Here is a 107,419-nt window from a genome sequence, read left to right as displayed (position 1 = left end):
GATGCGTCCAGCCAACTCTCCAGCCCGTCACCAAACCCATAAAGACCCGGTGAAGGGGTATTTACGGATTGGGGTCAGGACCTGCAACCCCCATTTTGAAAAAACTTCACATTCCACGGCAAAAACTCGCTGAACTTAATGAAAACAACAACTTATGTTTAGAAAGCGCCCGATTTCCCTTCTTAGTATTCTTTCACTTTAGAGAAATTCCGACTGACTTGTGGCCAATATGCTGGAATCGCTTGCTCAATCTCGCCTTTTCTTTGTGTCCGGTGACAAAAAAGCGCCGCCAAGGCTTCCCAAGGCGGCGCGTCTCAAAGCGATTCATCTGAAGTTACTTCAGATCGAACCTGTCCGCATTCATGACTTTGTTCCAGGCCGCAACGAAGTCATTGACGAATGTTTCACCTGCATCGGACTGACCGTACACTTCGGCCAAAGCCCTCAGTTGCGAATTTGATCCAAAAACCAAGTCCACCCGTGTACCTGTCCACTTGGTTTCACCACTTGTGCGGTCCTTGCCTTCATAGATTCCATTGCCGGAAGGCTTCCAATCGGTGCCCATGTCAAGCAGATTGGTAAAGAAGTCATTGCTCAGCGTGCCGACCCGATCTGTGAACACACCATGAAGTGACCCACCAAAGTTGGCACCCAGAACTCGCAGGCCACCTACAAGAACAGTCATTTCAGGTGCCGAGAGCGTCAACAACTGGGCTCTGTCAACCAGCAGTTCTTCAGGTGAAATGCTGTATTCAGCCTTCTGGTAATTGCGAAAACCATCCGCAGCTGGTTCCAGCAACGCAAATGAATCAACATCCGTTTGGTCTTGCGTTGCATCTGTGCGTCCAGGAGTAAATGGAACTTCGACTTCGTGACCTGCTGCTTTAGCGGCTTTTTCAACACCGACCGATCCAGCCAGTACAATCATGTCTGCCAATGAGACTTTCTTGTTGCCAGACTGAGAGTCGTTAAATGATGATTGAATATCTTCAAGCTTGCTCAACACTTTTGCAAGTTTCAGCGGCTCATTCGCCTCCCAGTCTTTTTGCGGTGCAAGGCGAATACGGGCACCATTGGCACCACCCCGCTTGTCCGATCCTCGGAAGGTCGAGGCCGAGGCCCAGGCGGTCGAGACCATCTCGGAAACCGACAATCCAGACGCCACAATCTTGGCCTTGAGATCAGCCACATCAGAGTCATCTATCAAATCGTGATCAACGGAAGGAACATTGTCTTGCCACAGCAGTTCTTCCGTTGGAGCTTCGACGCCGATGTAGTTCGAACGCGGGCCCATATCGCGGTGGGTCAGTTTAAACCACGCGCGGGCAAAGGCGTCGGCAAATTCCTCAGGGTTTTCGTGGAACCGTTTCGAAATCGGTCCATAGATCGGATCCATGCGCATCGCCATATCGGCAGTTGTCATCATGGTCTTGACCTTTTTTGAGGGATCATGCGCAGCTGGCGCCATGTCTTCCTCTTTCACGCCAACAGGTTCCCAAATCCACGCACCCGAGGGGCTTTTGGTCAGGTTCCAATCATAGCCGAACAAAAGGTCAAAATAGCCGTTGTCCCACTTGATGGGATTCGCCGTCCATGCTCCTTCGATTCCGCTGGTGGTCGTGTCATCCCCTTTCCCGCTGCCAAACTTGTTGATCCAACCAAGGCCCATCTCTTCGATTGGCGCCGCCTCGGGCTCGGGGCCGACCAGATCGGGATCGCCAGCTCCATGCGCCTTGCCGAATGTGTGACCACCTGCAACCAGAGCGACAGTTTCTTCGTCGTTCATTGCCATCCGGCCAAAGGTATCGCGAATGTCGCGACCTGAAGCCAAAGCATCCGGCTGCCCGTCGGGTCCTTCGGGATTGACGTAGATGAGACCCATCTGAACCGCAGCCAGCGGGTTCTCCAACTCTCGATCGCCCGAATAACGGCTGTGCGGGTTGTCGGTTGGAGCGAGCCATTCGGTTTCGGTGCCCCAATAGATGTCTTCTTCTGGCGCCCAGATATCTTCTCGACCACCGGCAAATCCAAACGTCTTGCCGCCCATGGATTCGATGGCGCAATTACCCGCAAGGATAATCAAGTCAGCCCAGGAAATTTGGTTTCCATATTTCTGTTTGATCGGCCACAGCAATCGGCGCGCCTTGTCGAGGTTTCCGTTATCTGGCCAGCTGTTCAACGGGGCAAATCGCTGATTGCCAGTCGATGCCCCGCCGCGGCCATCCGCTGTCCGATAGGTGCCGGCACTGTGCCAAGCCATTCTGATGAACAGGCCACCGTAATGGCCATAATCCGCAGGCCACCAGTCCTGAGAGTCAGTCATTAGGGCAACCAGGTCATTCTTTAGCGCCTGGTAGTCCAGCTTTTTGAACTCTTCGGCATAATCAAAGCCTTCGCCCATCGGATTGGATGCGGGTGAATGCTGATGTAGAATGGAAAGGTTTAGCTGATTAGGCCACCAGTCCCGATTTGATCGGGTCCCGGCACCATGCATAACAGGGCATCCGCCTGTGTTGGGGTTATCACTTCCGTCCATGTCTTTCTCCATTCCTGGCTGAAGCTTGTGTGCGTCGTGCGGTCAAATACGATTGGAAAAACAAGACTGAATGACTCCGCTGCTAAAATAGTCCCACACAGGTCGAATATGGGAACATTGGGCGTTTTGGCAGCCATGCCGAAAATTGTATCAGCGATTCGTTCTTCCTGTATGCCGTAAAGTAGCAACTTACTTCTATGCAAATAAGTTTTGTTTTCGGATGATATCAATAGGAAATAATTATCACTCTGCTCGTCTGATTAATCACCTGCTTGCTCAACGGTAAACTGTTTCGGAATTCCGCTTAGTGACCACTTACTTTTTTATACAGAGCCGACTTGTACCCAAAGAAAATACCGATGACACCAACCAACCATCCCAAGGTCCGAGCAATTTGGATAAACCTTCGGTCAGGCTGAATTGGCATCAGAATCATGGCAACTACTAATCCTAGAAATCGTATCGGAATGCTGAGAAACCCCAGAACCGCGCTGACCGGTTTGTTTTTGAGCTTGCGCCGCATGTATGTGTTTGACTGATCCCGTCCACGTGCGGCCTGATACCAGAATGAAAGCCGCTCAGGAGGAATGGTCTCGTATACAAAAGCGTCAGGGACCCAGCCCACTGTCAGGCCTTGGCCTACCGCATCGGCATAAAACTTTGCGTCAGTGCCGCCTGTCATACGCATGGTTTCGTCAAACCAAAGTCCAACCTCGCTAAACAGCCGCGTTTCGCCCAGCCAATTGTTGGTAACTACCGTAACACCACCTGTATCGTTCAGAGCGCCACGCCTGGCGGCGGCTTGCTCCTTCGCCAAATAACGGTTGCTGATATTCCTAAGCATCAGTCGCTGCACACCTGTTTCGCGACCTGACGGACCAGCTGCTCTCAACGGTGCGCCAAGCAACACCGCAGAGCTGGACCTGTAACCTGCAACCAGCCGTTCCAGCCAATCTTGCGCCACAACCTCATCGTCGTCGACAAAGCACAACAAGTCAGATCCATTGGCAATAGCCTCTCGCGCCGCCCGGTTGCGCCCAAATGGTATGCCCAACTCTGGTTCCAACACATATTCGATCGCGCATCCATTGGCCAAAGAACTGCCGGCTTCCTGAACAATCTGTTTGCTGTTCGCAACTTTATCGTTCTCGACCACAAGGAAGCGAACGATGCAATTTGACGGAATGACAAGGTCGCCCCAACTCCTCACCAGCGCAGCCAACATTTCCGGACGCTTCCGGGTTAAGGTGGATACAGTAATCTTTAAGTTGGCGGAACGGTCGGTCATATGGGTGCGTCAGTATCTTTGATTATCGACTCTTAGCATCTTAGGAATGCTTTCCCCCATTCCAGTCTTTTGTGGTCTCACTGGCGCCTTTAACATTCAACAACGCCTCTAGCCCAACACGGTAATTTGGGTAAAGCAGCGTAACACCCAATTCAGATTTGATGCGTTCGTTTCGAACGCGTTTATTTTCGCTGTAAAAACTGCGTGCCATTGGTGTCAGGTCTGCCTGGTCAAATGATACAGCCGGAGGCAAAGGCAACCCCTGCAGCTCGGCAGCGTATGCGATCACGTCCTGTGGGGGCACTGGTTCGTCATCGCAGACATTGTATATTGCGCCCGGATTTGGCCGCGCCATCGACGCGGCAAGAACCTGTGCGATGTCGTCAACATGTATGCGCGAGAAGACCTGACCGGGCTTAATGATCCGCCTCAACCCACCGCGCCTCAACTTAGAAAACGGTCCTCTTCCAGGCCCATAGATTCCGGCCAAGCGAAATATGTGCAGAGGCAGGTTTTCGATTTCAGTCCACTGTCTTTCGGCTCGGGCACGCCATCGGCCTCGCTCGGCGGTTGGGGTTATCGGCGTCGCCTCGTCAACCCATTCACCATTATGGTCTCCATATACCGCGGTCGTCGACAAGTAGCCAACCCATCGAAATTGCGCTGCGCGCGCGACGATCTCCTCGCGAAGTTCGGCCAAAACAGGATCCCCATCCGCAGTCGGAGCCGTCGATACCAGCAGATGCGTCACCCCGTCAAAATCGGGCACTTGTCCTGGCCAGATCAAAGGCTCGGCACCGGATGCGCGAATGGCATCCAGATGTTCCGCATCGCGCGATGTTCCAATGATCCGCCATCCTTGTGGTGCAAGGCGAAGCGACAGGGCGCGGGCCGAGTATCCATGCCCAAATGAAAAGAGTGTGCCAGTCATGACCCCTTGATGAAACGCGATAAGGTGGGATGCAAGTGCGTATGGACACCCTTGATTCGAATCCGCCTATCGGCATTCAATGATGCATGACCCAAAATACACCGAACTTGCATTCAGCCTATGCGCTGAACTCACCAGAAGACAGTAAACGGCTATACGCAGAATGGGCTGGCGATTATGACGATGGTTTTGCTTCGCGTGAGGATTATCAACTGCACATTCACACGGCGCGCGCTTTTGTAAGTGCAGGAGGTCAAGGTCCCGTTCTGGACGTGGGCGCAGGTACGGGTTTATGTGGCTCGGTTTTGGCAAGCCTAGGGGTCGGTCCAATAGACGCCACCGATATCAGCGCAGAGATGCTAGGCCAGGCGATGCGAAAGGACATTTATCGCGACGCGATAGAGGCTGACCTGAATCTGGGAATTCCGGTTCCACCCGAAAGCTATTCAGGCGTTGTGTCTTCCGGCACATTTACCCACGGGCATCTCGGCCCCGAAGTTTTACCCGTTTTGTTGCGTGTCGCACGCCCGGGGGCACAATTTGCATTGTCCATCAATGCCAAACACTACACTGAACGCGGCTTTGCCGAAACATTCCATGCGTTGGAACAAGGCAACATACTTCACTTAACACTTTCTGAGGTGCCGATTTTTGGCGATCTGGCCTCTGGCCCCAACAAAGACGACACCGCGCTAATTGCTTTGTTTGAGCGAAACTGAACCGTCTTTTCGCAGACTTAAGTATACATTTGCTTTTTGTATGCCCGCGTTCGCGTTGTGGCATCGGCGGACCCATCGTGATAAGTGCCAAACCACTTATCGAACGGAATTTCGGATGTACCGTAGTTGCATTCGAAATAACGATGATGCAGCTGATGAAAAAAGTCTCCGGCACGCGCTGCATCGGTGTCACCGGCCTTTAGCTTTTCAAATCCAGAATGGGAAAGAACCGGGCTGACCTGTTGAAAATAGGAATGAAACAGCAGGTGCAATGGGTGAGACGGCACAATCAGATGGATGAAGTAGGTGGAGAAGTAAAAAAAGTTCTCGTACCAGTGATTGGAAATTCCTGACCAGGGCCCAATATTGACGTTTCGGTGATGCACTGCGTGCACGTATTTATACAGCTTTGGGTGATGCTCCAGCCGATGCACCCAATAGAAATGCAGGCCTGACCACATAGGGATGAATAACATCCAAACCACGAACCAAACAGGCGCGCTTGCCCAAGTGACCGTGGGTGCCCATCCGTTGGCCATCGCCCAGTAAATCAACCATTGATAGGCCGTTGCGACCGTCATCGCACTGCCTAAAGTCCACCAGATATTGTCCAATACCTGATTGCGAAAAGTGAATGTTCCGTTGTCACGAGTAAGGTCACGACGGTCGAATTTTTTGTACATGCCCTGACCTTTGCGCATGTAAAGCCACCAGTGCAGGCCACCCGCCACAAGAATTTGCGGAATCATGTTCAATAGCCAAATGCGAAACATCCAGCCGGGTGAAAACGTTTTCATCGTCTCAAGGGCGGGAAAGAAGAAAACATAGGCCGTAACTGCCAACACCATACACAGCGTCAGAGACGTAATCTGCAACCACGCGCCACTATACCACTTAAAAACTGCCGCAGGGCGGGGAGGCCAATTGAACAGCGGGTTCAACGCCACAGGTCCGTCGGGGTGGTAATTCCAGCGGGCGGCTTCGGGATCTGGAGAATTCTCTCTCATCGCTTAATCTCTGCGGTTGATGTCAGGTGGCGTAATCCGAACCTTCGGCATCCAGCAGCGCCTTGATATCACGCATGAAGGAAACAGCTTGGTCGGGATAAACTTCGACTTCTTGCGCGGTTTTTTCAGCAACCTCATTTGACAGAACCCGCAGCTTCTGGCCGGTTTGCAATGCGCGAATGTAAGTTTCAGCCGCGCGTTCGAAGTAGTATAGTCGGTTAAATGTATCTGCCGGATCGCTGCCGATAACCAGAACGCCGTGGTTTCCCATGATCATGACCTTGTTCTTCGGATCCGACAGAAGGGACGCACAACGCTCGCCTTCGCTTTCAAAAGCAAGACCTCCAAACTCCTGATCGATCACATAACGGTTGTAGAAAATTGCTGTGCTCTGGTCGATCGGTGGTAATGTGCTGTCGGCCAAAGTTGCCAGCACAGTCGCAAAAATGGAATGCACATGCATTACGCACCTTGCGTGCGGGCAGTGGCGGTGAATCGATCCGTGCAATCCCCATGCCGTTGGGTCTGGCGCTCCGGGTTGAGTCATGACTTCTGGGTCATTGGCATCTAATAGCAACAGGTCTGATGCTCGAATTCGGGCAAAGTGCATTTGGTTGGGGTTCATAAGAAACTGAGTCCCGTCCTCATTCACCGCCAAGCTAAAGTGATTGGCCACCGCCTCGTGCATGTTTAGACGCTCTGTCCAGCGAAAAGCTGCTGCCAAGTCAACGCGTTCAGACCAATGGTCAATATTCGGGCGCAGGTTTGCGACGCTCATTTTGTCCTCCCTTGGAACCTGAATTCGGCTTGGTAACAAACGTGCATCTGGTCGCAACGTTTGACCAACGAAAAATGTGCCATTAAACCATTAGCTGAACTTATGGCAAGGTTATGTGAATGCAAAATTCACTTCCGCCACTTGGATGGCTACGTACTTTTGAGGCCGCTGCTCGGCACCTGTCCTTTACTGGCGCAGCACGCGATCTGAACATGACGCAAAGTGCCGTTAGTCAGCAGATCAAGTCTTTAGAAGGGTATCTTGGCCAGCCGCTGTTCCTGCGGCGTCCAAGGGTTTTGGAACTGACAGAAGCAGGTATTACTTATCTGCCTGTAGTACGTGAAGCATTCCGCACATTGCTTCGAGGTACACGCGCAGTGACCGGTGCGCAGCAAAACGCAGTGCAAGTACAATGCAATCTCACCTTTGCGGTCAACTGGCTGGCACCGCGGTTGCATAAATTCCGGACCTTGCATCCTGATGTTCAACTGAACATCTTCACCGAATTGTGGGAGCCGAGAGAAATAGCCGAGGGCGCGGCTGTAGAAATCCGGTACTCTTTGCGCCCCGCAGAATCAGTTCGCACTGAACTTTTGCATACTGATCACTACTACCCGGTCTGCGCTCCGGGCTTTGAAGTCACATTGGATACTTTGCAGCAGAAACCATTGTTCGACTGTTCAAATTTGTTGTCAAGCTGGGCGAATTGGGCGGAGGACCAAGCTCTAACATGGACAAATCCACCAATAACATATGCTACGACCTATCTGGTTTGCCTTTCGGTTGCTGCTGCGGGTGGTGGCCTTTGCCTGGCTCATGACGCTATTGCCACAAACCTGATCGAAGAGGGACGACTGATCGCTCCGTTCGGCCATCGGGCACGCATGGCTGAAGCCTACTACCTATTGCTGTCACCTGCTGCCGAGGAAACACCCGGAGCCGTTGTATTTGCCAATTGGATCCGGAGCCAATTGCCTCCACAGCAGCACAAACCAACAGTTCCTAGCCAGACTCATTGATCATTTTCGGAACTTTTCGGGGCTTGCGCCAGCCGGACACTGGCCTTTGACAGCGTGCCAAAGCACCACCAGAGTCAGCACTTCATGATGGTTTAATGATACCCATTTTGCGGGGTTGCACCTTTTCACACATTGGTGAAAGTTGGGCCATGGAAATTGTACCTCTCCCCAGTTGGCCCGACTCCGCCTATCGCTTGATCGCTGTCGCCGCAGGCCGGGATGCCGCCGACATGGTTATTCGCGGCGGCGTCTGGGTAAATGTACACAGCCGCGAGTTGTTGCCCGACCATGACATAGCAATTGCAGAAGGGCGCATTGCGTTTGTTGGTCCAGATGCAAGGCACTGCATTGGCCCAAATACCGAGACTATTGAGGCACGCGGGCGCTATATGATACCGGGTTTGTGTGATGGGCACATGCATATTGAATCGGGCATGTTAACCCCTGCCGAATTTGCGCGTGCAGTAATCCCTCATGGCACGACCTCCATGTTCACAGACCCCCATGAAATCGCGAATGTCCTTGGGCTGGATGGCGTACGCATGATGCATGACGAAGCCATGATGCAACCGGTGAACATATTCACTCAGATGCCGTCATGTGCGCCATCCGCGCCCGGTCTGGAAACGACCGGCTATGAAATAACACCCGAGGATGTCGCAGAGGCCATGCATTGGCCCGGCATAATCGGGCTGGGCGAGATGATGAATTTCCCGGGTGTCATTAATGGCGATGCCAAGATGCTGGCAGAAATCGCAGCTACTCAGAATGCGGGAAAGGTCGTTGGCGGTCACTACGCTTCACCTGAATTAGGGTCTGATTTCTCGGCCTATGTTGCGGGTGGCCCCGCGGACGATCACGAAGGTACATGTGAGGAAGATGCCATTGCGCGGGTCCGCCAAGGGATGCGAATGATGATGCGACTGGGCTCGGCCTGGTATGACGTAGAAAGCCAGGTCACTGCGGTGACCGAAAAAGGATTGGACCCCCGCAGCTTTATTCTTTGTACCGATGATTGCCATTCAGGTACGCTGGTCAACGAAGGGCATATGAATCGGGTAGTTCGGCATGCCATCGCATGTGGCTGCGATCCGCTGGTCGCTATACAAATGGCGACAATTAATCCCGCCACCCATTTTGGTTTGGAACGGGAGATCGGATCCATAACCCCTGGGCGAAGGGCTGACGTGATTCTCAGCTCGGATTTGACCAAATTACCAATTGAGACAGTTATTGCGCGCGGTCAGATAGTGGCCCAAGACGGCGCGATCGCCGTCGATTGCCCTCATCTGGACTGGCCGGGGTCCGCACGAAATACCGTGCATCTGGGTCATAGGCTGACTTCTTCAGATTTTGAAATTGCGGCTCCAATCGGAGCTAACCGGGTGAAGGCCAATGTCATCGGGGTCGTAGAAAATCAGGCACCGACCAAAGCATTGAAAGCGGAACTGCCGATCATCGAGGGTTTGGTCGAGGGCGAGAATGAGGTTTGCCAAATTGCCTTGGTCGAGCGGCACCGTGCGACCGGAGGTGTAACCAACGCCTTTGTCTCAGGTTTTGGGTATCAAGGCAAAATGGCAATGGCCTCGACAGTGGCACATGACAGCCACCACATGATCGTCGTAGGCACCGACCGCAAACAAATGGCGATGGCCGCTAACCGATTGGCCGAAGTGGGCGGCGGCATCACTATTTTCCGCGACGGGCAAGAACTTGCTTTGGTCGAGCTTCCGGTCGCTGGTCTAATGTCCGACAGCCCCGCCGCCGAAGTCGCAGCCAAAGCCGAAAACATGGTCGCGGCCATGCAAGCCTGCGGTTGCCGCCTCAACAACGCGTACATGCAACATTCTCTGCTGGCGCTTGTCGTAATCCCCGAGCTGCGGATTTCAGACATTGGGCTGGTGGATGTCCGCACATTTGAAAAGATTGATCTTTTGGAACCGCTAGCATGACAAAAATTGTAACGCCCGACATTCCCAAATCTGCACAGTTCACCGATCCGGGTGCAGCGGTTGCCCGTCTCGAAGAATTGTATCAATCAGCGACCCGTTTTTTGTGCGAAAACTTTGCTAAGTCAATGGACGAGGACGCTCCAAACCTTCGGTTTAGAGCCTATTACCCGGAGATTCGAATTAAAACATCATCATACGCTCAGGTAGATAGCCGCTTGAGTTTCGGTCACGTCTCGGAACCAGGCGTTCATGCAACAACGGTAACAAGACCGGATCTGTTCAGATCTTACCTGACCCAACAGATTGCTTTGTTGATCAAAAATCATGATCAACCGGTTTCAATCGGTGCGTCAGATACACCAATCCCGGTTCATTTCGCGGTTGCCAATAATCCGGGTCTTCACGTTCCGCATCAGGGCGCAGCTGGTTTCACGTTGCGCGATGTCTTTGATGTTCCTGATCTGACTACCACCAATGATGACATCGTAAACGGAGTTTACGACGGCGAAGACAGTGTGGGTCCGTTATCTCTGTTTACCGCTCAGCGCGTCGACTATTCGCTGGCAAGGCTTGCTCATTATACGGCGACCGACCCCAGCCACTTCCAAAACCATGTCCTGTTTACAAACTATCAGTTTTACGTGTCCGAGTTCGAAAATTATGCTCGTGAGCAACTCGCCGACCCCGACAGTGGCTACACCAGCTTTGTTTCAACCGGAAATGTGGAAATATCTGAACCTAACCAAAAGCTCGAACAGCCGTTAAAGCTGCCTCAAATGCCGACCTACCACCTAAAGCGTGCTGACGGATCCGGTATCACATTGGTCAACATTGGCGTTGGACCTTCGAATGCCAAAACCGCAACAGACCACATTGCAGTTTTGCGCCCACACGCTTGGTTGATGGTCGGACATTGCGCAGGTCTGCGGAATACGCAGGCATTGGGCGACTTTGTCCTGGCCCACGCTTATCTGCGCGAGGACAAGGTTCTGGACGACGATTTACCGGTTTGGGTTCCTATCCCGCCTCTGGCTGAGGTTCAAGTCGCACTGGAACGCGCAGTGGCAGAAGTAACCGAACTGGAGGGTTACGAACTTAAGCGTATAATGCGTACCGGTACTGTTGCTTCGGTTGACAACCGCAACTGGGAACTTCGCGACCAGTCCGGACCAGTGCAACGGCTCAGCCAATCGCGCGCGATTGCGTTGGATATGGAGAGCGCGACGATCGCCGCAAATGGCTATCGTTTTCGCGTTCCCTATGGGACATTGCTTTGTGTTTCAGACAAACCACTGCACGGAGAACTGAAATTGCCAGGCATGGCTTCATCCTTTTACACAACTCAGGTAAGCCGCCATTTAGCGATTGGAATTCGCGCGATGGAGCACCTTCGCGGCATGCCCCTAGAGCGTCTGCACAGTCGGAAATTGCGTTCTTTTGACGAAACTGCCTTTCTCTGACGTAAAAAAGCAACGATTTCCCCATATTTTTATGGTTTTTGGCGCTACTATTCGTTGTGTTTGACCACAATATCCCGTTAAAGTTACGCGGTGAGGCCCTATCTATCGGGCACGTTAAGGAGACCAAGAAATGGCAAAGCCTATGACAAAGACTCAGCTGGTTGCTGCTCTCGCTGAGGAAATGGGAACCGACAAGAAGTCCGCAAACGCCGCGCTGGAGGCCATGACCGGCCTGATCACTCGCGAAGTGTCGGCGGGCGGTGCAGTGACCCTGCCTGGCGTCGGTAAAATCTACTGCCGCGAGCGCCCAGAGCGTATGGTGCGCAACCCAGCCACAGGCGAACAGTTCAAAAAAGAAGCCGATAAGGTGGTCAAGATGACTATCGCAAAGGCGTTGAAAGACAGCGTAAACGGCTAATTCGTTTTCTACGAAAGCGTTCAGGGGCTGCCGTCGGGTGGCCCCTTTTCCATGCATGACAGAAGCTGAGAATTAACTGACGAAACAGCCGACACCGAAACATCCAAATTCCATGAGTTTTGTAACGCACCTGCCTACCAACGTTTGGTTGGTTGGTGTTTTGCAGGACCACGCGCCAAGAAATCCGCTCAAATATTACTCCACCATACTGACACACCTCATTAACAATCGAAAACGTCAACAGCCCGGTCACTATGCCTCAGATTGACGCTTGCGACCCTACTGAAAATGGGAAACAGTCCCCTGGAATTTCTCGGGAGTCTCAGATGGATCTGCGTGCCATCGGTATGGGGTTGGTTTTTGCCCTTATCTGGTCCTCAGCCTTTACGTCGGCCCGGATCATAGTGGCGGACGCTTCTCCTCTGTTCTCGCTGGCGCTCAGATTTCTCATATCTGGTCTAATCGGCATCGCAATAGCGCGCGCTATGGGTCAGAATTGGAATCTGACTCGCGACCAGTGGCGGGCAACAATCCTATTTGGAATTTGCCAGAACGCCCTTTACTTGGGTCTGAATTTCTATGCCATGCAAACAGTCGAAGCTTCGGTCGCGGCGATAGTAGCATCCACAATGCCGTTGCTTGTCGCTCTGGCAAGCTGGCTATTTCTCAAAGAAAAACTGCGCCCGTTAGGCGTTGCTGGTTTGATTGCTGGATTCGCCGGGGTCGCATTGATCATGGGTAATCGGATCAGTTCAGGTGTCGACCTGTTCGGAGTCGCTTTGTGCGGCATAGGAGCATTGGCATTGGCATTTGCCACACTGGCCGTGCGCAGCGCTACCTCCGGTGGCAATTTCATGATGGTTGTTGGGCTTCAAATGATCATAGGGTCAGCTGTGCTTTTCTTAGCGGCGCCGGTTTTTGAAACGATTTACATCCGGCCAAACTTGCAGTGGATGACAGCATTTACCTACACAATCTTGTTCCCGGGCCTGCTTGCCACACTCATTTGGTTTCAGCTTCTCAATCGGATCGGTGCCATTCGCGCGGCAACTTTCCACTTTTTGAACCCGGTCTTTGGCGTCACGATTGCCGCTCTGCTTCTCGGCGAAACACTCGGGTACCTTGACGCCGTGGGTGTCGCCATAACGACGGTGGGTATTTTAGCGGTTCAACTGTCCAGGCAACCAGTTCAGCGCAGCAAAGCCTCGATCTGACGCACAACTTTTCGTGAATTAGGTTTGGTATTCGCTCCCCAGGTCGCAATAACCGATCCCTCTGAATCGATCAGAATTTTGTTAAAGTTCCATGCTGGTGCAAAGCCAGTCTGATCAGCAACCGCTTTGTAAAAAGGGTGAGCATTTTCACCTTTGACGGGCGTTATTTCGGTCATTGGAAGTGTCAGCCCAAAATTGACTTCACAGAAGCGTTTCACTTCTTCAGCCGACGCCAATTCTTGTTTGAACGAGTCCGAAGGAACCGCAAGGACGACAAGGCCTTGTTCCGAGTACGTTTCGTGCAGGTTTTGCAACGCCGAATACTGACCTGTGAAACCACACTGGGAAGCTGTGTTTACGACCAGGATTGGTTGCCCCCTCCAATCTTCGATAGACAGCGTTCCGCCGTCTATTGACTCGAAAGTACCAGTTAGCGGAGCTGCCTGAACGATACGGGCAAGCAACAACAACGCGGTCAGTAGAAGCAGTCTGAGCATTTCGTTACCTCCTTTATATGTTAATACGCGCCAAATTGGCTGGCAGATCACCGCAAATCCGTGGAAAATGCTTGCAATATGACTTTGATTTTCGCCGGAATATACCAAATTAGTAGGACAATTGGATCATCACCGGAGGAGCCATGACCCGTTACACCAAGGACCCCGAGGCCATTGCAGCCCTCTCTCCCGAAGAATTTCACGTCACACAACGCAGCGGTACCGAACGACCCGGAACGGGTAAGTTGTTGAATAACAAGGAACCGGGGATTTATGTGGACATCGTTTCCGGAGAACCGCTTTTTGCCTCGACTCACAAATACGAATCCGGATGCGGTTGGCCCAGCTTTACCAAGCCGATTGTTCACGAGCATGTCGAGGAACTTCAAGACCATTCGCTTGGTATGATCCGGACAGAAGTTCGCTCTAAATTTGCGGATAGCCACCTTGGGCATGTTTTTCCTGACGGCCCACACGAACATGGCGGGCTACGTTACTGCATCAATTCCGCGGCTTTGCGGTTCGTTCATCGCGACGAGATGGAGGCCGAAGGCTACGGTGAATATTTGATCCATGTGGAGGAAATCCAATGACCGAACAACGCGCTGTTCTGGCTGGTGGCTGCTTCTGGGGAATGCAAGACCTGATCCGTAAGCTACCCGGGGTGAAACGCACCCGCGTCGGATATACTGGTGGCGATGTGCCAAATGCCACTTATCGCAACCACGGCACCCATGCGGAAGGGATCGAGATTTGGTTCGACCCCTCTGAAATCACTTATCGTGAACTTCTGGAATTTTTCTTCCAGATCCACGATCCAACTACGGTGAATCGCCAAGGCAATGACATCGGCATGAGCTACCGCTCAGCGATCTACTATTCGGACGACGCACAGAAACAAGTCGCTGATGACACAATAGCAGATGTTGACGCTAGTGGCTTATGGCCGGGTAAAGTAGTTACCGAAGTCGAGCCAGTTGGCGATTTCTGGGAGGCCGAACCTGAGCATCAGGACTATTTGGTCAGAATTCCCAACGGCTATACCTGTCATTTCCCCCGAGCCGACTGGGTTGTGCCCAAACGATCAAGCGCAGCTGAATAATACAAGCGCCCCTTGCAAGATAGGGGCGCTAGCCCAAGGCAACCCGAGGCCGGCCGCTAGCTTCGACGGTAATCAGCGCCTCTACGAAAACTTCCCGCGCTTCGACACTTGCAGTTCGAATATCTTGGGCCACTGTCATGCGAATATCTTCGGCTCCGGCCTCTTTCACAGCGTTCTCAGCATCGCGCCGCAGAACGCTCGTTAGAAGCTCTAATGCTTCCTGTACGTCGGAAAAATCCTGCGGACCGTCTTCCAGATGAACCCGGAAACTCCCTTCGGAAGGCGATGTAACTGTTCCCGATCTTCGTAGCGTCACCCTACCAACGACAGCTCCAATTGCGTTGGCTACCCCTGCATGATCCGGTAGGATCATCTGGCAATGCAGCCTCTTTCCGACAGCAGGATAATAACTGAGAGCAGACGCCCCTAACCCCACTACATCGACATTCAACGCAGCATCCAGCGCAAGCAGGCCCCGGTGTTTTGCCAGCCCTCGTCTTGTCAGGACGTGGTGCGCCAATTCTTTAGGAGACAGCGAAAATTTTTCAAACTCTTCCGAGAAAGCAGTCTCTAATAAGGCAATAGACGTTTGTTCCGTAAGCTGATCCACAATCATCTGAGCCAGCTTTTCTGGTGATGCTGCCAATGGATCTCCTGATCCCACTCTTTTGCGTGCAACAAGTTCGAGTGCTTTGTGGGCTGCTTTCTCGTCCCATTCGGAAAGGCGGCCCAAAACGTGGCTGGCATCAGATGGAGTGATGCCAGACACCTGCACTATCCCCCTGTCCACCAACCGGTTCAAAGCAGCGTACTCCATTCGGGTCCGCAATAGTTGATCGAGCGGCAAAACCTGATCACCGATTCGTGCAAGCAACCTTTCTTCCCGTTCTCCAGCGCCGTCTGTTGGGATACCGGGTACCCTGCGCGCAAACCGGGTGTCGTGCTCACCCGCAGTTGTCGCCTGAAGTTGTTGATCCAAAGCAGAATGCACGATCTCAGGTGCTTCAATGGCGATTAACGAAACTGGCAGTACGCGACGTGGGCCAAGAAGTACCCCACCTTGCAGTCCTTCTGTAACGACATGAACCTGACTGTCGCCGCCCAAACCGTAGGTCCGCATGGCAACTGCTTCGACCATGGTGCGAAATCCACCCACTTGCGCTCCCGCAGGATCAATGGCCGGTTTCCCATCGCGTATCAGCGCGACATCGGTAGTTGTGCCACCTATATCCGACACCAATGCGTTTTGCGCGCCAGTCAACCATCGTGCCCCAACTATCGACGCAGCCGGTCCGCTAAGAATGGTTTCGATTGGTCGCTCACGCGCCTGTTCGGCGCTCATCAGCGCACCGTCGCCGCGCACCACCATCATCGGAGCGGTTATACCCAAGTCAGTCAATCTATCCTGCGCCCGCCCGATAAGGCGGTCGATCATGCCAATCAATCGGGCATTCAGCACCGCAGTAACCGCCCGCTTTGGCCCATTCAGCTTAGCGGAAAGATGGTGCGAACACGTAACCGGCACCCCCGTCCGATCCGAAATTATTTTCGCGGCCTGAAGTTCATGCACAGGGTTTCGAGTCGCAAACTGCCCGACAATAGCATAGCCTGAAACCCCTGAATCAGAGTCTAAAAAATTCAAAAGGCCGGTTTCGTCCAAAGGTGCGGCTTCGCTGCCTGCATGATTGTGACCGCCGCCCAATACTAATACCGGGTCCCCTTTCAGAGCGTCCTTCAAACCATGTCTGTCAAGATCACTTTCTTTGAAACCGATGTATATCAGCGCAACACGTCCACCCTGTCCTTCAACCAGCGCGTTGGTTGCAAGTGTGGTCGACAAGGACGCCAACGCAATCTGTTCAGGCTGGACCTTCGCTGCATCCAAAACGGCAGAAATCGCTTTGCCCACACCGATTGCCAAATCCTCTCTGGTCGTTAGTGACTTGGCAGAGGCCACAACTTCGTTCTCGTCCCGTACCAGAACGGCATCTGTATAAGTACCGCCCGTATCAACACCCAAAGCCAAAGCCATCGGGCCCTCCATTTCTTCTTTAACGTCGGGTGTAGCGGTTAAATACGCCGCGTCCAGCCTGTTTGCGGCGTTTATGACAGCTGACTTACAGCCCAGCGCGCGGCATCTGCCACAACAGGATCCTGATCGTCACACAATGCTTGCGCTGTCACTCGCAATTCAGTCAAACCTGAATTGCCAATCGCGTACAATACATTGCGAACAAACCTATTCCGACCGATGCGTTTGATTGGAGAACCCGAGAATTTATTGCGAAATTCAGCGTCATCCAGCTTGGCGAGTTTCGCCAAACTTGGTGCCGCAAGATCATCTCGCGCTGCATAACGCATGTCGCTGGCCAAGACCGCAAACTTATTCCATGGACATGCCGCCAAACAATCGTCGCATCCGTAAATCCGGTTGCCCATCAAGGGACGGAGTTCAGCATCCACCGGCCCTTTATGTTCGATCGTCAGATATGAGATGCAACGTCGGGCATCTAACTGATAAGGGGCTGGAAATGCATTCGTTGGACAGGCGTTTAAACAAGCGCGGCACGATCCGCAGTGGTCAATCTCGGCAACGTCCACTGGTATGTCCAATGTAGTAAAAACAGAGCCTAAAAAGGCCCAATTTCCCCATTCTCGACTGACCAAGTTCGTGTGCTTCCCTTGCCATCCCAACCCCGAAGCATGGCCCAACGCCTTTTCTGGCACCGGAGCGGTGTCTACAAACACCTTCACTTCGCCCCCTGCTTCTGAAATCAGCCACCGCGCCAATCGCTTCAGTCGTTTTTTGACCACATCATGGTAGTCTTTGTTCTGGGCGTATACTGATATCGCGCCGAGATCCGGATGGTTTAGCACCTCGGTCGGATCATGCTCGGGTGCATAACTTTCAGCCAACATAACTACGGACCTGGCCTCGGGCCATAACTTGGCAGGATCGCCACGCCAGTGAACACGCTCCGCCATCCATGTCATCTGCCCATGATACCCTTTTTCCAGATACGTCTGCAGCTGTGTTGGAACATGAGGGACATCCCATGGCCGACATAAGCGGCACGAGACAAACCCCTCCGACAGGGCTTGGGCCACCAGCCGTTCTTTCAACTCCAATCCGCTCTTCATTGGTCGCAAAAACCCATTGGGGGTGAACTAAATCCGCGGGCTAACGATGGCGGACCGACCCTTTTAACCAATCCTATCAGAAATCCAGATCAGCGTAATGGGCCGGAGGACGGAACCCTGGCACTTGATCGGCCAGAATTGATCGGAACGCCGGTCGGGATTTGATTTTCGCGTACCAATCCTTAACTGCACGGCTTCGGTTCCAATCAACGTCTGAAATATAGTCCAAAGCGGACAAATGCGAGGCTGCAGCAAAATCCGCCAAAGTCATCTGATCTCCGGCCAGCCACCGGCGATGATCCAATAGCCATGACATGTAGTCCAAATGGTATTTGATTGCGCGGGCTCCTTCTTTGACATTCTTGCTGTCCGGGTAACCTTGGCCAGTCACCTTTTTGTTTACCCGCTCATACAACAGCTTCGAAGTGACTTCGTTGTGAAACTTGTCATCGAACCAACCAATCAGTCGCCGTACTTCGTATCTGGCTTCCGGCGTTTTGGGCATCAGTGGGGGATCTGGACGCGTTTCTTCAATATACTCACAGATCGCACTACTCTCTGCCATGACATTCCCATCAAGTCGCAACACAGGCACTTTACCCGCCGGGTTCCGGCGCAAGAAATCAGAATCCTGCTCCCAGTACCTTTCTTCTACCAATTCGACTTCGATCTTCTTTTCTGCCAATGAAAGCCGGACTTTTCGGCAAAATGGGGACAAGGGGACATGAAACAAACGCGCCATGGACTTCCAATCAAACCAGATAACCTGCTTCAGCTTTAGCCTTTGATGGACAGAAGTTTCAATCCTCGAAGCAATCCGCGCGACCATCTGCGCGGATGGTGGCCGCACCATCCAAAATTGATGCTGCGCGTCGGCGTGTCCGCGTCGAGGGGTCTGTAACCGACCTGTTACGTGGTGAGGGCAGGATTGCTGCCAACCTCGCCGCCTGAACTGGTGTCAACTTGGCGGCGCTTACGCCATAGTATCTCTGAGCGGCTGCTTCGACCCCGAAAACGCCTTGTCCGGTTTCGGCAACATTCAAATACACCTCAAGAATACGTTGCTTGGTCCAGATTATTTCAACCACCGGAGTCATCGTAGTCTCCAAAGCCTTTCGAACCCAACTACGTCCCTGCCAAAGAAAGACATTCTTCACCACTTGTTGAGAGATGGTAGAAGCCCCCCTTGACCCTCCATCTTCCAAAGCATCGCGTATCGCCTCGACGTCAAACCCCCAGTGTAGGCAGAAATTTGCATCCTCAGCCGCAACAGCTGAACGCGCCATTACAGGCGCGATTTCATCGAAAGAAACCCAATCCCGTTCGACTTGACCCAACCGACGCCATTCCGACCAAATCGTATGCGTAATGGGTGGATTAACAACAGAGTAGAGTAGCACAAGCACTAGAAATAGTACTGCAAATCCCAGCGCGATGCGCACAACCCAGCGCCTGATCAACCCCAGAAACGAGGCTCGTTTTTTTGACTGAGATACCTGTTTCTTTCGACCGCGAGATTTGCGGACTGCTTTCTTTGCCATGCCCCTGCTATACGCCGCCGCGGGGACGTGAGGAAAGGCCTAATTCACCGTATTGCAAGCCTCGCGCAGCGAAATGTCTATAGCATTTGCCCACCAACGTCTGTAGTTCCCGGAAAAGTTCTAAATTTCAGTCTGCGTCTTGCCGCCTATAAGTCGGTGGGCCGCGATGAGGACCCAATTTCGCCCATAACTTAAGTCAGGCCTAGTACATTAAGCACTGCAAGATGGTTGTACATGTCTGGGAAATCGAACCTCCGCGTCGCGTGAACAACATGTGGAGGCTCGAATATTTCGTAGGCAATGCCGATTATTCTGCGGGCACCGCTGTGGCTTCAGCCGATAATGGATAGCTCAGCTTATTCAACATTTCCTTAGGGCAAACCTGCAGAAAATTACCTTTTTCAACTTCCCAATGCTGCAGAATATCGCTTGCCTTTCGGCTCTTGGTTTCGTCAGCATGTCGTTCGATGAGGGACTTCAGTTGTGTTTCCCAATGATCAACCGTTACAGGACAAACCACAAGCGTTTCCGTGTTCATCAATAACTGCGCCTTGACTTCAGGGTCATACAGATAGGCCATACCACCTGTCATACCCGCGCCAAAATTTGCTCCGATGTCACCTAGAATCACGGCAACTCCGCCGGTCATGTACTCACATCCGTTCGAACCGCAGCCTTCGATCACCACATTTGCACCGGAATTTCGGACAGCAAATCGTTCACCAGCACGTCCTGCCGCAAATAGGTAACCATCTGTGGCACCATACAAAACAGTGTTGCCGATAATGGTATTTTCATCTGCCTTGAGCGGACTGACCTGCGGAGGACGCACAACAATAGTACCACCTGAAAGGCCCTTACCGACATAATCGTTAGCGTCGCCCGACACGTCCAGCTTCAGTCCCGGTGCTGCGAATGCCCCAAGTGACTGGCCCGCGGAACCTTGCAGTTTCACGTGCAGGTGGTCCGATTGGAACGTGTTCCGCATCCCGAAATTTTGCACTATGTGGCTGGATACACGTGTACCTACGGTCCGGTGTGTATTTTGGACAGCATAGGAAAGCTGCATTTTTTCGCCATCCTTAAGAAACCTTGCGGCGTCTCGTACGATTTCGGCGTCCAGCGTATCCGGCACAGCATTCCTGTCTTTGTCACGATTATAGACGATGTCGTGCGCTCCATCGACCGTGATGAGCAATGGATTGAGGTCCAGATCATCAAGATGCGCCGATCCCCGGCTGACCTGCGCCAGTAAATCTGCTCGGCCAATAATTTCATCAACAGAACGCGCACCAAGGCTGGCAAGCAATTCGCGAACTTCCTGAGCATAAAAAGTGATCAGGTTCACAACCTTGTCCGCATTACCGGTAAACTTGGCGCGCAAGCTTTCGTCCTGCGTACAGACACCAACCGGGCAGGTATTCGACTGGCACTGCCGCACCATGATGCATCCCATAGCGATAAGAGCGGCGGTTCCAATGCCGTACTCCTCAGCTCCCATCATCGCAGCCATGACAATATCGCGACCCGTTCGCAACCCACCGTCAGTGCGCAATGTTACGCGGTCCCGCAGGTTGTTCATCGCCAGAACCTGATGAGCCTCGGTCAGGCCCATCTCCCACGGTAGACCTGCATACTTGATCGAGGTCGCAGGAGATGCGCCAGTGCCGCCATTGTGACCCGATATCAGAATTACGTCCGCCTTCGCCTTGGCCACGCCGGCGGCAATCGTGCCTACACCAGAAGACGCCACCAGTTTCACGGTTACTTTGCAGCGAGGGTTAATTTGTTTCAGGTCATAGATCAGCTGGGCCAGATCTTCGATCGAATAAATATCATGATGCGGCGGGGGCGAGATCAAAGTCACGCCCTTGGTCGAATGCCGCAGACGCGCGATCAAATCCGTGACCTTCATACCAGGCAGCTGACCACCCTCACCGGGCTTCGCACCCTGAGCAACCTTGATCTCTAGCTCTTCGCACTGGTTAAGGTATTCGGCCGTCACGCCGAACCGGCCTGACGCGACTTGTTTAATTTTGGCCGAAGGGTTGTCGCCATTCGGCTCCGGAATGAAATGCGCCGGGTCTTCTCCTCCCTCACCCGAGTCGGACTTTGCGCCGATCCGGTTCATTGCCACGTTCAGCGTCTTGTGTGCCTCTGGGCTTAGCGCGCCCAGCGACATGCCAGGGGTCACAAACCGTTTGCGGATCGAGGTAATCGATTCGACCTCTTCAATCGGCACTGGTTTACCCAAAGGTTTGAAGTCCATCAGATCACGTAGGTGGATCGGTGGGTTGGACTGCATTTTCGCTGAGTATTGCTTCCAAAGCTCATACGACGCTTTGTTGCAGGCCATTTGCATCATATGCATCGAAGTCGCTTCCCAAGCGTGCGTCTCACCCGACTGACGGGCCTTGTAGAACCCACCAATGGGCAATACGTCCAGGCCGTCTTCCCATCCTTTGGCGTGAATTTCCTCTGCCTTTGCCTGAATTCCGGTAACACCTATGCCCGAGATGCGACTGGTCATGCCCGGGAAATATTCTGCGACCATTGCCCGACTTAGCCCGACAGCCTCGAAGTTCAGACCGCCACGATAAGATGAGATCACTGATATCCCCATCTTTGCCATGATCTTCAGCAGACCTTGGTCAATCGCCTCGCGATACCGAGCAACGTTTTCGGTCAAGGTGCCATCCAGCAGACCACGCTCAATTCGGTCGGCGAGCGAGTCTTCAGCCAGATAGGCGTTTACTACGGTCGCGCCGCAGCCAATCAAAACCGCGAAGTAATGTGGATCGACACATTCCGCAGAACGGACGTTCAACGAACAAAACGTCCGCAAACCTTGTCGAGTAAGATGCGAGTGCACCGCGCTTGTCGCCAGGATCATAGGCATCGCAACCCGACCTTCGCCCGACTGCATGTCAGACAACACCAGATGCCCGGCACCCGAGCGTACGGCCTCTTCCGCTTCGGCTCTAACTCGGGCCAAAGCGGCGCTTAGTGCACCTGAGCCCGGTTCAAAGCTGCAATCAATCTCGGCCTGAGGAGCGTTAAAATTCTCGACTAACTTGTCCCATTGCGCATTCCCGACAAAAGGGCTTTCCAATACGATGATCTCGGTTTGGCTGCTGTCTTCGTCCAGCACATTCTTAAGGTTGCCGAACCGGGTTTTCAGCGACATGACCCGGTATTCACGCAAACTGTCAATCGGTGGGTTAGTCACTTGGCTAAAGTTTTGGCGGAAGAAATGGCTAAGCGGGCGATACTGTTTCGAAAGGACGGCAGACGGAGTGTCATCGCCCATCGACGCTAACGCTTCTTTACCGTCCTCGGCCATGGGCGCGAGTATCTGTTCCAGTTCTTCGACGGAATATCCGGCTGCAATCTGTCGCTTCCGCAGTTCTGCGCCAGAAAACTTAGGTGTTTCTGTTACACCCGCCAAAGTGTCGTCCAGATCATTGATCTTTCCGACCCACTCACCAAACGGCAGAGCTGCAGCCAGCTTGTCCTTGATCTGTTTATCTCGGAACAGCTTTCCCTTTTTCATGTCGACAGCCAACATTTGGCCGGGACCCAGTGCGCCTTTTTCAGCCACGCTGGCTTCATCAATGGGAACCATGCCAGCTTCGGAACCGGCTATCACAAGGCCGTCCCCTGTCACGACATAACGCATCGGACGCAGGCCATTTCGGTCAAGCCCTGCACAAACCCAGCGGCCGTCGGTCATGGCCAATGCGGCGGGACCATCCCAAGGCTCCATCACTGAGTTGCAGTAGGAGTACATATCGCGCCACGCTTGAGGAAGTTCGACCGCTTGCTTGGACCAGCTTTCCGGTACCAGCATTGTCTTTGCCATTGGGGCAGATCGTCCGGCCCGCACCAATACTTCGAATACAGAGTCTAATGCGGCTGAATCTGACGACCCGCCAGCGATGATTGGCTTAATGTCTTCTGCGTAGTCGCCAAATGTGCCACTTGCCATGCGGATCTCGTGGCTTTTCATCCAGTTGATGTTGCCTTTCAGCGTATTGATTTCGCCGTTATGAGCCAACATACGGAACGGCTGCGCCAACCACCATTGCGGGAATGTGTTGGTCGAGTAGCGCTGGTGATAGATTGCAAATGCGCTTTCGAACCGCTCATCCATCAGGTCGGGGTAAAAAACAGCAACCTGTTCGGCAAGCATCATGCCCTTGTAAATTATTGACCTGCAGCTGAGCGAGGCCAGATACAGATCGGAGATCCCTGACGCCATTGCCGCCTTTTCAATTCGGCGACGGATCACGTACAGCTCGCGTTCAAAAGTGTCTTCGTCTACGCCCTTGGAATTCGAGATCAGAATCTGTTCAATTTCGGGTCTTGTTGCGTTAGCCTTTTCTCCCAAACAGGTCACATCGACTGGGACGTGACGCCAGCCGTAAATGTAATACCCCATTCTTAGGACTTCGGTTTCTACAATAGTCCGGCATTGTTCCTGAGCGCCAAAGTCAGTCCGCGGAAGAAATACCTGACCTACAGCAATTAACTCGTCCAACTTGGGTTCGTGCCCTGTTCGACGAATTTGGTCGTAAAAGAATGGAGCCGGAATCTGAACATGGATGCCTGCACCGTCACCAGTTTTACCATCCGCATCAACGGCCCCGCGGTGCCAAATAGCCTTTAGCGCGTCGATGCCCGCGTCAACAACCTTTCGGCTTTTCTTTCCGTCGATCGAGACAACAAGTCCGACTCCGCACGAGGAATGCTCTTCCTCTGTAGAATAGAGACTGTTTTCGGCCATCCAAGCTCGTTTATTTGTTTCGGCTTGCACCCAATTCGCGTCGTATTTGGTCATTGGCTGTCTCCTTCTTCCGGCTGGGCGTACATTGCCTCCACCTCAGCAGTAGTCATTTGTCGGCGTTCGCCTTCGAACGCGTAACCCTCAGGTTTTTTGTCGATATAAAGTTCAAGTTTCAGTGGGCTGCCGATAGCATTTTCGAACAAACCGGCGGCCATTTGCGTGTGTCCATGCATCTCACCGGAAAGAGTAATCCGGTACCACAGTGCCGATCCGCATTCCGAACAAAATGCGCGTTCGGCCCAATCTGATGATTTGTGTACCTTGACCGGACCCAACGCGGCGTATCCCTGCTCAGCCGGAAAAGTTATTAGCATAGAGCTTGTCCAACGGCGGCACTGGTCGCAATGGCACGCGCCCAGCGCATCCTTTGCCGGGGTCGCGGTAAGTGTAACTGCACCGCACATACATTGGCCTTGCAATTCTGGCATTACGAAAGCTCCTGTCGCTGGCTTAAAGTTACTCGGCTGCTATCGAAGCCTTTACGTTTAAACGGTCGATGATCGCTTCTGCGCAATCGCGCCCGTCACGTATAGCCCAAACGACCAGAGACGCACCACGGACGATGTCACCGATGGCATAGACGCCCTCCATCTCGGTCTCGCCGGTTTGGAACGCGGCCTTGATCGTTCCCCAACGCGTGACTGGGAGGTCTGGCTGACCAAACAGTGCAGGAAGATCTTCGGGCTCGAAACCCAATGCTTTTATCACCAGATCAGCGTCTTCAACGTAGTCCGCTCCTTCAATTACCTCAGGAGCTTGCCGGCCGGACGCATCCGGCTGACCCAAACGCATTTTCTGCACCATCACTCCCGAAACTTTTTCGTCTCCGGTAAAGCCTTTGGGCGCGCTGAGCCATTCAAAGACAACGCCCTCCTCCTCAGCGTTCTGCGTTTCACGCTGCGAGCCTGGCATATTGGCACGGTCCCGGCGATAAAGGCATTTCACAGATGTCGCACCCTGACGGATTGAAGTGCGCACACAGTCCATTGCAGTGTCGCCCCCTCCGATCACAACGACCTTTTTGCCTTCGGCGTTCAGGCGACCATTGTCGAATTCCTCAACAGTGTCGCCAAAGCTCTTTCTGTTTGAAGCAGTCAGGAAATCTATTGCCCTTTCAATTCCGGGCAATCCGCTTCCAGGCATATTCAAGTCCCGTGACTTATAGACACCCGTCGCTATTACAATCGCGTCATGCTTGGCTCGAATATCCGCGAATTTCGCAGCATCAACATCGCAGTTGAGTTCGAATTCAACTCCCCCGTCTGCCAACAGATCGTTACGACGTTGTACGATGTCTTTTTCAAGCTTGAAGCCTGGGATGCCATACATCAACAGACCTCCGGCCCGGTCGTAGCGATCATAGACTGTGACCTGAATACCCGCCCGGCGCAACATGTCAGCAGCGGCCAAACCTCCGGGTCCACCCCCAATTATTCCGACGCTTTCGCTGCGTTCCGCGTTGGGCGCGACCGGCTGAACCCACCCTTTGTCCCAAGCGGTGTCAGTGATATATTTTTCTATCGTGCCGATTGTAACTGTTCCGTGGCCCGACTGTTCAATCACGCAGTTACCCTCGCACAAGCGATCTTGTGGACAAATTCGGCCGCAAATCTCGGGGAAAGTATTAGTCGCCTGGCTGGTTTGATACGCCTCTTCCAAGCGGCCCATCGCGGTCAATCGTAGCCAATCGGGAATATTATTATGCAGAGGGCAATGTGACTGGCAGTATGGCACTCCGCACTGGCTACAACGGCTCGCCTGCTCGGCGGCTTTCTCAGCCGCGAATTCAGAATAGATTTCGTCAAAGTCTTCTTTGCGGTCATCGGCGGCTCGCTTTTCAGGCATCGCACGATCGATCTGCACAAATTTCAGCATCGGTTGCTTGGCCACGGGTCAGACTCCATGAAATGGTTTGGTCCAGCCTCTTTAAGGGAAGGCGAGGCTGTTGAAAAGTCAGTATTAGTTACCTATTTGAAAAAAAACAGTCGCTCCATTGTGGATTCAGTAAAAAATGTCACAAATTTAGTTCCGAATCGGACCTATTTGCATTCTTTCCTTTCGGGCAACACGCTTATACCCATTGAAAACAAAGAGCACGTGAAGGCGGTACGACAGGTAATGAGTCTTTTTCAATTGATTCTTGTTGCGATCATTCAGGGAATAACTGAGTTTTTGCCCATTTCTTCTTCTGGTCACTTGATCTTGCTACCAGGCTTGACCGGGCTCAACGATCAGGGGCTTGCGATTGATGTCGCGGTCCATGTTGGCACACTGGGTGCCGTAGTATTGTATTTTTGGACCGACGTGAAACAGGCCCTTATTGGCCTGCCTGCCGCCCTTGCAGGTCGAATCGAAACCCCGCAGGCCAAACTTGCAATGTGCTTGATCCTTGCAACGATACCGACCGTCCTTGTGGGGGCAATCCTATTCTTTAACGGCCTAGGTCAGTCTCTTCGTTCGGTTGCCGTGATCGGCTGGGCGATGCTGGGATTCGGATTGCTGCTGTACTGGATGGATCAGAAAGGACCGCAAACAAAACAGGCATCGGGCTGGAGCTTCAGGGACGCGGTTATCATGGGGTTGTGGCAAGTTATTGCTTTGATTCCAGGCACTTCCCGATCCGGAATAACAATCACTGGCGCACGGCAATTGGGCTATCGCCGCGAAGATGCCGCCCGCTTGGCCATGCTAATGTCAATCCCTACGATTTTGGCATCAGGCGCGCTGCTGTCGGTAGACGTTGTGCGTAATGCAGATGCTCAGCTAGCACGCGATGGGGCGATCGCCGCAGCGTTTGCGTTCATTGCCGCGCTGCTTGCGCTAAGCCTGATGATGCGACTTCTGCGCAGTGTCAGCTTTACGCCCTACGTGATCTATCGGGTAGTTCTTGGGATCATCCTTTTGGGCATCGCATATTGGTGACTAAGTCCGCATATTTTTTGCCGAATTCTGGATGTCGTCATACTGACCCGAGGGGCGATACTTCCAAAGATACTCAGGCAGAATAGAGTCTAACGCTGCCGGCTCGATACCCAGATCGTCAAAACCCTTTGCGTTATTCGAAATGATGTTGTCACGACGCAGGTTCCTAACCTGATCGCGCGTAAGAATGTTGTTGGGAAATAATTGAAAGCTTACGAACTTAACAATGTCCAGCACTCCGGCCATTATCCGTGCTGCCCAGAACGGCATTCCAACGACGACTCTCCGACGGTGAATAACATCCAACATCTGCTGCATCAGCGCGCGAAAAGTTTTAACTTCAGGTCCGCCTAATTCATAAACACCTGCGTCGGCCTCGCCCAAAACACCTTTTACAGCAGCCCAGGCCACGTCATCGACATAAACCGGTTGAAAACGTGTTTCGGCGCCGACAAGTGGAAGAAAAGGCCCCATTCTGGCCATCGCTGCAAATCGATTAAAAAACTGATCTTCGTTTCCAAAAATAACCGACGGACGCAGTATCACTGCGTCTGGAAAGTGTTCAAGAACACCGGCTTCGCCTTGCGCCTTTGTACGAGAATATTCACTGTTCGCGTCGGCATCAGCGCCGATAGCGGATATATGCACCATGCGAGGCACCGCGTTCTCTGTAGCCAGCCGGGCAATTCGCTCGGCGCCTTGGGCCTGCACAGAATCGAATTCATTTTTGCCTAGCTCGTTCAAAACTCCAACACAATTCACCACGGCTTCAGCGCCCTGCATCGCGGCGGCAACCGAAGCATCATCGCGAATATTGCATAGAATTGGCTCAACCTGACCGACTACCCCGTAGGTTTTGACGAACATCGCCTCATTCGGTCGCCTGACGGCGACCCTTACGCGCCAGCCTTCAACGGCCATGCGACGGGCTATGTATCGGCCGACAAAGCCTGATCCACCGTAAATAGTGACCATTTTAGACATGTTGGCGCTCCTGCTGTCTTAGTATTGATTGATCTACAATCCGCACGCTCAGCAAACAAGTCGCAATAACGCTACCCTAGTTCAATTTGATCGCCGAAATACGTTGGAAAACTGTGTGTGCCCGTTGCGGTCAAAAAACTTTCAAGATTCTTCGCGAATCCAGTTGACGGTTTAGGCCTGTCGGCTTAAACGCGCCTGCACGACACCTGCCCAGGTGGCGGAATTGGTAGACGCGCTAGCTTCAGGTGCTAGTGTCTGTATGGACGTGGAGGTTCGAGTCCTCTCCTGGGCACCAATCTAACAGGCCTAACTTATTGAAATAAATTGGCTTTTCCGGATTGATGGCCTTGTGAGGTCCACAATCAGGTCCACAAAGCCAATGACAAGAACACTCGTGGTAAAACACCTCAGAATCGAAAAGAACGGTACGTACAAGTATCGCCGAAGGGTCCCAGACAGGCTTCAAGCAGCCCTCGGAAAGACCGAAGTTGTTAAGGTTTTGGGTCAATCTGAAGCCGAGGCAATGCGGAACTATCCTTCGGTTCATGATCATGTCGGACTTCTATTTAAATCAACGAGTTCAACCTCTTCGGCTGCCGAAACTTGGGCGGTCAAATCAGCTATCGAGGCCCAATTTCTTGAAGCTGGTATCGACCCGTATTCTAAGGGGCGTTCGGACAACGAAGAGCTTTCTCGCTCAGAACGAGCGGAGGCCATTCTCTCCGAGTACCCAACAAACCCAGAGACTGGAAATCCAGAGCCAGAAGACCTGTCTGTTCAAGACTCTGCGATGGTTACCGCCCTACTGTATGGGGTTCAAAACATCGATGCAGAGCTTACCATAAAGCAAGCATTCGCCTTCTATCTGGACGAGAAGCAAGAACCGGACGCGTTCAAGCGGAAGAAACAAGTTCAGAGAATCGTTCGTGCCGAACGCAATCTTCTCAGCGTAACTAAGCAAGACATTGCTCTGAAACACGTCACTCGTGCACATGCCAGAGCGCTCAGAGACAACCTTCTTAAGAAAATGTCTTCATCTTCTGCGAAACGGAACATCAACGACGTTAAGGCGGTTTTCTCGTTGGCTATTGAGGAGCATGATCTCAATATCAACAACCCCTTCAACAAGCTAAAGTATCCCAAACCGGATGATGCATCAGTAGATTTGAGGCATCCCTTACCAGCTACCGTGATCCAAGACATGTATCGAGAGTTGGAAAACAACCGGACACTGCAGGATATCTGGACCCTGATTCATCATTCAGGGGCACAAAACGCCGAGATATTGGGTCTAACTATGGATGATTTGTTCTTAGATGAGCCAATACCGTACTTCGAAATCAAGCCACATGGTTTGAGGTCCGTAAAAGAGCGATCTCGTATCAGGAAAGTCCCTCTGGTCGGTAGGGCGCTTCATGTAGCGCGTCGTTTGAAAGCAAACACACCTACCTCACGCGCTCTTTTTCCTAGCTATGCAGATAGCAGCAGCCACGATAATTTCAGCCAAGCCACTCGAAGGCGACTGAGGAAGTTCACAGACAATCCGAAGCACGTTGTCTACAGCCTACGCCACAACATGAAGGATGCACTGAGAGCAGCCAAGGTTGGTGAGAGGGTCGAACTAGCTCTCCTCGGGCACTCCAGTGAGAAGTCTTCTTCTTCCCAGTATGGCAGTGGTGTTGGCCTTGACGAACTGAGAGATGCGCTTCTCAGGATTAACTTCGATGTTCCCGATGTGACCTGACACTGTTCGCCTCATCCACACGAACTTCAACTACAATATGGAGCCACCGAGCGAATGGCTAACTACGACCGCGACATACTAAACAACGCTAAAATGGCTACATTCGATCGCTCCCCTCGTTCGGACGCTGCGAAGGCATGGATAGACGCTATTCAGACTCTAACATTGGCTCATGAGGCAACTAGTCATCCTAGAAAGCGTGCTCGAAGGCGAACTGACCATCTCTCTTTCAGTCAGGCCGTTGGCGCTTTGGCCGCTGACCTCCTTCGACACAGCGCAAATGAGGAGTCCCATGGCTTCATGTATCGATCAGCTGATCGAGAGGAACTGGCTTCAACACTTGTCAGCAGTGATAACTTCGAGAAGTTGACCACGTTTTGGACCGAACTCAGTTTGATGGAAAGGACTGGCTACATCGATGCTCGTGATGATTTCGAAGGAGCAAGAGTTCCATTCTATCGCAGGGCGCGTCGCTTCAGAGCGACTTCCTCCTTTCTAGATTTGGCATCCAATCATGGCGTCGAGCCAAAAGCGGTTAAAGACCACTTCGAAGTCAGTCATCGCCATGCAAATGTCGTACAGGTTCGGGCCTCCAAAGGGGCCGATCAATTCAATGCGGAACGCGGCAAGCTGATTAAGCAGAAGGGCGAAGGATACAGAGTACAATGTGATCGGGTAAGACGCCTCAACCAACTCATGTCCGGACACGAGTACAATCTATCTGATACCCCTATGGTCCGACGCGTATTCAATTGTGGTGACCGCCGAGGCTTCGACTTCAATCTTGGCGGCAGGTTCTACGGTGCCTCAGATGACAACTGGATGGAGATGCCCAAAGAGGAGCGAGCACGTATCAGAATTGATGGAGAAGAAACGACAGAGATTGATGTACGCGCCAGCCATCTTTCCATCCTGTACTCGATATCGGGAGAATCTCCTGACCGGACGACTGATCCCTATTCCATTGAGGGCATCCATAGAGACATCATCAAAAAGGTAATCGTGACAGCTATCGGCAGCGGCAAACTACCATCCCAATGGCCCAAGGGATTCAAGGAAAACTTCAAGTCCGAGTATGGCTGGGCACCAGAAAAACGGCATAAGCTGAAGGACATCACCGAGGCGATCTCAAAGAAGCACCCTGTCTTGTTGAAGTTGAGGAAGGGCGAGCTGGACTGGGCCAACCTTCAGTTCGAAGAGGCTGAATGCTTCTTTGCTACGATGATGAGGCTACACAATGAGAGTGAAGTACCCTCGCTTCCTGTCCACGACAGCTTGATCGTCCGAGTGCGCGACGCTGCGTACGCCGCCAATTGTCTCAGAGATGCCTACGAGGAGCGCCTTGGGTTTAGACCTCACGTTGATATCCCGGGCGTGGAGTTTGCATATTTGGTAGCTTAAGAATGCCTGGGTCTTACTTTAGGTGTACCCAGTAGCAGTAGTGATTATTCTACTTCTAAAAAGTTGGCCCAATAGTCTCCAAAACACATTAAGAGATCGATACGCATTACCATGAGGCGTAAGGGATGATCACTTAAGTTCACCGTTGATTTGGGTAGATCAATCTACAACTCCACCCACTGATGGTCGCATTCAAGTGGGGAGAAACGCTGTTCTTACTGGCGCGTTTCAAATTGGTCCACAGCGATGCAGCTCACTGTTGGATTTGAGCCATATCTAATTGCGATGTACGCAATTCTTGCTACGAGGGGTGGTCAAAGAAGTTTCTCTGTAAGACTTTAAGGCCAACAAAAACTAAAACTAGTACGGGTTCCTAAGTTGCAGAAGTCTGGCTTGAATAAACTCTTCTGTCTGTTTTTATTGTTGTTTTTCTGGCTGGAAGCACCGAACAAAGCGTACTCTCAAGACTTTGAAGTTCTTTTCCGGGACTTTGATGCCAGCGACCTGACATACCAAGACAAGCGCTTTCTTCAGACCGCATTAGCCTTTGAAGGAAAGTATCAAGGCTTGTTAGACGGGGCATGGGGGCGGATTAGCGACCGGGCATTGCGCAGGTACTCTCAAAGCGAGTTTGGTACTGCACCTGAAGACTGGCACATGGCAATGCTTGCTTGGTCGTTATTTGAGCGTCTGTCTGACAATGGGTGGGAGTTCAATTACTTTTCCGGCTTGGGTTTGTCGCTCTTGTGGCCCGAAAAGACGATCGTTCGTGAGGCCGACTCCGAATACTTTGTGAATTATCGCCATACAAGAAGTAGCCTTGCAATTTCGATGGGCATTCACAGTCAGGACATCACACAGAACCTACACGACTTCACAATGAGAACTCACGACAGTGCGTCGCAACCCTATTCTGTGCGTAAGTCGAACTTGGCTGTCTCGTCGGCCACAGAACGAGATGGTTCAATACTCTACACGCGTTCTGACTTCGTTAACGGGTCCTGGTCAACTGTGATGCTGTCATCAAATGAACGAGATGCGGCCGTATTGGGCACGGTTGCGTCTAGTATCTCGCCCAATCGAGTACAGCCGTTGTCCTTCACGACCGGTGGCAAACTTGATTACGTGGTAAAACGAACAATTGATGCAATCGAACAGGCAGAAGACGACCGAACAAGTTCAGCCAACACTCCACCTTCCAACGAAGAAAGTGTCTCAGGAAGTTCAGGAAGCGGATTCGTCGTTTCGGAAGCCGGGCACGTTCTGACAAATGCGCACGTCATCGAGGGATGCAAAGCAATTTCCGTGGACGGGCAAAGCGCTCAAGTCGTTGCCGTTTCTGAGGAATTTGATCTGGCGCTGCTAAGGTCAGACGCAGTTCATAACAAAGGGGTTGCCGTGTTTTCAGCAAGTTCAGCAAAACTCAATTCAGATGTTACTGCGGCTGGATACCCGTATGCTGGAATGCTCGGCGGCCTCAATATTACAAGAGGGTCGGTCTCGTCACTTAAGGGCTTAGGAGGAGATTCAGCTACGATGCAGATTACAAGTCCAATCCAAAGTGGTAACTCAGGCGGTCCTCTGCTTGCTTCTGACGGTGAGGTCGTTGGCGTGGTGGTGGCAAAGTTGAATGAACTCAAAGTGGCTGACGCATTGGGGGACGTTCCGCAGAACGTCAACTTTGCCATTCGGGGGGAGATCGCAAGACTATTCCTCGCCCAAAATGGAATTGAACCTAGATTGAGTTTGGATGATCAGCGGTTGGAGCCCGAAGAAATCGCTGAGACGGCAACAAGTTTCACAACATTTATTGAGTGCGAATGACGAAACGCTCGGGCGGCTACTCACACAAAGGCTTAGCTGGCAGTACGGACAGTCGTAGCACGATATTACTCGCTGTATAGATCCTATTGCATCTCACGAAGCGCCTTAGAAACGGCTGTATCCTACCGAGTTTCTCTTTGCCCTCGCCTAACTGCCCTAAATACGCATTCTCTCAGTGTTTTTTGATCGAAGTCAAAGCAATGCCCACCAGCTCGATTATGCGTTAAGCTACGTCGATCGGCGAAACATGTATCAAATGCTGAAAGCGCTTGTTGTCGTGCTTGCAGGAGTTGCTGCAGACGAACTGGTTGCCTAACCAAGCAGAAGAAATCTCGGGAGAAAGATAATGAAAATTGCCAGTTGCATCGGCGTGTTGTCGTTGCTCACACTTCTTGGCGCTTGCGCCTCATCCACGACCACACAACTTGCTCAAAACGTAGTCCGTATTGATGTAAGTGCTGCCCCAGCTTGTGGTTCGTCAGGCGCAAAGAAACTAGTAGCTCGCATGGCGGCGGTCGAAACCATCAGATTGGGTTACGACAAGTATTACATCGCCGCAATGGATGCACAAAATAACGTTCGAGTTGTTGGAGCCAATTACAACACGACTGGCACAATAAACACATATGGTAACACTGGAAGCTATTCTGGGTACACAACAGCGACACCTATCTATGGGGGATCACGAGACGCCGCACTTGTTGCAGTAATGTTCAAAGCAAATGACCCTGAGGCAGCAAACGCGATTGATGCTCGGGCCACTCTCGGTCCGAATTGGCAAGAAGTCGTTGCTCAGGGTGCCCCAAACACCTGCCTAGAATGACAAGAAATGGACTGGAACGTGGGATGATAAAATTGACTGCTATTGCGGTAACAATTCTAGCGCTTGCAGGTTGTGCATCTGAGATTATGAAAAGTTATGTTGGGCGAGACATTACGGATGTCGTGCTAGATTACGGGCCGCCCAGCAATGTCGTAAAGCTGCCTGACGGGCGCACTGCTTTTCAATGGAGTTTTACTACATCATATACCGCCCCCACGACGACAAATATTCAGGGGTATGGAAACTACGCTACGGCAACGACTTACGGTGGAGGTACGACTTACTCGGAGTGTCTGTATACACTGTTTGCAAAACCCAACGCGCAGAACAGCTTCACGGTGGTCGGTTTCAAAGAACCCAGTTTTTGGTGTGAATGATGTTGATCTCGCCGTTTTGAAAAATGTGCTCCTACTGCCGAACCCGTATCAGGCAAGAAGCCTAGCCAACCATCAATGCAAACATTATTGCGCCCATCTGACTACCCGTCAGGTGGGTGCCTGAATTGCTTTAGGAAAAGCCTTTTCAGTTAAGTTGGAAATGTCAGGAAGTGTGGGTAGTTGCCCCTTGTGCTGCTAACTCCCGGATTTGTGGTGCTTTCAACTTTGCTGTTGGCTTTCGACCTTTGTACTTACCCATCGACTTGGCTTTGACGATGCCTTCACGCTGTCGTTCCAGCATAATCTCCCGCTCGAATTGGGCCACCGACCCAAGCACGTTGAGCATCAGCTTTCCTGTAGCGTTCGAGGTATCAAGTCCAAGATCAAGGACGCGAAGGCCAACACGCTTAGCTTCCAGCCCCTCAACGATCTCACCTAGATGCCGCACTGATCGGGCCAAGCGATCTAATTTTGTTACGACCAAAGTGTCCCCTTCACGGGCATAGTCCATAGCGGCCTTGAGCGACTCCCTGACAGCCACTGAGCTGGTCTGCTCCTCGTAAAGCCGCTCACAACCCATGACCCTCAGTGACTCTCTTTGAGCCTCTAAGCCGGCATTCTGTTCCAAAGTCGATGTTCTGGCGTATCCAATCAACATGGCGGTAATCTCCTTGTCTGCCATTAGGTTCTTAGGAGTCGAGGCAGAGTGTCTGCCAAAAGTGAAATCCGACTCCATAGACAGACAAATCCGCCGCCCTGAGAAGCTGTCACTGAGGCAAGGTCTATTGGCAGAACTTTTAGCTGGAAACTAAGGGGTGGGGGGTTTTGGAAACCGACTTCAAAAAAGAGGGGGATTATTATTCTTATTATTGCTTCTGAGAATCGGTCCCTCCGTGAATTGGACTGAAGCTGAGTATTTCAAGTTCATAGGCAACTGAGTCCCGATGATATTGCAGCTCAGGGTCGCAGTTCCCTTGGATTGATCCAAGGCAAGGTGCCTCCAACTGTACCTTCAAGAGATAGAAACTCTGACGGACGTCCATTGACAGCCCCTGTCGGATGTAAGGTCATTACCTCTTAGAATGAAGAAAGCAGTCATTCTCAGGCCGGATATGAAAGACCACTCTGCGGACAATGCCGCCGCTTGAAGTGCGTTTTCCGGTTCCCGCTTCAGAGGTTACTATTTCATCTCCGTTGCAAATTCCGTAGACGTCGAAATCCGCCCGTATCCCTGAAGAATATCCAGCATGGCCTCGCGGGTTACGTCGGAGTACCCGCCAACGCAATCAGCTAATAGCACGGCTTTGTACCCCGAGTTCGCCGCCCGCTTCATCGACGTCCCGACCATATGTTCAATGACCTGGCCAATGAGGTAGATTTTGGTTACGCCTTGTGCCCTTAGAATCTGATCAAGGGCAGTGCCCTGGAAGGCATCGGAGTTAAAATTATCGAGTTGAACTTCGCCCTCCAGCGGCGCAAGTTCTTCTATCGGCTGGGTCCCCCACGATCCTGCCAAGCATTGGTCGGAGCTTCGCGCGTGAGCGACAATTCCAAACAGGTCTTGCGGCACCTCAGGCGCATTTGGGCGAAACGCGACGTTCACGTAGACTACAAGCAGACCTGCTCTACGAGCCGTTTCAAGCGCGTGCTTTGCGTTCGTGTATGTTTCATCTTTGGAGATTTGTGAAAACAGCTCACTACCCCAAATACCGTTCGGATGCGCCACGCTATTCTGATAGTGAAGCACGAGAAATGCTGATGACATTAATTCACTCCCAAGATTCCAACTTCTTGGCCAAGTAATAGATTTCCTATCCAAAAGATGGTGACTCCGCCTGACCGATGATGCCTGCATCCACGGTAGCCCAATTCGGCGCCTGCTCTAATCAATGGGCAGGTAAACATTGATCACAGAAAGGTCGGCGTCCTTGAACTCAGGCACACTAACCGTACGCGGCAATCGCAATGCCGGCGCTCGCAAATCAGTAATTCTTCATCTCAATCCGAATGCCATGCACGGTCTTCTCGCCGGTGTTCAGCACGCGGCCCAGCGGTTGTGGCGACATGTTGACCACGAGACTACCGGTACCGTCCCAGGCTTGAACTGCTTGCATGATGTCCCTGTGTGGCGGTTGGCGGTTTCCGTCGGGATCATAGTCGTGGATATCGGGATGTACTGCGTCCAGAACGAAGACTGACGGCCACCTATGGTGATGTAATGGCTCTTCGTCCTGCGGCTCCAGTGTGACCTCCAACACCCGCAGCTTGTCGTTCTCGAAAATCACTTTGTGATGTTTCGGTGCGGCAGCTACCGCATCATAGGCAGGGTCCCAGGTGGCCGGATCGGAATGCGTATCGAGGTTATCCATGTGAAGTTCCTCCTTCTCGCAACGGTGGCTGATCATAACTGAATTCCCCAAATGCCAAAATAGCCTTCCTACACTGGCTGCTTCGGGCTCATGGCAGTCATCCGCTGCACTGCGAACCAAGTTCCGCTTTCCTAGAAAGTGAAGAGACGCGTTTATAGGTCCTTTACCTGGGGGCAAATTATCAGTCGATGATACAGTGCTCGGAGCATTCTTCCAAAATTTCGAAACTATGGGTCGCAGTGGAAACACTATCGGCCTCTTTGACGTCTTATTGGATGCAGTATTTGCCTCTGAGGAAACCGCTTCGATAGATCAGTCCAGTGGGCATTCAAAAATCCACAGGAGAGGCATTTGGGGTTGAGTTGGGCAACCCCTATAAGTACTCGCTAGACCTCTCAGCGAGTCTCTGAGCATCACTGTGGCGGTTCTGTAGACATCTTCTCTGATGCTGAGGAAAACAGCTTCATTGGAGTGCCAGAAGGCTCATCTTCGACAGAGGTCTCCAAACGGACCCTTACGGAGTGCGTAACTCACGGCGCTTTCGGCCCATCCAACTGTACCATTACAGAAGCGAAGCAACTTCAAGAGTTAGCTATTTCCAAACTGGGGGACGCCATTAGGCGTGACCAAAGTGGTTCGTGTTCTTCGAACCAAATTTCCAAGAACGAAAAATCCGCATCAAAGCCTGATCTTTGGTGCGACTTATCTGCAGGACCAAAGGTTGGACTTGCAGCAAACCGGAGCAACCGCTCCTATCCTCAACCCACAATGTAAGGAAGTTTCATGGGTATGTTCGAAAAAAATCTTAACAACGAAACACGAAAGGCATTGGCACGGAAAGCGTTGCAAGAAATTCATATGAAGAAGAATGACATCAAAATATACGTGCTCGCGCGTGGCTTTGTTATTGGTCGCTTCCAGTACGAATTACGGCAAAAAGTAAAAAGCACAAAATTGTATGGGCAAGAATTGGAGAACCAGCTTCCTGAAATCAAACAGTGGGATGATGCCCTCCGAAGCAACAACCTTTGGCTTTACAAGGCGCTGTTCGTTCCTGGATCAGATGGCAACGACATTTTAGAGGTTCTCGAGATTAAAGAACCAGCAGACTTTCCCTCTTGGAACGCAACTGTTGTGAAAAGGGCGTACAAGACACGAAAGAAAAGGTTGATTGCAGAAGGGAAGCTTTCAAAAACAAAACCATTCCTAGTGGAAGTCAGCCAATCGCAACCTGATTTTCGACTGCTGTCGCTTCTTAGCAGTAGCTAGGATTTCATTTCTCAAGAAGCCTCGTGGCCCAGCGTGTTGAATTCAATCAGTAACTGATTAATGCTCTCAATCAAGCGAGGTCGAAAGGAGCCGCAATGCTTTCAAAGCGTCGTGGGCAACACAATATGGACACTCTCGGAACTGCATTGAAAGATGCAAGTAAATACGAGCGACTACCAAGGCCAGAAGGCAGCTTCGTCGATCTATGATCGCTCTCGTAACATTTAATCTGAGGGACAGCTGCCAATAGTGTTAACCGTTCATCTTCCGAGCGGCTTCTTTCTCTTCATATTTCTTCCACAGCCCCATATGTCCATTCTGCCTTGCGTTGGCTAGCCAGAGCTTCTTTCGAGCATCGGGCTTTTCCATTGATCGATATTTTCCACCTGAGAATTTTGGCCAGTCTATCGCTAAGCCAAGTTTGACCATTTCAGCAGATAGATCACGGCCGTCCTCCAAGTAGCACTTTGCAACTGTACGACCGTGGGTGTCTTGATCGGTTACTTCAGCCCTAATTTTTTGTCCCTTGCAGAGAGAAACGAGCGCCCATTTTGCTTTCTTCCCGTAAGGGTGGTTCATCTCGGGCGCATCGACACCAAACAACCTGACCTGTGTTTTCTTTATGACCAGCGTGTCGCCATCCACTACGTAAGCGGAACCCGTCAATATCGAGACGCTTGGCCGTGGTACCGTATGGCTTGGATCAAAACGCCGCTGCGGCGACGTGCGTTGTCGCTGCCCAGTAGTTAATCTAGGATTTTTGTCCGACTGTGACTCGCTCGGGGGCGTTGTCGTGTCTTTGTACCTGTTACTGCGGAATGCCAAATACACCGCACCTGCCAATACCAATCCTAAAACAACAAAAGTCTCCACGAAACAGGTCTCCCAACGTTAGGTCGTTCAAATTTGCTTCACCAGATCAAGGCTGACTCAAGTACACGCCAAGGTTGATGCCCTGAAAGCATGTCATTTTTTTGTCCGGAGGGTTGCGAACCAGTCTCCTCTCAGAGAGAGGTCACTCAAAGGACTATTAGAATGTTCAACTCCATGTACAGATAGGCCCAAAAGAACGGGCTTAAATTTCAGTTAGTTGTAGTTTTCCACACCGCCTAGAGCTCAGAATGAAAACTGGCGGAAAATCCAATGAGAATGGCAGGTTCTCACAAGCAATCTCTTCGCTGCGGCGTGATGTGCAAACCCACGTGAAATATTTCAGTGAATGATTATGTGGCGTTGTATCGCGTCAAGAGTGTGGAGTAAGTGTTGCCATGACAGAGAACAAAGACCGGCTGACTGCCGAAGAAGCAAAAGGGCTTCGGACTGCAAAAGAACTCGAAGGTCATCTCGCTTGGCTTGACACCTTCACTCCCGCAGCCTTGGGTGTCCTCGCTATAGCGTCAGGGATTTACACATATCTCGGTGTATCTTCGCTGCTTGAAGACAACGGTGCAGTCTCATTCTTCGCTGCCGTGGCCTATTCGATAGCTGTGTCTGTGGGCATCTTTGTGTTCTGGAGCTACATGCTCCGGCTGTTACCTTCAATGCGCACTGCGAGCGGTTTTATCGGGCTAACTATCTCAACCATTGTCGGCTCTGTTGCCATTATTGCCATGTCCAGCTGGCTCAATGCTGCAGCTCTCGCTGGCTCAGCAGCGGTTGAACAACACCTCGAAAACACTGTGCGTGACTACCAAGCAGCCCTTGAGCAAGCTCACGACATCGCTCTCAGCGGTCAAGCGTTGGGTCGCGAGGTGGAACGCGCCCGACAGAGTTTTGAGGAACTCGCTGAACTCGAGCAGTCTGGTGATCTATCAGGTACAGCTGGTCGAGGTGCCGTGTTCCGTGTTCTTACTCAAAAGGCTGAGGAATTGCGTAACCTGGAGGAACAGATCGCTGCACAGCAAGAACCTATCGAGGAAGCTTTCCAACAAGGCAACGAAATCCTCGCAAAGATGCGTGAGCTTACCGTTGCACCCGGTCCAGTGGATCGTCGCTCGGTTCAGTTTTCTGAGGAAAGCGTAAAGCTGGCCGGCGTCATCTCTCGTCTCAACCAATACAGCGTAGCACCACTTGTTGCTCGTGCTGCCGAAGACTTGCCATCGTCAGTCGTACTTCCAGAGCTTGATGGTCGAAGCTCCGACGTACGCGACGCGCAATCATCCACTATCAATTCCGTTTTGAACGCTCTGGACCAACGAAGCAAGACACTCAAGAACGCAGCTGACGAGGTATTGGACATGGAGCCGCCAATCGAGACTGCATACAATCCGATTTCCAGTGCTGATGCTGTAATCAAATACGCCCACAACTTCGTACCTTCGTGGGCCGGAGCAATCGCAATCGACTTGCTGCCCGCCGTGTTGGTATTCGTGCTGGCTATCACCCAAGCTGCAATTCGCAGCGGCAAGGACGGTATGAGCATAGAGGATACGCTGACACTCTCCGACCTCAGAGCCGCTATGAACGCCATGAAGGACGTCGAGGCAACAATGGGTGTGGCGGACGCCGCCATACTTAACCGCGCTACGACGCAAAAAGATCAAGCTTGATGGGTATTTTTAATCGTCTCGATCCACGCTCTGGGCTACGGTACGTTCTGATTTTGCAGCTCGTGATCGCAGGTGTTCTGATTGCGTTCGATGTTGTTGGCGTCATTCCAAACCCGTTCAAAGAGCGAGTTGAACTCCCTACGGGACCAGTGTCTCCCGGCGATCAACGTCGGGAATATCGTACCGATCGCTCTGATCCGTCGCTTCTGCTACAAGACGGGCCACTAGAAATACCGATGCCAGAGGCTTTTCCAGAAAGATTGGACTTCTCTGTAGTGGAAGTGGAAGGGCTGGGGAGAGTATTGCTTCTCACTGGGCAAATAGAAGTGGACGACTCCTCGCGATTTGCTTCGTACCTATCCGACATGCGAGAGAAACCGGACCTCGTGGCACTTCACAGCCCCGGTGGAATGGTGTCAGAGGCGTTGTCCATCGGTGAGAAGGTCAGAGAAGCGGAGCTATCTTCTGCAGTTCTGGCTGGTGCGATGTGCGTGTCCTCATGCCCTTACATCCTAGCAGGTGGGGAGGAGCGCATCGTCTCGCTCCGTAGCATTGTTGGTATGCATCAGCACTACTACGATCAGCCTCGCCTGATACCAGTCGTCTTCGCAGTTGAAGGTATCCAAATGGGACAAGGCGAAACGATGCAACATCTCATCGACATGGGCGTGGAACCGTCGCTCATGCTGTACTCTCTGAACACTCCACCTGACGAAATCTATGCGCTCGTCGAAGAAGAACTCTTGGATACACGCATAGCAACTCAAGTAATCGACTAACACGCAACACCGAGGAATTTGTCTTGTTCAAGATGCTGACAATTGCTGTGGCTCTTTTCGCCACGACAGCCGCCGCTGGTGGCCTCCAAGTACGCGACGCAGATACGATCGTTGTCGATGGCACTCCCGTTCGCCTGAACGGAGTGGATGCGCCAGAACTTGGCACTCGTTCTGGTCAGGACGCCAAACGCTGGATGGTGAACTTCCTGCGAGGCAAGAACATCGAGTGCAAACTGAACGGTGAGCGTACCTATGATCGTTGGGTTGGTGTTTGTTATGCCGACGGACAAGACATTGGCGCTGCCGTGATTGCTGCGGGACATGCACTGGATTGCGCGAGGTTCTCGGGTGGGCGATACCGGCAGCTGGAAACACCGGCAGCGAAATCTCGTTTGAGGCGAGCTGGCTATTGTAGGTAGAGACCAATTTCATTCGGACGTCGAGGATCAACCGTAAGAGCCCCTGAGAGCTCCGTAGAGGAGCCCGATACCCCTTGAAGAAAAATCGACCCTCGCCAACTAGAGCTTTAGAGCTCAGTGTGCAGATGGGGTGGATGGCTCCTGCTCCATCAGCGTCGCGATGCGCCATAGTGCAGGTGTCGTTATCTGCGAGAGAGGAGTCACCCCTTGCAAGTTACCACGATCGGCCTTGATCTGGCCAAGAACGTCTTTCAGGTTCACGGCGTCACCAAAGAGGGTGAGGTTGTCTTTAATCGGAGCCTGCGCAGAGCTCAGGTCCTGACCTTTCTCGCGAGCCTGCCACGGTGTCTGGTCGGGATCGAGGCTTGTGGGGCGAGCCATTACTGGGCGCGGGAGATTGCGAAGGCCGGACACAAGACCGCTTCTGACCACACACCCCTCACAAAAATGTCTTGCTTTGCAGGAGCCATCCACACAGGACAAAGCGACCCTTAGACCAATTCATGATAATAGGATTTTTGCGCTTATCGCTCTGAATCGCGGTAGAGATGCTCGGCACCATTCGCAAGCCTGCATTTTCCGGAAATCCGTGGGTCGATGCCCGCATAATACAATCTATCATCGATCACACCTCGAAGCTCGAGGTTCTTTCCGGTTTTCTTTTGAAGGAGTAGTCGTAATTTGTAGGTTTCAGCGCAATTAGGATTATTAGTGTCAGTACAGTTCAATTCTTTTAGATCGAGTTCAAGAACCTCTCCAAGTTGATCGTCTTCAGAGAGAACAAACCTTGAAACTACGAACCCTTCCGAAAGGCTTGTCATCCGGTCTTCTATGTTGACCGAAAATCTCCAGGTCTCCTTGTGACGGGGCCAATCGATTCCATCTACGCGAAAAGTGCAAGCTAACTGCGTCCAGCCGTCATCTAAAGGACCATAAAACACAAGCTTTCGCTTATGATTTGGATGATCTCCTATATAAAAGTATACGAATATGAGAATACAAAATACTAAGATGAAAAATAACGCGACAATCGAAATTATTATTGCTGAGATTACTTTGATTACTATAACGCCAAACTTATTCATCCCTCAATCTAGTCACACCGACCTAAATGCGCAAAGCTGAGGTGTTCAAGCTCTAGGGAGTTGGTTGTTCGAGTCTGAAAAGTTTTTGTCGCTGTCCAAAGGGTTGGGTGTACGATCGTTTAGCTCCTCCAACTAGGTCCACATTCGAGTCCACAAATCAAATGTCGCAACTCATAAATATTTGATTTATAATAATTAATATCTCCAACTAGGTCCTCTCCTGGGCACCAAATAATCAAAATTACTCATTTAAACACAGGTAGTTAATCAAAAACTAGAGTTTTTGATCCACCCCTCTATCCACCTTTTCTTTTATGGTGATCGCGATATGGGGCTGTTTTCCGAAGTGTCTACCAACAACCCGCTCACACACACGGCGCGTGTTTACAGGCAGGCGACGCCAACGATCCAACGCACTTCGATCAAAATTATGCAGCTGGGTTCAAACTGAGAAACTTTTTCAGTTCAGTTCAAGTTACTTGTTGGACAGCGAACGGGTGGTTGCATATCAATGAACGAAACAAGAAACTAACATTGAGCAGCTCCAAGATGTCATCAAGCGCACGCCAGTCCGACCTCGATTTCGCCGCTGACCTATTTAAGGCTGCGGACAAAATGCGCGGGGGACTAGAACCTTCCGAATACAAGCACGTTGCCTTGGGTCTGATCTTCCTCAAGTACATCTCGGAAGCGTTCCAAGCCAAACATAAGGAGTTGGCACAAGACGATCTGGCGGACCCCGAGGACCCCGAAGAATACCTCGCCGAAAACGTCTTCTGGGTACCCGAGACCGCTCGCTGGTCTCACATCCAGCAGAACGCTCGTTCCGAGAACATTGGCAAGATCATAGACGATGCGATGGAGGCCATCGAGGCCGAACCCACCAACGAAACCCTCAAGGGCGTTTTGCCCAAGAACTACGCCCGCCCCACGCTCGACAAAACCATGTTGGGCGAGCTGGTTGACCTCTTCTCCAACATCAAGATGCACGACAGTGCCGACCGGGCGCGTGACCTGTTGGGGCGTGTCTATGAGTACTTCATCTCTGGATTTGCCAGCGCCGAAGGAAAACGCGGCGGCGAGTTCTTCACGCCCCGCTCCGTCGTCCGCACCCTCGTTGAAATGCTCGAACCTTATCAGGGCCGCGTCTACGACCCGTGCTGTGGCTCGGGGGGCATGTTCATCCAGTCAGAGAATTTCATCGAAGAGCACGGCGGCAACCCACTGAACCTTTCCGTCTATGGGCAAGAGATCAACCACACCACTTGGCGGCTCGCCAAGATGAACCTCGCCGTCCACGGCATCGACGCCGACATCGCATGGGACAGCGCAGGCAGCTTTCACAAGGACGCGCATCCGGGGCTGAAGGCTGACTACATCCTCGCCAACCCGCCCTTCAACATCTCGGACTGGGGCGGCGAGCGGTTGCTAGAGGATGACCGCTGGCAATACGGTATCCCGCCCAAGGGCAACGCGAACTTCGCGTGGATACAGCACATCATTCACCACCTCGCTCCGCGCGGCCACGCGGGCGTGGTGCTGGCTAATGGCTCCATGTCCTCACAAACCAGCGGTGAGGGTGAGATCAGAAAGCGCCTGATCGAGGAAGACCGCGTCGATTGCATGGTCGCCCTGCCGGGTCAGCTTTTCTATTCCACGCAAATCCCCGTTTGCCTGTGGATATTGAGCCAGGACAAGAGCGCCAATGGGTTGCGCAACCGGCGCGGAGAGGTGCTATTTATCGATGCCCGCAACAAGGGCCATATGGTGGACCGAGTGCGGCGCGAGTTCTCGGACGAGGACATCGAGCTGATCGCAGGCACCTACCGCCGCTGGCGCGCCAAGCCCGAGACGCTTGCAGAGAAGAGCTGGGAGGCCTACGCCGACGAGCCGGGGTTCTGTAAGTCCGAAGGGCTGGAGGCCATCCGGAAGTTCGACCACGTGCTGACGCCGGGGCGGTATGTCGGAACGGCTGAGGATGAAGGCGATGGCGTGCCGTTTGAGGAGAAGTTTGCTGCGCTAAAAAGTAGTTACGGGCAACAAGTTTTGGAAGCCAACACGCTAGACGACAAAATCAAGTCGATGCTGGGATTGGTTGAATGAACGGCAATCAGACGCGGTTTGGCGACACGCTAGAAGTCCCGCTCAGAAACGGCATCTACAAACCTAAGCAGTTTCATGGTCGGGGAGCGAAGATCGTCAATATGGGCGAATTGTTCGCATACCCTCCAAGCCCGAAGCAGTCTTTCTTTCGCGAAGCTGCACCATCGAGAGTCATCCGGCCCTTGGACGCGTCAAGCAGCCGCTGAACGGCACAGGCAACTGGCGCGGATCGGAATGTCTGCGCGGGCAACGGCTTGGTCCAGAAGCAATTTCACATGTGGGAGTTCCACGGTTTCGCCTCTACGCTGGAGGCATTCGTGGAGCCCGTGCAGAGCCCAGACATTGCGCGGATGTTGGCTAGGTCGAGGTAGCTTGCCATCGAGCCCCAAGTCGGCCCGGTAGACCGTTTCGGCTTCAGTATATTCACCTGCCTCCATTAATAAAGCACCCAGAGCATGCCGGGATGGCTGCGGCCACGACCAGGGCTCCTCATATTCCAACCCGTCGTCTAATTCGACCGCTTTGCGAAGGTGATTAAGACCGGTGTTGTGGTTGCCGGCTTTAAACTCAATTTCGCCTTTCATCATCTCTTCGGCTACGGCGAGGACGTCGCGCGCTGTATTGTTAAAAAGCATACGGCTTTCAGGCACTTCGGCGTAAGCGGCAGTAAACTCCCGCATGGTCGATTGAGCCTCTTGGAGACGTCCGAGATTAGCCAAAGCTACGGCTTTGGCGTAAAAGATCAATGCGTTGGTAGTTACGTAGAGTTTTTTGTCTTCCGGTTGTTCAAGCTCAAGGATCTCCGACCACATTCCAAACCGGATGTAAACATGTGGTGCAGCCGCCACGAATGTTTCGAAAATGTCCGGGTAGGTACGAACAACCGCATCGGGTACTTCTCCGCGTAAGCGGGTGACCGCATCTACCGCTGCCGCTTTCTGGCCGAGAAACATCGCGCCATAAAATGCGAAATGCAGGTTGTGAATGCGGTATAGAGCGTAGAAGTTCGCAGCTCCGGCGTATTCCTTAAACATATCGTCCACTTTGGCAGCAGCCAGGTTGCGATATAGCACATTCTGATACTCCCCACAGAGAACGTCGATATGTGTGGCCATATGCACAAGATGGCCCGCATCGGGGACTAGATCCTTTAGGGTATCCCCATGGCGCAGCGCTTTTTCAGGGTGCGGCGACATTTCCATCAGGTGAATGTACATGTGCAACAGACCAGGGTGGCTCCAAGCACCGTGGGTTTGATCGAATGCGCGTTCTAAAACTTCCATAGCTTCGACAGTTGAAGCTTCTGGGTTCGGAACGCCCTTTTTGAAGTCCCAGAGTTGCCAAGGCGTCCGGTTCATCAATGCCTCAGCGTAAATGCAAGCAATGTCTAAGTCGTCCTTGTGGGACTCGTAAACTGGTTTCATAGCTTCAGCGAAACCATCGTTGAATGGTTGGTAATCTTCGATTTCAGGGTCAGTTGGATAGCGCAAAGCCAACGCCTCAATCAGTGCACGCTCTGCCGGTTTGGCGTCTTCCAGTGCCAGCGCATTCTTGAGCGCTTCGTGCGCCCTTTCCAAAGCCGGCGCCTTCTCTTCAGAGGTGAAGACTTCCCATGGTTTATTGTAGTTTGGTCCGATGGAATAGGCGATGCCCCAATAAGCCAACGCACATTTTGGATCGGCCGCAACTGCTTTCTCAAAGCAGACAATCGCCTCCTCGTGATTGTAGGCAAAAACCCAAACTAGCCCTCGATCAAACCAAATTTGAGCATCTGGAACTTTGCTGGCAGCACGGCTGTATTCTCCAAGGTTAAAGTATTCGGTCATGAAAAGCACTCCCTATCAAAAGGTAAACTCTAACACGATTCGACCTATTTCGACGTGTCTTTCCCGAGTTAAGTTTCACGTGACTTATTTGCAGGACTAATCCACCTTCCAATCCAAGAAGAACTAGAGGCACCTGCGAGATCAGAAGCGTATTGAAACTCGATCATTCTAATTTGAACGACCACTTTGGGCTCGGAGCAGACGTTCGGCAGAATTCAGTGAATGACTGCTCTGCGGACGAAGCCGCCGTTAGCCGCACCGCAGCGTTCATAGACCTCCTGAGTGACCGCTGTGCGGACAAAGCTGTGATTGGCTTTGCGCATCGCCAGTGAACCATTGTCAATGGACAATTTTGATTCGAATGATCGGCGAGCGCGCTCAATACTGTCGCCTCATTTTCGTCACATATTCAAAAAAATTGGAGACAAACGGCTATTCATGAAATCACTGTCAACAGAACCAAGACAAGTATCACCTTTCGCTTAATGGGTTGCCGCTTAACTGCCTAAATTTCGGGTTACACTATTTCATTTCCCCGGCGGAGGACTATTGAAATGCGATACATCCCAAAACTGCCTGATGTATTCGGCGAAGAAATAGACATTCTGGAATCTCTGTTTGGCGAGCTGCCACCGACGGGCAGCACACCGATGGTAGACCCAGCAGAAATTCTGGCATCCCTGTTTGACGAGCTTAGCGAGCAGTCACCGACAGATAACACACCGATGGCCGACGCAACAGAAATTTTCGATGCAGTCAGCTATAAAGCGCAGGGAATGCTGGGCTTGACCGTTGACCTTCTGAGCGGTGCGTCAACGCGCGGCGTAAATTTCCGATCGGCAGCAGGCGAGACGGAGCTCGCGAACGCGATCCTGATGCCCGGTGGATACGATCATGATCACGACAGTGAAGAGCATCACCAAGATGAAGATCTGTACGGAGCCTGGAGCGGTGGAGAAATAGCAACGGCGGCGACGCCCGGTTTCGAATACAGCAACGTTGGTCCTCCTGCGGGTAAAGGCCCGAACAGGGGCGGCGGTGACAACAATGGAGGCGACAGCACCTCAAACACTCTGTACGCGACCTATACCAGCGGTCAGCAGGACACTGGTGAATTCGATTACTTCAATATTAACATTCAGTTCTACGGCGAGTGGTCTTCTGTCTATATGGACGCTTTCGCGGCCGCTGCGGATTTCCTGAGCTCCGTCATAGTGAGCGGACTGCGCGATGACGCAGAATCCTTCAATACGTTCAGCACGGATTTGTTTACTGTCGACGATGTTCTGATCGAAGCGCGCCTACCTGAAATTGACCAAGAAGGCGGTATACTTGGCCGGGCTGGTGCCTACTCTGTGCGCGAAGGTGGCACAGAAGATGAGTACACGACCGTTGTTGGTGTTATGGAGTTCGATAGCGCCGATGCAGCCTCGCTGCTTTCAGATGGCACATGGGACGATACGATTCTGCACGAAATGATCCATGTATTGGGCTTCGGTTCGCTATGGGACAATTTCTATCCGGACCTCGTTACGGTAACGGAGACAGTGAACTGGATTGCTGGGGAAGAAACCAGAAATCCGCGTGACGACATTGTGGAAGTCACTTCGACCGCTGTTTACAACGGTGCCGCAGGAACGGCCGAGTACCTCGCTGAAAAAGATGCGTCAATGCCGGACCAGCTCGTTGTCGAAACTGACGGCGGCAGTGGAACGGCGTTAGCCCATTGGGATGAATTTGAATACGATGGCGAGTTGATGACTGGATATCTGAACTCCAACGCCAGCGACATGTATCTTTCGGATTGGTCGCTGATGGCGCTTGAGGATATCGGATATGACGTGACCGATGCTTTCGAAGGTGCCAGCAGTCAAAATGCACTAGCAGATGGCGTCGATCTGGAATCTGCCGATCCGCTTCTAGCATTTTATGATGCGGACGGAAGTGTGCTCAGTTTCGCGTAACCGGAAATGTGGAAGCATTGAGCTTTCTGGTCCGATACAATCAAAGACCGCACGTTCGCTCAAGCGGTCTTTGTCTATGGCTGTTTCGTAGAAAGCACGCCAGTTTAACTGAAATAGAACGACGGCTCCGGGCTCAAAGCGGTCATTCGCTGCACTCGGCGTGAACGTCTACTGTGCGGACAAAACAGACGCTAGCTTAAGGCCGCTTCCGCTTAATCAATGAACAGGCTAGGTTGCTACCCACGACGAGATAGGTGAGATGAATGCCCGACCGAGAAGCCAGCAACAACTTGTCGTCTGCTTTTGCCGTTCGCGGGAATGATGCTCTTGAATCCCAGTATGACGAATGGGCCGAAACATACGATGCTGACAACGCGGCAATGGGATTCCGACTGCCTGTTCTTGCTACGGCGTTTTTTGCAAGGTGGGTTCCAACCGGCGGCAAAGTTCTTGATGCGGGTTGCGGAACTGGTTTGGCTTCGGAGAACCTTCATATTCTTGGTTACCGCGATCTAGTGGGAATCGATCTGTCGAACGCAATGCTTAACAAAGCGCGCGAAACAGGCGTTTTCTCCGAGTTGTACCGAATGGTGATGGGCGAGGCACTTGATTTCGCGTCCGACACCTTTTCTGGGGCCATCGTTACTGGCGTATTCACCGAAGGACATGCTCCGCATTCCAGCTTTGATGAATTAATCCGCGTCGTGAGGCGGGGTGGCCATATCGTCTTCAACGTTCGTGACGACATATATGAGCATCACGGCTTTCGTGAGAAAATGGATAGGCTTGAGTCCGATGGGCTCTGGAAGCTTTCTGAGAAGAGCGAAGCTTTCAGACCGTTTACGATCAGCGAACCTCACGTGATTGCCCGAATATTCGCTTATGAAGTCACTTCGTGAGTGCTCGACCTTGGGCGACGCACATTCTGATCGGTATGCGTTCGTCTATTCTCGTCAATGTCTTTGCTGCACTAGGATCAGTCGCGCCTTAACGGAAGATTAGATTTTGAGTTTTTCTGATGTTAGCGTCTCCCTCGATGGCGACTGGAGATTGAAATGGAAAATTTTGCTGAGTTCGGCAAGGCCGAGTTAAAGGGCTGGTCAGAGCCACAAACGGCAAAAGCCTATGGAGAGGGGTTTGCCTCGGCGGCAGAACAATGCGTCGCTGACATTGTGGAAACCTCACTTGTAACGAACGGTTCCGTTGCGCTTGATGTTTGTTGTGGCCAGGGAATTGTTGCGAAGGGGCTCGCAACTGCCGGGGCTGAAGTTATCGGTTTAGATTTCTCTCCAGCGATGCTCGAAATTGCACGTCGGGAAGTGCCGATGGTGGATTTTGTAGAAGGTGATGCAACCACTTTGCCTTTCGCAGACAATTCGTTCGATGCTGTCACAATGGGGTTCGGCATTCTTCACATCCCAAATGCCGAAGCCGCAATAAAGGAGGCGAAACGAGTACTGAAACCAGGTGGCCGCTTTGTTTACTCAGTATGGGAATCTCCTGAGACATCAGCCGCATTCCGAATAGTTTTTGGAGCCATTGAAAGATTTGGGAGTAAAGACGTTTCTTTGCCTCCTGGGCCACCTCTTCATGCTTTCGCAAACCCTGAATACGCATATCCGATTTTGATTGCAGCCGGATTTACTGAACCTCATATGCGATCTTCAAGTAGCGTTTGGGAAGTTTCAGACCCCGCCACTCCCTTTGACTATTTTCACGACGGCACCGTAAGAGGTGCGCTTTTGCTTAGATCACAGCCTGCCGAAAATGCTTCTGCGATTAGGGCTGCGATAGCCAAGGCTGTTCAGGTGGAATTTGGTTCAGTCGCTCCCTGGAGAGTGCCAATTCCTGCTGCCATAGTTTCAGCTACGGCGTAATTTAATCAAATAAGTGTTCTGCGGACAGCAACGGGGTGGGTTAAGCTTATATTTGGGCTTGTGATGTCCGCTTTTGGCTCGGAGCGGTCATTCGCTGCAGTTGGTGCGAACGACCGCTGTAGCAGAAGAATAGACCTTGTTCGGATGATCTCTGTACCTGGCCTGATGCACATAAATGGCCACTTTGGAAGTTGAAGCCAGCTCTAGCGCTCGGCCCGTTCAACCCAAGTTCTTCTAACAAGACCTTCGTGAAGTATCAGAGGACAAGTGCAAGTCTGTTCAGCGTCGATGACGCTTTTCAATTCGCGTTCAATCTATTGTAAACAGCTCCTGTCTTTCAGCAACACCGCGCAATCTGTATTGCCCCAGCGAAACAAGATTTGGGATGGATTTCACTAAGTCCTCTGCCACCTTGTTAGAAATAATAATGTTCTGATCTAGTGCGCTGCACATGCCAAGAATTCGGGAGGTTGTATTGACTGTCGGGCCGACCACTGTGAAGTCCAAACGAGACCTGCCGCCAATGTTGCCATACAGTACATCGCCAGCGTGCAGCGCAAGAGTGAAGCCTGTCGTTGCTAAACCGTCCACTTTTCGTCGTTTGTTGAGTTTATCGAAGGTATCTCGCAACTCAATCGCCGCGTGAATCGCGACTCTGCGAGCGTCCGGAACCTGATCAATATCGAAGATCGCAAGCATACCATCTCCCATGAATTTCAGAACGTTTCCGCCATGGCGTTCGACTATGTCGACGGCTTCTGCGAAATAATCGTTTAGCAATTCTATTATAGAATTTCCTGGAAGCGCCTCCGATAGTTTTGTAAATCCTTGCAAATCAAAATACCAAATTACGGCTGAAATCATTTCGGATGAACCTCGGGTGATGTCCCCGGAAAGAACGCGCCTGCTGGCGTCTCTGCCCAAATAAGCGGCAGTAATGTCTTCAGCCATGAGTCTGTTTGCCCCACACTTCAGCGTCAGGCAAAGTGGCGAAATCAACTCACGCAAACCGTCAAGTTGCTGACTTGTAAAGCCACCCCTTGCGTCGGTTGTCAACGAGATAATGGCCCCTTCCTCGGCCTGCATTGGATCCACGGGCGTAGCATTATCCTGAATAAGGAAGAAACGTTTAACAGCGAAGTAATCTGTTGCACCGCGTTCGCGAAGTTCGTCAAAGATTGGAAAGTTAAGCTTAGGTTCTTCGACTGTCAGGTCTTGTCTGATCTCTTCAAAGTTGTTTGCTAAAAGATAGTAAATCGGGCTTAGAATGTATTCTTCCGGCGCATCCGTTCTTCGAACAAAGTCTTGTCGCTCATTTCCTCCATCTCTGTGCCAGCGAAAAGCTACTGTCCCAATCTCGGGATGATGAGCGCGCACAGTAATGTTTGCTCTTTGAAGTGGAATTCCTGCTGAAACAAGACGGTTGCAGAATGCTTCAAGCCAGATTTCAACCGGCGCATTCTCCAAACCCTGTTGAACCAGCCAATCAGCTAAGTCTTTTATGGCGGTGGTCAGTTCCCAGTTTTGGATTAGTGGGGCTGCCATGATGTCCTCATAATGAGTTATCGGAAGACGTAGTTCGTAGTCTAATTCACTTCAAGGACACCTCAAATTCAATTTTCCCAAGGTGCTCGCAACCCTAAGCAGATCTTCGAAGATATCACTTTGAAACGTCGGCTTCGCGGACTTAGCGGTCATTGATTGCCAAAGGTGCGTGAAGTCAAAAGTTGTGACATACTCTCAATATTCAGGGAGGATTGATTATGGCTGGCTGGCATATCGAAGGCGAGTACATGGAAACTTGCAACTGCGATTTCTTGTGCCCATGCATTACGACAAATCTGACCGCGACGCCCACCGAGGGTGATTGCAAGGCAGCGATTGCGATGAAAATTCTTAAAGGGGAAAAGGACGGTATTTCGCTAGACGGTTTGTCCTTCATCGTCTTGCTTCACGCACCGAGCGCGATGTCCGAAGGAAACATCAAAGTCGGTTTGATTGTCGATGAGAACGCCAGTGATGCACAAACTGCAGCGATCGGCGATATCGCCACTGGAGCTGCGGGTGGTCCGATGGAGGCGCTAGGGCCCTTGGTCGGCGAAGTTGCGGGTGTCGAGAAACGACCGATCAGTTTCGTGTCCGAAGGAGACAAGATATCCGTGACAGCTGGTGAGTTGGTTCAGCAGGAGGTCGAAGCTGTCAACAGCGCGCTTCCGAATGGTGGCCCAATCAAGATCGATAATGTCCCACATCCGGTAACAACAACGCTCGCACTTGCGCGGGCTACAAAGAGTAAGTTCAATGCCTTCGGAGTTGAATGGGACGATTCCACTGGCTCCAGGAACGGACATTTCGCCCCGTTCGCCTGGTCGGCCTAACTCTACGCGCACTGTGACCACAGCAACTGGAACTGCGCTAGAGCGCAGCTTGAAGCGAGACCGGCTAATAGTGATAGCAGGTCTTTCTTCTGTCGTTGTTCTCGCTGCGATTTATACCCTGCTCGGGGTCGGCATGCCCATGTCGGCTATTACTATGACACAGATGGCTATTGAAATGCCGGGCATGATGATGGCATCCGCAGAATGGACACCTGGTTATGCGTTAATGGTCTTCCTGATGTGGTGGGTCATGATGATTGCTATGATGGTGCCAAGCGCGGCTCCCACGGTGATGTTCTATGCTGCACTTGCAAGGAAAAACAAAAACGCGAATAAGCCATACGCTGCTGTCTCCATTTTCCTTGCCGGGTACCAGTTGGTTTGGGGTTTCTTCAGTCTCGTATCAACTGCTGTGCAGTGGTCCCTTGTTTCAATTGGGCAGATGAGCGGGATGATGGAAATCACTCAAGCGCCGCTTGCAGGAGCGCTGCTTGTGCTGGCTGGACTTTACCAAGTGTCCCCTCTCAAGCAGGCGTGTCTGCGGCATTGTCAGCATCCGGTGATTTTCTTCATTCACAATTGGAAATCAGGGGGCTGGGGGGCTCTTCGCATGGGGATGCAGAACGGGTGGTTCTGCCTTGGGTGCTGCTGGGTTCTAATGGCGCTTCTTTTCGTCGGTGGAGTGATGAACCTGCTTTGGATCGCCGCGCTCGCAATTTTCGTCGGAATAGAAAAACTCGCCACCGGGCTTCCGTGGTTGTCCATGCTTTCTGCAGTCGCGCTGATCCTCGGGGGACTGGCGCTTGCCTTGGCATGACGTTTTGAGCCCTCCGACAACGGAAGCGTACCGTGCAATCTAGTTGAGCAGGATGACGGCTTCGGGCTCGAAGCGGTCGTTCGCTGCACTAGGCATGATCGTCCGCTTTGCGGACTTTGCTGCCATTGGGTCGACGTCTGCTTTTGCATCTCACTTCGCCCGTCATCGAACCTTTCATGCTAGCTCGGTTTGCATTCTGCCTCTAGTCTGGCGACATGGCAATCGAACCGAGACTGGATATCTTTGGGGCGGCGCTGGCCGATCCCAGCCGTTCCCGCATATTGTGTGAGTTGATGGATGGGCGCGCGTTTACAAACAAGGAACTGGCATGCGCGGCGGATGTCAGCCCGCAGACAGCGAGCGCGCATCTTAAAAAGCTCGAAAACGCCGGTCTGACGTCTTCGTTGCGCAGCGGTCGGCATATCTATCACCGGATTGCGACTGCCGAAGTTGCCCAGGTGCTCGAAGTACTTGCCAGCCTGTCGCCAACAGATCATCTGTCTCGATCCGGACAGGCCGCCACGGATACCCTGCGTGCGCGTAGCTGCTACAATCATATCGCTGGCAGGCTCGGTGTTTTGATGAAAGAGCGCCTTATCGCACTCGATGTGCTGAGGAGATCCACCGCAATCCAGTGTCGTTTTTTTGGAAAATTCGTACGCTTAGCGCAGCGCCTTCGAACTAGGAAAGGGGCAAATATAGCTTGCCCCCACTTTCATTTTTGCGCTGCTTCAAGCTGTGGATTGTTCGGATACCAATTCGCCGAACTTAGTAAAGAACTTGCCCGATAGTTTCTTTGCAGTTCCTGCAATCAATCGGCTGCCCAGTTGGGCGATCTTTCCGCCGATATCAACCTTTGCAGTGTAAGTCAGAACCGTCTCGCCGCCGTCCTCGGTCAGGGTTACGTCCGCGCCACCCTTGGCAAATCCGGCCGCTCCACCCTTGCCCTCGCCTGACAGGCTGAAGCCGTTCGGTGCGTTAGTTGTGTCCAAGGTCACCTCGCCAGCGAAACGCGCCTTTACCGGACCGATTTTAAGGACCACTTTAGCCTCGAGCTGATCGGGCGCAGCCTGTGTCAGTTCCTCGCAGCCGGGAATACATTCTCGCAGAACATCCGGGTCGTTCAAGGCCGCATATACCACATCCCGCGGCGCGGATATGCGGATTTCGTCAGTCAGCTCCATTTAGGTTTCCTTTCTCAACAACATCTTAGGTAGACACAAAGCGCCTCTTACGCCGCTTCTTTCACCATCAATTCGAGGTGTTTGAATTGGAGGTTACACCGCGGTTCAAGCCGTCTTTTCATCATGTGATGCTTCCTCCGATTTGTCGACATTCCGCCAAAAAATGATCTCAGCCAAAATCGACAACGCGATTTCGTGCGGATCAACCGCGTGAATATCAAGCCCCGCGGGTGCCTTTAATTGTTCGACTCGGGCGGGGTTCATCCCCTGTGATATCAACCTGTCACTCAAGACCTGTGCCTTGCGGCGGCTGGCCACCATTGAAACTCTTCTGGCAGGTGATTGCAGTGCAGACTTTAACGCAACCGCATCACCCTTGCCCTGCGAGGCGACAACAACAAAATCACGAGGCTGGATGCCCAGCGCAGGCAGGTCGTCTGGGTCAAATTCAGAATAGGCTTCACCAACCGTCCCTTTGGGTAGGCAAACCCAAAGTCCGGCCAGTGTCGCATGAGCCCGAAGCGCCGAAGCAATTGGCGTATCCCCAAAAATCACCAATTTGGGGGCATGTTGATACGGCTCAACCAGCAAGTCGACAGTTCCGCCCGACGGGCATCCGCTTTTGAAGGTCTGTACCCCGTCCGGGTCCGCCATGGAAACCACCTTGTCAGAAGGTTTAATGCGGATCAATTGCGGATCGCCGCTGGATAACGCCTTGACAGCAGAGGCGCGAACAGCGCGTTGCACGCAAGCACCGCCCAAATGCCCCAGTATTTCGCCGGTCCCAGTTATTGCAGCCTTGGCCCCGGCCTTGGCCGACGTCACGTCCGCGGTTCGCAATACTGTGGCAACGCAGAAACTTTCGCCTTTTGAGCGTAACGTGTCGATTGTGTCGAATATGTCGAAACCCGGCATTACGTCTCCTTTCACAACTTTTGGAACTCTGGTTCTAAAGCCGCCAAAGCGTCCAGAGTATTAGCAGGCAGATGCGCATCCAGATGAGGCAAAGCTGCTTGGATCGCAGCAGCCGCAGGCTCATAGTTTTCCCACCCTTTCAACGGATTTAACCAAACAATACGCCGCGCCTTTCGCCGGATGCGAGCCAATACTGAGCCCAGCGCCCGTGGATCGGAACTGCAGTATCCGTCCGAAAGGATCAAAACGACCGTCCGCCCATTAAGCGCCCGTGCGCCATATCCGCCCAGAAAACTCTCTAAGCTACCAGAGATATCCGTACCGCCACCAAACCCTTCGGCCATCAGCGACAGTCTTCCTGCTGCTCGCAAGGTGTCGTGGTCGCGAAGCGCATCTGTGACGCGCATCAGACGGGTGTGAAACAAATAAGCGTCCGCTTCTGTCCCGCTGCCAACAAGTCCTTTGAGGAATGCCAGAAAAACCCGCGAGTAAACTGTCATGGATCCGCTGACATCGCATAAAGCGACTATTCGCATAGGGCGAGGTGGGCGCGCACGGCGGTAAAGGTCGATTGGCTCACCGCCACGTGCAAGACTCGATCGTTGAATACGCCGCATATCCAGCGCCGGTCCCCGCAGGGCGCGTTTGCGACGCCGTGACCGACGGTCACGGATCGCACGGGCAATCAACATCGCAGCTGTTTCGGCCCTTTTTAGAGCCTCATCATCCATAAGCTCGCGAAGATCTCTTCTCGCAAGGTTTGTGGTTCGGGTAGCGATCAGCTTACCATCTATACCTTCGGCTTCGCCTTCACCCGGATCAACAGTCGCAGAGCTATCCGGCCCATCAGCGTCTTGTTTATCCGCCCGGCTTTCTGTCTGCCAGATCATCGGTTTTGCAGACTGCACCCGAACATGCGCGGTATTTGCCGTTCCCGTCCTTTGCTTTCCGGCGTTGAACCAATAAGCGTCGAACAGTTCATCAAAGCGGTTCCAGTCTTCTGAATCTCCTGCAAGCAAAACGCATAATGCACGCCGAGCTTGATCTGCATCCGCAGCATTGACTGCAGACAAAGCTGCCAATGCATCTCCGGTTTCTTTTGGCCCGACGCGCAAACCGTTCATTCTCAAATGCCCGATGAAACCGGACATCCTGTCCGCCAGACCTGCAGCTCGGGAAGGGAAGCGCGTGACCGGCATCAAGCGACCTTTCCAATGAACTGGTCCATAATTTCGGGCGGAGCAGCATCAAAGTCAGCGGCCGTTTTAAGCAGGCAAACAAGCGTTGCCTGAACCTCTGAGCGGGACTTGGCAAGGTCATTTACCCCCAGTCCAGACAAGGCGGCTGCCCAATCAAGCATCTCGGCAACACCTGGCGTCTTCTCAAGATCCTCTTTGCGCAGGGATTGCACAACTCCGACAATTTGTCGTGCAAGCAAGCCTTCGATATTTGGCATTTGAGCCTTGAGAATTGCCATTTCGGTTTCATGGGACGGGTAGTCGATGAAACTGTACAGACAGCGGCGTCGCAATGCGTCCGATAGGTCACGTGTTCCGTTTGCGGTCAGTATCACGATGGGTTTTGAACGGGCTCGGATTGTACCAAGCTCAGGTATGGTAATCTGGAAATCTGACAGTATTTCCAGTAAGTAAGCTTCGAACTCCTCATCGGCGCGATCAATCTCATCAATCAGAAGAACTGGGGGCACCTCCTCGCTGATAGCTTCCAGAAGGGGACGTTTTAAAAGGAAGTCATCTGTGAAAAGATGGGCTTCGCTTGTTCCGCCTTGCGACTCGCTGGCGCGAATTGCAAGCAACTGCCGTTGGTAATTCCACTCATAAATTGCGTGGCTGGCGTCGAGACCTTCGTAACACTGCAGCCGGATCAACCTCGTATCAAGTTTAGCGGCGAGTGCTTTGGCGACTTCGGTTTTACCAACTCCGGCTGGACCTTCCAGCAGCAAGGGGCGGCCGAGTTTCTGCGCCAGATGAAGCGCCATCGTCAAGCGGTCGCCCGCAACGTAACCCACTTTCGCGAGCCCTTGCTGTATGTCTTGCAAGCTCATGCCTGTCTCCTGAACAGCCGCTGCACTGGATTCTAGTGCAGCGGCTTGAGTTTTTTAGCCGTGCATCCCTAGACCATTGGCAATTTTCCAGATGCGCCAATGATCGTGCGGCATATGGCTCTGAACAAGGCCAAATGGGCGGAATGCATCATGCACAGCATTCGAAAATGCTGGCACTCCGCCGACATTCGGGCTCTCGCCTACGCCCTTGGCGCCAATTGGATGGTGCGGAGACGGTGTTACCGTATGATCGGTCGTGTAGTTGGGTGTTTCCCACGCTGTCGGCAGGAAGAAGTCCATAAGCGTACCGGTCTTTACGTTGCCCATTTCATCATAAGCAATCTCTTGCCCCATTGCGATGGCCAACGCCTCGGTCACGCCACCGTGGACTTGCCCCTCGATGATCATCGGGTTGATCCGGGTTCCGCAATCGTCAAGCGCATAGAACTGCCTAACTTCCCACTCACCGGTATCTACGTCGATTTCCATAACACAGATATAGGCACCAAATGGATATGTCATATTCGGCGGGTCATAATAACTGACCGCCTCAAGACCAGGTTCCAATCCCGGAATGGCTTGATTGTAGGCGGCAAAGGCGATTTCCTTCATCGTCTTGAAACGCTCAGGCGCGCCTTTGACTGCAAAGCGATCAACATCCCACTCGACATCGTCGTCGTGAACTTCCAGCAGATAGGCGGCGATCATCTGCGCCTTGGCCCGGATTTTGCGAGCGGCCATTGCCGTTGCCGCTCCCGCTACCGGGGTCGACCGGGAACCGTACGTCCCAAGCCCGTAGGGTGCCGTATCAGTGTCGCCTTCTTCAAGCGTGATGTCATCGGCTGGAAGGCCGATCTCACTGGCAATAATCTGGGCAAAAGTCGTGGCATGGCCCTGACCCTGGCTAATCGTCCCAAGCCGTGCGATGGCGGATCCAGTTGGGTGGATGCGAATTTCGCAGGAATCGAACATACCCAGTCCTAGGATGTCGCAATTCTTCACCGGACCTGCGCCAACGATTTCTGTGAAGTGCGTTAGCCCAATCCCAAGCAGTTTGCGGGTCTTGCCAGCTTTGAAATCCTCAATCCGCTGTGCCTGTTCAGCCCGTAGGCCGTTGTAGTCGACGGCCTCCAACGCCTTGTCCCAAGCGGTATGGTAATCGCCCGAGTCGTATTCCCAGCCCAGCGCAGATTGATACGGAAACTGATCGGCCTTAATGAAATTGATCCGGCGCAACTCGGCTGCATCCATGTTTAGCTTGATGGCCAAAACCTCGATCATGCGCTCGATGAAGTATGCGGCCTCGGTCACGCGGAAAGAGCAACGATACGCTACGCCACCGGGTGCCTTGTTAGTATAAACACCATCTACCGCCAGATATGCCGTCGGAATATCATAGGATCCAGTACAGATGTTCATGAACCCAGCAGGAAATTTGGTTGGATCAGCGCAGGCGTCAAATCCTCCATGGTCCGCCGTCGTATGGCACCAGAGGCCTGTGATCTTACCCTCTTTCGTGGCAGCGATCTTGCCCTGCATCCAGTAATCGCGTGCGAATGCGGTGGACATCAGGTTTTCCATCCGGTCCTCGACCCATTTAACGGGTTTTCCCGTGACAATAGATGCGACTACTGAACAAACGTAACCCGCATAGGCACCAACCTTGTTGCCAAAACCGCCACCTATATCAGGGCTAATAACGCGGATGTTGTGTTCGGCAAGGCCAGATATCAGTGAAACGACCGTCCTGATTGCATGCGGAGCCTGGAACGTACCGTAAAGCGTCAATTTGCCGGTCACTTTGTCCATCGACGCTACACAGCCACAGGTTTCCAGCGGGCAAGGATGTGTTCTGTGGTAATACACCATCTCTTCGGCTACCACGTCGGCTTCTGCCAGAACGGACTCGGTCGCGTCCTTGTCGCCTTGTTCCCAGGTGAAGATATGATTGTGGTGCTTTCTGGGCCCGTGGGCTCCTTCGGTCTGACCCTCAAGGTCTTCACGCAGGACAACGTCGGACTTCAACGCTTCGAACGGATCGGTCAGAACTGGCAGTTCTTCGTACTCAACCTCAACCAGTTCTGCAGCGTCTGCAGCAATATAGCGGTCCTCGGCGACGACATAGGCGACTTCTTGACCTTGGAACAGAACCTTTCCATCGGCCAGTACCATCTGTTTGTCACCTGCCAAAGTCGGCATCCAATGGAGACCCAGCGGCGACAGGTCCTCGGCGGTCAGCACTGCAATTACGCCTGGTAGAGCAAGCGCTGCATCCTTGTTTACGCTGACGACACGGGCATGTGCGTAAGGAGAGCGCACAAAGTCGCCAAACAGCATTCCGTCCAACTTGATGTCATCGACATAATTGCCTTTGCCTTGAGTGAATCGCACGTCCTCCACGCGTTTGCGCGAACTGCCCATTCCTTTGAGATTGGCGGCGCGTTCTTCGGGTGTCATTGTCTGGTCGTTCATTCCGCGGCCTCCTTCTGAGCATTAAGCATGTCGGCGGAAGCCGAGATGGCCTTTACGATGTTCTGGTAACCGGTGCAGCGGCAGAGGTTACCAGCCATCCCAAAACGGATTTCCTCTTCTGTCGGGTTCGGGTTTTCCTGCAGCAGGCGATGCGCACGGGTGATCATGCCCGGTGTGCAGAATCCGCATTGCAGCCCGTGATGTTCACGGAACATCTCTTGAAGGACGCCTAAGCTACCGTCGTCGTTGGTCAGCCCTTCGACGGTTGTGACGTCAGCTCCGTTTACCTGAGCAACAAAGGTTGTGCAGGATTTCACCGACTTCCCGTCAATATCTACGGTGCAAGCACCACAATGGCTGGTTTCGCAGCCAATGTGCGGACCAGTAATTTTTAGATCTTCTCGTAGGAAATGAATCAAAAGCGTACGCGGCTCGGCCAGACCTTCGACCTGCTTGCCGTTTACTGTAAGTTTGACGTGCATTTTCGACATTAGTTTAACTCCCCTCAGCCCGCGCGGGTTTGCGCCCGGCCAATGGCGCGGCGCAACATCACAGCAGCTACGTGTTTTTTGAAATCCACAGGTCCGCGGTTGTCGGCGACAGGGTCAATTGCATCGAGCATCGCGCTGACGCTACCGTCGACGTCGCCCCCGGCAAGTGCGTTGCTGGCTTCTGCAGACCAGATCGGAGTGTCGGACAAATTGGTCATGGCGACCGAGGCTTTGCCATTACCGACCAAGACCGCCGCCGCAGCTGTGGCATAATCTCCAATCTTGCGCTTCTGCTTTTCGTAGGCTTGGCCGACACCTGCGCCCGGTATAGGAATCGAAATACGCGTCAGAATTTCCTCGTCCTCGCGCGCGGTAAAATATGCAGCTTCGTAAAAGTCACGCGCTGCTACGTTACGTGTTCCGTCGGGGCCCTTGAGTTCAAACGTTGCGTCCAAACACTGCATCAATCCCGGCATGTCGTTGCCCGGATCACCGTTGGCTACGTTTCCACCAACCGTTCCCATGTAGCGCACCTGAGGGTCCGCGATCTGGAGCGCGGCATCGCGTATCAATGGAATGGCGGATGCCAGACCTTCATGAGTTATCAACTCATGCTGGGTTACCATCGCGCCAAGCGTAACTGACTCGGCACCCACTTCTATCCCTTTGAGTTCGTCGATCGCCTGAAGATCAACGAGATGGCCCATTTCTGCCATTCGCAGTTTCATCATCGGAATAAGGCTGTGCCCGCCAGCTATGACGCGAGCTTCGTCTCCGTGTTCCTGTAGAATGCCAATAGCCGAGGCAATGTCGCCTGGCCGGTGGTACTCAAAACCGGCTGGTATCATGTTTTCCTCCCTGGGTACGGCAAAACGCCTTAAACTCCCTAGAGTAAGGAAAAAGCTTAATGGCTTATACGTTCCAGCACACGAGAACAGGGGACGCCGTCTGTTTCACGAAATGCGAATGGGCTGCACGAGTTGCGATCACAATCCCAACGCGCTGCGAATATCCGCTAGGCGTGAGCGACTCACTGGAACCTTTGTCAACACCTCGACACCGTCAAAATAACAGGTTCCGTTGTCCTTGTGACGCTCGAAACACGACACATGTTTTGGATTAACCAAATAGCTGCGATGCGCCCGCAGAAAGCCGTCCGATAAAAGGCGTGTTTCAGCCTCAGTAATTGACCACGGACAAAATAATTTTTCAGAATCCATGTAAAGGATGGTGTAGTGGCCTTCGGCGCGAATTGCGGCGATACGGGAGGGTTCAGCAAAGAAAGTCTGACCCTCCCGCTCGAACGGAACGCCCGCGCGCAAAACCGATAATTCTGGCTCATGCGCAGGCTCGGAGTCTCCGGCGGGTTCAGCCTCCTGGCTTGGGCCAATGAAGGTGATGCCGGTTAACAAAAATGCCGAGCAAATTAAGAATACTGAAACCGTGACTCCCATCGCCAGGACCTGATTATTTAACTCTGGTCCGGCGCCGCTGGGATCGTCACTGACGACAAAATCAGTCAATCCAGTTGCAACAAAATGCATGGTGAAAACCGCGACCCCGAAACAAACGGTCCCCAGCAAAATATTGCGCTGTGTGCGGTTATCATAAGCAACCCATATCGCCAGCACAGACAGGACGACCGACGCGACAGTCGAGATTGCAACATCCCAAATACTGTAGACCGGACGACACAGTTGCATTCCGGCCATGCCGACGTAATGCATCACGACGATCCCCATGCCGACAATGACACCCGCGCCAACGATTGTTTGCATCGTGCGCCGCCGAAAATGAAGCAGCAAAAGTGCGAGGCCAACCATCAGAATGGCAACCAACGCCGAAATCAGTGTGACAAGCGCGTCGTAGTAAAACAAGATTGGTAATTGCAGACCTAGCATCGCAACGAAATGCATGGACCAGATACCACCGCCCAGGATGACCGCAGCCAGCGCGACGACAAACTTGCGCCTTTGGCTGTCCAGCCTGTTCGCGCCATGCGTCAAATACAGCCCAGTGAACCCGGCCATCAATGCAACGCCAAGCGACGCCACCACCAAAATGGCGTTATGTGAGTAGTCCAACATACGGGCTTACACCCCCCTTAGTGAGGGACGTTAACAAACAGATTTGAATGCGACAATTGGGCACCGTCATTGTGTGGCGGACTTACGGCTTCGCGAGCGATCCCGAACCTGGTTGTCACTATGACGGAACTGCTGCGATCGCAGCGCGTTTCAGAAAGCCGAAAAGAGCTTCTCCGCTTTCACTTCACTCAAAAATTAAAGAAAATACAGAACGAGAATGTTTTGTTTTGCAGTTTGTATTTCGTAGCCGAAGCAGTTAACCGCAGCGATCTAGTATTTACAGAATAAGATCTGAATATGCCTTGCCTCGTTTCTGCGGACCCGTTTGCTATTCTCGTTCGATTGGCGCCCCAACCATTTCAAAAAGTCTCGGTCAGGTAGATTCACCAAAGCAATGAGTGAAGCGAAAGAAACTCGCCGGCCACGCAGCGTTATGCAAGCTGGTTCGTCAAAACATTAGCACAGGTCAGGACTGCTTCTCGGCCTCAACCAGCTCAGCATTCGCTTCAATCACCTCATCGACCTCGGGTTCGTCATCCTCGCGCGCTTCCTCAGGCTCCGGTTCAGGCTGGTCCTCAATCGCCCCAACGATTAGGGGCAACATGTGAACACCTGTCGCTGTGGCAATTTCTGGCGTTTGCGGAGTTTGCCAGCTGAGCGTGTCAAAGCTGTTGCAGTTTTGACAAACAGGTCCCCACTCTGGCTGAATGTCATGGCAGTTGTTGCAAACCCACTGCGGACCACGAGGAGCGTTCAGCGCCTTTGCAAGCCAACCCTGCACGACCGCATCCGACGCACCCTCTCCCCGTTCGATTGCAGCCATCAGGGTGTAGCCCCGGGCGTCTGCTTGATTTTCAATCAGGTCGCCCAACGCGCGCCGGGCTTCCGGGAAGTCCTCGGCAACAATATTCAACTCGGCCAAAATTAAACGAGTCTCGGGATCCTGAGGATGGACCCGGGTAAGGGCTGTGAACCGCTTGATGCGTTGCTCCGGGGTTTCATCTGGTTCAATCTCCGCAAATGCATGGGCAAGGTCAGGATGGGGCTGAACCTCCCACGCTTTTTTTAAGATCTTCGATGCAGAACGCGGTTTGCCCTTTTCGATATAAGCCCGCGCAGCCATTGCAGCGGCGGGAACTAAGTCTGGTGAAAGCCGATTGGCCTCAATTGCGTGTTCCTGCTGTTCTACCGATGCAGAGTCGTCCAGAATATCCTTAGCTTCGGAAAGAGCCAGAATCGCATCGCGCCGTTTAAAGACATCCCGAGGCAAATACCCGGCCTTTAGCTTGGAAGTCAGCGTCGAGCGGGCACCTGCCCAGTCTTGCGCCTTGGTCTGCAGGTTCAACAGGACGTCTTGTGTCTCTTCATGGCGGGGTTTCAAAGCAAGTGCCTTTTCCGCCAGTTTTCGGGCGGTTTCGTCGTCGCCTTCAGCCAGTTTCTGTTTCATAATACCCCGCACGCCGACAAAACGGGTCGCATTGTTTTGAACCAGCTTCTTGTACGTCTCTGAGGCTTTCTTGGTATCTCCGTTCATTTCGGCAGCTTGCGCAACCAGCAAATTGGTCAATTCAGGCTTGTTCAGCAGGCGTTCCGCTTTTTGCGCTTTTGTTATAGCTGCCCGACCCTCGCCCGAGGCAAGCGCCATCATTCCATCAGACAAAGCTTGATAACCACGCTGTTCCCGACTGCGGTCGAAGTATCGCGACAAAGCAGTTTCATCTCCGTTAAGGAATTTCAGGGTCGCAATCAGCAAGTTAAGCAATTTGAAGAACAGCCAGACCGCAAAAACAAGAAGGCACAGCGCGATGACTGATTGCAGGGGCCCTAGCGTGTACTCCGTACCTGCCACGGTGACTTGCACGCCTCCGCTGGATTCCATCAGAAACCCAGCACCTATGGCCAGCAAGCCGATAATCGCAACAAAAACAAGGATCTTTAACAGTGACCAAAGCATGGCAGGTCCTTCAGTTCGAGTTTACGCTTGAAGCAAGCGTATTTGCGGCGTCCACTGCGGCAACTCTGGTCTGAGCGGCCTCTTCCCAACCCGCCATCGCGCTTCGAGCCGATTCAGGCAGGGATTCAAGTTCGCTTAGGGCGGCAGAAACATCTCCATTTGAGAGTGCCGCCTGCGCGCGCGAAAGAATTGCATCCGGGTCGTCCCCATCCTGTGGCGTTACCGACCGTGCACCCGTCTGACGCTGCAAAAATGCGACCAAACCAGTGCCCTTTTCCGCATCGCGCGCATCCGCCAGCGCCTTTCGGGCCGCCGGAGGGAATGAAGCGTTTAACGTTGAGGTAGTTGCCACACCTTTTTCAGCAGTCGCAATCAGTGCATCCGGTACCGTCAACCCCCCCGACTGAAGTTCGGTAACTAAATCCGTATAAGGTTGTCCGGTATCCAGTTTTCCTTTTAGCCGGGTCAACGTTGCCGTGTTGGTGGCTGCACGTGCTTCAGCGGCCGCTTTTGCTTCTAGGGCCTGGGCGTCCAAAACCATCTTTTCGACTTCCGCCCTTTGCGCTGCAAGCGATTGCTGCAGCTTTTTGAGCTCTGCCTCATAAGCGGCAACTGCTTCGGCCGAGGCACCTTGGGTGATTGGTCGTTTCTCCATTTCGGCCAAACGGTCTGCCAAAGGATCTAACTTGCTATTCAGTTCGTCGATATTGGATTTTGCGCTGTCTAGATCGGCTTCAATTGGTGGCAATTTAGCGGTCAGAGCCGTCAACTGATCCTTTAGAGCGGACACTTCCGAACCGTCGGTCAGTGCGCCAGAAAGCTTTTCTATTTGAGCGGATTGGTCCTGCAATTTCGATTCAAGCGTCGCAATCGCGTCTGTCGGATCTGAACCACCGGGCAAAAAATCTCCGCGCCCAGCGACGAACCCTATCGCCGCCGCGATCACGCCACCAATCAGCGCAGGAACAAACCCGCCTCGTCTTTCAACGGGGCGCTCAATGGTCTTTTCCTCAACGGCTTCGGCTTCGGCTTCGGCTTCGGCTTCGGCTTCGGCTTCGGCTTCGGCTTCGGCTTCGGCTTCGGCTTCGGCTTCGGAAGTGATTTCTTCCGGGTTCTCTTGGTTGTCAATCGACTGATCGTCCGCTGCAAGATCAGAAGCCGATGGATCAACTTCCAATCGCTCTTCTAAATTGGGGTCTTCCAGTGGTTCCTGATCAGTCTTCTTTTTACCAGCCACCGTCACAATCCCCTTATCGATTCTAAAAACACCCGAACTACAGACGCACCCAAGTTAATCCGCGCCAGCCGCACCCTCAACCCGCAAGGCATGTTTCACAAGTTTTTTGACGGCCTTACTCATCTTCTTGGGCGTGGGTTCTTTAGCAATCTTCAGGCGCCGGAACGTCAACGTTCTAAGGGGGTCGGCCGTCGCTTCGCTAATAGCGGCCAACCATAAAGGCGCAGAACCTTCCCAGACGTCGGCAAATTGTCGCGCGGTCCGTGGCGAAAATATCGGCGCTAAAACGGGTGCGTCACCAAGGGCAGCTTGTTCGGCCTGGGGGGTGAGCGGCAGGAGCCTTTGTCTATAGACCGGCTGTTCGAACGTGGTCAGGCCTAGTTCGGTTAGGCGTTCGGCGACATTGCCGCGGCTGTGTTCCCCGCGCAGATGCAAAAGTGGGCTTTCGGGTCTAAGTTGTAACAGGTTTGCCACCAGTTCCTCAGCCGTCGCGCCAACCATCCGGGCCATCCATCCCGCGCCTTTTGCAGTTCCAGTGGTGGCAGGCCCAACGCAATACGCAGGTAGTTTTCGGTCCACCCCCAAGGATACCGCTGCATTCACCGAGTTTGCCGATGTGAAGATCAAACCCCGAATTCCTTTTGTCGCCACTTGAACCTCAAGCGGCCGTATCTCAAGTAAAGGGGAATGAATCACAGTGACACGCGATCTGGCGCGGGTCGGAAGCTGCGCAACGAACCTCTCCGAGGCGGCGCGAGGGCGGGTCATCAAAAGGTACAACAGGCGGCGCCTTCGGCCTTGGGATTGTTTGCGTCCGCGCAGGGTGCTACCCCGCTTTGAAATCATGATGCAACGGATCAGGTCAATGGTGCAAACACTTACCGTCCTTGGATTGGAAAGCAGCTGTGATGATACAGCTGCCGCTGTCGTGCGCCAAACTGACTTCGAGCCTGCGGAAATTTTATCTTCCATCGTGCATGGCCAGACCGAGCTTCACAGTGCATTCGGCGGCGTAGTGCCAGAAATCGCTGCCCGGGCGCACACGGAAAAGTTAGACATCTGCGTAAAACAGGCACTGGACACTGCGGGGCTGAGTTTGCGGGACATGGATGCCATAGCTGTTACAGCAGGACCCGGCCTGATAGGTGGGGTTATGTCAGGCGTGATGTGCGCTAAAGGTCTAAGCGCGGCGTCCGGCCTGCCCTTGATCGGCGTTAACCATCTTGCGGGCCATGCGCTAACGCCCCGCCTGACCGACAAGATTGCCTTTCCTTATCTGATGCTTTTGGTTTCAGGCGGGCATTGCCAGTACCTGATTGCCAGTGGGCCCGAAGAATTTACCCGGTTGGGCGGAACAATCGACGACGCACCCGGCGAAGCCTTCGACAAAACCGCGCGGTTGCTGGGACTGCCTCAACCCGGAGGCCCAAGCGTAGAGGCTGAGGCTCGGGCGGGAAATCCAAACCGTTTCCATTTTCCGCGTCCTCTGCTGGATCGACCATGTTGTGATCTTTCTTTCTCTGGCCTTAAGACGGCCTTGTTGCGTTTGCGCGATCTGGTCGTTCTTGAAAGGGGCGGTTTGATGCGAAGCGACCGCGCAGATCTATGCGCCGGATTTCAACAAGCTGTAGTGGAAACTCTGTCGGAAAAAACCCGAAGGGCCATTGCATTATACATGGCTGAGAGTCCACCAGAGCCGGTCATAGCGGTGGCCGGAGGAGTGGCAGCGAATTTAGCGATTCGCGCTCGTTTAGAGACTGTTGCTGTGGAGGCTGGTGCAAAATTCATTGCCCCGCCGTTGAGCCTTTGCACTGATAACGCTGCCATGATTGCATTCGCTGGGTTGGAGCGATTTCGCCTTGGCGCCAGAGATGGAATGGAGCTTTCCGCTCGGCCCCGTTGGCCACTGGATCAGAACAGCCCTTCGATTTTGGGCGGTGGCAAAAAAGGTGCTAAGGCGTGAGCATTTCAATCCTGGGATCAGGTGCATTTGGAACCGCATTGGCGGTTTCACTTGCTGAGAATGGGCAGGTCACCCTTTGGTCGCGCAATAACGAACAAGCTCAGACAATGCTATTGGAACGGGAAAACAAATCCCATTTGCCCGGCGTGCGCCTTCCCTCGGAAATCGATGTAACTGCTGACATAGAGAAAGCTGCCCTTTCCGACGTCGTCCTATTAGCTGTTCCAATGCAAAAAATGCGGGAAGCCTTAGTTGAACAAGCCTCTGCACTGGATGGCAAGACACTGGTGGCCTGTTGCAAGGGAATAGAATTGGCTACCGGGGTCGGTCCGATATCTATTATCAAGCAAGTAACACCCAATTCCTGCGCTGCCCTTCTGACCGGACCAAGTTTTGCAGACGACATCGCGCGCGGTCTACCTACGGCGCTGACTTTGGCTTGCGCGGACAAGAACCTTGGGAAAAACCTGCAGACCGACCTAACTACGTCCAATTTGCGCCTGTACCGCACCAACGATTTGATCGGCGCAGAACTTGGGGGCGCCCTAAAGAACGTGATAGCCATAGCCTGTGGCGCTTCCATCGGAGCAGGTCTGGGCGACAGTGCGCGAGCGGCGCTAATGACAAGAGGGTTTGCTGAAATGCTGCGCTTTGCGTTGATGCGTGGCGCAAGGTCTGAAACATTGATGGGCTTGTCCGGACTAGGTGATTTGGTTTTGACCTGTTCGTCGGAACTGTCTAGAAATTACCGTTTTGGACTGTGTTTGGGTCAGGATCGACCCTTCGACCAATCAACTACAGTCGAAGGTGTAGCCACAGCGACCGCAGTTGCGGAAATCGCACGGACCGAAGCGCTGGAAATGCCGATAAGCCAAACGGTGGCAGAGCTTAGTATCGGAAAATACAGTGTAAACGACGCGATTGGCGCTCTGCTTAGTCGCCCACTCAAGGAGGAATAGGATGCTAATTGCGTTGATCGCCCGTGACAAAGAGGGCGCGTTGCAAACCCGCCTTGATAACCGTTCGGCTCACCTGTCGTATATTGAAGAAACAGGAGTTGTTTCCCAGGCTGGCCCGTTGTTGGACGGCGATGCTATGATTGGTTCGCTGATCATTTTGGATGTGGAAGATATGGATGCTGCGAAGACGTGGGCCGACAACGATCCTTATGCCAAGGCTGGGTTGTTTTATTCCGTAGAGCTAGTCCCATGGAAAAAGGTGATAGGCTGATGGCATACTGGCTATTCAAATCCGAGCCTTCGACGTGGAGTTGGGATCAACAGGTCGCCAAAGGCGATTCTGGTGAGGAATGGGATGGCGTTCGAAATTATCAGGCGCGGAACTTTATGCGTCAAATGCATGTTGGCGACCGCGGTTTTTTTTACCACTCGCAAAAAGACAAGGCGATTGTCGGGATTGTTGAAGTCTGCGCCCAAGCGCATCCGGACAGCACAACCGATGACGAGCGCTGGGAGTGTGTGGACATAAAAGCAGTCCGACCATTCGTTGCGCCAGTGACATTAGACCAGATTAAAGCCGATGGACGGCTATCTGAGATGGTTTTGGTTAAAAACTCGCGACTTTCTGTGCAGCCCGTGACTGGTTCCGAGTGGGCTGTAATTTGCAACCTTGGTCAAACTCTGGCTGATTAAAAAGGGAAGATCCTGAACTTTCAGAACCTTCCCTACCCCCGCGCGCTCCCGAGTCACCACACGCGATTGGATTATTCTGGTTCTGACCGTCCTGGTCATGTTCTGACCTTAGCTGATCAACGGCTAAAGGCACAAACAACAAATCCGTAAGAATTCACTAAAATTCAATTTTCAGCCTGCTTTTGTCAGCATTAGTTCGGCTATTTTCTGTTACTGCCGAGAGGGAAATCTTTGGTTCCGTGACTAGTGGAAATTCGATGGACCAACGCTAAAAATTTTTCCAAAGGTCAGATTCCATTCACTTTTTTTGGGGGTGCGTTCAAATTTAATATATTTTTCAAATTCTTATTTGTTCCTAGGGAAATTTTCTCGAATGGGAAAAAAGTTTAATCATTCAAGAAAACTGTTTTTGGGTCAGGCTTGAATATTCTTCATCAATTATTTAACATAAAAGTTAAATTAAAAATCCTGCCATGCCCAGAGAGGTAGTCATGCCAGTTACGCTTCCAAATGAAAGCCCCGAATACCGATCCGCTCGAAACGCCTTGCTCGCGGCCGAAGCCGATTTGAGGTCTCAAATAGAAAATGTCGCGAAACTGCGTCGCAACCTGCCAAAGGGCGGAGCAGTTCCTTCGGATTATGTGTTTCGGACCGAGAAAGGTGAGACTGCGCCAATGTCGACACTATTTGGTTCGCATGACACTCTTGCTATCTACTCGCTGATGTACGGACCAACCGCTGACGCGCCTTGTCCAATGTGTTCAGCTTTTCTTGACGGGCTGAATGGTCAGATCGCGCATATCTCACAAAAGATAAGCTTAGCGATTGTCGCTCAAAACACGGCGGAAAAGTTAGTTGAACTTAAATCTCGAATGGGTTGGAGCGAATTATCGCTATTTTCCGCAAAAGGTACTGACTATCAACGCGATTATCTGGCAGAAACTCAGGATGGGAGCCAACTGCCGATCCTGAACATCTTTCAGCGCGGTAACGACGGCATACGCCACTTTTGGAGTTCTGAACTTTTCTTCGAGCCCAGCGATTGGCATCCACGTCACGTGGACTCGGCGTGGTCGCTTTGGAACATCCTCGACTTCACGCCAGGCGGCCGAGGCGAATTTTTTCCCTCGCTACGATGATGTTGATTTGTAACGGCGGCCAAGTCAGCCGCCGTCTATTTCGGATAACTATTTATCAGTAGCGGTAGTGCTCAGGCTTATACGGGCCTTCTGGTTTCACGCCGATATAAGCTGCCTGTTCATTATCCATCTGAGTCAACTTCACACCAATCCTATCCAAGTGAAGCCGGGCGACTTTCTCGTCCAGATGCTTGGGCAGGATATAGACTTTGTTCTCGTACTGGTCGCCCTTGGTAAATAGCTCTATCTGCGCCAAAACCTGGTTGGTAAACGATGCAGACATCACAAAAGAGGGGTGGCCGGTCGCGTTTCCAAGGTTCAAAAGGCGACCCTCGGACAGCAGAATGATACGGTTGCCAGAAGGCATTTCGATCATGTCTACCTGTTCTTTGATGTTGGTCCATTTGTGGTTGCGTAAATTGGCGACCTGAATTTCGTTATCGAAGTGGCCAATATTGCCGACAATGGCCATATCCTTCATCTCACGCATATGTTCGATGCGGATTACGTCCTTGTTTCCCGTGGTCGTAATGAAGATATCGGCGCTGTCAATTTCGTCCTCCAGCAGGGTAACTTCGAAACCGTCCATCGCGGCTTGCAAGGCGCAGATCGGATCCACCTCAGTTACTTTAACGCGGGCACCTGCACCGCGCAACGACGCGGCAGATCCTTTGCCAACATCCCCATAACCACAAACTACGGCGACCTTACCAGCCATCATTGTGTCTGTGGCGCGGCGGATACCGTCAACCAGCGATTCCTTGCAACCGTATTTGTTGTCGAACTTCGACTTTGTTACCGAGTCATTTACGTTAATTGCCGGGAAGGGAAGATGGCCGTCTTTGAAAAGCTGATACAGTCGGTTCACGCCGGTGGTGGTTTCCTCAGAAACACCCTGAATCTGGTCGCGCATCTTAGCAAACCAACCCGGGGACGCTGCCATCCGTTTGGCGATCTGCTTCTTGATCACCTCTTCCTCTTCTGAGCTTGGAACAGCGATAATTTCTTCGCCTGCCTCCGCCCGCGCGCCCAAAAGAATGTACAATGTCGCGTCACCGCCATCGTCCAGGATCATGTTTGGGCCTTCTTCGAACAAGAACGATTTGTCCAGGTAATCCCAGTGCTCTTCAAGCGTTTGGCCTTTGATGGCAAACACTGGTATGCCTGCTGCTGCTATCGCGGCTGCGGCATGGTCCTGTGTCGAAAATATGTTGCACGACGCCCAGCGCACGTCGGCCCCAAGCGCGACGAGCGTTTCGATCAGTACCGCAGTTTGAATCGTCATGTGCAACGAACCAACTATCCGTGCGCCCTTCAAGGGTTTCTGATCGCCGTATTCAGCGCGCAGCGCCATAAGGCCAGGCATCTCTGTTTCAGCAATATCCAGCTCTTTTCGGCCAAACTCAGCCAGCGAAATGTCTTTTACTTCGTAGTCATTGCCCATGGCACGCCTCCGTATAACCTGACCGAGGCATCTAACATTGACATCATGGTCTCGCAATGCGAATCCGATTGGATAGCTTCGCATATATTAAAATTAGCGAATTCTAATCACGTCACGGTCGCAGATGTCCTTATGGAACAAGACATTAAACATATAAATATAACGGCGTCTGTACCTGCTCAGTTTCGCAAAGCAATCATTTTCTGCTGCGACCAAAATTACTTGGTCTTTGCTGCCCATGCGGCATCCCAGATCGCTTCGCTACATTCGAATCGAGATTTCGATATTTGCATCTGCTATGGTGAGCGACCGGTTGAAATTCCAAAGTCACTTGAACATCTGAACATTCGGCTCTGTCACGTGGATACAGGAAACCTTTTTCAGGGTCTTAGGCTTGATCCCGGCAAAAGTCATGATGTTTATCTGCGCCTTGCACTGCCCCCAGCATTTTCCGCCGAATATGATCGCATTTTGTATCTGGACAGCGATATTTTTGTCCAAGGCGGAAACTTTAGCGCTTTGATGGACGTGGACATTGCACCACACCCAATTGCAGCGGTACGCGATAACACTCAGTGGCGTACGCCTGGTCGAAAACCTAAACAGTTCAGAATTTTAGCGCTGCGCTCGGCGCCATACTTCAATGCCGGTGTGATACTGATGGATGTAAATCGTTACAACAATCAGGGCTTGCTAAAAAAATGCCTGGAACTGGGCAAGGCAAAAGCCGACGTTATGATCCGCCATGACCAAAACCTGTATAACGCGGTTTTACAAGGGGATTGGGCAGAAATAAGCCCGATGTGGAATTGGCAGTTTACGTGGTCTTCGCAGCTCTTTGCCATGCAGATCGAACCGCATTTAGTTCATTTCATTGGCAAGACCAAACCTTGGAAAGATCCAAGAGGCGAGCTTAGTCCACGCTTTGCGAGGACTATGAAAGCGTTCTCCGATGTGCATTTTCCCGATGAAAATATATTTCGGAAGAATAATGGGCCAATGGCCCTGAATAGCACAAAGATGCGCAAAAATTTGATAAAACATCTTCTTTCAGCATCAAGGACCCAACGTTATCTAGGCAAATTCAAAAATGATTTTGAAGTGATCACAAACAACGTCATGTCGAATACGGGTCACTAAAAATCAGCTAGGGATGCCGTCGGGCGTTTCTTTGCTGGTGGCTTCAAAAAAGTCGGTGCCGACTGCGACTATGCAACTAATGCCATTCGCATGGGTCACCAAGACCGTGTAACTTCCGGTTTCTTCCGAAGTCCATACTTCCATAACTGATTGCGCACCACGCGTCTTTTGCAACCCTCCAAAGGCCAACTTCTCTGAGTAGCTGTTCTGCAGTTTGGTTATGAGATGCTCGCGCTCTGCACAATTTTGGGCAAAAGCCGGAGGCGCTGCGGCGGCCATTCCGAAAGTCAGGACAATTCCAAACAAACGCTTGAACATATAATGCTCCTTTCGATACGTGTTTCGTTTCGAGAGGGGCGCAACCGGGAGGAGCCTGCGCCCCCCTCAGTCCATTATGTCGGGATCATATCGCGCCAATTCAAAGCACGAATGCTCAAGAAATAGTTGGCAGCCAGTGATCCAGACAGGTACATCATATCATAAAAACACCGGGCTTGCGCGTCGGACATCAAGGGGCATGGCAGAATGGCAACACAACCAAGAGCATGGCAAAGGATGCTGTCAGGTCGCAGGTTGGATTTGCTGGACCCCACACCGGTGGACATCGAGATCGAAGATATCGCCCATGGGTTGGCATTTGTTGCACGATGGAATGGCCAAACACATGGTGATTTTGCTTATTCCGTAGCTGAACACTCCCTGCTGGTCGAAGAACTTTTTAGTCGCATCGCCCCCAATTCCCCAGTCAAATGGAAGTTGGCCGCATTGTTGCACGATGCGCCGGAGTATGTGATCGGGGATATGATTTCGCCAGTAAAGTCAGCCGTCGGACCGGGATACGGCGAGCTGGACGACCGACTTGCCACGGCAATTCACATCCGGTTCGGCCTGCCTGCGTCGGTTCCAAAAACTATCAAAGCGCAAATTAAAAAGGCTGACAAAATCAGCGCCTGGATGGAAGCCACCCAGATCGCGGGGTTTTCTGAAGCCGAGGCCACAAAATTCTTCGGCCGCCCGGACAAGGCAATTATTGAAGGATCGCTGATCAAACTGCGTCCGCCAATCGAAGTGCGGCGGGCATATATGGAACGACACAAACAGTTGATCGCGTCCCTCTAGCAAATCAAATTACTCCACCGTCGGCTTGAAGCCAACAAAGACCTTTGACCCAATGTCGCAATCTGGCAACTAGACGTCTGTTTGGCGGCGTCGAATTAAGTAAATCATGGGATGCTTTATCAACAAAAAATGGAGCATCGGATGACCACCAGGGGCCATTGCCTTTGCAAGAAAACCAGTTGGGAATTTGTCGAAGAAATTTCTTGGGGCTGTTATTGCCATTGTAACGACTGCCGCAGAAATTGCGCGGCCCCTGTCGTTGCATGGCTCGGCGTTCCCTTGAAAAACTTTAGGTGGACCGGAAAAACCCCAAAAACCTTCGAAAGCTCCAAAGGCGTATACAGACATTTCTGCGCCGATTGCGGTTCACCGCTAGGTTTCGAAGCACAACACTACAAAGGGGGAATGCACCTTTACGCGGCTTCGATGGAAAACCCCGAGGATTTTGAACCGACTTTTCACGTCAACTATCATAGCAAATTGCCATGGCTCAATATGCTCGATGACCTAAAAAAGCACGAGAGCACATTGTTACATGCGCCGGAAGATCTTAGCGATTATCAAGATTGACCGTTTGGTATTTTTCGAAGGCAGCCGCGCACTCAGGAATGGTCACGTTGATAGCGACTCAAATGAAGGCTATGCCAAAAAGACTGTACTAACGTGGGCTGCGCTTTGCCAGAATCCGCTGCAACGTCCTACGGTGCATGTTCAAACGCCGCGCTGTCTCGCTGACGTTCCGATCACATAGCTCATAAACGCGCTGGATATGTTCCCAACGTACCCGATCGGCGCTCATGGGGTTTTCAGGCGGTGGAGGCAACTCATCACCTTTGGCCAGCAAAGCATTCATGACGTCGGTGGCATCGGCAGGTTTTGACAGGTAATCTGTGGCTCCAATCTTTACCGCGGCCACAGCGGTCGCAATGGCGCCGTATCCAGTCAAGACTACCACCCTGCAATCGGGCCGCTTTTCTCGCAGAACTTCCACGACATCCAGGCCGTTTCCATCCTCCAATCGTAGATCAACTACCGCGTAGGCAGGAGGCCGTGCCGTCGCAATGGCGCGGCCAGCTGCAACCGAGCCAGCAGTCTCGATTTCAAAGCCTCGTTTCTCCATGGCCTTGGCCAAACGTCTCAGAAAAGGCTCGTCATCGTCTACCAAAAGCAAGGATTTGTCGGGGCCGATGTCAAGCTCGGAACTGTCTGCCATATTAGGGTCTTTCCGCTATTTCACGCCAATTGGCTTAATTATGAGTAATAGCAGCGCCATGACAAAGGTCAAACTAGCCGCTGAAAATCACATTTTTTCTAGAAAACAGCTGACCTTTTCAGCCATCTGTTCTGCTGTATCGTTGCGGTTAAAAAACTCAATAAACCCGTCCTGTGGGGTAACAAGATAAGTAAAGGTCGAATGGTCGACCAGATAATACTCGTCGCTTTTGTCATGAGCTTTGTAGTAAGTCTTATATGCTTGGCTAGCGGCCTTTACCTGTTCAGGTGATCCGGTCAACGCAATCATACGTTCATGGAGATTGAATGCGTAGTCTCCGATCACCTCAGGCGTATCGCGATCTGGATCAATCGAAATGAAAAGCGGCGTCACCGAAAAGCCGCGTTCCGCCAGAATATCAACGGCCTCGGCATTACGGGACATGTCAAATGGGCAGACATCAGGACAGAAAGTATAGCCAAAGTAAACAAGGGTAGGCTCTGTGATCACGTCAGTATCGGACACCGTTTCGCCTTTGGCGTTGATCAGTTGAAATGGGCCGCCTATTGCTGCAGCGCCGCCAGCTATCTGGCTAGTACGGCATTGAGCGAATTTGTCATCCCCTTTCCCCCCTGTCGTCAGCAACCACATGGCTCCTAATCCAACGGCCAGTACGACGGCTGCAAGTATTGCGTAAAGGCGGATCATGGCAATTATCCTGATTCAAGGGTTGTTGATCGTTTCAACCGGGACACCTATCAAGATAAGCATCCGACGCAACAGGACATAATTGACCAATGGCAAATTCCAGCATCAGTCTTTGGCGCGGGCAGGAACGCAGTAGTTGGATCCGCCTGCGGACACTGATTTTGCTGCGTTGGGTTGCTATTATTGGCCAGGTCACGGCGATCACGGTAGCCCAACACACCTATCATGTTCAGCTTGAGCTTGGTTTGTGCTATTTCGCGGTTGGCGTATCGGTTATGGGTAACCTGACGGCAATCCTTCTTTTTCCAGAAAACAAACGCCTGTCTGAATTCGAAAATTTCCTGATGGTGCTTTTCGATCTGCTGCAATTGTCTTTTCTTTTGTATCTGACGGGCGGACTGAACAATCCATTTGCCTTGCTTCTGGTGGGTCCCGTTACAATCTCGGCCAATGTAATGAGCACACGCTCAACTCTGATCGTCGGGGCAGTAGCAATCGTTCTGACAACTCTGCTGGCGCAATTCCATTTACCATTGCGCACCAATGTTGGGCTGGTTTTAGATATGCCCGACATCCTTTTATTCGGTAATTGGTCCGCGATTGTGATTGCTATTGTTTTCCTCGGGGCCTACTCGCACCGCGTCAGCTCAGAGGTGCAATCCATGTCCGAGGCTTTGTCAGCCACCCACATGGCCCTTGCCCGCGAACAAAAACTGACCGATCTGGGCGGTGTCGTGGCGGCCGCCGCACACGAATTGGGTACGCCGCTTGCCACGATTAAGTTAGCCAGTTCAGAGTTATTGGAAGAGCTCGAAGATCGTCCCGACCTGAAGGAAGACGCAGCGCTGATCCGCGAACAGGCAAATCGGTGTCGCGACATCCTCAGAGACATGGGCAGGGCAGGGAAAGACGATCTGCATCTGCGGCAAGCCCCGCTTTCTGCGGTCATACACGAAGCGGCGGAGCCGCATGTAAACAGGGGCAAATCGATTCATTTTCGCGAAGGTCCCGCTGGGGATGCAGATGTCCAACAACCCGCAATTCTGCGCAAACCGGAAATCATCCATGGTCTGCGAAACTTGATCCAGAACGCCGTTGATTTCGCGCAAACAAATGTCTGGGTCGAGGCGGAATGGACAACGAATTGGATCATGATATCGATTATGGATGACGGTCGCGGGTATCCCTCTCACATAATCGGGCGGATTGGCGATCCGTTTATGCGGAGACGGCGTTCCGAGTCAGATCGAACTACCCGCCCGGAATATGAGGGCATGGGTTTGGGGTTGTTCATTGCGAAAACCCTCTTGGAAAGAAGTGGCGCTGATTTAAAGTTTGCCAACGGCGCCGACCCTTATCAAAATCTGACCAACGACCCAGAGCGGCGTGGCGCCATTGTTCAGGTTATTTGGCCGCGTAGGCTGATAGACGCACAAACGGGCGACTCACCTGTGCCATCCGGCGCCAATCAACCGTTTCAGATATAAATTAGGGTATCATTAACCTTTGACATTCATAGAGGGGCCTTTGGGCTCAAAGGATGTCAACTCCATGGCTGACTGGATCATTCTGGCCGCGATCAGTTTGGTGTCGGCGGGTTTCGCGCTGCAATGGCTTTTGCCGAGACGATTGCCGCGGATTAACGACTATGGGCTGGCCACGCGGAGTTCTTTGTTCGACACCGTATTCCTATTCGACGGCGACCGCCTGATAAGCCACTCGGACATTGCATTGGCCGGGTATGAGGCCGTCAATAACTGGCAGGATCTCTACCGTCTCCTAAGTCGAGATTTCCCAACCTTTCCCCAGACATCCGAAACCGTACGCCGCAAGGGTAACATGATCGTCGCTGCGCTCGATTGCACGATGGACCGAGAGGTTTTGTGTGAATGGATTGACGGTATAGTCCGGGTGCAACTTCGCGACAAACAAAGCGGTGCGACTTTGGTTCGCAGTGAACTGACGGATCCAACCCGAATGGCGATGGACCAGGCACCTTACCCGGTTTGGTTGCTGGATGAATTCAACGTTGTTCGATGGTGCAACTCGGCTTACGTCTCCTTGGTGCGCAAAGTGCGAGGAAAGGAAGCCGACTTAACGAAGCCGCTTTTCCCAAAGGCTCAAAGCAAAGATCACTTGAGCAGCAAAACCCGCGTGTCGGTTTCGGTCAAGGGCAACGAGAACAAGCTTTGGTTCGATTTGATGCTTGTAGACAGTGAAGAAGGTCAATTGAATTACGCCACGAATGTTAATGCTATTGTCGAGGCCGAGGCGGCGCAGCGTAAATTCGTGCAGACCATGACAAAGACATTCGCGCAACTGTCGATCGGGTTAGCTATATTTGACCGGAACAGGCAGCTGGCGTTGTTCAACCCCGCTCTTACCGACTTAACTGCCTTGTCACCGGACTTCCTCAGCTGTCGCCCCAGTCTCTCCAGCTTTTTCGACCGATTGCGTGATCAAAACATGATGCCTGAACCAAAGAATTACCGCGGATGGCGGCGTCAGATGAATGACTTGCTTGAGGCCGCGCAAGACGGAAATTATCAGGAAACTTGGTCTCTGTCGTCCGGTTCGGTCTATTCTGTCAGCGGTCGCCCGCACCCTGACGGAGCTGTCGCTTTTTTATTCGAGGACATCACAGCCGAAATCACGCTAACCCGCAGATTTCGGTCAGAAATGGATCTTATGCAATCCATCTTGGATAACCTCACGGACGCAATCGCCGTCTTTTCTAATGACGGAACATTGGCACAGACCAACGCCGCCTATCAGACATTGTGGGGCGAGACGGAAGAAGCGGGGTTCGAGCCAGCAACAGTTCTGGACGTAACACGTAAGTGGCAGGAATTGTGTGACGCTACCCCAGTGTTGGGTGAGATCCGTGACTTTGTCGGGATGCGTGATAATCGTGCACAGTGGTCAGCAACAATGTCAATGAGAGACAGAACCGGATTGAACTGTACTGTCAGTCCGCTGCAAAACGGGGCGACCATCATTCGGTTCACAATAGAACAGACGACCCACCAGACTGTTGCTATGGACAAAGCCATTGCCTGAACCGGGTTGCAGCGGGCCAGGCGCAAGTCCATTGTGGCGCCATGAATACGCCTGTTGAGATCTCGTTGAATTCACCGGAAGAAACTCAGGCACTGGCCGCAAGGCTGGGTGCAGTTTTAGCTGTTGGAGATGTGCTTTTGCTGGAAGGTGAAATCGGAAGCGGCAAAACTCATTTCGCGCGCGCTTTGATCCAGTCGTTAATGTCGGTACCGGAAGATGTGCCCTCGCCCACGTTTACGTTGGTACAGACTTACGATACCCGAATCGGCGAGGTCTGGCATTCCGATCTCTATCGTTTGTCGGATATCAACGAGATTGAAGAGCTGGGCTTGACGCAGGCTTTTGATGAGGCTGTGTGCCTGATTGAGTGGCCGGAAAAACTCGAACAATTGGAACCACCCTCGGCGTTGCGAGTACATTTTCAGACAGACGCTGACCACTGTGAGACACGGCATCTAAACTTCGGCTGGACCGATCCAAAATGGCTCAGAAAACTGGAGGGGACTCTATGACTAATCGGGCCATATTAGCCGAGGCTCTGATCGCACAGACAGAATGGGCGGATGCGATACATACACCTTTGGCCGGAGATGCCTCGAACCGTCGGTACGAACGCGTGACTAACAAAGTAAATGGCGCCACGGCTGTTCTTATGGATTCTCCGCCAGACAAGAACGAAGACGTTGCAGCTTTTGTTCGAATGGCGAAATACTTGCAATCAATCGGTCTAAGCGCACCGGAAATTTACGCAGAGGATTGCGAATACGGCTTTCTGCTGCTGGAGGATCTGGGTGATGACCTTTTTGCCCGGGTTCTGGAACGAGAAGCCGAGCTTGAACGCAAGTTATATGAGGCTGCAACTGACGTTTTGGTGCATCTGCATGCCTCACCGGTTATCCCGCTAGATTCTTATGACCCGGCAATAATGACTGAATATTCGGCCCTCGCTTTTACCAAATACGCGCAAGGCATTCTGGGTGCCCATGATGTCGACGCACGATCAAGGTTTGAATTGCGGTTCTCCGATATTCTCCACCGCGAAACCGGAGGCAACCGGGTCGTAGTGCAAAGGGACTATCATGCCGAAAACCTGATTTGGTTGCCGAACCGCACCGGACTTCGTCGCGTTGGCCTTTTAGACTTCCAAAGCGCCATGCTCGGGCATCCTGCCTACGATCTGATGTCTTTGCTACAGGACGTACGCCGCTCTGTGCCGATTGGGATAGAAATGCGAATGATCGATCGATACATCGCCTCAACGGGCATAGACAGTCACGACTTTAGAACTGCCTACGCAGTGTTAGGCGCCCAGCGCAATCTAAGGATAATGGGTGGATTCGCGCGTTTAGCGACAGACTACGAAAAGCCGCATTATGTTGATTTGATACCAGCAGTTTGGGGCCATTTGATGCGTGATCTCGAGCACCCTGCGCTTGTTTCGATTGCAGATATTGTGCGTAATACGTTGCCGCCACCCAATCCCGACAATTTGGCGAGGCTTCGACCGTAATGAAAGGTGAACCCGAAGCCGTCATGCTGTTTGCCGCAGGGTTCGGTACACGCATGGGCAACATAACGAAAGACAAACCAAAACCAATGGTCGAGGTCGCAGGCCGGCCCCTGATCAACCACGCTTTGGATTTGGCCGAAGGCATTGGCCCATCTCGCATTGTCGCAAACGTCCACTATCTGGCCGACCAGATAATTGCATACTTGGCAGCGACCGACGTGCGAATTTCCTTGGAAGAGCCAGATATTCTTGAAACCGGAGGTGGACTACGCGCAGCCCTGCCCCTACTGGAGTCCGACCCTGTTTTCACACTGAATACCGATGCCATCTGGGCTGGTCCGAACCCATTGCGGCTTTTGAGAAAGGCCTGGAGACCCGAGGAAATGGACGCATTGTTAATGTGTGTTCCCGTCGCACATGCTATTGGCTACAGCGGCCAGGGAGATTTTTCTCAGGACGCTTCCGGGCGTATCGCCCGCGGGCCGGGCCTGATCTACGGAGGCGCACAAATCATCAAAACAAGCGGACTTACCGCCGTTCCTGACAGTACCTTTTCGCTTAATGTAGTTTGGGATCAAATGCACGATGCCGGAAGGCTACATGCCCTTCAATATCCAGGTCGATGGTGCGACGTCGGCCGACCCGAAGGCATAGTGTTGGCTGAGGAGTTGATTGCCGATGTTTGAAAACGACGCTCTGCCGCGGGTGTTTGCTGTTCCGCCGGGCGTGGATTTTCCAAAAGCACTTGTCGACGGCATACGCGCGCGCAGCGCAGCCTTTCCGCCGGAAAACCTGGCCCGCATGCAGTTGATAGTAAATACTCGTCGCATGGAGCGTCGGGTGCGTGATCTGTTTGATCAAGGGGCGCCTTGTCTGTTTCCGCGACTTTCCTTGCTGACAGATTTGGGTGAAAGCGTAGATCTTGCACATATTCCTCCGGCGATCCCCGCATTACGCCGTCGGCTGGAATTGACACAGTTGATTGCAAAACTTTTGGATCAACAACCCGATCTTGCCGCACGATCATCCCTGTTCGATTTATCTGACAGCCTTGCATTGTTAATTGACGAAATGCAGGGCGAAGGCGTTTCTGCGGACGCTATCCGCCAATTGGACGTCAGTGATATGTCGGGGCACTGGGCTCGCGCTCAGGCTTTCATTGACATAGCGGATCAATTTATCTCGTCGGGAGATGACGCACTGGACGCGCAAGCGCGGCAACGGCGCGTGGTGGAAAATCTCGTCGCAAGTTGGCAAAAACAACCTCCGCTTAATCCGGTCATCTTGGCAGGGTCAACTGGATCTCGTGGCACAACACTTATGCTGATGGAGGCCATCGCCCAACTGCCTCAAGGGGCCTTGATCCTGCCGGGTTACGATTTCGATCAACCACAGTATGTGTGGGAGAGTTTGGACAACGCCCTCACCTCAGAGGATCACCCGCAATACCGGTTTCAAAAGTTGCTACGGCAGTTGGATATGTCGCCGGATCAAGTTCAGCCATGGACCGATGACCAAGCTCCTTCGCCATCTCGCAACCGGTTGGTATCTCTTGCATTGCGTCCTGCGCCGATCACGGATGCTTGGATGTCCGAGGGGCCTCAACTGCGCGAACTGGATATTGCCACCCGGGACCTGACTTTGGTCGAGGCTCAATCCCCCCGTGCAGAAGCACTGGCAATCGCTATGCGTTTACGGCACGCCGCCGAAATCGGACAAACTGCAGCACTGATAACGCCGGACCGAATGCTGACCAGACAGGTCAGCGCCGCTTTAGATCGCTGGAATATCTTACCTGATGACAGCGCTGGATTGCCTTTGCAGCTTTCTCCGCCAGGCCGTTTTCTGCGCCACATTGCCAGTTTGTTTGTGCGCCGCCTTGATGGTGAAGCATTGCTGACGCTACTGAAACATCCTTTGTGCCATGATGGCGGCGGCCGAGGCGACCACCTGCTGTTCACCCGTGAACTGGAGCTGCACATTCGTCGCCATGGACCGCCCTTCCCGGACCAACGCAGCTTGACCGCTTTTGGCGAAGGCGAAAACTTGCCGGAGCCTTGGATACGTTGGCTAGTGTCTTGCTTCTGCGAGCTACACAGCCCCTCCGAACTTCCGCTGTCTGACTGGGTGGCTCGTCTTCGCTCGACTGCTGAGTTGATGTCAAACGGGTCGAGCGGTGAAGCTGGCAATTTATGGGAAAAGAAAGCTGGTCAAAAAGCCTTTTCCGTTTTGAACGAATTGGAAAATGAAGCTCAGCACGGCGGTCTGATTTCGGCTCGGGACTTTGCTGATCTTTTGGGCGCGTTACTTGCCGGCGAAGAAGTTCGTGATCGTGATGCTCCACATCCAAGTATCATGATCTGGGGAACGCTTGAGGCACGTGTGCAAGGCGCCGACTTGTTGATACTCGGGGGTTTGAATGAGGGCAGTTGGCCCGAAGCAGCCTCGCCCGACCCATGGCTAAACCGTCAGATGCGAGAGAAGGCGGGACTGTTGTTGCCAGAACGTAGGATCGGATTGTCAGCGCACGACTTCCAACAGGCGGTCGGCGCTCCGGAGGTATGGTTGACCCGCGCCGTCCGCTCGGAAGAAGCGGAAACGGTCGCCTCGCGATGGCTAAACCGCTTAACCAACCTCTTGCAGGGATTGCCTGCTCAAGGTGGGCCGCAGGTCTTGTCTGACATGCGGGACCGCGGCGACCAATGGCTGCGCTGGACGGAGGCTATGGAAGCGGCGCCGCGGGTTCAGCCTGCATCCCGTCCGTCTCCTCGTCCACCCCTGTCTGCCCGACCAAGGCGCCTGAGTATAACTGAAATCAAGCGATTGATCCGCGACCCTTATGCAATTTATGCCAAACACGTACTGCGCTTAAAGCCGTTGGATCCATTGGTGCAGGCCCCGGATGCCCTTTTACGCGGCATTGTCGTTCACGAGATACTCGAGGAGTTCGTCAAGGAAAGTGTTTTGGACGTCTCGCTATTGACGCGTGAGAACTTTTTGAAACGCGCTGAGATATTGCTTGCTGAACATGTTGCATGGCCAACAGCACGCACCCTTTGGCTGGCCAGACTTGAACGGATTGCGGATGACTTTCTACAAGCTGAACTCATGCGCCGATCGGATGGAGGGCCTGTGGCGTTTGAGGCGACGATGAATCTGGCGTTGACGCCATTGGATTTTGCGATTTCGGGACGCGCTGATCGCATTGACCGCACCAGACACGGGGCCTTGCGAATTATCGACTATAAAACAGGTACACCGCCGACCAAGGGTCAGCAGGCGAACTTTGACAAACAATTATTGATCGAGGCGGCAATAGCCGAACAGGGCGGTGTCGAGGGTTTTGATCCAATATCTGTCGCTCAAGCGGTGTTTATTGGGATGGGCGGCACATATAAGGAGGTGCTTGCGCCGCTGGACAAGGAACCGGCGGACAAAGTCCTAAAAGAACTCAAGGATTTGATTTCGGCCTATTTAGAGCCTGAACAGGGGTTTTCGTGCCGCAGAATGGTGCACAAAGACAATGATACGGGTGACTACGACCACCTTGCCCGTTTCGGTGAATGGGACCGTACCACTGAAACCAGCCCCGAGAACGTGACATGAGCGCCTTGCACGACGCAACCCAGCGACAGGTGCAAGCTGCTCGGCCGGATGCCTCAACCTGGCTGGCTGCGAATGCCGGGTCTGGCAAGACACGTGTTTTGACCGACCGTGTGGCCCGGTTGTTACTAGATGGTGTGCAGCCGCAGCATATCCTTTGCCTGACCTACACCAAGGCTGCAGCCAGCGAGATGCAGAACCGGCTGTTCAAACGTTTGGGCGAATGGGCTATGTTGGCCGACGATCAATTGCTTGAGCAGTTGACCGATCTTGGTGTCGAAGGTCATATCAGCCCTCAGCGCTTGGCGCAGGCTCGTACATTGTTCGCACGCGCGATCGAAGCTCCGGGCGGATTGAAAATTCAAACGATCCACTCATTCTGCGCTTCGCTTTTACGTCGGTTTCCGCTTGAGGCAGGGGTCAGCCCACAATTCAGTGAAATGGAAGATCGGGCCGCCGCCTTATTGCGCGAGGAAATACTCGAAGATTTTGCAGATGGTCCGCAAGCACACCTGGTCAAGGACGTTGCCCGTTTTGTGACGGACTCCGGGTTTGACAAGTTGACGGCGGCCATCACCAGCAAACGAAGTCTTTTTGCCAAATCTCAGAGCTGGGCCGACCTGCTGACACTTTTCGACTTACCCGATGGATTTAACGAGGAAGACCTTTTGAATCGCGTCTTCTTGGGTGGAGAAATTGAGTTTTTACAAAGTATTGTTCCCAGTTTGGTCGAAAGTGGTGGGAACGACGCAAAGGCAGCAGCAAGATTGACATCTGGAGTGACTGCGAACCTTGCCAGCCTGCCGCTATTGGAAAGTATCTTCTTGTTTGGAAAAACTGCAAAGGCACCTTTTGCAGCAAAGGTCGGCAGCTTTCCTACCAAGAATCTCCGCGAAGGTGTTTTGGCGGATAAGATGCCTCAGCTAGATCAGCTGATGCTTCGGGTTGAGGCGGCGCGCAAGCTACGGCTAGCGCTTATTGCTGCCCGAAAGACTTTTGTCCTGCACAATTTCGCTGCGGCCTTTTTGCCAGAATACGAGCGCCGCAAACAGTTGCGCGGCTGGCTGGATTTCGACGATCTAATTTTGCGTGCGCGTCAGGTGCTTAATGACCCGGCCGTAGCTGAATGGGTATTGTACCGACTGGACGGCGGCATCGATCACATTCTGGTGGACGAAGCGCAAGACACCAGCCCAGACCAATGGGACGTTGTCGAAAAACTAGCGTGGGAATTCACGAGCGGGGAAGGCGTCCGCTCTGGCATCGAGCGGACTATATTTGTAGTCGGTGACAAAAAACAGTCTATCTATTCTTTCCAAGGTGCCGACCCGCAGGCCTTCGACCGAATGCAAGCTGAATTTGGGCGGAGGCTTCAGGAATCAGGCTCTAAACTCTGGAATTCAACGCTGGAATATTCGTTTCGTTCGTCCAGTGTCATATTGGGTTTAGTGGATATTCTGTTCGAAAACCGTGCAAATGCTGGCTTTCACAAGGAATCCCAGCACCGAGCTTTCAAGGCCGATCTGCCGGGCCGGGTCGATTTGTGGCCGGTGATTGAAAAAGTCGAAGATGATGAGGATGGCGATTGGACTGACCCTGTAGATCGTCCCGGGAAACGTCATCACAACGTGCTTTTGGCCGAAAGAGTGGCCCAATCGATAAAATGCATGATCGACACCGGCGAAACGATCCCCGAAGATGGCGAGGTGCCGGGCACATTTGTCCGCCGAAAAGTGCGGCCCGGGGACTTTCTGATCTTGGTCCAACGACGGTCTGACCTTTTTGCCGAGATTATTCGGGCCTGCAAGGCTGCTGATCTGCCGATTGCAGGGGCGGATCGCTTGAAGGTCGGAGCAGAGCTAGCTGTCAAGGATTTGGCGGCATTGCTGAGCTTTTTGGCCACACCAGAAGACAGTTTGTCGTTAGCCACAGTTTTGAAGTCGCCATTGTTTGGTTGGACAGAGCAGCAGATTTTTGATTTGGCGCACAAACGGAAGGAAACTTTTCTTTGGGCGGCATTGCGAAAGCGCTCTGAAGAGTTTCCGGAAACCCTCGCTGTTCTTAACGATTTGCGTGGACAAACGGATTTTCTGCGACCCTACGACCTGATCGAACGCATTTTGACGCGTCATGACGGTAGGAAAAAATTGCTGGGTCGACTTGGCGCCGAGGCAGAAGACGGCATCAACGCACTGTTGTCTCAGGCCCTTGCGTATGAACGTACCGATATTCCAAGCCTGACCGGATTTCTGGTCTGGATAGAAACAGACGATCTGGAAATCAAACGCCAGATGACCGGCGTTGGGAATATGATACGGGTAATGACCGTTCATGGCTCCAAAGGACTGGAAGCACCCATAGTTATTTTGCCTGACACTGGGAAAAGGCAGCCTCCAAGGGACGCTGAAATTATGGCGGCCCGTGAAGTGCCGTTTTGGAAAGTACCGACTGATGCATCACCCAAAGTGATTGCCAACGCGCGCGACGACGCCCGAACACGAGAGGAAAACGAACGCCTACGCCTTTTGTATGTGGCTCTAACAAGGGCCGAAAAGTGGTTAATTGTTGCCGCCGCAGGTGACATCGGAAAGGATGAAAGCAGCTGGTATAATATGATTGAAGCCGCAATGGAAAGGGCGGGAGCCCTCCAGTTGCAGGGGTCTCAAACCCGGCGACTTGAACATGGCGACTGGGCAGGATTGCCGTTGGTCAAGCAATCCCACCCAGCTTTGCCGACTGAAGTTTTGCCCGTTACTTTTAGTATGCCTGCGCCCAACCCAGACGCTCCTCAGGCGGCTGTAAGCCCTTCCGAACTAGGTGGTGCCAAGGCACTACCGGGCGAAACAGGACAGGATGAAGAAGCGGCAAAGCTACGCGGAACCCGGCTGCATCTGTTGTTGGAGAATTTGCCAATGGCTACGGAAGACGCATGGCCTCAGCTGTGCGTTCGATTGTTGCCGGACATGCAAGAGGCAGATCGGCACAACTTATTGCACGAGGTCACGCGCGTTTTAAAAGCCGAAGACCTAAGGCCTTTTTTTGATCCTGACGCTCTTGCAGAAGTCCCTGTGTCAGCAGAGTTTCAAGGTCGCCGCCTTCACGGCGTGATAGACCGATTAATAGTCACAGAGAAAGAAGTTCAAATCATTGACTTCAAATCAAATGCCACCGTGCCCGAAACGCCCGAAAACTGTCCCCTCGGCTTATTGCGCCAGATGGGTGCCTATTCAATCGCCTTGGCTCAAATCTACCCAGACCACGAAATTCGAGCGGCGATACTCTGGACTCGAACGGCTAGACTGATGTGGTTGTCACAGGAACTTGTAACGAATGCCTTGCAGCAACAGTCGGCATCTTGACCTTGGATATTCTCACACATACGTTCACACTCCAAGCATTCCCCATTCAGGAGACAGAATATGTCGACCGTTGCTGTTACCGATGAGACATTTGACGCTGAAGTCAAAAATTCAGACGTCCCCGTAGTAGTAGATTTTTGGGCCGAATGGTGTGGCCCCTGCAAGCAAATCGGTCCCGCTCTTGAAGAATTAGCGACCGAATATGGCGGCAAGGTGAAAATCGCCAAGGTCGACGTGGACAGCAACCCAAATTCTGCCGCGGCCATGGGTGTGCGCGGAATTCCGGCGCTGTTTATTTTTAAAGACGGTCAAGTGGTTTCGAACCGAGCGGGAGCAGCGCCCAAGGCTGCGTTGCAAAGCTGGATTGAAGAATCCATTTGAACCGTTTTTGGCGACACAGGAGCAAAGGCGTCCATATCTGGACGCCTTTTTTGCTTGCGCCGAACATCGCTATAAACAAAGCGCAAAAGATTGTTTGCTCAAACTTGGGTCAGTTGCAGGCAGTCTGGTCTAGGGTTTCAAGAACTCTAAATTGGAGTTTCGGGCGCAAATTCGAGTAATCGCTTTGCATGCATGCAGTATGTCTTTTTCACCACCGGACACGCTGGTCACATTGATGCATGAGCTTGCAGTGTTTAACTTGGCGATTTATCGAAAGAAACTGCCTGCCTATTTGTGTCAGTTATTTCTTTGCTTATTCGCTTCTTAAAAAATCTAAATTATAAAGAATATCCGCAGCTTAAACCTGTCGATAGCACACAGCTTTTGCACGCCAATGTACTAGATTTAGCGCCAAATACATCACCTTACATTTGAGAATTTGGATGCTATGCGCCTAATTTGATCTGCTTTTCGTTTTAAGAACGGTTTCCTTTTCTTTTTCTTCTTTGGCTTGATTGAGTTTTTGTCTTCGGTCTTGACAGCAGCAATATCGCTTTTTGCCGCATTCTTTTTCGGTCTTGGTTTGATAGGAGCCATCTGTTGGTTGAGTAAGCTTACACAAGTGTCGATGTCTAAAGGAGAGTTGTCATCAAGAATCTCTTCATAGATTTCTTTATAGAGCTTTGCTACTCGGCGGTAATCATGAACCATCTCCACATAAGCCCTTCCAGACTGACCGAGCTCCTTCCTAAGGGACGGAGAGTTTAGCAACAAAGCAATATCGTCTTCCAAGGTCTCCATGCGTGTGGGAAAAAGGGGCGGCTTTTCAAAGTCTCCAACAAGGTCATCCCTAATGTACGACATAACAGGTTTGCCAAGTGCCATCCCCTCTACAGCCAGAACGCCGTACCAACCGATGCGTAGCTGATCAATAATTATGTCAGCGCTTTCATAACTCTCTTTTGCAAGTGCGTTTGACGTATTCTCGATTATTTCATAGTCAAACACCTCTCCCTTACGCTGAAGATTCGTAAGCGCCTCGATTATTCGTTCCGTACCCTTGATGTCTCGATTAGTCGGCGCATGCACAATCAAGGGGCGGGAATTTTTGCTCCCTGCTTCAATTTTCCATTCAGAAAGGTCTATGGCCCTTGGTACTATTTTCGCGTTAGGTACGTAGGTTAAAAGCTCGCGATCGATCACGGTTACAGCATTTGTAACCTTTTTTACAAACTCAAGGTATAGTTTTTGTCTTTCCTCGGCTTCACGTTCTTCTTGTGACGGTTCCGGCGAAAGCCAATGATAGGGTGATTTTTCTCGGAAAATACTGGGAATACGAGCCTCAGAACCTCTGAAATTAAACAAAGTCTTTTTGCCTGCGGCACGTAGGGAAATAAGGTCGGAGCCAGCTGGGAAGCGAAGGCTATTGCGTCCGGGAATAAAACTTCGAGCATAAAAATGAAAGATATCGTAATCTGGTGCGAAACGAGAGAAGGCCAAAAGACCTTGATCTCCTTCAATCTTGGAAAGGACCCGATGCGCTCGTACATCTAAAGGGGTTTTTTCGGGAATAGCGCGTACAGCATCAGCTCGGACCCCAAGCTTCCTCAGACCACTTACCGTCGCCCAAGGCTGCCCAGATGCACTGGTTAGTCCGTGAAATACACGATATTCTCCGTTACTTTGTCTTTGCTTGCTATTTTCCAATAGATCACGGTAGATTTTTTCAATCTTTTTATGCTGAGCCTCCCATGAAAATTCGGCTTTAAAATCGGCAGTTATGGACTCGCGATAGCTGGTATTGTCCCTCAGCACACACTTGCACTTCTCGGCCAGATCCACCGCATCACCGGAAGTGAACACCTCTCCTACGTTGTGGCGGCGAACAAACTGCGACATAGTCTCTACATCGCTTACAACAACAGGAAGATCGGCGTGTAAATAATCGAACAGTTTGTTAGGTAATGCTACCTCACTGTTCGGGTAACGCCGAATTGGGTGACACCCCAAATCGGCTGTTCGAAGAAAACGCGCAATTTGATCAACCGGTACGTAATCATGCATGTGAAGTCGAGAATCCACCCCAAGGTTTTTTGCCAGATCGCGTAACTCTTCGAAGGATTTGGGCCTGTTGGTTGTTATTGCGACGTGGACACCTTCCATGTGGCGCATTGCTTCTATCAATGTTGCCACTCCACGCTGTGGAGACGCGATACTACCGCTATAAACAATAAGGTCCTGGTCGAGCGGGACCCCAATTGCACTTCTAATATCTGAAATATCGGGGTCCAAGGTCGGACTTGCGACAGGAACATTTAGAATTACCTCCGGCCGCTCCGACAAAGTGTCATTCTCAATCAAATAATCGGCAATCCCATCACTTACTGTGGTGAGTTTATCGGGCTCCCTGATAAACTGTTCGTGCTGTTTTACGGCATATGAATGCAAGCCCTGAGGAATATTAGAGGCGCCAAGAGTGTATTCATGACAGTCGTGAAGCCACCTAGGGCTAACCTTTGAAGTCAGCAACTTCCTGATTAGCATGGCTCCGACACCAAGCCCGAACATATCATGCGTGTGGAGAATGTCGGGCGCAAAGTCTACAACGTACGGCTTAATAAGCTCAGCCGATCGATTTATGAACTCGTCCATATCTCGTGAGTTTGGGTCCGCGCTCCATTTACCCTCTGCTTTGAGCGATCTCTGGGGGTGTGGAATAAGAACAACGGTTACACCATCGACAACAAATTCTTCCATTTCTTTCGTTCGTGAGAACCCGAGGATCATCGCCTCACCAAGAATTGTTTTCCCCGACCGTGCTGTTTTCAACACGCGTCCATCATCACGAACGCTGTTCAAAACGATATTCATTACCCGCATGGCTGCTCCTAGAATACTTTTTAAGGTTGCCTATCTGAATACCGTCATTGCCGCAAGGCACCCAACGTGACTTGGAGCTGACAGCGCGCGAAACCTTCAAGCCTTGGTTTTTCCTTGTATTGGATGAAATAATAGTACTTCTGTAAATTCAAAATTGAACTAGCACTATCAAGCAATGACTATTCAAGCAGTCCAAGCTCAAAATTTTCTAATTTGGAAGACGGAACGGCATTGGCTTGTCAAAACGATTGCTCTAATGAGTCTTGATCAAGTGGCCGCTCTAAAAATGGAGTATTAAAGCTTTGCGAGACTTGAGACACTATTTTCGACCGTTGAGCTTGAAGAAGGTTTTGAAAGGCCTTTCCGGTCGTTCTCATTCGAGCCCTAGGGCACACTACGACACAGAATTGGAATCGAATCTCAATGCTGCGTTGAAGAAGAAACTTAGTTCTGCCCGGCAAGCCAACCAAAAATTAGAACAAAAGATCGCCGCAGTAAAAGATAGCAACACGAAATTAGGATTAAAAATCGTTGCTCAAAAAGGGAATAATGCAAAACTTGTTCAACAGAAAAAGCAACTCGAATCTCTTCTTGAAAGAGAAAAGAGGAAGGTTGAGAATTTGAGGTTTGGTAAACAAGAGGTAGATCCAATACAGCACAATTCCGAAGAGGGGATGGATAGTTTCTTTTCTGAAATTCGATCAGAAACACCTTATCTCAATTTTGGCATGGCTCTCAAAAAAAATTTTTCTAAGTGGTCTGTCACATTAGATGGCAAGTCAATTGCAGATGTTGGTACAGGGCCGGGAATTGCGCTCAGCGCGATCATAGAAGGAAGTGAGCCGCAAAGAATTGTTGGTTATGATTTTTCAGAAAGTGCGCTAAAATATGCCAAGAAACTTATTCCAAATGCTGTTTTCCACAAAAAGAACATTTTTGATCCTTTTGACGAAATGCATGATGTAGTTTTTTGCACCGAGGTGTTGGAACATCTCGAAAGGCCTAAAGATGCTCTGCAGAATGTTTTTAGTTCTGTTTCAGAGGGTGGTGTGCTTATTGTCTCTGTTCCCGACGGGAGAGTTGACTATTCCCGATACCACATAAACTTCTGGAGTCCAGAAAGTTGGAAAGCTTTTGTTTCAGATGCTTTGCCATCGTCTGAAATTGTCTATGATAGCTTTCGCGCAAGTAATAAGGCGCATTATGATGTATTGGTTGCGATAGCAAAACGGCAAAAATGACGGAGCTTATTGTTTTCGCTGGCCAGCCGAAGCTAACTATATCAGTTTCCAATAAAACCTAAACTTTCTAGAGATTTTGATTAATAACAGCAGTGTTCACACAAACTCTGGCGTATTTGCAGCATTTACGGAAAGCTGGAACCTTCGCAAAACCAAGCCTTTATCTTTATGAGCGGCCCGCCCGGGAACAGGCTTTCGGGCTTGTTCATGTAAAGGAACTGCGCGAGAAATAATACGGCGACAGCAAATATTGCTCTTGCGACAGTGGATTTTGGGGCTGCAATACTTATTTGGAAGCGCTGTTTCTAACAAAAGCGCGACTGCTCGCTAAGCTGCATAATAACATATCTATTATACTTCTTTTTATGAGTTTAGAAATTATCTAAGCGCAAGCTGGACATCTCGATCAAGTTTTTGCTCTGCGTAAAACACCCAGTGAATCAAACTATATCTACTCACAAATTCAGATATTAGTTGCAAACATTCTTATATCTATCACAGAACCTAAACGGTTCGTGTAACGTATGGTATCTCTAGCATAAATGGTTCCGTCGGACAGGCGAACTCAGGTGACGACCATTGCTCGAGCTGCATAGTAGACATATACGCTAGAAAGTTGAAGGCTGTCATAGCGGCCAACTCATACCATAAACTGCCTCCAACTCGGCCTCAATCCACGCCAATACACACTAATATTGCCGTGAGCACCTATTTTCTATGGGGAATCCTAAACTCAGCGTTTATCCGCATAGCCTTTTTGTGAACGTTAACCATCTGGCCCTACCTTGCTTCGCCACTTCAGAAACTAGCTCCTATTTGTTCTAAACCTGTTCGAAAAACCTGCAGGTTGGGTCAAAAAACAAAACGCCCCCTTCTGAAACTATAAGCCGCCGAAGACATTTCCTGGCAGGCCAAAAGTTCTCGCCAAAATTGCAGGTCGGAAGTCAATTGGGCAAGATTCCGACACCAACCATATTGTTACGGCCCTTTTGGCAGCGTTCCAAAAGCTCAATCAACTTCTGAACTTCAATCGGGTTCCAAGAGCCGCTCATACACCAGACGAAGGTCCCGGCCTTAAAGTCCAAACATGAAATTAGATCTTTGCGATTTCCGCGCGCTCCAGCCCAATATCTTCCAGCTGTGCGTCGGTGAGACCCGACAGAACTTTGCGAGTCTTACGGTTTTTGTTCCATTCGATCACTTCGTCGAAGGTGGTGGTAAACGCGTTCACTACGTGCAGGATGGTAGCTGCTCCGAGTGGTGCGTGTTTTGTTGCAGTTTGTGCCATTTGCGCATTCCCGCTTTCTGAAACAGCCGACCCATTGTCGGTTGTAAACTTCATCTAGTCCCGCACCCGCGGACCCACAAATGCTAGTCCAACAAACCCGAATTGCATTTTTTGCATATCTTTTGAGCAGTTTCAGAGCGGGTTGCGCCAACACCGTGACAGGCCCATATATAGCGACTGTAGTAACGGAGGCTTTAATGGCAGACAGCGATTTTCCCGGTTGGCATGGCACGACGATAATTGGTGTCAAAAAAGGCGATCAAGTCGTCATCGCCGGCGACGGTCAGGTGAGCCTTGGCCAAACCGTTATTAAGGGCACTGCGCGAAAGGTACGTCGCCTGTCACCAGGCGGGTTTGAAATCGTCGCAGGATTTGCCGGTTCTACTGCGGACGCGTTTACCCTTCTTGAAAGACTAGAGGCAAAGTTGGAGGCTACACCCGGGCAGCTGGCCCGTGCTTCGGTCGAACTGGCCAAAGACTGGCGCACGGATAAATACCTGCAAAAACTTGAGGCAATGCTTATCGTGACGGACGGTAAGGATCTTTTCGTCATAACCGGGGCAGGGGATGTGCTGGAACCAGAGCACAACGTTGCTGCCATCGGTTCAGGTGGAAACTTTGCCTTGGCCGCAGCGCGCGCAATGATGGAAAGCGAAAAGTCCGCCGAACAGGTGGCCCGTAGCGCCATGGCAATAGCCGCAGATATTTGCGTCTATACCAACGGGAACCTGACGGTAGAAACGATCTAGGCCAGCAGGGTCGAAATTTCTTTACCTTTCCATCGCCTTTGCATTCCGATCAGGCCCAGGACGGCAGCAGCGATTACGATATAGTAAGGCAGGCGGATATCGATACTCATTAATCCACCGCCGATCAAGGACATAACCCCGCCTGCCAAGCAGAAAACTGCAGTAGTAACGCCCATTACCCATCCTTGATCTGTCTCGCTGACAGCAGATGAGAACAGGCCCAGAAAAGTCGGGTACGACACGCCAAAGAAGAAATAGAAGAAAAAGACGGGGACGTAGCTCAGAACGCCGCTGGGACTGAATGTAAAGCCAAAGCCGCAGATCACCATAACAACCAACGAAGTATAGATAATCAGGTGTTTGCTGAAACGCTCTTGCGCAGGCTTCACAAGAAACGTACTGGAAAAAGCCAGCGCAATCCCGATAACCACCATTGCCATACTGCCGCCAATTACACCGTATCCCCATGCGCTGGTAAGGAAGTTATCTACAAAGACATAAAACGTAACGTTTGAAATCATGAACAGCGCATAAACAGGCAAGATTTTCAGAACCATAGGGTGTTCGCGAACTGCGATTAGGCTGTCAGTGACATCGCGCGGTCGAAAAACAAAAGCTGTTCGTTCAGTGCGCATATCTTTGAAAAAGAAAAGCACGAGGAAAATTGCGATCAAGACCAGAACAAAAGCGCCATAAAAGGGTGTCTTTAAGGTTGCAAAACTCCCCAGCAAGGCCGCGTCGGAAAGCACTGCTCCTATAATCGGCCCTCCGACCAATCCAAAGCTTACGCCCGTTATGATATACCCCATATTCCGATCCCGGTCGGCGGCATCAGTACTGCCATCTATCATTGCCGCCTGCGCAATCGGTTGGTTTCCGGCTGTGAAGCCCGTTATTGACCGGCCTATGATCAACATTAGTAGGCTATTGAGATACAGCGCTGCTATTGTCAGTGCATACCCTGCCAGTGCACCACCCAAACAGACCAGCAACGCATTTTTTCGTCCGATCGAATCTGACACCTTAGAGACGTAAACGACGCCAAGGAACCAGGACAGGAAGAAACACCCAATAACCAGCCCGTAATATAGATGGCGGGTTCCGACAGGAGTGCTTTCCGGCAAAAACCCGGACTTCGTTTCCATAATCAAAGAGTTGATTATCGGAAAGACCAGCCCTTGCCCAATCAGGTCCACGAACACGACAAACAGCAGGGTGATCTTCGCAATTTTTGTCATTTCCGTGCTCCTGGCCCTCAACACCTTGAAATCACTGTAACAGAGCGTGCTTAATTCGCCTAAGGAAAGGGTTTGCAAACCTGATGAGGCATTGCTAACCAACGCAGCCAAGAAAATTGATTTGGTTGTTTTCGCCTGCACCGTGATTACCTAAGCCGCAACCGACTCATGCCGACTGAAAGGACCGCCCTTTGACCGACCTAACCCCGCGCGAAATAGTCTCGGAACTTGACCGATTTATCATTGGTCAGAAGGATGCGAAGCGCGCGGTTGCCGTTGCACTGCGCAACCGCTGGCGGCGCAAGCAACTTCCGGACGATATCCGTGACGAGGTTTACCCGAAAAATATCCTGATGATCGGCCCTACGGGCGTCGGCAAGACCGAGATTAGCCGTCGACTGGCCAGATTGGCGCGCGCACCGTTCATTAAGGTTGAAGCAACTAAGTTCACCGAGGTGGGGTATGTAGGGCGCGACGTTGAACAGATCGTACGTGATCTCGTCGATGCGGCTATAATCCAAACCCGCGAAAACATGCGTGAGGACGTCAAAGCCCGCGCCCATCAAGCTGCCGAAGACAGGGTTATTGCCGCAATTGCTGGAGAAGATGCCCGCGAGTCAACGCGCGAGATGTTCCGCAAGAAACTCAAGGCCGGCGAGTTAGACGAAACGGAGATCGAATTGGAGCTAGCGGATACTTCAAACCCGATGCCGATGTTCGACATTCCGGGTCAACCCGGCAGCCAAATGGGAATGATGAACCTTGGCGATATTTTCGGCAAAGCTTTTGGCGGGCGGACGGTGAAACGTCGCATGACCGTTGCTGATAGTTACGACGCGTTGATTGGTGAAGAGGCCGATAAGCTGTTGGATGATGAGATTGTAACACGCACGGCCCTTGAATCCGTCGAGCAGAACGGAATTGTGTTTCTGGATGAGATCGACAAGGTGTGCGCACGCTCCGACGCCCGCGGCGGTGACGTCAGTCGTGAAGGTGTTCAGCGCGATTTACTGCCACTTATCGAGGGAACGACTGTTTCAACAAAGCATGGACCAGTCAAAACCGACCATATCCTGTTCATCGCCAGTGGCGCGTTTCACATAGCCAAACCTTCAGATTTACTTCCAGAACTTCAGGGTCGTCTACCGATCCGTGTCGAGCTGCGGGCACTGACCGAAGAAGATTTTGTGCGCATCCTGACCGAAACCGACAATGCCCTTACCCTTCAATACACGGCGTTGATGGGCACGGAAGATGTCACCGTCAGCTTTAGCGAAGACGGCATCGCCGCGCTTGCCCGTATCGCGGCTGACGTAAACCAAAGTATTGAGAACATCGGTGCACGACGGCTTTATACTGTGATGGAACGGGTCTTCGAAGAACTCTCGTTTGCCGCCCCTGACAAAGCTGGATCCGAAGTTTTGGTCAACGCGCAATTTGTCAGCGACAATTTGGGCGAGTTGACGAAGTCTACAGACCTTAGCCGTTACGTTCTTTAACCTGAAACAGCGTCTTTCGGTGCAGCCTCTGTTCGAACTCTATCGCTCTGGGCGTTGTTTCAGATTTAGCTAGATTAGCCTTAGGTCTAGTTAGGCTCCTCCCGGCGAGCGCAACCCCAACGGATTGATCAAAATAGCGCCATCCGAAACATGGAAAACTCAGATTAGTTCGACGAAAACCTATTCGGGATTATTTTTATTTCGTGAAAAGTTAGAGCCGCATCGTTCAGCAATCCTACTAAAACGTGTTGCGTCAAGCGTCCTTTTTCACGGTAAGATATAATAAAACAGTGGTCCGCCTCTTGGCTGGTTGGTTTCCAGACGGCAGTTTGAAATTCGATAATATTGTCGAAACTGAAATTCCAGATTTGGGCTTCAAACGCAAAAAAAACCTCAAAATCCAAAAAACCTTACTTGTCGTAGTACTCTCGATACCAATCCACAAATTTACGAATGCCGTCTTTAAAGTCCGTATGGGGTCGATAACCTGTTAATTGTTTCAAAAGGTAGGTGTTAGCCCAGGTTGCCGGAACATCCCCAAGCTGCATGTCCATGTAATTCCGGATCGCCTTCTTTCCGAGACTCTCTTCGATTGCATCAATAAAATCTAAAAGTCGGATTTTTTCCGAGTTGCCAATGTTAACAATACGAAAGGGTGCCACCGGACTTAGGCTGTCAAACTCTTCGATATCCTCCCTACATTTAGGGCGAACGGGGACAGTTTTGATCAGGAGGGAAATAGCCCGTACCAAGTCATCCACGTATGTGAAATCACGGTACATATTTCCGTGATTGTAAACATCGATAGGTCGATCATCTAGGATAGCCTCTACAAATTTAAAGAAGGCGAGGTCGGGTCGTCCCCATGGGCCATAGACAGTGAAGAAGCGAAACATCGTTGTCGGCAAATCCCATAGATGGGCGTAGGTGTGTCCCATGCTCTCATTCGCCTTTTTGGTAGCTGCGTAGATCGTTAGCTGGGTATCAGCCTTTTCACGCTCATCATAGGGCATGTTGGTGTTTGCACCGTAAACAGACGAGGTTGACGCCATTAGAAGATGATTGACTTTGTGACGCCGCGCCGCCTCCATAACATTAAATGTCCCTAGGATGTTTCCATTGATATATTCACGGGGGTTTTCAAGGCTGTACCTGACACCAGCTTGCGCAGCCAGGTGCACAATGACGTCAGGTTTAAATTGGTCCGCAACTTCATCAAATCTTGCGGTATTCTCCAACATTTCTTCATCACACGAAAAATTTTGATTTTGTAAAAGCAACGCATGGCGGTGCTTCTTTAACCGGACATCGTAATACTCGGTCATCCCATCGTAGCCAAAAACCTTGTCACCGTTTGCGAGAAGCAGATTGGCTAGATGAAAACCGATAAAGCCGGCGGTGCCTGTGATCAGGATCTTTTGCACGATAATAAGGCCTCAAATTGGTCAACAGCGCATTCTTCATTACCACTAAGGCAAATTGGCGCCTCAACTACAATAACTAAGCTAGCGCCCAACGTTTCGGTTGTTCACATCTACTGGTCTGTTTAGCAATTCGACCTGTCTCACTAAAGATCACTTTGTGCTTCATGCGCTATGATCTGAATTTCGCGGCCAGTTTTCAATGATAATTGAAGCGTTTTTTATCTATGACGCACTGCCTTTAGATGTAACTAAATGGGCAGGGCTGCGGTCCAATTTTTCAAGTTTCTAACCGGCCAAAGTAACATTGATTCGATTCTTAATCATTGTGTTCGCGAGGTCTTTGCGCCACTGGTAGCTACTAAGCGACTTTCGACATCAGGCGGCAGCTACAACTCAGTCAGTGAGCAATTAGGATTCCGTCTTCAAAGTGCTCCTTGAAAGTCCATTACTCTCCATCAACGGACGCGCAGTAAAGCCTAGCCTGCCCTTAGATATAGGATACACTGCGTCGCCGATTAAGTTGCCGAAAGGCGGTTGAAATAAGAAATTCTATCTCGAAAAGAATTTGAAACTGGATAACTATCTGGATTGTCTTTCTGAATGAGATAGTAAATGCGCGCCAGGGCATGATGTAGAAGATACGACTTCTTCCAGAATACGGAATCTTACCGGATAGGGCGAAGCCTTATTAACGGAAAACGGGAATCCGCAATTTTTCTTGTCAGGACCATTTAGGCTTATGATGTGAGATGTTTTGAAACTCAAATATGGTCACACAACTTAAATTAGCCCCAAAAACTGTCTTCAGCGATGACGCACGCCATACAGTAACTACAATTTTGCAAACTATCATAACGCACGCCTAAGTGCATCCACAACCTGTTCCTGTGTAGAAAGATCCAAATAGGGATGCATGGGCAGGCTAATAACCTGGGCCGATGCAGCATCTCCAACTGGCAGATCTGCTCCCGGGTTCGAAACCGCAGGTTGTTTGTTCAATGGCAGCGGGTAGTGAACCGCGGTAGGTATTCCCTCTTCAGTGAGCTTAGCCTGAACAGCTTCTCTGTTCTTCACGCGAATGGTGTACTGCGCCCAGGCGCTGGAAGCGCCCTTGATCAGTTCCGGAGCAGACAAACCAATTTCCTTCAGCAAGGCCCTATATCGACCAGCAACCTCGCCTCGCATTGAAAGCTCTTCTTCGAAAACACTAAGCTTGCAGAGCAATATTGCGGCCTGCAATGTATCTAAACGGCTGTTGACTCCGATCCGTATGTGGTGGTAGCGCCTGTCTTGACCATGTCTTGCAATTTGGCGAATTTTGACGCTAAGCTCCTGATCCGAGGTAAAGACTGCTCCACCATCACCATAGCAACCCAAAGGTTTGGATGGGAAAAAGCTAGTACAGGAAATCGTTGAAAGGTTTCCGGAACGCTTTCCGTTCAAAGACGCACCAAAACTTTGTGCGGCATCCTCGATTACGGGAATTTTGTGAGATTGGGCAATCTTATTTATCGCCTCGAAGTCTGCAGGCTGCCCGTATAGCGAAACAGGAATTATGGCTTTCGTCTGTGGCGTTACTGCGGCTTCAAGTTTCGTTGCATCTAGATTATACGTCTGCGGATTGATATCGACATAGACTGGCGATGCTCCGAGAACACAGGCGGCTTCTGCCGTAGCTATATAAGAGAATCCGGGAGTTATGACCTCGTCGCCCGGCCCCACCCCAAGCGCCATCAATGCGACTTGCAGAGCGTCTGTACCATTTGCGCAAGTTATACAATATTTGGCGCCCGAGAATACTGCCAATTTTTGCTCCAGTTCGGCAACCTCAGGACCAAGGATGTACTTCCCGTGAGACAGCACGCTTGCGATACTAGCATCCAGTTCGTCTTTGATACGACTTTGTTGTTTCTTTAGGTCGATAAACTGCATCACTTCACAAATTCTCTTTCCCCTGAAAGTACCGAATCAGATGCTTTGCGCCCGCCTGCTCCACGTAATCTAGTACACTTAGCCCATGCATGTCCTTACGTTGAAAATCTGCGCCATTTTCTATCAACTGATTCAACAAATCATGTTTTGCATCCGGCTTTTCCATTAACGCGGTTTTAGCGTACATCAGTACGGTCGTGCCATTGCGTCCGGTCGCGTTAGGATTGGCCCCAAGATTTAACAATAGTTCAACTAGGTCAACGTGCTGATGGAAAGCAGCCATTATTAGCGGTGTCCACCCTTCAGCTGTTCGTTCCTCTAAAAGATCGGGTTGCTCAATAAGAATTCTTGAGACCGATTCAATGTCGCCAAACTCGCAAGAGCTCCGCAACTTCTCAAAACTCTGAGCGCGAAAGCGGTTGGCTCGCCATCTAGGGAACCGAAGCAGCATCTCCCATTTCTCTTGGGGTTCCATCGGTTCGTTCTTTTGTGGACGGTTAAGCTTTTCTGGGTTCAAAGCGGCATTTTTCCATTGCTGGATAAAGCTTCGTAGAGCAATGATCTGTGCTCGGTATGTATTTTCCTGAACGACTTCAGGACTATCGGTCAAGGAAACCTTTACAGGTTCAAATGCGAGAAATTGCCCCGCATCCACCCTGGGGTCGATCAAGTGCGTGGTTATGCCTGCGTCAACGTTGTTCTTTATGGTATAATAAAAAGCGTCGAGACCAGATGTTTCCGGAATCATGCCAGGGTGAAAGTTCACGATGCCCTGTTTAAAAGTTTCAATCACCTGCCGTTTTAAGATGCGTGCTCCTGAGATAATACCCAACTCTAAATTGTGTGCCAAAGCTAGTTCTGATATTCCGTCAATATCATTATGTTGCATTGCCACAAATTTGAAACCCAGACGATTGCAAAGGTCCTCTGTATCGATTGGGGGAATCGAATTGAGTGTACGCGAAAAGTAAACCGTTCGGTCCATTTCTGGAAGTTTTTGGAACGGTGCTCCAATTACGGTTACGTCGCGCATACCCTCCAGCGCCAACTCAATCAAAAAGTCTTGGGATTTTCGGTGAGGAAAGGCATAGGCAAATACGCCAATCATGAGACTGCGCCGGTCACTAACTTTGGATGCCGCTCACCTTTTGTTGAGTCAATCTTCGCATTACGAATTTTGCTCACCATCTCAATCGCAGCCCAGTTTTCGTTTAGCCCGAAACCATTACCGGACAGAATCTCTTCATAGCTGCGGGTGTGCAAATCTGCAAATCCGCCAGAGAACTCGATTTCCTTGTCGTCGATGGTTATTGACCGGTAAGTTCGAGCGCCATTATTGCGGGCCTCTGTTGGAACGTCATTTTCATCCAAGGACAGGAACCAACGACACCGAGCGTGTTCGAATTCTAGATAGCCTGCCGCTTTAGTCGGGTCATTGAGGTGAACATTGTTTTCTTGAAGATCGCCAAAAAGAAAGTACAGCATGTCATAGAAATGCACACCGATATTCGTGGCAATACCACCAGATTTACGCGTGTCGCCCTTCCAACTTTCCAGATACCAGCGTCCTCGTGAAGTAATATAAGTAAGATCGACTTCGTGCTTAGTATCGGTTTCGCTACTCTTTATTTTCTGACGCAGCGCAACAATCGATGGATGAACACGCAATTGCAGGATTGTATTGACCTTCTGGCCTGTTTCATTCTCGACGACCTGTAAGCCATCAATATCCTCAGGATTGAGAACTAGCGGTTTTTCACAGATCGCATCCGCGCCTGAACGAAGTGCAAACCGCATATGACTATCATGGAGATAGTTAGGCGAACAAATTGAGACATAATCTATTTTGTCAGTTTTTTTGTCACGTAATATGTTGACGTATCGGTCAAACCGTTCAAACTCAGTAAAAAAGTGGGCTTCTGGAAAGTAGCTATCAATGATTCCGACCGAGTCACTGGGGTCTAACGCTGCAAGTAAATTATTTTGTGTGTCTGCAATCGCTTTCATGTGGCGTGGAGCGATATAGCCAGCAGCTCCTATCAAGGCAAAATTGCTCATCTATACTCTTCCAGTTCGAATGGACCCAATCACTGCGAATTCAAGAAATTTACTGGGATGTCAATAGCACATCGGCCTCAAACATCTCTTTATTCGATCTGGAAACACGGATCTGCCTCTGATAGAGCGCGTTAATGCCCATTCAATTTCATCGGTCAACTTACAATGCCTGTTTCTAATACAGAAAATCCAAAGACGATCTTCTGCTTGACATACCATGAGATAACAGCGGATGCGCGAGTGCTTAAAGAGGCGAGAGCCCTGCAATCAGCTGGCCATAACGTTCAAGTTTTCTGCGATTGGCCCGAAGGCTTTTCCCAGGTGGCTTGCATAGACGGCATTCAAGTGAAACGCTTCAACTGGCAGTCTCCTGAGTTTATCAGCGCCAAAACACTTGACCCGTTTTTTTTTGTTGATCGGATTTCTGAAGAGGTAAACAGGCGTTTTGTTCCATATATGAGGAGCGCCGATCTACTAAACAAATCAAAAAGCTGGGCAGAAAGGATTGTTACGCCAGAGCAAGTACAAGTTTTGGATCCAAATTACTATAAACACTTTGAGGGAACAGAACGGAGGCGGCGGAAAATTAGGCACAAATCTCTGTATTATAAAACTTTGCTGAAGCACGGATTCGGACACAATTCAAAGAAGCTAAAAACACTAATGTCCGGAGAACGGGAACTGAAGAAACGGAGGCGCGAGCTCTATCAATTGTGCTCATTAATCTTTGCTAATAATTTACTCAACTTGAAGTTTGACGAAGCTCCGGACGTGATACACGCTCATGATATATATTGTCTGCCGGCCGGTGTAGTTCTCGCCAAACATTATAATGCAAAACTTGTATATGATGCTCATGAATACGAGCCGGCTCGGGCAACTAACAACCCTTCAGATGGGTCGAATTTTGCTGAAAAGCTTGAGGATGATTGCCTCGCTTATGTCGATCATATGATCACGGTTTCACCTTCATTTGCAGACTTTTATTCCAAGCGTTTCAAATCTAGTCCTACGCTTATATTCAACGCACCAGAAATAGATCCAAATTTCATCAAAAAGAGAAAAGCCGAAGCTTTAGATCAGCTTTCAGTACGTGCTAAATCCCATGTTTCTGACGATACACCCTTGGTGGTATTTACCGGCGGTATCCAAATGTCGCATCGTGGCATGGACAAAGTCCTTGAGGCTTTAGTTTATTTGCCAAAGGTGCATTTGGCCACAATGGGGCCCCGACACAAAGAAAACGACGCGTGGTTTTTAAAAATTGCTCGTGATCTCGGCATAAGTCAAAGGGTAACGTTGCTTCCGCCTGTGGCAGCCCCGGACGTACCGGTGGCCATCAGCACTGCTGACCTTGCGATATGTCCGTTTCAAGATGTCTCAAAGAACCACCGGTACGCTATGCCTAACAAACTTTTTGAAGCTGCCTTTGCGGGTATTCCAATCTGCCTTTCAGATCTTCCTGAGATGCGGCGGTTTGCTGAAGAACTAGGTTTTGGCCGGACGATGGACCAAACCGACCCAAAGTGTATTGCCCAAGCGATCGAGGATGTACTTGATCATCCAGAGAGCTACCGAATGACCCCCGAGAATGCAGACAATCTATGGACCAACTACAGCTGGCCCGCTCAGGTAGCAAAGCTGATTGCCCTCTACGACGATATTTAAAATTTTGAAGCCAAAATCCGGGCGATCTGCTTCGATGCAGATCCGTCACCGTAGATTTCAATTGGGTCGCCTTTGCTCCCAATTGCGCTTAGGATCTTACCCTCGATGTCAGGTTCCGAAGGAGGTACAATTTTATTCCAGCCGCTATCAACAAGCTCAACCCATTCAGTCTCGGTTCGAAGCGTAACACATGGAACGCCATAAAAGTAAGCCTCCTTTTGGACACCGCCAGAGTCGGTTACAACCAACAGCGAGTTGCTCTCCAGTGCAACCATATCTAAATATCCTACCGGCTCTATAGTTTGGACGTTATTGAGTTGGCGCCCCATTTCTGACAACCTAGCTGCCGTGCGAGGGTGCAAAGGTAAAACAACCGGGTAGTGCTTCGCCACGGCTTCAAGACTGTCAACTATATTTGAAAGAATATTTGGCGAGTCTGTGTTTTCAGCCCTGTGTATGGTCGCAAGGATGTATCCTTTTCCGCTGAGCCCTAGCGCGCTCAAAACATTTGATTTTTCCTTTGCGCTCTCACGAAACTGTAATGCAGCATCATACATTACATCGCCGACATTGAAAATCTTATCGTTAGAAATGTTCTCATTTCGCAAGTTTTGGACTGCTTCATCAGACGTAGTAAAGAGCAGGTCGGAAACATGATCTGTAAGGACCCTGTTTATCTCTTCCGGCATCATTTGATTGAAAGAGCGTAAGCCCGCTTCTATGTGAGCAACAGGGATATGGAGTTTTGCCGCAACAAGGGCACCCGCCAAAGTTGAATTTGTATCGCCAAACACGACAAGCACGTCAGGCTTGATTTCTTGGATAACCGGTTCGAGTTTCTGCATCATCAAGCCGGTCATAGCACCGTGGCCACTCAAGTTTACAGAAAGGTTAAATTCCGGTTTAGTCATGTCCAATTCGTCAAAAAACACTCCGGACATAGACTTGTCATAGTGCTGTCCAGTATGAATCAAAATCTCTTGGATGCCTTCAATTGAACTGAGTGCCTTGCTAACTGGCGCAAGTTTAATAAATTGTGGGCGGGCCCCGACTACTACTGCAATTTTCACGGTTGCTCCAAATTCTAACTTCCTTCCGTACCTGCGCTAGCACATCGTCAGTTTGCTTTCTACGGATATGTGAACTCGATATATCTCCGGCAATTTATTTGTTGATCATACAACTTTTAACAATATTAAAACGCTTGAATGCCAAATACTCGTTGCCTTTTTGTTTGAAGGTGCTTAGAGCGGTCCGGCCCCTGATGCAGGTTGGGGCAAGCTTCTTTAATGAAATAGTGGCCCAGAGACAAAATAATGAGCAACCTTCAAATAAAACAGAAATCACTTAGTCTTTTGCTAAAGAAGCTTGCAGACAAAGAGGCAGTGATTGGGATCGTTGGGCTGGGTTACGTTGGCCAACCGCTGGCTCTAAGGTACTCGGAGATCGGATATCGGGTGCTCGGTTTCGACCTTGATGCAACGAAAATCAAAGAGTTGAATGCGGGCCACAGTTCTATCGAACACATTTCGGACGAACGCGTTGCAAATGCCCGCCAGAACGGCTTTGAGGCTACTGCGGATTTCTCAAGAATCGGCGAGGCAGACGGCATTATGTTGTGTGTTCCAACCCCACTCAATCAGTATCGGGAGCCCGATCTAAGCTTTGTTACGGACACATGCGATCAGATCGCAGACTATCTTCGTCCTGGGCAGGTAGTTGCTTTGGAAAGCACGACATATCCAGGCACGACCAAAGAAGAAGTGTTGCCTCGCATTCAAAAAAAGGGCCTCGAAGTTGGTAAGGATATCTTTGCCGTTTACTCGCCGGAACGAGAAGATCCAGCCAACGCGGAATTCTCTACCAACACAATTCCTAAAGTTGTTGGCGGGCATACCAAGGATTGTCTTACTGCAGGTCTGGCGCTGTACGACAGGGCCATAGATAAGCTCGTTCCTGTTAGCTCGACAGAAACGGCTGAAATGACCAAGCTTCTAGAAAATATCCATCGAGCTGTGAATATTGGTCTTGTTAATGAAATGAAGATCGTCGCAGACCGTATGGGTATCGATATTTTTGAAGTAATCGAGGCGGCCGCAACCAAGCCTTTCGGTTTCACCCCATATTTTCCTGGCCCAGGTCTTGGTGGGCATTGCATTCCAATCGACCCGTTTTATCTAACCTGGAAAGCGCGTGAATTCGGGATCAATACCCGGTTCATAGAATTGGCCGGAGAGGTCAATACTGCGATGCCAAACTATGTGTTTGGCAAGCTATCCGAAGCGCTTAACAACCAGTGCAAGTCAGTTAAAGGAAGCAAAATAATGATTTTGGGCGTAGCGTATAAGAAGAATGTCGACGATATGCGCGAGAGCCCTTCTGTTACCCTGATGGAGCTAATCCGAGACGGCGGAGGTACACTCAGTTACTCCGATCCACACGTTCCACAGTTCCCAAAAATGCGGGAACACTTCTTTGATCTAACTTCGACTGAATTGAATCCTCAAATATTGTCCGAACAGGACGCTGTCATCCTCGCGACGGACCACGATAACTTTGATTACGAATTGATAGAAAAACATGCCCAGATAATTATTGATACTCGTGGCAAATACCGCATCGGAACACGTAACATTGTTCGCGCCTAGCTGTTTGTATGCTATGGCATTGCTTGGTGTTCTATCATTTATTCATTCCTGAGAAAACTAAACTTTTGGAGCGAACTTTAGCCACTTTTAATCAGCCCGCTGAAAAAATTGTCGCTTCTTGCTTAGCGATTTACCTTGT

At 51.5% G+C, this 107,419-nt stretch carries 90 protein-coding genes, 1 tRNA gene and 1 pseudogene; 48 read left to right on the top strand and 44 right to left on the bottom strand.

Annotated elements, in window-relative coordinates; genetic code table 11:
* Positions 1 to 334 precede the first annotated feature (334 nt).
* The 3 genes from katG to GOV45_RS20085 all read right to left on the bottom strand — a co-directional run bounded on the left by katG (position 335) and on the right by GOV45_RS20085 (position 4,755).
* Positions 335 to 2,536 carry a catalase/peroxidase HPI gene (gene katG / locus GOV45_RS20095; protein WP_170481325.1) on the bottom strand — a complete coding sequence of 734 codons (2,202 nt, stop codon included), beginning with the start codon at positions 2,534 to 2,536 and terminating at the stop codon, positions 335 to 337.
* A gap of 304 nt (positions 2,537 to 2,840) precedes the next feature.
* Positions 2,841 to 3,824: a glycosyltransferase family 2 protein gene (locus GOV45_RS20090; protein ID WP_170481268.1), complete on the bottom strand. Its 984-nt coding sequence runs from the start codon at positions 3,822 to 3,824 to the stop codon at positions 2,841 to 2,843.
* A 40-nt stretch (positions 3,825 to 3,864) separates the two neighbouring features.
* On the bottom strand, positions 3,865 to 4,755 hold the full coding sequence (locus tag GOV45_RS20085) for an SDR family oxidoreductase (RefSeq protein ID WP_170481265.1): 891 nt from the start codon (positions 4,753 to 4,755) through the stop codon (positions 3,865 to 3,867).
* Between the two features lie 86 nt (positions 4,756 to 4,841).
* Here GOV45_RS20085 and GOV45_RS20080 point away from each other — a divergent pair, with 86 nt between their 5' ends.
* Positions 4,842 to 5,474 (top strand): class I SAM-dependent DNA methyltransferase, encoded by a 633-nt coding sequence (locus GOV45_RS20080; protein ID WP_170481262.1) that lies wholly within the window; start codon positions 4,842 to 4,844, stop codon positions 5,472 to 5,474.
* 17 nt (positions 5,475 to 5,491) lie between these two features.
* Here GOV45_RS20080 and GOV45_RS20075 read toward each other — a convergent pair whose 3' ends face one another.
* Together GOV45_RS20075 and GOV45_RS20070 are read right to left on the bottom strand one after the other, a co-directional pair.
* Positions 5,492 to 6,481 (bottom strand): sterol desaturase family protein, encoded by a 990-nt coding sequence (locus GOV45_RS20075; RefSeq protein ID WP_170481259.1) that lies wholly within the window; start codon positions 6,479 to 6,481, stop codon positions 5,492 to 5,494.
* A gap of 22 nt (positions 6,482 to 6,503) precedes the next feature.
* Positions 6,504 to 7,259: a class II aldolase and adducin N-terminal domain-containing protein gene (locus tag GOV45_RS20070; protein ID WP_170481256.1), complete on the bottom strand. Its 756-nt coding sequence runs from the start codon at positions 7,257 to 7,259 to the stop codon at positions 6,504 to 6,506.
* A 119-nt stretch (positions 7,260 to 7,378) separates the two neighbouring features.
* On the opposite strand from GOV45_RS20070, the gene GOV45_RS20065 reads away from it, so the two are divergent.
* The 5 genes from GOV45_RS20065 (at position 7,379) to GOV45_RS20045 (ending at position 13,322) form a co-directional block, all read left to right on the top strand.
* Complete coding sequence (locus GOV45_RS20065) at positions 7,379 to 8,278, top strand: LysR family transcriptional regulator (RefSeq protein ID WP_170481253.1); 900 nt, start codon at positions 7,379 to 7,381, stop codon at positions 8,276 to 8,278.
* 149 nt (positions 8,279 to 8,427) lie between these two features.
* Entirely contained in the window at positions 8,428 to 10,230 is a 1,803-nt protein-coding gene (gene ade / locus GOV45_RS20060; RefSeq protein WP_170481251.1) for an adenine deaminase, read from the top strand.
* A complete protein-coding gene (locus GOV45_RS20055) occupies positions 10,227 to 11,690 on the top strand; it encodes an AMP nucleosidase (RefSeq protein ID WP_170481249.1) in 1,464 nt (487 codons plus the stop codon). The genes ade and GOV45_RS20055 overlap by 4 nt, the downstream gene beginning before the upstream one ends.
* A 130-nt stretch (positions 11,691 to 11,820) precedes the next feature.
* Positions 11,821 to 12,108, top strand: coding sequence for an HU family DNA-binding protein (locus GOV45_RS20050; protein WP_010442901.1), 288 nt, complete (start codon positions 11,821 to 11,823; stop codon positions 12,106 to 12,108).
* 326 nt (positions 12,109 to 12,434) lie between these two features.
* Positions 12,435 to 13,322 (top strand): DMT family transporter, encoded by an 888-nt coding sequence (locus GOV45_RS20045; RefSeq protein ID WP_170481247.1) that lies wholly within the window; start codon positions 12,435 to 12,437, stop codon positions 13,320 to 13,322.
* Here GOV45_RS20045 and GOV45_RS20040 read toward each other — a convergent pair.
* Positions 13,298 to 13,819, bottom strand: a complete 522-nt coding sequence (locus tag GOV45_RS20040) for a glutathione peroxidase (RefSeq protein ID WP_170481245.1) — start codon at positions 13,817 to 13,819, stop codon at positions 13,298 to 13,300. The two genes, GOV45_RS20045 and GOV45_RS20040, sit on opposite strands and share 25 nt — an antisense overlap.
* Positions 13,820 to 13,962: 143 nt before the next feature.
* Between GOV45_RS20040 and msrB the strand changes: the two genes are divergently transcribed.
* Positions 13,963 to 14,412 carry a peptide-methionine (R)-S-oxide reductase MsrB gene (msrB, locus tag GOV45_RS20035; protein ID WP_170481243.1) on the top strand — a complete coding sequence of 150 codons (450 nt, stop codon included), beginning with the start codon at positions 13,963 to 13,965 and terminating at the stop codon, positions 14,410 to 14,412.
* Positions 14,409 to 14,921, top strand: coding sequence for a peptide-methionine (S)-S-oxide reductase MsrA (msrA, locus tag GOV45_RS20030; protein ID WP_170481241.1), 513 nt, complete (start codon positions 14,409 to 14,411; stop codon positions 14,919 to 14,921). Before msrB ends, msrA begins: the two co-directional genes overlap by 4 nt.
* A 28-nt stretch (positions 14,922 to 14,949) precedes the next feature.
* Here msrA and GOV45_RS20025 read toward each other — a convergent pair whose 3' ends face one another.
* The 7 genes from GOV45_RS20025 to GOV45_RS19995 all read right to left on the bottom strand — a co-directional run bounded on the left by GOV45_RS20025 (position 14,950) and on the right by GOV45_RS19995 (position 26,339).
* The gene (locus GOV45_RS20025; RefSeq protein WP_170481239.1) at positions 14,950 to 16,953 is read right to left on the bottom strand and encodes a hydantoinase/oxoprolinase family protein; all 2,004 of its coding nucleotides are present in this window, start codon (positions 16,951 to 16,953) and stop codon (positions 14,950 to 14,952) included.
* A gap of 71 nt (positions 16,954 to 17,024) precedes the next feature.
* Entirely contained in the window at positions 17,025 to 18,062 is a 1,038-nt protein-coding gene (gene queG / locus GOV45_RS20020) for a tRNA epoxyqueuosine(34) reductase QueG (RefSeq protein WP_170481238.1), read from the bottom strand.
* Between the two features lie 76 nt (positions 18,063 to 18,138).
* On the bottom strand, positions 18,139 to 18,804 hold the full coding sequence (gene fzlA, locus GOV45_RS20015; protein WP_170481236.1) for an FtsZ-binding protein FzlA: 666 nt from the start codon (positions 18,802 to 18,804) through the stop codon (positions 18,139 to 18,141).
* A gap of 58 nt (positions 18,805 to 18,862) precedes the next feature.
* Complete coding sequence (mtgA, locus tag GOV45_RS20010; RefSeq protein WP_170481234.1) at positions 18,863 to 19,603, bottom strand: monofunctional biosynthetic peptidoglycan transglycosylase; 741 nt, start codon at positions 19,601 to 19,603, stop codon at positions 18,863 to 18,865.
* A 307-nt stretch (positions 19,604 to 19,910) separates the two neighbouring features.
* A complete protein-coding gene (gene gltB / locus GOV45_RS20005; RefSeq protein ID WP_170481232.1) occupies positions 19,911 to 24,443 on the bottom strand; it encodes a glutamate synthase large subunit in 4,533 nt (1,510 codons plus the stop codon).
* On the bottom strand, positions 24,440 to 24,877 hold the full coding sequence (locus GOV45_RS20000; protein WP_170481230.1) for a GFA family protein: 438 nt from the start codon (positions 24,875 to 24,877) through the stop codon (positions 24,440 to 24,442). The genes gltB and GOV45_RS20000 overlap by 4 nt, the downstream gene beginning before the upstream one ends.
* 28 nt (positions 24,878 to 24,905) lie before the next feature.
* Positions 24,906 to 26,339 (bottom strand): NAD(P)-dependent oxidoreductase, encoded by a 1,434-nt coding sequence (locus tag GOV45_RS19995; RefSeq protein ID WP_170481228.1) that lies wholly within the window; start codon positions 26,337 to 26,339, stop codon positions 24,906 to 24,908.
* 228 nt (positions 26,340 to 26,567) lie between these two features.
* On the opposite strand from GOV45_RS19995, the gene GOV45_RS19990 reads away from it, so the two are divergent.
* Positions 26,568 to 27,371 carry an undecaprenyl-diphosphate phosphatase gene (locus tag GOV45_RS19990; RefSeq protein ID WP_170481226.1) on the top strand — a complete coding sequence of 268 codons (804 nt, stop codon included), beginning with the start codon at positions 26,568 to 26,570 and terminating at the stop codon, positions 27,369 to 27,371.
* Here the strand turns inward: GOV45_RS19990 and GOV45_RS19985 are convergent, their stop codons facing one another.
* Entirely contained in the window at positions 27,372 to 28,355 is a 984-nt protein-coding gene (locus GOV45_RS19985; RefSeq protein WP_170481224.1) for a complex I NDUFA9 subunit family protein, read from the bottom strand. It abuts the gene before it with no gap.
* A 208-nt stretch (positions 28,356 to 28,563) separates the two neighbouring features.
* Between GOV45_RS19985 and GOV45_RS19980 the strand changes: the two genes are divergently transcribed.
* The 6 genes from GOV45_RS19980 (at position 28,564) to GOV45_RS19955 (ending at position 34,524) form a co-directional block, all read left to right on the top strand.
* A tRNA-Leu gene (locus GOV45_RS19980) sits at positions 28,564 to 28,650 on the top strand.
* A gap of 84 nt (positions 28,651 to 28,734) precedes the next feature.
* Positions 28,735 to 30,099: a site-specific integrase gene (locus tag GOV45_RS19975; RefSeq protein WP_170481222.1), complete on the top strand. Its 1,365-nt coding sequence runs from the start codon at positions 28,735 to 28,737 to the stop codon at positions 30,097 to 30,099.
* A gap of 54 nt (positions 30,100 to 30,153) precedes the next feature.
* The gene (locus tag GOV45_RS19970) at positions 30,154 to 31,500 is read left to right on the top strand and encodes a hypothetical protein (protein WP_170481220.1); all 1,347 of its coding nucleotides are present in this window, start codon (positions 30,154 to 30,156) and stop codon (positions 31,498 to 31,500) included.
* Between the two features lie 393 nt (positions 31,501 to 31,893).
* Positions 31,894 to 33,324, top strand: a complete 1,431-nt coding sequence (locus tag GOV45_RS19965) for a S1C family serine protease (RefSeq protein ID WP_170481218.1) — start codon at positions 31,894 to 31,896, stop codon at positions 33,322 to 33,324.
* 346 nt (positions 33,325 to 33,670) lie between these two features.
* Positions 33,671 to 34,147 (top strand): hypothetical protein, encoded by a 477-nt coding sequence (locus GOV45_RS19960; RefSeq protein WP_170481216.1) that lies wholly within the window; start codon positions 33,671 to 33,673, stop codon positions 34,145 to 34,147.
* Between the two features lie 23 nt (positions 34,148 to 34,170).
* Positions 34,171 to 34,524 (top strand): hypothetical protein, encoded by a 354-nt coding sequence (locus GOV45_RS19955; RefSeq protein WP_254448054.1) that lies wholly within the window; start codon positions 34,171 to 34,173, stop codon positions 34,522 to 34,524.
* 163 nt (positions 34,525 to 34,687) lie between these two features.
* Here the strand turns inward: GOV45_RS19955 and GOV45_RS19950 are convergent, their stop codons facing one another.
* The 3 genes from GOV45_RS19950 to GOV45_RS19940 all read right to left on the bottom strand — a co-directional run bounded on the left by GOV45_RS19950 (position 34,688) and on the right by GOV45_RS19940 (position 37,013).
* The gene (locus GOV45_RS19950; protein WP_170481319.1) at positions 34,688 to 35,182 is read right to left on the bottom strand and encodes a recombinase family protein; all 495 of its coding nucleotides are present in this window, start codon (positions 35,180 to 35,182) and stop codon (positions 34,688 to 34,690) included.
* A 522-nt stretch (positions 35,183 to 35,704) separates the two neighbouring features.
* Positions 35,705 to 36,289 carry a cysteine hydrolase family protein gene (locus GOV45_RS19945; RefSeq protein WP_170481214.1) on the bottom strand — a complete coding sequence of 195 codons (585 nt, stop codon included), beginning with the start codon at positions 36,287 to 36,289 and terminating at the stop codon, positions 35,705 to 35,707.
* Positions 36,290 to 36,506: 217 nt separating this feature from the next.
* The gene (locus GOV45_RS19940; RefSeq protein ID WP_217362462.1) at positions 36,507 to 37,013 is read right to left on the bottom strand and encodes a hypothetical protein; all 507 of its coding nucleotides are present in this window, start codon (positions 37,011 to 37,013) and stop codon (positions 36,507 to 36,509) included.
* 663 nt (positions 37,014 to 37,676) lie between these two features.
* On the opposite strand from GOV45_RS19940, the gene GOV45_RS19935 reads away from it, so the two are divergent.
* Positions 37,677 to 38,162, top strand: coding sequence for a hypothetical protein (locus GOV45_RS19935; RefSeq protein WP_170481212.1), 486 nt, complete (start codon positions 37,677 to 37,679; stop codon positions 38,160 to 38,162).
* Between the two features lie 252 nt (positions 38,163 to 38,414).
* Here GOV45_RS19935 and GOV45_RS19930 read toward each other — a convergent pair whose 3' ends face one another.
* Positions 38,415 to 39,035 (bottom strand): thermonuclease family protein, encoded by a 621-nt coding sequence (locus GOV45_RS19930; protein ID WP_170481209.1) that lies wholly within the window; start codon positions 39,033 to 39,035, stop codon positions 38,415 to 38,417.
* A gap of 395 nt (positions 39,036 to 39,430) precedes the next feature.
* On the opposite strand from GOV45_RS19930, the gene GOV45_RS19925 reads away from it, so the two are divergent.
* The 4 genes and pseudogenes from GOV45_RS19925 to GOV45_RS23370 all read left to right on the top strand — a co-directional run.
* The gene (locus GOV45_RS19925; RefSeq protein WP_170481206.1) at positions 39,431 to 40,711 is read left to right on the top strand and encodes a hypothetical protein; all 1,281 of its coding nucleotides are present in this window, start codon (positions 39,431 to 39,433) and stop codon (positions 40,709 to 40,711) included.
* Positions 40,711 to 41,490 carry a hypothetical protein gene (locus tag GOV45_RS19920; protein ID WP_170481202.1) on the top strand — a complete coding sequence of 260 codons (780 nt, stop codon included), beginning with the start codon at positions 40,711 to 40,713 and terminating at the stop codon, positions 41,488 to 41,490. The genes GOV45_RS19925 and GOV45_RS19920 overlap by 1 nt, the downstream gene beginning before the upstream one ends.
* 32 nt (positions 41,491 to 41,522) lie before the next feature.
* Positions 41,523 to 41,909, top strand: coding sequence for a thermonuclease family protein (locus GOV45_RS19915; protein ID WP_170481314.1), 387 nt, complete (start codon positions 41,523 to 41,525; stop codon positions 41,907 to 41,909).
* Positions 41,910 to 42,116: 207 nt separating this feature from the next.
* A pseudogene (locus GOV45_RS23370) lies at positions 42,117 to 42,326 on the top strand (IS110 family transposase); the annotation flags it as partial.
* A 107-nt stretch (positions 42,327 to 42,433) separates the two neighbouring features.
* On the opposite strand, the gene GOV45_RS19905 reads toward GOV45_RS23370, so the two are convergent.
* On the bottom strand, positions 42,434 to 42,994 hold the full coding sequence (locus GOV45_RS19905) for a hypothetical protein (protein ID WP_170481197.1): 561 nt from the start codon (positions 42,992 to 42,994) through the stop codon (positions 42,434 to 42,436).
* A gap of 534 nt (positions 42,995 to 43,528) precedes the next feature.
* On the opposite strand from GOV45_RS19905, the gene GOV45_RS19900 reads away from it, so the two are divergent.
* Complete coding sequence (locus tag GOV45_RS19900; protein ID WP_254448053.1) at positions 43,529 to 45,097, top strand: type I restriction-modification system subunit M; 1,569 nt, start codon at positions 43,529 to 43,531, stop codon at positions 45,095 to 45,097.
* Positions 45,098 to 45,288: 191 nt separating this feature from the next.
* Here GOV45_RS19900 and GOV45_RS19895 read toward each other — a convergent pair whose 3' ends face one another.
* Positions 45,289 to 46,923 carry a hypothetical protein gene (locus GOV45_RS19895; RefSeq protein WP_170481194.1) on the bottom strand — a complete coding sequence of 545 codons (1,635 nt, stop codon included), beginning with the start codon at positions 46,921 to 46,923 and terminating at the stop codon, positions 45,289 to 45,291.
* Positions 46,924 to 47,477: 554 nt separating this feature from the next.
* On the opposite strand from GOV45_RS19895, the gene GOV45_RS19890 reads away from it, so the two are divergent.
* From GOV45_RS19890 to GOV45_RS19880, 3 genes are all read left to right on the top strand, one after another.
* A complete protein-coding gene (locus GOV45_RS19890) occupies positions 47,478 to 48,887 on the top strand; it encodes a leishmanolysin-related zinc metalloendopeptidase (protein ID WP_170481191.1) in 1,410 nt (469 codons plus the stop codon).
* A 263-nt stretch (positions 48,888 to 49,150) separates the two neighbouring features.
* Positions 49,151 to 49,786 carry a class I SAM-dependent DNA methyltransferase gene (locus GOV45_RS19885; RefSeq protein ID WP_170481188.1) on the top strand — a complete coding sequence of 212 codons (636 nt, stop codon included), beginning with the start codon at positions 49,151 to 49,153 and terminating at the stop codon, positions 49,784 to 49,786.
* 156 nt (positions 49,787 to 49,942) lie between these two features.
* Positions 49,943 to 50,764 carry a methyltransferase domain-containing protein gene (locus GOV45_RS19880; RefSeq protein WP_170481185.1) on the top strand — a complete coding sequence of 274 codons (822 nt, stop codon included), beginning with the start codon at positions 49,943 to 49,945 and terminating at the stop codon, positions 50,762 to 50,764.
* Positions 50,765 to 51,073: 309 nt separating this feature from the next.
* Here GOV45_RS19880 and GOV45_RS19875 read toward each other — a convergent pair whose 3' ends face one another.
* Positions 51,074 to 52,309: an adenylate/guanylate cyclase domain-containing protein gene (locus GOV45_RS19875; RefSeq protein ID WP_170481182.1), complete on the bottom strand. Its 1,236-nt coding sequence runs from the start codon at positions 52,307 to 52,309 to the stop codon at positions 51,074 to 51,076.
* Positions 52,310 to 52,527: 218 nt separating this feature from the next.
* Between GOV45_RS19875 and GOV45_RS19870 the strand changes: the two genes are divergently transcribed.
* The 3 genes from GOV45_RS19870 (at position 52,528) to GOV45_RS19860 (ending at position 54,750) form a co-directional block, all read left to right on the top strand.
* On the top strand, positions 52,528 to 53,142 hold the full coding sequence (locus GOV45_RS19870; protein ID WP_170481180.1) for a DUF1326 domain-containing protein: 615 nt from the start codon (positions 52,528 to 52,530) through the stop codon (positions 53,140 to 53,142).
* Positions 53,143 to 53,155: 13 nt separating this feature from the next.
* Positions 53,156 to 53,959 carry a DUF2182 domain-containing protein gene (locus GOV45_RS19865; protein ID WP_170481178.1) on the top strand — a complete coding sequence of 268 codons (804 nt, stop codon included), beginning with the start codon at positions 53,156 to 53,158 and terminating at the stop codon, positions 53,957 to 53,959.
* A gap of 215 nt (positions 53,960 to 54,174) precedes the next feature.
* Entirely contained in the window at positions 54,175 to 54,750 is a 576-nt protein-coding gene (locus GOV45_RS19860) for an ArsR/SmtB family transcription factor (RefSeq protein ID WP_170481174.1), read from the top strand.
* Here GOV45_RS19860 and GOV45_RS19855 read toward each other — a convergent pair.
* The 11 genes from GOV45_RS19855 to GOV45_RS19805 all read right to left on the bottom strand — a co-directional run bounded on the left by GOV45_RS19855 (position 54,691) and on the right by GOV45_RS19805 (position 67,210).
* Complete coding sequence (locus GOV45_RS19855; protein WP_170481171.1) at positions 54,691 to 55,143, bottom strand: SRPBCC family protein; 453 nt, start codon at positions 55,141 to 55,143, stop codon at positions 54,691 to 54,693. The genes GOV45_RS19860 and GOV45_RS19855 overlap by 60 nt on opposite strands.
* Positions 55,144 to 55,248: 105 nt before the next feature.
* Positions 55,249 to 56,058 (bottom strand): XdhC family protein, encoded by an 810-nt coding sequence (locus tag GOV45_RS19850; RefSeq protein ID WP_170481169.1) that lies wholly within the window; start codon positions 56,056 to 56,058, stop codon positions 55,249 to 55,251.
* An 11-nt stretch (positions 56,059 to 56,069) separates the two neighbouring features.
* Positions 56,070 to 57,257 (bottom strand): vWA domain-containing protein, encoded by a 1,188-nt coding sequence (locus GOV45_RS19845; RefSeq protein ID WP_170481166.1) that lies wholly within the window; start codon positions 57,255 to 57,257, stop codon positions 56,070 to 56,072.
* Positions 57,257 to 58,123, bottom strand: a complete 867-nt coding sequence (locus GOV45_RS19840) for an AAA family ATPase (protein ID WP_170481163.1) — start codon at positions 58,121 to 58,123, stop codon at positions 57,257 to 57,259. Before GOV45_RS19840 ends, GOV45_RS19845 begins: the two co-directional genes overlap by 1 nt.
* 54 nt (positions 58,124 to 58,177) lie before the next feature.
* Positions 58,178 to 60,595 carry an aerobic carbon-monoxide dehydrogenase large subunit gene (locus GOV45_RS19835; protein ID WP_170481160.1) on the bottom strand — a complete coding sequence of 806 codons (2,418 nt, stop codon included), beginning with the start codon at positions 60,593 to 60,595 and terminating at the stop codon, positions 58,178 to 58,180.
* Positions 60,592 to 61,086: a (2Fe-2S)-binding protein gene (locus GOV45_RS19830; RefSeq protein WP_155149197.1), complete on the bottom strand. Its 495-nt coding sequence runs from the start codon at positions 61,084 to 61,086 to the stop codon at positions 60,592 to 60,594. Before GOV45_RS19830 ends, GOV45_RS19835 begins: the two co-directional genes overlap by 4 nt.
* 14 nt (positions 61,087 to 61,100) lie before the next feature.
* Complete coding sequence (locus GOV45_RS19825; protein ID WP_170481157.1) at positions 61,101 to 61,934, bottom strand: FAD binding domain-containing protein; 834 nt, start codon at positions 61,932 to 61,934, stop codon at positions 61,101 to 61,103.
* A gap of 138 nt (positions 61,935 to 62,072) precedes the next feature.
* The gene (locus tag GOV45_RS19820) at positions 62,073 to 63,173 is read right to left on the bottom strand and encodes an MHYT domain-containing protein (protein WP_170481154.1); all 1,101 of its coding nucleotides are present in this window, start codon (positions 63,171 to 63,173) and stop codon (positions 62,073 to 62,075) included.
* A 466-nt stretch (positions 63,174 to 63,639) separates the two neighbouring features.
* Positions 63,640 to 65,127 (bottom strand): heme biosynthesis protein HemY, encoded by a 1,488-nt coding sequence (locus GOV45_RS19815; RefSeq protein ID WP_170481150.1) that lies wholly within the window; start codon positions 65,125 to 65,127, stop codon positions 63,640 to 63,642.
* A 10-nt stretch (positions 65,128 to 65,137) separates the two neighbouring features.
* Entirely contained in the window at positions 65,138 to 66,364 is a 1,227-nt protein-coding gene (locus GOV45_RS19810) for a hypothetical protein (RefSeq protein ID WP_170481147.1), read from the bottom strand.
* Positions 66,365 to 66,418: 54 nt separating this feature from the next.
* A complete protein-coding gene (locus GOV45_RS19805) occupies positions 66,419 to 67,210 on the bottom strand; it encodes a uroporphyrinogen-III synthase (protein WP_254448052.1) in 792 nt (263 codons plus the stop codon).
* 19 nt (positions 67,211 to 67,229) lie between these two features.
* On the opposite strand from GOV45_RS19805, the gene tsaD reads away from it, so the two are divergent.
* From tsaD to GOV45_RS19780, 5 genes are all read left to right on the top strand, one after another.
* Positions 67,230 to 68,327, top strand: coding sequence for a tRNA (adenosine(37)-N6)-threonylcarbamoyltransferase complex transferase subunit TsaD (gene tsaD, locus GOV45_RS19800; protein ID WP_170481305.1), 1,098 nt, complete (start codon positions 67,230 to 67,232; stop codon positions 68,325 to 68,327).
* Positions 68,324 to 69,286 carry an NAD(P)H-dependent glycerol-3-phosphate dehydrogenase gene (locus tag GOV45_RS19795; protein ID WP_170481145.1) on the top strand — a complete coding sequence of 321 codons (963 nt, stop codon included), beginning with the start codon at positions 68,324 to 68,326 and terminating at the stop codon, positions 69,284 to 69,286. Before tsaD ends, GOV45_RS19795 begins: the two co-directional genes overlap by 4 nt.
* Position 69,287: 1 nt before the next feature.
* Positions 69,288 to 69,557 (top strand): YciI family protein, encoded by a 270-nt coding sequence (locus tag GOV45_RS19790; RefSeq protein WP_170481142.1) that lies wholly within the window; start codon positions 69,288 to 69,290, stop codon positions 69,555 to 69,557.
* Positions 69,557 to 69,979, top strand: coding sequence for an EVE domain-containing protein (locus GOV45_RS19785; protein ID WP_170481139.1), 423 nt, complete (start codon positions 69,557 to 69,559; stop codon positions 69,977 to 69,979). Before GOV45_RS19790 ends, GOV45_RS19785 begins: the two co-directional genes overlap by 1 nt.
* Before the next feature lie 491 nt (positions 69,980 to 70,470).
* The gene (locus tag GOV45_RS19780; protein WP_170481136.1) at positions 70,471 to 71,118 is read left to right on the top strand and encodes a DUF899 family protein; all 648 of its coding nucleotides are present in this window, start codon (positions 70,471 to 70,473) and stop codon (positions 71,116 to 71,118) included.
* A gap of 55 nt (positions 71,119 to 71,173) precedes the next feature.
* Here GOV45_RS19780 and ahcY read toward each other — a convergent pair whose 3' ends face one another.
* Positions 71,174 to 72,562, bottom strand: a complete 1,389-nt coding sequence (gene ahcY, locus GOV45_RS19775) for an adenosylhomocysteinase (RefSeq protein ID WP_170481134.1) — start codon at positions 72,560 to 72,562, stop codon at positions 71,174 to 71,176.
* 132 nt (positions 72,563 to 72,694) lie between these two features.
* Between ahcY and GOV45_RS19770 the strand changes: the two genes are divergently transcribed.
* Entirely contained in the window at positions 72,695 to 73,702 is a 1,008-nt protein-coding gene (locus GOV45_RS19770; protein WP_174823719.1) for a glycosyltransferase family 8 protein, read from the top strand.
* Positions 73,703 to 73,705: 3 nt separating this feature from the next.
* On the opposite strand, the gene GOV45_RS19765 is transcribed toward GOV45_RS19770, so the two are convergent.
* Entirely contained in the window at positions 73,706 to 74,020 is a 315-nt protein-coding gene (locus tag GOV45_RS19765; RefSeq protein ID WP_170481131.1) for a hypothetical protein, read from the bottom strand.
* 207 nt (positions 74,021 to 74,227) lie between these two features.
* Here GOV45_RS19765 and GOV45_RS19760 point away from each other — a divergent pair, with 207 nt between their 5' ends.
* Together GOV45_RS19760 and GOV45_RS19755 are read left to right on the top strand one after the other, a co-directional pair.
* Positions 74,228 to 74,821: an HD domain-containing protein gene (locus tag GOV45_RS19760; RefSeq protein ID WP_170481128.1), complete on the top strand. Its 594-nt coding sequence runs from the start codon at positions 74,228 to 74,230 to the stop codon at positions 74,819 to 74,821.
* A gap of 111 nt (positions 74,822 to 74,932) precedes the next feature.
* Positions 74,933 to 75,391, top strand: coding sequence for a GFA family protein (locus tag GOV45_RS19755; protein ID WP_174823718.1), 459 nt, complete (start codon positions 74,933 to 74,935; stop codon positions 75,389 to 75,391).
* Positions 75,392 to 75,479: 88 nt separating this feature from the next.
* On the opposite strand, the gene GOV45_RS19750 is transcribed toward GOV45_RS19755, so the two are convergent.
* Positions 75,480 to 76,034, bottom strand: a complete 555-nt coding sequence (locus GOV45_RS19750; RefSeq protein ID WP_170481122.1) for an ActR/PrrA/RegA family redox response regulator transcription factor — start codon at positions 76,032 to 76,034, stop codon at positions 75,480 to 75,482.
* Between the two features lie 87 nt (positions 76,035 to 76,121).
* Positions 76,122 to 76,742, bottom strand: coding sequence for an SCO family protein (locus GOV45_RS19745; RefSeq protein WP_170481119.1), 621 nt, complete (start codon positions 76,740 to 76,742; stop codon positions 76,122 to 76,124).
* Positions 76,743 to 76,831: 89 nt separating this feature from the next.
* Between GOV45_RS19745 and regB the strand changes: the two genes are divergently transcribed.
* The 8 genes from regB to trxA all read left to right on the top strand — a co-directional run bounded on the left by regB (position 76,832) and on the right by trxA (position 88,655).
* The gene (gene regB, locus GOV45_RS19740; RefSeq protein ID WP_170481116.1) at positions 76,832 to 78,229 is read left to right on the top strand and encodes a sensor histidine kinase RegB; all 1,398 of its coding nucleotides are present in this window, start codon (positions 76,832 to 76,834) and stop codon (positions 78,227 to 78,229) included.
* A gap of 64 nt (positions 78,230 to 78,293) precedes the next feature.
* The gene (locus tag GOV45_RS19735) at positions 78,294 to 79,802 is read left to right on the top strand and encodes a PAS-domain containing protein (protein WP_170481113.1); all 1,509 of its coding nucleotides are present in this window, start codon (positions 78,294 to 78,296) and stop codon (positions 79,800 to 79,802) included.
* Between the two features lie 41 nt (positions 79,803 to 79,843).
* A complete protein-coding gene (gene tsaE / locus GOV45_RS19730; protein ID WP_170481110.1) occupies positions 79,844 to 80,314 on the top strand; it encodes a tRNA (adenosine(37)-N6)-threonylcarbamoyltransferase complex ATPase subunit type 1 TsaE in 471 nt (156 codons plus the stop codon).
* Positions 80,311 to 81,312, top strand: coding sequence for an aminoglycoside phosphotransferase family protein (locus tag GOV45_RS19725; protein WP_170481107.1), 1,002 nt, complete (start codon positions 80,311 to 80,313; stop codon positions 81,310 to 81,312). Before tsaE ends, GOV45_RS19725 begins: the two co-directional genes overlap by 4 nt.
* Entirely contained in the window at positions 81,312 to 81,998 is a 687-nt protein-coding gene (locus GOV45_RS19720) for a nucleotidyltransferase family protein (RefSeq protein WP_170481104.1), read from the top strand. The genes GOV45_RS19725 and GOV45_RS19720 overlap by 1 nt, the downstream gene beginning before the upstream one ends.
* Complete coding sequence (gene addB, locus GOV45_RS19715) at positions 81,991 to 84,918, top strand: double-strand break repair protein AddB (protein WP_170481101.1); 2,928 nt, start codon at positions 81,991 to 81,993, stop codon at positions 84,916 to 84,918. The genes GOV45_RS19720 and addB overlap by 8 nt, the downstream gene beginning before the upstream one ends.
* A complete protein-coding gene (gene addA, locus GOV45_RS19710) occupies positions 84,915 to 88,274 on the top strand; it encodes a double-strand break repair helicase AddA (RefSeq protein WP_170481098.1) in 3,360 nt (1,119 codons plus the stop codon). The genes addB and addA overlap by 4 nt, the downstream gene beginning before the upstream one ends.
* Before the next feature lie 60 nt (positions 88,275 to 88,334).
* A complete protein-coding gene (trxA, locus tag GOV45_RS19705) occupies positions 88,335 to 88,655 on the top strand; it encodes a thioredoxin (RefSeq protein ID WP_170481095.1) in 321 nt (106 codons plus the stop codon).
* Positions 88,656 to 89,075: 420 nt separating this feature from the next.
* Here the strand turns inward: trxA and GOV45_RS19700 are convergent, their stop codons facing one another.
* Positions 89,076 to 91,535: a glycosyltransferase family 4 protein gene (locus tag GOV45_RS19700; protein ID WP_170481093.1), complete on the bottom strand. Its 2,460-nt coding sequence runs from the start codon at positions 91,533 to 91,535 to the stop codon at positions 89,076 to 89,078.
* A 332-nt stretch (positions 91,536 to 91,867) separates the two neighbouring features.
* Between GOV45_RS19700 and GOV45_RS19695 the strand changes: the two genes are divergently transcribed.
* The gene (locus GOV45_RS19695; RefSeq protein ID WP_170481090.1) at positions 91,868 to 92,776 is read left to right on the top strand and encodes a methyltransferase domain-containing protein; all 909 of its coding nucleotides are present in this window, start codon (positions 91,868 to 91,870) and stop codon (positions 92,774 to 92,776) included.
* A 1,093-nt stretch (positions 92,777 to 93,869) separates the two neighbouring features.
* Here the strand turns inward: GOV45_RS19695 and GOV45_RS19690 are convergent.
* A complete protein-coding gene (locus tag GOV45_RS19690; protein WP_367648701.1) occupies positions 93,870 to 94,118 on the bottom strand; it encodes a DUF1127 domain-containing protein in 249 nt (82 codons plus the stop codon).
* Between the two features lie 143 nt (positions 94,119 to 94,261).
* Here GOV45_RS19690 and hslV point away from each other — a divergent pair, with 143 nt between their 5' ends.
* On the top strand, positions 94,262 to 94,813 hold the full coding sequence (gene hslV / locus GOV45_RS19685; protein ID WP_170481087.1) for an ATP-dependent protease subunit HslV: 552 nt from the start codon (positions 94,262 to 94,264) through the stop codon (positions 94,811 to 94,813).
* Here hslV and GOV45_RS19680 read toward each other — a convergent pair.
* Entirely contained in the window at positions 94,810 to 96,051 is a 1,242-nt protein-coding gene (locus GOV45_RS19680) for an MFS transporter (RefSeq protein WP_170481083.1), read from the bottom strand. The genes hslV and GOV45_RS19680 overlap by 4 nt on opposite strands.
* 191 nt (positions 96,052 to 96,242) lie before the next feature.
* On the opposite strand from GOV45_RS19680, the gene hslU reads away from it, so the two are divergent.
* On the top strand, positions 96,243 to 97,550 hold the full coding sequence (hslU, locus tag GOV45_RS19675) for an ATP-dependent protease ATPase subunit HslU (RefSeq protein ID WP_170481080.1): 1,308 nt from the start codon (positions 96,243 to 96,245) through the stop codon (positions 97,548 to 97,550).
* Between the two features lie 410 nt (positions 97,551 to 97,960).
* Here hslU and GOV45_RS19670 read toward each other — a convergent pair whose 3' ends face one another.
* From GOV45_RS19670 to GOV45_RS19655, 4 genes are all read right to left on the bottom strand, one after another.
* On the bottom strand, positions 97,961 to 98,974 hold the full coding sequence (locus GOV45_RS19670) for an NAD-dependent epimerase/dehydratase family protein (RefSeq protein ID WP_170481077.1): 1,014 nt from the start codon (positions 98,972 to 98,974) through the stop codon (positions 97,961 to 97,963).
* 849 nt (positions 98,975 to 99,823) lie between these two features.
* Entirely contained in the window at positions 99,824 to 100,906 is a 1,083-nt protein-coding gene (locus GOV45_RS19665) for a DegT/DnrJ/EryC1/StrS family aminotransferase (protein ID WP_174823717.1), read from the bottom strand.
* A gap of 4 nt (positions 100,907 to 100,910) precedes the next feature.
* Positions 100,911 to 101,963 carry an ankyrin repeat domain-containing protein gene (locus GOV45_RS19660; protein WP_170481073.1) on the bottom strand — a complete coding sequence of 351 codons (1,053 nt, stop codon included), beginning with the start codon at positions 101,961 to 101,963 and terminating at the stop codon, positions 100,911 to 100,913.
* Positions 101,964 to 102,010: 47 nt separating this feature from the next.
* A complete protein-coding gene (locus tag GOV45_RS19655; RefSeq protein WP_170481070.1) occupies positions 102,011 to 102,964 on the bottom strand; it encodes a Gfo/Idh/MocA family oxidoreductase in 954 nt (317 codons plus the stop codon).
* Between the two features lie 165 nt (positions 102,965 to 103,129).
* Here GOV45_RS19655 and GOV45_RS19650 point away from each other — a divergent pair, with 165 nt between their 5' ends.
* On the top strand, positions 103,130 to 104,632 hold the full coding sequence (locus tag GOV45_RS19650) for a glycosyltransferase (RefSeq protein WP_170481067.1): 1,503 nt from the start codon (positions 103,130 to 103,132) through the stop codon (positions 104,630 to 104,632).
* On the opposite strand, the gene wecB is transcribed toward GOV45_RS19650, so the two are convergent.
* Complete coding sequence (gene wecB, locus GOV45_RS19645; protein ID WP_170481064.1) at positions 104,629 to 105,702, bottom strand: non-hydrolyzing UDP-N-acetylglucosamine 2-epimerase; 1,074 nt, start codon at positions 105,700 to 105,702, stop codon at positions 104,629 to 104,631. The genes GOV45_RS19650 and wecB overlap by 4 nt on opposite strands.
* A 246-nt stretch (positions 105,703 to 105,948) precedes the next feature.
* Between wecB and GOV45_RS19640 the strand changes: the two genes are divergently transcribed.
* Entirely contained in the window at positions 105,949 to 107,280 is a 1,332-nt protein-coding gene (locus tag GOV45_RS19640) for a nucleotide sugar dehydrogenase (protein ID WP_170481061.1), read from the top strand.
* Positions 107,281 to 107,419: the final 139 nt, after the last annotated feature.

The sequence above is a fragment of the Ruegeria arenilitoris genome, assembly GCF_013035425.1.
Lineage (GTDB): Bacteria > Pseudomonadota > Alphaproteobacteria > Rhodobacterales > Rhodobacteraceae > Ruegeria > Ruegeria arenilitoris_A.
Note: the sequence above shows the minus strand (reverse complement) of the source record. Positions and strands in the feature narration are given on the sequence as shown.

Excerpts from the sequence above, each read along its gene's own strand:
- katG (WP_170481325.1), bottom strand. The coding sequence starts at position 2,536 with ATGGACGGAAGTGATAACCCCAACACAGGCGGATGCCCTGTTATGCAT.
- GOV45_RS20090 (WP_170481268.1), bottom strand. The coding sequence starts at position 3,824 with ATGACCGACCGTTCCGCCAACTTAAAGATTACTGTATCCACCTTAACC.
- GOV45_RS20085 (WP_170481265.1), bottom strand. The coding sequence starts at position 4,755 with ATGACTGGCACACTCTTTTCATTTGGGCATGGATACTCGGCCCGCGCC.
- GOV45_RS20080 (WP_170481262.1), top strand. The coding sequence starts at position 4,842 with ATGACCCAAAATACACCGAACTTGCATTCAGCCTATGCGCTGAACTCA.
- GOV45_RS20075 (WP_170481259.1), bottom strand. The coding sequence starts at position 6,481 with ATGAGAGAGAATTCTCCAGATCCCGAAGCCGCCCGCTGGAATTACCAC.
- GOV45_RS20070 (WP_170481256.1), bottom strand. The coding sequence starts at position 7,259 with ATGAGCGTCGCAAACCTGCGCCCGAATATTGACCATTGGTCTGAACGC.
- GOV45_RS20065 (WP_170481253.1), top strand. The coding sequence starts at position 7,379 with ATGCAAAATTCACTTCCGCCACTTGGATGGCTACGTACTTTTGAGGCC.
- ade (WP_170481251.1), top strand. The coding sequence starts at position 8,428 with ATGGAAATTGTACCTCTCCCCAGTTGGCCCGACTCCGCCTATCGCTTG.
- GOV45_RS20055 (WP_170481249.1), top strand. The coding sequence starts at position 10,227 with ATGACAAAAATTGTAACGCCCGACATTCCCAAATCTGCACAGTTCACC.
- GOV45_RS20050 (WP_010442901.1), top strand. The coding sequence starts at position 11,821 with ATGGCAAAGCCTATGACAAAGACTCAGCTGGTTGCTGCTCTCGCTGAG.
- GOV45_RS20045 (WP_170481247.1), top strand. The coding sequence starts at position 12,435 with ATGGATCTGCGTGCCATCGGTATGGGGTTGGTTTTTGCCCTTATCTGG.
- GOV45_RS20040 (WP_170481245.1), bottom strand. The coding sequence starts at position 13,819 with ATGCTCAGACTGCTTCTACTGACCGCGTTGTTGTTGCTTGCCCGTATC.
- msrB (WP_170481243.1), top strand. The coding sequence starts at position 13,963 with ATGACCCGTTACACCAAGGACCCCGAGGCCATTGCAGCCCTCTCTCCC.
- msrA (WP_170481241.1), top strand. The coding sequence starts at position 14,409 with ATGACCGAACAACGCGCTGTTCTGGCTGGTGGCTGCTTCTGGGGAATG.
- GOV45_RS20025 (WP_170481239.1), bottom strand. The coding sequence starts at position 16,953 with ATGGCTTTGGCTTTGGGTGTTGATACGGGCGGTACTTATACAGATGCC.
- queG (WP_170481238.1), bottom strand. The coding sequence starts at position 18,062 with ATGAAGAGCGGATTGGAGTTGAAAGAACGGCTGGTGGCCCAAGCCCTG.
- fzlA (WP_170481236.1), bottom strand. The coding sequence starts at position 18,804 with ATGGCGCGTTTGTTTCATGTCCCCTTGTCCCCATTTTGCCGAAAAGTC.
- mtgA (WP_170481234.1), bottom strand. The coding sequence starts at position 19,603 with ATGGCAAAGAAAGCAGTCCGCAAATCTCGCGGTCGAAAGAAACAGGTA.
- gltB (WP_170481232.1), bottom strand. The coding sequence starts at position 24,443 with ATGACCAAATACGACGCGAATTGGGTGCAAGCCGAAACAAATAAACGA.
- GOV45_RS20000 (WP_170481230.1), bottom strand. The coding sequence starts at position 24,877 with ATGCCAGAATTGCAAGGCCAATGTATGTGCGGTGCAGTTACACTTACC.
- GOV45_RS19990 (WP_170481226.1), top strand. The coding sequence starts at position 26,568 with ATGAGTCTTTTTCAATTGATTCTTGTTGCGATCATTCAGGGAATAACT.
- GOV45_RS19985 (WP_170481224.1), bottom strand. The coding sequence starts at position 28,355 with ATGTCTAAAATGGTCACTATTTACGGTGGATCAGGCTTTGTCGGCCGA.
- GOV45_RS19975 (WP_170481222.1), top strand. The coding sequence starts at position 28,735 with ATGACAAGAACACTCGTGGTAAAACACCTCAGAATCGAAAAGAACGGT.
- GOV45_RS19970 (WP_170481220.1), top strand. The coding sequence starts at position 30,154 with ATGGCTAACTACGACCGCGACATACTAAACAACGCTAAAATGGCTACA.
- GOV45_RS19960 (WP_170481216.1), top strand. The coding sequence starts at position 33,671 with ATGAAAATTGCCAGTTGCATCGGCGTGTTGTCGTTGCTCACACTTCTT.
- GOV45_RS19955 (WP_254448054.1), top strand. The coding sequence starts at position 34,171 with ATGATAAAATTGACTGCTATTGCGGTAACAATTCTAGCGCTTGCAGGT.
- GOV45_RS19950 (WP_170481319.1), bottom strand. The coding sequence starts at position 35,182 with ATGTTGATTGGATACGCCAGAACATCGACTTTGGAACAGAATGCCGGC.
- GOV45_RS19945 (WP_170481214.1), bottom strand. The coding sequence starts at position 36,289 with ATGTCATCAGCATTTCTCGTGCTTCACTATCAGAATAGCGTGGCGCAT.
- GOV45_RS19935 (WP_170481212.1), top strand. The coding sequence starts at position 37,677 with ATGGGTATGTTCGAAAAAAATCTTAACAACGAAACACGAAAGGCATTG.
- GOV45_RS19925 (WP_170481206.1), top strand. The coding sequence starts at position 39,431 with ATGACAGAGAACAAAGACCGGCTGACTGCCGAAGAAGCAAAAGGGCTT.
- GOV45_RS19920 (WP_170481202.1), top strand. The coding sequence starts at position 40,711 with ATGGGTATTTTTAATCGTCTCGATCCACGCTCTGGGCTACGGTACGTT.
- GOV45_RS19915 (WP_170481314.1), top strand. The coding sequence starts at position 41,523 with ATGCTGACAATTGCTGTGGCTCTTTTCGCCACGACAGCCGCCGCTGGT.
- GOV45_RS19905 (WP_170481197.1), bottom strand. The coding sequence starts at position 42,994 with ATGAATAAGTTTGGCGTTATAGTAATCAAAGTAATCTCAGCAATAATA.
- GOV45_RS19895 (WP_170481194.1), bottom strand. The coding sequence starts at position 46,923 with ATGACCGAATACTTTAACCTTGGAGAATACAGCCGTGCTGCCAGCAAA.
- GOV45_RS19890 (WP_170481191.1), top strand. The coding sequence starts at position 47,478 with ATGCGATACATCCCAAAACTGCCTGATGTATTCGGCGAAGAAATAGAC.
- GOV45_RS19885 (WP_170481188.1), top strand. The coding sequence starts at position 49,151 with ATGCCCGACCGAGAAGCCAGCAACAACTTGTCGTCTGCTTTTGCCGTT.
- GOV45_RS19880 (WP_170481185.1), top strand. The coding sequence starts at position 49,943 with ATGGAAAATTTTGCTGAGTTCGGCAAGGCCGAGTTAAAGGGCTGGTCA.
- GOV45_RS19875 (WP_170481182.1), bottom strand. The coding sequence starts at position 52,309 with ATGGCAGCCCCACTAATCCAAAACTGGGAACTGACCACCGCCATAAAA.
- GOV45_RS19870 (WP_170481180.1), top strand. The coding sequence starts at position 52,528 with ATGGCTGGCTGGCATATCGAAGGCGAGTACATGGAAACTTGCAACTGC.
- GOV45_RS19860 (WP_170481174.1), top strand. The coding sequence starts at position 54,175 with ATGGCAATCGAACCGAGACTGGATATCTTTGGGGCGGCGCTGGCCGAT.
- GOV45_RS19855 (WP_170481171.1), bottom strand. The coding sequence starts at position 55,143 with ATGGAGCTGACTGACGAAATCCGCATATCCGCGCCGCGGGATGTGGTA.
- GOV45_RS19850 (WP_170481169.1), bottom strand. The coding sequence starts at position 56,058 with ATGCCGGGTTTCGACATATTCGACACAATCGACACGTTACGCTCAAAA.
- GOV45_RS19845 (WP_170481166.1), bottom strand. The coding sequence starts at position 57,257 with ATGCCGGTCACGCGCTTCCCTTCCCGAGCTGCAGGTCTGGCGGACAGG.
- GOV45_RS19840 (WP_170481163.1), bottom strand. The coding sequence starts at position 58,123 with ATGAGCTTGCAAGACATACAGCAAGGGCTCGCGAAAGTGGGTTACGTT.
- GOV45_RS19835 (WP_170481160.1), bottom strand. The coding sequence starts at position 60,595 with ATGAACGACCAGACAATGACACCCGAAGAACGCGCCGCCAATCTCAAA.
- GOV45_RS19830 (WP_155149197.1), bottom strand. The coding sequence starts at position 61,086 with ATGTCGAAAATGCACGTCAAACTTACAGTAAACGGCAAGCAGGTCGAA.
- GOV45_RS19825 (WP_170481157.1), bottom strand. The coding sequence starts at position 61,934 with ATGATACCAGCCGGTTTTGAGTACCACCGGCCAGGCGACATTGCCTCG.
- GOV45_RS19820 (WP_170481154.1), bottom strand. The coding sequence starts at position 63,173 with ATGTTGGACTACTCACATAACGCCATTTTGGTGGTGGCGTCGCTTGGC.
- GOV45_RS19815 (WP_170481150.1), bottom strand. The coding sequence starts at position 65,127 with ATGCTTTGGTCACTGTTAAAGATCCTTGTTTTTGTTGCGATTATCGGC.
- GOV45_RS19805 (WP_254448052.1), bottom strand. The coding sequence starts at position 67,210 with ATGATTTCAAAGCGGGGTAGCACCCTGCGCGGACGCAAACAATCCCAA.
- tsaD (WP_170481305.1), top strand. The coding sequence starts at position 67,230 with ATGGTGCAAACACTTACCGTCCTTGGATTGGAAAGCAGCTGTGATGAT.
- GOV45_RS19790 (WP_170481142.1), top strand. The coding sequence starts at position 69,288 with ATGCTAATTGCGTTGATCGCCCGTGACAAAGAGGGCGCGTTGCAAACC.
- GOV45_RS19785 (WP_170481139.1), top strand. The coding sequence starts at position 69,557 with ATGGCATACTGGCTATTCAAATCCGAGCCTTCGACGTGGAGTTGGGAT.
- GOV45_RS19780 (WP_170481136.1), top strand. The coding sequence starts at position 70,471 with ATGCCAGTTACGCTTCCAAATGAAAGCCCCGAATACCGATCCGCTCGA.
- ahcY (WP_170481134.1), bottom strand. The coding sequence starts at position 72,562 with ATGGGCAATGACTACGAAGTAAAAGACATTTCGCTGGCTGAGTTTGGC.
- GOV45_RS19770 (WP_174823719.1), top strand. The coding sequence starts at position 72,695 with ATGGAACAAGACATTAAACATATAAATATAACGGCGTCTGTACCTGCT.
- GOV45_RS19765 (WP_170481131.1), bottom strand. The coding sequence starts at position 74,020 with ATGTTCAAGCGTTTGTTTGGAATTGTCCTGACTTTCGGAATGGCCGCC.
- GOV45_RS19760 (WP_170481128.1), top strand. The coding sequence starts at position 74,228 with ATGGCAACACAACCAAGAGCATGGCAAAGGATGCTGTCAGGTCGCAGG.
- GOV45_RS19755 (WP_174823718.1), top strand. The coding sequence starts at position 74,933 with ATGCTTTATCAACAAAAAATGGAGCATCGGATGACCACCAGGGGCCAT.
- GOV45_RS19750 (WP_170481122.1), bottom strand. The coding sequence starts at position 76,034 with ATGGCAGACAGTTCCGAGCTTGACATCGGCCCCGACAAATCCTTGCTT.
- GOV45_RS19745 (WP_170481119.1), bottom strand. The coding sequence starts at position 76,742 with ATGATCCGCCTTTACGCAATACTTGCAGCCGTCGTACTGGCCGTTGGA.
- regB (WP_170481116.1), top strand. The coding sequence starts at position 76,832 with ATGGCAAATTCCAGCATCAGTCTTTGGCGCGGGCAGGAACGCAGTAGT.
- GOV45_RS19735 (WP_170481113.1), top strand. The coding sequence starts at position 78,294 with ATGGCTGACTGGATCATTCTGGCCGCGATCAGTTTGGTGTCGGCGGGT.
- tsaE (WP_170481110.1), top strand. The coding sequence starts at position 79,844 with ATGAATACGCCTGTTGAGATCTCGTTGAATTCACCGGAAGAAACTCAG.
- GOV45_RS19725 (WP_170481107.1), top strand. The coding sequence starts at position 80,311 with ATGACTAATCGGGCCATATTAGCCGAGGCTCTGATCGCACAGACAGAA.
- GOV45_RS19720 (WP_170481104.1), top strand. The coding sequence starts at position 81,312 with ATGAAAGGTGAACCCGAAGCCGTCATGCTGTTTGCCGCAGGGTTCGGT.
- addB (WP_170481101.1), top strand. The coding sequence starts at position 81,991 with ATGTTTGAAAACGACGCTCTGCCGCGGGTGTTTGCTGTTCCGCCGGGC.
- addA (WP_170481098.1), top strand. The coding sequence starts at position 84,915 with ATGAGCGCCTTGCACGACGCAACCCAGCGACAGGTGCAAGCTGCTCGG.
- trxA (WP_170481095.1), top strand. The coding sequence starts at position 88,335 with ATGTCGACCGTTGCTGTTACCGATGAGACATTTGACGCTGAAGTCAAA.
- GOV45_RS19700 (WP_170481093.1), bottom strand. The coding sequence starts at position 91,535 with ATGCGGGTAATGAATATCGTTTTGAACAGCGTTCGTGATGATGGACGC.
- GOV45_RS19690 (WP_367648701.1), bottom strand. The coding sequence starts at position 94,118 with ATGAAGTTTACAACCGACAATGGGTCGGCTGTTTCAGAAAGCGGGAAT.
- hslV (WP_170481087.1), top strand. The coding sequence starts at position 94,262 with ATGGCAGACAGCGATTTTCCCGGTTGGCATGGCACGACGATAATTGGT.
- GOV45_RS19680 (WP_170481083.1), bottom strand. The coding sequence starts at position 96,051 with ATGACAAAAATTGCGAAGATCACCCTGCTGTTTGTCGTGTTCGTGGAC.
- GOV45_RS19665 (WP_174823717.1), bottom strand. The coding sequence starts at position 100,906 with ATGCAGTTTATCGACCTAAAGAAACAACAAAGTCGTATCAAAGACGAA.
- GOV45_RS19655 (WP_170481070.1), bottom strand. The coding sequence starts at position 102,964 with ATGAGCAATTTTGCCTTGATAGGAGCTGCTGGCTATATCGCTCCACGC.
- GOV45_RS19650 (WP_170481067.1), top strand. The coding sequence starts at position 103,130 with ATGCCTGTTTCTAATACAGAAAATCCAAAGACGATCTTCTGCTTGACA.
- GOV45_RS19640 (WP_170481061.1), top strand. The coding sequence starts at position 105,949 with ATGAGCAACCTTCAAATAAAACAGAAATCACTTAGTCTTTTGCTAAAG.